Source organism: Polyangium sorediatum (genome assembly GCF_029946465.1).
GTDB classification, from domain to species: Bacteria; Myxococcota_A; Polyangia; order Polyangiales; family Polyangiaceae; genus Polyangium; species Polyangium fumosum.
In genome coordinates this window covers 1-104371 of record NZ_JARZHI010000037.1, presented here as the reverse complement: position 1 = coordinate 104371, position 104371 = coordinate 1, and the positions used below count along the sequence as shown (strand labels likewise).

The window sequence follows — 104371 nt, the reverse complement described above, 5'->3', positions numbered from 1 at the left end:
GGCTTCTTCGTCGGCCTGTTTGAAAAACTGCGCGGAGCGCAGTTTTTCAACCCTGGGTCCAGCGCCTCGCTGGTCCGGGGTCGAGGGGGCGGACAGCCCCCCGCGGGGTCCGGGGCAGCGCCCCGGCGCGGGGTGGCGTCAGGGGGCGAGCGTGCAGCCGGTGAGGATGCCTGCGAGCATCTCGCCGCGGGGCTGGCCTTCCCAGCCGCTTTCCCAGTGGAAGGTGGGGGCCTTGAGCTTGCCTTCCACGGTGTACTTGCACTTCACGCTGAAGCGCGTGGTGGGCAGGTTGCCTGCGAGGGCGGGCTCGCTCCAGAGGCCGGCGGCGACGAACTGCACGTTGTCCGTCGAGGTGTAGGGCCGCAGCGTCTTCTTGTCGTCGGTGGCGTCGCCCTTGCTCCAGGCCTTCGACGGCGACTCGAAGCCGCAGTGCCTGCCTGCGACCTCGTCTGTCGCGGCGCAGTTGAGCTCGCGTTTGTCGCCGGCCACCAGCGTGATCTCGACGTCCACGGTCTGGCCTGGCTTCCATGCGGGGCCGCGCGGGCCGCCGCCGCCGCGCTCTTGACCGAGCAGCGCGAAGCCTGCGGCCAGCGTGCCTACGACGACCACGAAGAGCACCATGCTCTTGCCGAGGGATGCCGAGCTCGGCGGCGGTGCGCGCCTCGGCGCGGCTTTGCCGGCCTTGGGCTGCTTCTTCGCGGGCGCCTTTGCGGGCGCGGCTTTTGCGGCGGCAGGAGGGGCCTTTGCTTCGGCTTTTGCCTCGGCCTTCGGAGCCTCTGCTTGGGCTTCGGCTTCGGGCTCGTCGTGGCCCTCGTCCTCGGCTCCGCCTTCGTCCTTGTCCTCGTCCGGTTCTTTCTCGGCCATGGCGCGCGGACTCTACCTTCCTCCGCCCCGCTTCTCAAACCTTCTGTTACCCTCCGCGCCCATGAGAGCGAGCCCCCCGCGCGCCCGGATTCTCGGCACTGGCCGGTACTTGCCTGCTCGTGTCGTCACGAACGACGAGATCGCTGCGCGCGCAGGAACCTCGGATGCTTGGCTCAAGGAGCACGTCGGCGTCGAGCGCCGTCACGTCGCGGCCGAGGGCGAGACGACGAGTGACATGGCCACGGCGGCGGCGCGTGCTGCGCTGGATGCGGCGGGGCTCTCGCCTGCGGATCTCGACCTCATCATCGTCGCGACCGTGAGCGGCGACAGCCCCATGCCGGCCACCGCGGCCACGGTGCAGCAGAAGCTTGGCACCGAGCTCGTCCCTTCCTTCGACCTCGCGGCTTCGCATGCGGGCTTCCTTTACGCGCTCGCCGTGGCGGAGCAGTCGATCTCCGCGGGCGCGACGCGCACGGCGCTCGTCGTCGGCGCGGACATGCTCTCGCGTCGCGTGGATCCCGAGGATCGGACGACGGCGGGCCTCTTCGGCGACGGCGCGGGCGCGGTGATCCTCGGCGCGGCGGGCGAGGATGGCCGCGGGATCCTCTCGATGCGGCTCGGCGCGGATGGCGCGATGGGCTCGTTGCTCTCGGTTCCGGGCGGGGGGACGGGCGAGCCGATGACGCTGGAGCGGCTCGCGGCGAAGCGGAACAAGGTGCGCATGGAGGGGGCCGACCTGTTCCAGGTCAGCGTGAAGAAGCTCCAGGTCACGAGCATGGAGGCGCTGAAGGCGGCGGGGCTGCTCTCGGACAAGCTCGACTGGGTCATCCCGCAGCAGGCGAACCGCAGGATCGTGGATCGGATCGCCGAGCGGCTCGGGTATTCGCGCAGCAAGTTCATCGAGAACCTCGCCGACGTGGGCAACACGGGCGCGGCTTCGATTCCGATCGCGCTCGACGAGGCCGTGCGGGATGGCCGCGTAAAACCCGGGCAAAACGTGCTGCTTTGCGCGCTCGGGGCCGGCATCACGTGGGCGGCGTCGATGGTTCGGATGTGAAACGTCGGTTCGGAAAGACGCCGCTCGTGCTCGTCTCGGCCCTCGCGCTGAGCGCGCTCGTCTCGCTCGACGTCGGCTGCGGCGCGCCGTCGCGTGGTGTCGACTGGAACGGCAAGCGCCTGCCGGCCATCGACATGCACCTGCACCCGGGCGACTGGGATCACGTTCCCGAGGACACGCGGAAGTTTTTGGCCTCGCGGTTTCCGTTTCCGATCGGGCTCGACGCGGAGGCGGCGGCGAAGGGGTCGCTCTTGCCGGAGAGCATCCTCGGCGAGATCGACGACGCGGGCATCTGGGGCGCGGGCCTCTTTGCCATCTATGCCCCGCGCACCGTGGGCGTCGCGTCGAACGAGCTCGTCGCCGAGGATCTCACGTTTGCCCCGGATCGCTTCTTCGGGCTCGCGTCTTTGCGGGTCGACCGGTGGACGACGGATCGCGACGCGGAGCTCGATCGATTGAAGAGCACGCTCTCGCGGCCGGGGTTCGTCGGGATCAAGCTGGCCCACGCGCACCAGCATTTTCGCATGGATGATCCCGCGTTTTTCCCGATCTACGAGGTCGGGGCCTCCCTGGGCAAGCCGCTCTATCTGCACACGGGGACGAGCCCGTTCCCGGGGACGTCGCAGGAGCCGGCCTATACGGACCCGACGTACCTGGAGACGGCGATCCAGCAGTTTCCGGGGGCCACGTTCATCCTCGGGCACCTCGGCTACGATTTCGAGCAGAAGCGCCACGCGGGCCTCGAAACGTGCATTCGGCTGGCGAAGACGTACCCCAACGTGTTCCTCGAACCTTCGGCGCTCGGCTCTGCGTCGTCGGATCCGACGGGCGCGAACCTGAAGGAAGCCATGCGTCGCATGCGCGAGGCCGGGATCACGGACCGCGTGGTGTATGGCAGCGACGGGCCGCAGAGCCCGGGGTTCGTGAAGGGATACCTCGAACGAACGGTCGCCGCGATGAAGGACGCCGGATACACGGAGCAGGAAGCGGCCGCCGTCCTCGCGGGGAACTTTGCGCGCGTGTTTGGCGTGACGGTGCCCGCGGAGGCGGCCGAATGAACGTGCGCTTTGGCGTGACGTTCGGAGGTTGCGTGATCGCCACCCTCCTGGGCGCCTCCGAGGCCGCCGCTGTGGAGCCGAGGACGCCCTTTCCTGCGCACGCCGCGCTCGACGCCGTGGGCGGGAGCCCGGCGAAAGGGGCGTACGTCCTGTCGGCGCAAGGCGGCTGGCCGTTTTCGTTCCTGCGCGCGCAGGTGGGGTTGTCGGACCGGATCACCCTGCAAAGCGAGCTCGAATCGGCCGTCGGGCGCCGGTATCGCCCGATGCTGGGGATCGGCGTGCGCCTCGCCGAGGCGACACACGTGCGCCTGACGGGGGAGTTCCTCGCCGGCTGGCTCTTCCAGCGCAGCGAGGAGTACCGGCGCGGCCCGAACGGCGAGCTCCGGTTTCGCCTCGCCATTCCGGTGCGCCGGTTCGTCCCGTACCTCGTGCTCGGCACGCGCCACGCTTTTTTGCCGGATCTGCTGACGATCGAGCGCTCCTCGGGCACGGAGACAAGCTGGTCTGCGCGGCACGAGTGGACGCCCTGGGCCACGCTGGGGCTCGGGTTCGCGATATCGCGGGGGATCGGGCTCGACCTCGGCATCAACTACGGCTGGGTCGGCGCGCCGGATACGATCGCGCTGCCCGGCGTGCACCTCGGTTTGCATTTCGGAGGGGATCGATGAGCCGGGCCCGCTTCGTTTTCGCCGGTGCCCTCGTGGTCGTGCTCGCGGGGTGCATCAACGAGGAGACGCGCCTCTACGAAATCGAGCTCGACGGGCAGGTCGCCGTGCCGGACGGCGCGCCGAGCGCGGGCGCCGTGCACCTCGAATTCCACGTGGCGAAGACGTTCGGCGAGGGCGACCTCGAACATCCGCTCGGCGTCTTCGAAACGCGCACGGTGGCCGGCGTGGGGCCGGTGCGCGAGGTCGTGCTGTATCCGCTCGACGAGGGGGAGGGGCTCGTCGTGTACGGCTGGCTCGACAGCGATGGAGACGGCGTCCATTGCGCGCCCGGGCAAACCGAGGAGCCAGCGGGGCTCGTGAAGGTCGCGGGGTTCCCGGCGCACGCGCTTTCGTTTTCGCTCACGCTCCGCGCGCCGTGTGTGGGGCCGGAATCGCTGTATCCTTGAGCGGATGTCCGACGGACCCAAGCCGAAGCGTGACGTGCTCGATCCCGCGCTGGCCTCGCGTTTCGCCTGGCGCATGGCGCCGCCGCCCGAGGCGCCGCCCCCGCAGGCCGAGGCACAGCCGGCGCCGAAGCCCGACCCGGCAGCCTCGGAGGGCTTCGCCGAGCGCGCGGCGCAGGTCTGCGAGGAGCTCGCGAAGGAGGTGCGGAAAGCGTGGGCGCTCGGTTCTCCCGCGGCGCAGGCCGCCGCCACCGAGCGCTTGAAGCGCTTCGCGCGGCGGATCGGCTTTCAGATTCTCGGCATGACCCGGCATCCGCTGGAGGCCGTCCGCTTGCTTCGGCTGGTCGCCCGTCACATCGAGGCCACGCCGTTCCGCAAGGCCGACATGTTCCAGCTCGCGTGGCTGCCCATCCCGGATCGCCACCCCGAGGTGGTCGAGCTGATCGTCGAGGCCGCGCGCACCGGCGACAAGAACTTCGCGTTCGTCCTCGATCGCACCGTGGCCGAGAAGGAGTTCGAAGGTCGTTACCCCGAGCTCGGCGTGCGGCTCGCGGAGCTCGCCGATACCTCGCGCATTTGGGACGTCCGCGCGCTCGCGATCCGATGGCTCTCGCTCGACGATTATCCGACGGCGATCCCTTCGTTACGCCGCGCCCTCCGGATGCCGCACGCGCGCCTGCGGTATTATGCGCTTTTCATCCTCGTGCAGATGAAGGGATGGACGCAGCGCGAGGAAGACGTGCTCTGGCTGCTCGAGGACGCCGTGCGCCACCCGCTCGACCGCGGCGCCGGGATGAGCGCCTATGATCGCGTCGGCGATTACGAGGAGGCGCTGATCGACGCGCTCCGGGTGGCGCCCCCGGCGGAAGGGTGGAAGCCGCTCGAGGTCATCGTCGAGGGCGGCGGTGCGCACATCTCCCAGGATCGACCCGGGCTCGACGCCGATTGGGCGCTCAAGGCGCTCGCCGCCGGGTATCCGGCGCGGGCCGTCGCCCGGGTCGATCGTGTGCTCGCCGATCCGAGCGGCATTCGTCGCTTCGCCGCGATCGGCGCGCTCGCGCTCTTGCCGGAGGATCTCGCGCGCCCGCGGCTGATCGAGGCGGCCGGGTGCTGCGAGCACAACCTCGTCGAGCGCGTGAAGGGGATCTGGTTCGAGCGGTTCGGGGGCGCGCTGCCGGTGTCGCCCCTCGCCGGGGTGCCCGTGTTCTTGCTCGACGGTCCGCCGAGCGAGCGGTTTTTCGCGTGCCTGACCGTGCTCCGAGGCGCCTCGCAGGAGGCGCGCTTCACGATGGTGGACGCGCTGCTCGTCGAGGCGCCCGAGACGAGCGCTCCGCCCGCGCAGCTCTCTTCGTCGCAGCGTGAAGCGCTCGCCTTGCTTCTTCTCACGTTGCGCACGTCCGGCACGCTCTACAAGCACCCGACGCTGAGCAACCTGGGGGAGGGCGACTGGGCCAAGCTGCTGCTCCGGCGCTTCGGCGCGCCCGCGTTCGAGGGGCTCGCGAACCTCGCGGAGGCGCCGGCCCTCGCGGGGGTGAGCCGCGGCTGGCTCGACGCGCTGACCAGCGTGGCGCGGGAAGGGATGCTCGGCGCAGAGCAGCGCGAGCGGCTGCGTAGCATCGCGCGCGCGGCGCTCGCGTCGCCCGCGTGGGACAACACGTCTTCGCCGCTCATCACGCTCTCGGTCGTGGGGGCGCCGCAGGCGTGCGTGGAGCAGCTCTGGTCGATCCTGATCACGCCGGACGACCCCACGGACGCGCGAAGCGAGGGGGTGCGGTCGAACGCGGATGCGTCGCGATGGGCGTCGATCGTGCTGCGCGACGTGACCGACGCTCCGTGGCTCGACGCGCGGATCGCAGCGATGGCGCGGGAGGCGCTCCAGCAGAGGCGCTTCGATCTCTTCGAGCGGCTGATGTACCTCGGATCGGAGCGAAAGGCACAGGAGGTGCTGGACGTCGCGCCGGCCGTCCTGTCCGCCTACGACGGTGATCCCGAGGCGTTCGACGCGGTCTTCCAAGCCGCCTCGGCGCTCGTGCAGGCCAAGCGCCTCGACGACGCGTGGATCCTGTCCGCGCTCGCGGAGCCCGAGGGGCCGCTGTTCGCCGTCGCCGCGAGCCTCGTCCGCAAGTCCTCGCCTGCGCCGGTGTTCGAAGCGCTCACGCGCGCGCTCGGCTCGACCGCGCGGGGCGGCGCGTCGGCGGCCGAAGCGGCGCACGTGCTGGTCTTGCAGGAGATCCTCGCGGGGGACGACGCGCGGCTCTCGGGCATCCTGGATCGAGCCCCGGCCCGCGCGCGTGCTGCGCTCTGCGGCGCGCTCCTCGACAACGAGGTCCCGCTCGCGAGCTACCGGGAGCACGTCGCCGCGTGCCTGATCTCGCCCGATCCACAGGTCGCCCAGGAGCTCCACGATCCCTTGTGGCTCCGCAAGCCGGACGGGATGGAGGAGCTGTTCGAAGAGGTCCTGCCGCGGGTGCAAGTGGAGGACACGCGCGACTTCCTGTTCTATCTCCTCGGCGCGCCGAACGAGGCCGCGAAGTTCTGGGTCGACGGGGGCGACGACGAGGACGAGGACGAGGACGCCTGGGACGACGAGGACGAGGACGAAGACGAGGACGACTGGGAGGACGAGGACGCGTCCTCCTGAAGCGCGTTACGCCCCCGCCTTCATGCACGACGCGAGCTCCGCGAGGAGTTTGTCCGTCGCTTCGAGCCCGCTCGCGAAGACCTCCGTGTCCCGCGTCCTCCTCGACAAACGCATGTCCGGCGAGAGCTTGTACGGCGAGCCCTTGGGCTGCACGAGCTTCATCACCTTCGCGGGATCGAGCGGCGTGTCGTCGCGCAGGTGCAGCGTCACGCCCTTCGCCGTCGCCTCGCACGCGAGCGCGCGGAGCTTGCGGAGCTCGGTCTTGAGGCTCATCAGGTGCACGAGCCTTCGCGCCTCGATCGGCGGCGAGCCGAAGCGATCCTCCATCTCGTTCGCGAGATCCTGGACCTCGTCCGGGCTCGACGCGCTCGCGAGGCGTTTGTAGAAGGACAAACGCACGCCGACGTCGGACACGTAGTCCTCGGGCAAGAGCGCGTCCGCGTCGAAGGCGAGCTCGGGGTCGACCTCGTGCACGACGGGCTCGCCCTGGAGCTCGTGCACGGCCTCGTCGAGCATCTGGCAGAAGAGCTCGAAGCCGACCTGCGCCACGTTGCCGCTCTGCTCGGCGCCGAGGATGTCGCCCGAGCCGCGCAGCTCCAGATCGAGCGAGGCGATCTGGAAGCCCGAGCCGAGTTCGGTGTGGCGCTCCAGCGCCTCGATGCGCGAGCGGGACTCGTCGGTCATCGCGTTCGCGGGCGGGACGACGAGGTAACAATACGCGCGCTCCTTCGAGCGGCCCACGCGGCCGCGGAGCTGGTAGAGCTGCGAGAGGCCGAACATGTCGGCGCGATCGACGATCATCGTGTTCGCGCGCGGGATGTCGAGGCCGCTCTCGATGATCGCCGTCGAGCAGAGGATGTCGTAACGGCCCTCGACGAAGTCGAGCATCGCCTGCTCCAGCGTGGTCTCGCTCATCTGCCCGTGGGCGATCGTGATGCGCGCCGAGGGGACGAGCTCCTGGAGCCGCGCGGCCCGCTCGTAGAGGCCCTCGACGCGGTTGTACACGTAAAACACCTGCCCGCCGCGGCCGAGCTCGCGCTCGACGGCTTCGCGCAGGACGTTCTCGTCGTGCCGCGTGACGAGGGTCCGGATCGCGCGGCGCTCCGCGGGCGGCGTGGTGATGATGGACATGTCGCGCAGCCCCGTGACGGCCATCTGGAGCGTGCGCGGGATCGGCGTCGCCGTGAGCGTGAGGACGTCGACGTTCGTCTTCAGCGCCTTGATGCGCTCTTTGTGCGTCACGCCGAACCGCTGCTCCTCGTCCACGACGAGCAGGCCGAGCTTCTTGAAGTGGACATCCTTGGAGAGCAAACGATGCGTGCCGATGACGACGTCGACCTTGCCGTCGCGTAGGCCGCGCGTGGTCTCGTCCTGCTCCTTGTTCGACTGGAAGCGCGACATGGCCCGGACCTCGAGCGCGTACGGGCTCATGCGGGCCTTGAAGTTCAGGTAGTGCTGCTGCGCGAGCACGGTCGTCGGGCAGAGGACGGCGACCTGGCGGCCCGAGGCGGCCACGCGGAAGGCGGCGCGGATCGCGACCTCGGTCTTGCCGAAGCCGACGTCGCCGCAGACGAGGCGATCCATCGGGCGCGCGGCTTCGAGATCGGAGGAGACCTCGCCGATCGCGCGGGCCTGATCGGGCGTCTCGTCGAAGGGGAAGGTCGCCTCGAACGCGGCGTAGTCGTCGTCGGGCGGCGCCGTAGGCTCGCCGATCGCGCTCCTTCGCTCGGCGTAGAGGCGGAGCAGCTCGTCCGCCATCTTGCGGAGGCTCTTCTCGACCCGGGCCTTCGTCTTGGCAAACGTTTGTCCGCCGAGCCGGTCGAGCTTGGGCGCGCCTTCGCCGCCCTGAAACTTCTGGATCTGGTTCAGGCGGTAGACGGGCAGGTAGAGTTTGTCGCCGCCCGCGTACTCGACCGTGATGAGGTCGACGACCATGCCGCCGACCTGTTTGTGCACGAGCCCGTGGTAGCGGCCGATGCCGTGATCGGCGTGCACGACGTAGTCGCCGACGGAGAGGTTGCGCAGGTCTTCGAGGAAGGGCCGCGCCGAGGCCTTCGTGTCCTTGCCGCCCCGCGCGGCACGTCGATGCGCGCGGGCGCCGAAGATCTCTTCCTCGGTGACGAGCGCGAGGAGCTCGGCCGGCGCGACGACACCCCGCGCGAGCGCACCTCGCACGACGAGCGCGGTGCGCGCGGCCTCGGGAGCTTGCTCGTCGAGGATCGCAGGGTCGAACGCGCCGAGGCGGGCGCGGACGCGGACGCCCTGGTGGCGCAGGAGCGTGACGAGGCGCTCGACCTGCGTCTCCGCGCGCGCCGCGATGACGACACGCATGCCGTGCTCCTGCCAAGCGAGGATGCGGCGTACGAGCGGATCGAGCGCGCCGGTTTTGCCCCGGGAAGCTCGAGCGGCCTTGATGGCGCGTTCGAGGTCGCCCTGATCGAAGGTGGCGAGCGAGGGTGCCTCCTCCGGCGCGACCTCGAAGCGCTCGAGGGAAGCAGGATCCGGCGCGTCTCCGGCGATCCCGGTCCGATGGAGCGCGATGTGCGTGCGGCCCTCGATCCACGCGGCGATGCCGCCCTCGGTCTCGTAGAACGCGTCGAGCGGGAAGTGCGCGTCGCGCGACTTGTGGGCGAGATCGGCCAGGGCGCGGCCGAGCTCGTCGCGCAAGGATCGCGTGATCGCAGCGGGATCTTCGAGCACGACGATGGCGTCGTCGGGCAGGTACGAGGCGAGCGGAGCGAGGTCGAGGTACGCCGGGAGGAACCCTTCGGCCCCGAAGAACGTGCGACCACTCGTGACGTCGTCGACGAGGGCGCGGGCCTTCACCGAGGGAAGATCGACCGCGTCACACGCGGCCCGCGCGCGCTCGCGGGCGCGGGACTCGTTCTCGGGCGTGAGCACGGCCTCGCGCGCCTGCGGGAGCCAGACCTCCTTGATGTCGGCGATCGTCTTTTGTCCTTCGGGGTCAAACGATTTGATCCCCATGACGAGGTCGCCGTAGAACTCGATGCGCGCGGGAAAACTCGCGTTCGGGGGCCAGACGTCGAGCAAGGCGCCACGCACGGCGAAGGTGCCGGGGTCCTCGACGAGGGGGCTCCGGACGTAACCGGCCTGCGCGAGCCTGCGGATCAAGGCGTCCCGCTCGATCTCCTGCTCGGTCACGACGAGCTCGGCGTGTTCGAGGACCTCCGGCTGCGGGACGACCTTGCGGGCGAGGGCGGAGACGGGACAGACGAGCGCGCGCCAAGGCAGATCCACGGCGAGGTGGAAGAGCGCGGCGAGGCGGGCCTCGGCGCCGCGGCGATCGGGGTTCACGTCGGCGTAGGGGCTCGACTCGTTCGGCGGGAAGAGCAGGACCTCGCCGAGCGTGGTCTTGCCCGCGTCCGGCTCCTCGGCATCCGCGCCGGCGAGCAGAAACGATGCGTCGGCGTGGAGGGCGCGCGCGGCTTCGAGGTCCGCCGTGACGGCGATGATCTTTCGGCGCGTGGTTTTCGCGAGGGCGCGGAGGACGAGCGCGGTGGCGCCGCCCGCGACGGAGACGACGTGGATCGTGGGGCCCTTCGCGCCGAGGATGCGCGCGGCGAGATCCCGCGTGGTGGTGATCGGGCGATCGAGCGGGAGCTCGTACGAGGGGAGGGGCTCGAGCGGCGCTGCTTCGGGGGAATCGAGCTCGACGTCGAGGGACTCGACGCCGGCGATCTCGCCGAGGGAAGCGCGGAGCTCTGCGCCTCTGGTTGCCTTTTCGGTCGCGGGCATCGTTCGCCGCGGGTGTAGCACGAAGCGTGTAGGGACTACGGAGCCGAGATGTACTGCTCGGCCACCCAATACTGCTCGCCGTTGCTCATCGTCACGAAGTACTGACCTTGTGAGATTTGCGCGACCGTCCCCGGATACTTGTTTCCGTCCGACCACGCGACGAGCACGGCCGATCCGACGCCTGGTTTGGACAGGCTCTTGCCGAACGAATCGAGCGCGTGGCCGAGCTTGTCGAACCCGCTCTTGAGCGCGCCGCCGACGGCCTTGGCCGCATCGGTGGCCTCTTGCTCCAGGCTCTTCGGTTGTTGCGCGGGAGCGGCAGCGGCAGCGGGCTCGGGTATTGGAACGGCAGCGGGAGCGGGAACGGCCGCGGGCTCGGGTGTGGGAACGGTCGCGGGCTCGGGTGTGGGAACGGCAGCGGGAGCGGGAACGGCCGCGAGCGCAGGCGCGGGAATGGAGGCGAGCGCGGGCGCGGGCGCAGGAACGGCAGCGAGCGCGGGCGCAGGAACGGCAGCGAGCGCAGGCGCAGGAGCAGCGGCGGGCGTGGGTTCGTCCGCGAGGGCAGCGGGGGCCTCCGAGGGGGGCGCGTAGGCCGTGGCTTGCGTGCCGATCAGCGTGGCGAGCGTGGAAATGGGGCGACGCTCACCGCCGCGGTGCAGGCGCAAGAGCTCCTGCTCGACGGCGCAGACGTACGCGACGAACTGCTGCATGTCGCGGGACATCGCGGCGTTCCAGTGGAACGCGATCTGCGTGTAGCGGAAGAGATCCAGGTCCTGGCGCGCGAGTGTGGACGAGAGGCCCGCGTGCATGATCTGCGCGGAGAGCTCGACGTACTCCGCGAACGAGAGCGCGGGAGCGGCGCCCTTGGCGCGGCCGAGCGCGGCCTGGTACGCCGGGACGAAGCGCACGGCGATGGCGCCGCCGAGCGCGGGATCCTCGAGCCGCGCAAGCCAGCCCGCATGCGCGGCGAGCCAGTCCTCGCGGGAGACGTTCTTCGATTGCACGACACGCGCGCAGGCGTCGGCGTCGTCAGGGTGATCCGCGCAGAGGGCGCGAAGCTCGGCGTATTGCTCCAGCGTGAGGCCGGCGATGGGCGCGAGGGGATCCATGCGCGCCGAGGGAAGCCGGGGTGCGGCGAGGGGTCAAGGGGAAGCAAAACCCCGTCGAGGCGGCAGACCGGCCCTCGCAATGGCCACGGGGGCCCGCAATCGCGAGGGGCTCAATTCAACGTCTCGCCCCCGCCGTCCCCACGTCCCGCCCCGAAAATCGCCTCCCAGTTTGCCCGGTACGCGTCCGTCGCGACCTGCGCCGGGCCCGATCGGGGCGCCTCCGGGGGCCGCGGGCTCTTCACGAGGACCTCGACGTCGTAGAGACGCTCGTGCTCTTTGCGTTGCGACAGCTTCACGACGTCGCCGTGCACCGGCGCGCCTTCGCGCATGTTCCGGATCGCGCCGAGCTCCACGTTGCCCTCGCGCAGCCGCAGCACGTGGTAGCCCTGTCCGTCGGACATCGGGCTGTGGATCATCACCACGTCCTCGGCCTTCGTCTCCGTCGCCTCGCTCAGGGCGGACGGCTGCTCGGGCGCTTCGGGCTCGTCACTCACACGGGGAGCTTGTCACGTTTCGGGCAGATCGCAGCCGCGATGCACCCCGGCCTCGCTCGGAGAGGCCGAGCACATTCGCAGCGTTACGCACCGAGCAAGGCCGCTTCGTAGCCCGTGCCCATCGAGCCGTCCGCGTGGAAGAGGCCTTTCGCCGTCGCCTCGTCGATGGCCTCGAGCAATCGCGCGAAGCGGGCGATGCCGCTCTTGCGCAGGAGGAGCGTGCCGCGGCCGCGTTGACGCGCGAGCTTGCGCGCGAGCAGGACGGCGCCGTGGCTGTTCGTCTCCGTCACGATCACGATGAGCTGGCAGCGCTCCACGAGCCCCTCGAGCGACTGCGCCCCCCGGCCCCGCACGTCGCCCCGGTGATATTCGAGCTCGTGCCCGGCCGCCTTCGCGAGCCGCTCCAGTTGCACCTCGTAACGCTCGACTCCCCCGATCCAACCAATGCGCATGGGGCCTCCTCGACGGCCACCGCCGAGAAGCACCTCGGTGCTCCCGGTGGCCGACTGTCCGCTATAGCGGATGATCTAAGGTTCCGTAGCGGGACTGTCCAGGCCTTTCCGTCGTCATCACGGAAAAAAGTCCGCGATGGCGGAGCCCAGCCCAGGGCCCTGCGCCCTGCCTCGGGCGCCGGTCTCGTCCGCGCTTCGGGACAACCTGCGCCGGGGCGGTTTCTTCCCGTCCGTCAACGACCAGGGGCTCCGTTCGGACAAGCCGAGCGGAGCCCCCGGACCCCCGCAAATTTGGCCCTCGTCCTCGGGGTGACTTAGTCGGGGCGAAAGCGAGTGAGCCGCGTGGGGCGCGGCGGGGACGGGGTCTGTCACGTCTCCACCCCTGGAGGATTGTCATGAGCATGCGAGGCGCAGAGGACTCCGCGGAAGGCACGAACGGCCGGGCAAACACGACGGCCACGCCCGGGACGCCCGGGACGCCGGACCGGCGCGCGGGCCACCACCGGGTCCACTTCGAGGCGCTGGTGGCCGTGGGCGAGGCCAAGGGCAGCGGCGGCTTCGAGGCCGAGTCGATCGACGTCTCGCCCGAAGGCATGCGCCTGCGCACGGCCTACCTGCCGCAGCTCGGCGATCGGCTCGTGTGCCGGTTCGAAGGCGACGCGGGCGAGGTGGTCGCCGACGGCGAGGTGACCTGGCGCCGCGAAGCGCCCCGCGGCGGCGAGTTCGGCCTGCGCTTCGTGGGCTTCGACAACCCCGACGCCGAGGCGACGCTGCGCAGCCTGTGCCAGGAGCTCGGCGGGACGACCGAAGGGAGCAGCGGGATCGGCGCAATGGGGATCCCCGGGACGCGCGTGCGGCTGCACATCGACGGGCTCGGCTCGCCGATGAAGGCGCGGGTGCGGGAAGCCGCGGGCGGCGAGGTGCTCGTGGGCTCGAACCTGGAGTTCCTCAAGGTGGGCCGGTCGCTGGAGCTCGAAGACATGGACCACGGCGACAAACGCGCCGCGATGGTCGACGCCGTGAAGGTGGAGGTCGACCCGGCGACGAAGGTGCCGCAGCTCGTGGTGTCGTTGCGCTTCGGCGAGGCGAAGGAGTCGAAGAAGGCCGTCGCCGCGGCGAAGGAGCCGGAGAAGGCGGTCGCGTCGAAGGCGCCGGAGAAGGAGTCGAGCAAGGAAGCTCCGTCCCTCGGGCTCGGCGCGCTGATCAAGCGCACGACGCCAGGCGTGGGTCCGGCCACGAAGACGGAAGTGAGCGCGGGGAGCGGCGAGGCCAAGGAGGCCAAGGAGAAGGAGGCTCGCGCCGAGCTTCTCTCGTCGCCGGTCGTGCCCTCGCGCGCGCGGACGCAGGAGATGCGGTCGACGCCGCCGGCCACGCGGCCGAGCGCGTCGACCGAGTCCGCAGCGCTGCGCACGAAGAACGAGGACGAGAACGACGAGGTGGCCGAGGCGAACGATCCGTCGCTGGATTCGCCAGCGATCGGCGCGAAGAAGGATTTTTCCGCGGCGCTGCGCGGGGCGACCGAGAAGGCGAAGGGCGCGACGAAGGCGGCGTTCGGCGCGATCGGTCCGGCGGTAGGCGGGATGGGGACGCGCGCGAAGGACGCGATGTCGGGCTTGTTCACGGCGATCCGAAAGCGGCGCGGCGAGGAGGCGGCCGAGGCGACGGACGGTCAGGCGATGCGGCGGACGACCGCAGCGCCGCCGACGGGCGCGCTGCGCGCAGCCGGCAAGAAGCTCGTGCGCGACAAGGAAGAGGCGGAGACGACCGAGGCGGCGCCGAAGGCCCGATCGAGCCGGAAAGCCGCGCTCATGGGCAGCGCGCTCGGGCTTGCCGCGGTGCTCGTCGTGGTGGGCGGGATCCGGCTGCTCGGCGCGTCGCGCGCAGCGGCGCCGGCCGATCCGCAAGGCATGGAGGCGAACGCAGCGGGATCGGCCGCAGCGCTGCCCGCGCCGACGGCAGCGAACGTGGCGGCCGGGGATCCGAACGCCGTGCCGAACGTGAACGTGCCGCTCTTCGGGGCGACGCCGCTCTCGACGACGGAGCCGGTGCCGGCGATGCCGACGCAGCCCGACGGGACGGTCGCGCAAGCGCCGCCGGCCGGGTCCGAGGGCGACGGCGCGCAGGCCGCCGCGGCGGACGACGGCGAAGGCGAAGGCGACGCGGACGAGGCGGAGACGCAAGGCGACGGCAAGCAGTACGGCAAGGGCAACGTGCGGAGCCCGATCGTGCTGAAGCTGAAGATGGACGGGCCGATCGAGACGGTGAACGGCGCAGCCGGCGCGATGGGCTTCACGGTCTCGCTGCCCGGTCGGCGCGCGCTCTCGTCGGCGACGGAGCTCGCGCGCAAGGACAAGCGGATCGCCTCGATCAACGTGGTGAACAACCCCGCGGGCGCGGAGATCAGCCTGCAGTTCAAGGACGGCGTGCCGGCCTACCTCGCGAAGGCGAAGGGCGACCGGCTCGACATCGCGCTCGGCACCGACGCGAAGAAGAAGGTCGCGAAGGCGGGCGACAAGACGAAGAAGAAGAAGGCCGCGGACAAGAAGAAGGCCGCCGCTGCCAAGAAGCCGACGAAGAAGCCCTGAACGAAGCCCCTCCCCAGATCAGCGCGGCGCCGGACGGGTTTCGGCGCCGCTTTTTCTTTCGAAGATGCACCAGGCCCCGCCGTTGCGGAGCTTGATCGGCTCGGCCACGACGAACTGCGTGCGCAGCTCGCTACTCGCGTGGAGCGTGCGAGACGAGGGGACCGTGGGGCTCTTGCAGTCGACGGTCGAGGAGATGATCACCACGTAGCGCGGGTCGCGCGCGAAGATCGCGTCGGCGTATCCCGCGCCCGTCTTGTTCGTGTAGCCGCCCGGGAGGCGCGCGATTTCGGGCGCGAGCAGGCCGAGCATGTCGACGACGGGAAAGCCCGTCGCGTAGCCGACGTAGCCGATGTCGGCGATGGCCACGGGCCCGGGTTTTCCATGCGCGGAGAGCCACGCCGCGGTCCGGCCGCCGGCGTCGTCCCAGAAGGCTTTGTCCTTCTCGAAGATGTCGCGCTGCGCTTGCCGCAGCGAACCCACGCGCGTGAAGCCCACCAGGATCATGAACAGGGCGACCGCGAGCGCCGCGGCCCGCTCCCTGCGCTCGGCGACGGCGCGCGCGGCAGCATCGACGAGCAGGAACGCAAAGGGCTCAGCGGGCGCGAGGAAGCGGTAGTACGGCATCCAGTCGCCACCGACGAGGAGCACGTAGAGGCCGAAGGTGACGGCGATGGCAGCGACGGCGAGCCCGTCGCGCCGCTTGCGGACGACGAAGACCACGATCGCGGCGATCCCGGCCCAGAGCGCGGGCCCGGCGTGCATCGCGTAGCGGCGCAGGTAGTCGAGGCCGCCGTGGAGCTGCTGGTTCATGTCGCCCGTCTTCGCGGTGAGCGTGTTGGGGAAGAAGCCGCCGTAGTAGAGGCGGCGGAACGCGAGGTGCGCGAGGACGGGGACGGCGAAGGTGGCGAGGCGCGTGAGGCTCCGGCGGGAGAAGGGTTGGTCCGGGTGCCAGACGTAGAGCAGGAGGAGGAAGAGCGGCGCCTCGGGGCGGGTGAGGGCCGCGAGCGCGAAGAGCGGGCCCGACCAGGGGAAGACGTCGGCGTCGTCGTGCGCCTCGATGAGGAAGCGATCCGCGCCGAGGAGGACGAGCAAGACGAAGAGCGGCGACTCGAGGCCGAAGACGGCGTACCCCGTCTGGAGAAAGCTCGAAGCGCAGAGCCACGTGGCGAGGCACGGCGACCACCCGAGCGGCGCGAGCCTGCGCGCGATGCGGTAGACGGGGACGAGCGAGGCGCACGCGCAGACGACGCCGAGCACCTTCGCGGTGATCTCGGGGCGCGCGCCGAGCGTCGCGAAAACGCCGAGCAGCACGGTCCAGAGGAAGTTCGTGTACCCCTCGACGCGCTCGCCGAGGTTGTAGACGAGCCCGTGCCCCTCCGCGAAGTTCCGCGCGTAGCGGTAGGAGATGTACGCGTCGTCGATCGTGAAGCCCGCGACGCGGTAGGCGTTCGCGACGACGAGCATCATCGGCAGGACGAGACCGAGCGCGAGGTGCGTGGGTTGGGAGAGCGGCGCGCCGCCGAGCCAGGCGCGGAGGGAGACAAGCGCGCTCGGCGGGGGGGCCTCGGGCGAGGCGGCGACGGGGCCGTTTTCGCGGGTCGACATCGAGGAGCGGCCCATACCTGGCCTTCGTCGCGGCGGAAAGCACGGCGACGCTTGCCAAGACCGGGCCCGACGGTGGTATGGCCGTGGCGTGAAGAGGCAGCCCGAGGGCGACGAGCGAGCGAGCGACGCGGCGGCGGAGGCGGAAGCGAAAGCCGACGTGGAAGCGAAAGCCGACGCGGAAGCGGAAGCAAACGCGGAAGCAGACGCGGACGCGGACGATCCGGAATCCGACGACGATCGCGACGATCCCGATCCCGACGCGGCCGATCCCCCCTGGAAACGTCCGCCGGCGGTGACGCTCCGCGACTGGGCTGCGGGGGCGCCCTTGCCGCGGTTCGTGCACCTCGTCGTCGGCCTCGTCCTTCCGGCGATCGTGATGCTCGTGAACGCAGGCCGCGTCCTGTCGTTCACCATCGACGACGCGTACATCTCCTACCGCTACGCGCGGAACCTCGCGCAGGGCCTCGGCCTCGTCTACAACGCGGGCGAGCGCATCGAGGGGTACACGAACTTCCTCTGGACCGTGATCCTCGCCGGCGCGATCAAGATCGGCCTCGATCCCGACGTCACGGCGAAGGTCCTCGGCGTCGCCTCCGCACTCGGCGCGCTCGTCATGATGTACCGCCTCTCCGATCGGCTCCGGCCGCTCGCGGCGGCGCCCTGCCTCGCGACGTGGCTCGCCGCGACCACCGTCGTCTTCTCGGGGTACGCGGTCTTCGGCCTCGAGACCGCGTTCTTCGTCTTCCTCTTGCTCGCGGGCACATGGCTCTTCCTCGGCGAGATCGATCCCGACGAGGAAGGTTCGTCCAAGGCGAGCTTCCGTTTCCCCTGGTCGGGCCTCGTCTTCGGCCTCGCCGGGATCACACGGCCCGAGGCGCCTGCGTTCGTCGGGCTGCTCATGCTCGTGCTGACCTTCGGGCGAGATGCGTTCGGCACGAAAAACGCCGCAGCCCGCGTCTTCACCGCGCCGGGCGGCTTCTTCGGCAAGCAGAATCTCCTGCGCGGCGTGGCGTTCGTCCTGCCTGTCGGGACGCACCTCGCGTTTCGGCGCGCGTACTACGGCTCGTTCGTGCCGAACACGTTCTCGGCGAAGACGGGCAACTGGTCGGCGCAGATCGACGGCGGCGCCGACTACGTCCGGAACTACGTCAACCACGCCGGACCCGTGCTCTACCTCGGGATCTTCGCGGTCGCGATGGGCCTCGTGTGGAAGCGGCGGGATCTGCTCGCGGTCTCCGCGATCGCGATCTTCGTGCTGCTCTACGTCGTGCTCGTCGGCGGCGACTGGATGCCGTTCTACCGCTTCATGGCGCCCTTCGAGCCTTTCGCGTTCCTGCTCATCTGCGTCTCGACGCGCGCGATCGTCGATCGAAGGAGCCGCGCCGCGAACCTCGCGCTCGCCGCGTTCCTCACCATCGCTTTCTCCTTGCGGGTCGGGAACATGCAGAGCGCGCAGCGGCAGATCCTCGAGAAGGAGGATCGCTTCTGGAAGATGGCCGCGGGCGGCACGGCGAAGTGGTTCCTCGAGAACGGCAAGCCCGGCGAGATCGCGATCGGCGACATCGGGTACGTCGGGTACGCGACGGACTACCCCATCCTCGATCTGCTCGGCCTCGTCGATCCGGTCATCAGCAAGCTCGAGGGCGGCTACACGCGCAAGCTCGGACCCGGCTTCCTCGATCGCTTCTTCGACAAGCGCCCGCCCTACTTCCTGCTGATCTCCTCGAACATCGACTGCAAGCACCCCTCCGTCCCGGGATCGCAGGTCATCTACCGCGATCGACGCTTCCTGCCGGCCTACGAGATCGCGGGCAAAGTGCCGCTCGACGCGGGCTTCGCCTGGTGCATCTACCGTCGCAAAGAGACGCCCGACACGCGGACGCCCTGAGGCATTCCGTACGAGCGTCCAGGCCGTACCTGACACGCACCTCGGGGGATCGCGATACCCAAACGAGGGGGATCCTGAATTGATCCCGGCGGGTGGCGTGAGCGAACCTCTTCGCTAGAGTTCCTTCACCGAAAGCGTGGAGGCGCCGCGTAGATCGCGCGGAGAACCTCCGGGGAGGAAAAGCTTGGGAGCGAGCGCTTCAGTGCATGCGAGGGGACCGATGCTCCGCGCGCACCGGGCGGCCGGGCACCATACGGGGCGTGTCTTGCTGGTCGAGGACGAGCCTGATCAAGCTGCGATCCTGGAGGCCGTGCTCCGGCATGAGGGGCTCGACGTCCTCGTCGCTTCGAGCGGCGAGCAGGCCCTCGAGATCCAGCACCGGACGCCCGCCGATGTGCTCGTGACCGATCTGAACCTCCCCGGGATGACCGGCATGGATCTCATGCGTCGCCTCACGCCTCCGACGGAGGATGAGGCCATGAAGACGACCACGCCCGCGCCTGCGGTCGTGGTCGTGACGGGGTCGGGCTCGGTGTCGAGCGCGGTCGACGCGCTCAAGCTCGGCGCGGCCGACTACCTGCAAAAGCCGCTCGATCCGGCGCGGCTCGTCTCGCTCGTGCGCGAGCTGCTGTCGTCGGACAACGTCCGCGAGGCCGAAGGCGAGGACGACGACGCCACGTCGGGGCCGCTCGTGTTCGAGGGCATGGTGGGCGGTTCCCGCGGCATGCGCGAGGTCTTCGCCCGGATCGACCGGGTCGCATCGACGATGGCGCCCGTGCTCATCGTGGGCGAGAGCGGCACGGGCAAGGAGCTCGTGGCGCGCGCGATCCACAACCGCAGCCCGCGCAAGAACGGCCCCTTCATCCCCGTGCACACGGGCGCGATCCCGCGCGAGCTCATCGGCAGCGAGCTCTTCGGTCACGAGAAGGGCTCGTTCACCGGCGCCTTCTCCTCGGCCGAAGGCAAGTTCGAGGCGGCGACGGGCGGCACCGTGTTCCTCGACGAGGTCGGCACGATGGACAGCGCCGTGCAGGTGAGCCTGCTGCGCGTGCTCGAGACCTACCGCTTCACGCGCGTCGGCGGCCGCAAGGAGATCGAGGCCGACGTCCGGATCGTCGCCGCGACGAACAAGGACCTGCTCGATCTCGTGGACGAGAACGTCTTCCGCGAGGACCTCTACTACCGCCTCAACGTCTTCACGATCACGCTGCCTCCGCTTCGCGAGCGCGTGGAGGACATCCTGCCGATCGCCGAGCGGTTCCTCGTGAAGTTCGCGAAGCGCTACGGCACGCCCGCGCGTCGCTTCTCCGAGGGCGCGATCCAGAGGCTCTACGGGCACGACTGGCCGGGCAACGTGCGCGAGCTCCGCAACGTCGTCGAGCAGACAGCGCTCTTCGCCGCGGGCGAGATTGTCGCGCCGGAGGAGGTCCAGATCGGCCAGGGCCGCATCGAGCGGCGCACGGGCCGTCGCTCGCACCACGACCTGCAGGTCCACGCGAGCCCTCCGCACCCGGAGCCGGAGCACCAGGTGCCGCCTGCGCCGATCACGACGACGCCGCCGCCGGCGATCGCGGAGCTCGAGGGGCGCGAGCCTCCGCCTTCGCTGACTGAGCCGCCGCCGTCGGCGTCCGCGGCGTTTGCCCAGGCGCCGATCCGCGCGACGACGCCGTCGTCCCACGACCTCGAAGCCCGCGAGGGCGGCGAGCGCGGCGAGCACCCGCTCGTGCTGCGTTTGCCCGTGGGCACGCGCCTCGCCGATGCCGAGCGCAAGCTTATCCTGCTGACGCTCGAGGCCGTGCGCGGCAACAAGCAGCGCGCGGCGCGCGTGCTCGGCATCAGCCGGCGCGGGCTCTACTCGAAGCTCCAGGCGTACGGCGAGCACGTCGGCAGCCACGAGGCGCCCGAGGCGCAGGAGGCCGAGAGTCCGCAAGACAGCGCCGAGGAAGCGCCGCCGCCGGCCTCGGAAGAAGCGCCGAGCGTTCCCAGCGCCGCGGGCGACCTCGACGCGGGCCGCTGTCTTTCCTGATCCCTCCCTCGATCCAGCGTGCGCCGATCCGGCGGCGAGGGGCCTCGCCGGTCGGGTTCGTCCGTCGTCTTGCGGTCCTGCTTCCCGAAGCGGGCCGCCTTCGACACGCTTGCAAGCGCTTTTTTGGGTCGGGCTCCAAGAAATTGCACGTGGAGACGAATTTTTGGCAGATTCGAGTCTTCCTCGTGGCTGATACGTCAGGAAAGGTCCGAAACGACAGGGCGCCCTGGTAGAGTCTTCGATCGAAGACCGACCCGAGGTAAACAGTCGACCCTCCGAACCAGACGCGACATGAAGATCACCTGCCAATCTTGCCAGTCGAAGTACACGGTTTCGGACGAGAAGGTCCAAGGCAAGACCGTCAAGATCAAGTGCCGTAAGTGCGGCGCGACGATCCTCGTCAACAGCAGCGGGGCGACCACGACGAACGCTGACGCCGCCTCGGCCGCGGGCGCCGAAGAGGCGGCGGCGGACGGCGGGGCGTACCAGATCAACGTGGCCGAGGGCGATCAGCGAACGATGTCGCTGCAAGAGATCGTCCAGGCCTACAACAGCTCGGTCATCACCGCAGACACATACGTCTGGGCCGATGGCATGGGCGACTGGCAGCCCCTCGGCCAGGTGCAGGCGATCGTGGACGCGCTCAACGCGGCCGCGCAAGGCGCGAGCGCGCCGCAGCCTGCGCCCGAGCCCGCGCGCGCTGCCGTCAAGAAGGACGGTGCCCGCGGAGGAGCGCGCGATCTCTTCGGCTCCGACGGCGCATCCGACGTGTCGACGAGCGCCTCGGGCATCGGCGGCTCCTCGCCCCGCGCAGCAGCCGCGCCCGTGCGCATCGGCGCCGGCAAGGAAGAGCAGTCCGCGCTCTTCTCGCTCAGCGCGCTGACGAACCGCGCAGGCCAGTCGTCCTCCTCGGCCGCGAGCAGCCTCGGCAGCCTCGGCGCACTCGCGTCGACGCCGTCGAAGTCGATGAACTCCGATGACTCCGGCCTCATCGATCTGAAGGCGCTCGCCGCCGGCGCGTCCGCTGCGCCGTCCACGACGTCCGCTGCGGCGAGCTTGCTCGGTGACTCCGGCGGCTTGTTCGAGCTCGCGGCGCCGCCCGTCACGGCACCCGCGGCGGCTCCGATCCCGATTCCCGAGGAGACGAAGCCGCAGAAGAACCGCACGCCGCTCTTCATCGGCGTCGGCGCGCTCGTCGCTGTCGGCGCGATCGTCGGCGCGTTCATGGTGATGAACGGCGGGCCTCCGCCGGAGCAGCCGACGGCGCAGTCGGCCGCGCCTGCGAACACGCCGCCTCCGCTCGAGACCGCGCCGCCCGCGCCGACGCCTTCCGTCGCCGAGACCGAAGCGCCCGCGGCCAGCGCGTCTGCGGTCGCCGCGAACCCGAAGGGCGGCACGTCGAAGGCGGGCGGCACGACGTCGAAGGCTGGCGCCACGACGTCGAAGGCCGGAACGGGGACCACGAGCGGCGGCGGCACGGCGCCCGCGTCCACGGCGAAGCCCGCGACGAAGGCGAGCTCCTGCGGCTGCGCGCCCGGCGATCTCATGTGCGCGATGCGCTGCTCCGCCAAGGGCAAGTGACCCTTCCGGGAGGGGGCTCCCGATCCACGGATCCGCAGAGCCCCGCCCGCTTCCGCCTCGTTCGTTTCTCCAAACCCGCGATCGATCCACGCGCGTTCGTCCTCGCCGCGAGCGCATGCCTCGTCGCGTGCGCCGCGCGTGCGCCCGAGCCCGCGCCCGTCGTGGCGATCGCCGGCGGCGCGCCTGTCGTCGTTGCCGTCGGAGATCCCGAACCGAGAGGCGCGGCGTCCTCGCCGCCGCTTCGTCCGTGGGTGTGGGAGATGGACGAACCTCGGGCCCGCGCCCGCGCCGCGCAGGAAGGGGTGCCGCTCGTCGTGCACCTCTCGGCGGCGTGGTCTGCGGCGTCGATTGCCATGGCGCGGGAGGTCTGGTCCGATCCGCGCATCCAGCTCCAGCGCACGCCGCTCGTGGCGCTGCGCATCGATCTCACGGACGAGACGCCGGACGCCGAGCTCTGGGCCGCGCGGTACGGCGTGAGCACCGTGCCGACGACGCTCGTGCTCGATGCTGACGGGCGTGAGGTCGCGCGTCTCTTGGGCGCCTGCACCGTCGAGGAGGTCCTCGCGGCGATCCGGAAAGCCGCCGCCGATCCCTGATAGGAGAGCTTGTCCCTGTTTCGCGGGCCCGGCTATGATGGCGGACCTGCCCGGTAAGATGCACAAGCCCTCATCCATCCTTCTTCTCGCCGCGATTGCGGCGCTCCCGATGGCGATCGCTGGATGCGCCACCGAGGAGATTCCGCCCTACGGCGATCCGGCGAAGGTCGTGGGAGGCGCGGGGGCTACCTCGTCCTCGGGCGGCGGCACGTGCATGAGTGATCCCATGTGCGCCGTGAGCTTCGCGAGCGACGTGCTCCCGATCCTCGAAACGAAGGGCAAGTGCGCGGACGCCCAGTGTCACGGCATGGGCGCGGGCACGCTCACGCTCACCGCGGGTGACGCGAAGAAGCTCCGCGGGGAGCTGCTCGACATCAGCGTGGCCGGCGGTCCGTACATCGCGTGTGAAACACCGGGAGACTCGAAGATGCTCTGCAACCTGCGTGTCGAGATGGGGGTCGTGAAGCCCCCGAACTGCGGCGCGCTCATGCCGCAGGTCGATCCCGACGACACCGTCGACGATGCCCGGATCAATCAGATGGAGTTCACCACCATCGAGGAGTGGATCAAGTGCGGCGCGCCCGACAACTGATCCGCGCGTTCCTGCTGCCGGCGGCCGTCTTCGCGCTCGTCGGACTCACGGACGCCGGGCCCTCGTACGCGGGGGACAAGGATGCTGATGGGCTCGTCGCGGTCGCCGAGGCGATGAACGAGTTCGTCGAGGGCAAGTACGACAAGGCCCTCTCGCGGCTCGATACCGCGCTCAAGGCGTGCAAGGGCAAGGCCTGCGAGCCGAGCGTGCGCGCCGAGATCCAGATGGCGATCGGCGTCGTGCAGGGTGCGGGCAAGAAGAAGCTCGACGCGGCGAAGAAGGCGTTCGAGTCGGCCCTCAAGGAAGACGCGAACGTCAAGCTCGACAAGCAGTGGGCGACGAAGGAGCTCGAGAAGACCTTCACCGAGGCCCGGCAAGTCCTCGGGCCGGCGCGCCCGCCGCCCACGAAGCAGCAGATGGCGTCGGTCACCACGGCGCAGGCGGCGCTCGCCCAGAAGGACTGGAGCGGGTGCATGCAGACGCTCATCGCTGAGATGGCGACGTCGAGCGAGTTCGCCGCGGGCAAACTGATGCTCGCGAAGTGTCAGGACGCGGGCGGCCTCTTGCTCGAAGCCGCCGCCGACGCGCAGATCGCGGCGAAGTTCGCCGAGGAAGAGAACAACGCGGCCGTCGGGGAAGAGGCGAAGGCGCTCCTCGAAAAACTCCAGATCGACACGCCCACGATCACGCTGCAGATCCCGAGCTCGTGGAGCGAGGTCGAGGTCAAGATCGACGGCGTCGTCGTCCCAGCCGACAAGGTCAAGCAGCCGATCCCGCACAATCCGGGCAAGGCCACGATCGAGGCCAAGGGCAAACGCGGCAAGTTCCCCACGCAGTACAAGTCGACCGAGGCCTTCGATCGCGGCGAGCAGATCACCGTGAACGTCGATCAGGGCAACGCGGGCGGCAACAACAGCGCCGTCTTCCAGTGTATGCAGGCCGCGCGCACGCCGGCCGACATGCAGCGCTGCATCGACACGGGCGGCAAGGGCCGCGGCTTCACGCTGAAGGCCGGCGTCGAGACGATGTTCTACACCGACACGTTGAGCACGACGGTCGTGTCGCCCGCCGCCTACATCTCCGGCGAGAACCCGACCGCGGGCTGGCAGGTCGGCGGCAGCTTCATCGTCGACGTCGTCAGCACGGCGTCGCCCGACATCGTGGCCACGGCGTCGCGGCGGTGGAACGAGCGGCGTTTCGCGGGATCGCTCTCGGGTGACTTCAAGGTTGGCCCCGCGAAGATCGGCTTGAACGGCGCGGTTTCGGTCGAGCCGGACTACCTCGCGCGCAGCGTCGGCGTCGCGGTGAGCACGGACCTCAAGAGCAAGATGGTCACGCCGACGCTCGCGTACAACGTCGGCTTCGACGTGCTCAGCCGCGCGGGCACGCCCTTCGAGGTGTTTCGCGAGGACATCCTGCGGCACACGATCGACGCGGGCGTCTCGCTCGTGATCGATCCGAGCATGATCGTCGTCGTCGGTGGCACGGCCGAGCTCGTCTTTGGCGACACCTCGAAGCCGTACCGCCACATCCCGATGTTCACGCAGGCGACGGCCGATCGCGTCCCGCTCGGCGCGACCCGCCAGGTCGTCAGCCAGAACCGCTTGCCGTTCGCGCCGCTCGAGCAGCTCCCCACGGAGCGCAGCCGCTTCGCGCTCGTCGGGCGCGCGGCCAAGCGCTTCGAGAAGACCACGATCCGCGGCGACGAGCGGGTCTACGTCGATACGTGGGGGCAGATGGCGAGCACCACGGACGCGCGCTTCTTCTTCGACGTCAACGACGACCTGCGCCTCGGCAGCCACCTGCGCTTCAACATCCAGTCGTCGGTCGACTTCTGGAAACGCGCCTACGTCGCCACGCAGAGCGCGACGGGATGGAACGTCCCCGAGTTCCGCTCGAGTGATCGCGAGCTCGGGGCGCTCATGGGCTTCACGCTCGGCGCGAACGCGCGGTACGCGCTCGCCCGGGTGCTCTCGGCGCAGCTCCAGGTCGAGGGCCTCTACAACCAGTACTTCGACCACATCTACGTCTTCAACCGGTTCGGCTTGTTCACCGCCGTGACCCTGGAGCTGGAGGTCGATTGATGGTCCCCGTGTCGCACGGGCGAAGGTTCGCCGTGCTCTCGTTCGCCGTCGTCCTCGGCGTGGGCGCGTTTGGTTGCAACGGCAACGATCCCATCCCGCAGGAGGTCCTCGACGATTTGCCCGCGGAGCAGGGGTCGCCGAGCGCGCTGCACCGGCCCGGTCAGCCGTGTTTGTCCTGCCACTCCACGTACGGCGCCGCCGCGCCCGCGTTCGCGATCGCCGGCACCGTGTACAAGGAGAACGCGATGGGCGCGCTCGCGGCCGCGCCCAACGTGAAGGTCGAGATCTTCGACTCGGCGGGGCCCTCGCGCTTCGCGTGCACGAACGCGGCCGGCAACTTCTACATCGAGAAGGACAAATGGGCCGACCTCACCTTCCCGCTCAAGGTGAGGGCCGGGCAGCGCAGCATGAACTCGATCATCGGCCGCGAGGGCTCGTGCGCCGCGTGCCACAAGTTGCCCTCGGACGACAGGCCGGGGAACGGCGCCGGGCATGACTCGGCCGGCGTGGTGATCGTCGATGACGGAGACACGGATCCGATTTGTGGTGGAGGTGCGCCGTGAGGCGGAACGTGCGTGAACGGCTCCGGAAGGCGCTCGGCCGGCGCTCCCTCGCGGCGCTCGGCGTCCTCGCGGCGGGGCTCTTCGGCCTCGGCTTCGGGGCTTCGAGCTGCGTGGGCGAGGCGGGACTCGAAGCGTACGGGTGTCCGAACCCGGCCGTCTTCACGGCGAGCGTGTCGCCGTATCTCGAGCGTCGCTGCGGCACCCTCGACTGCCACGGCCAGGCGACGCGCCCCATGCGGATCTACGGCCAGCTCGGCCTGCGCCACCCGGCGGAGAACAACGTCTCCGGCGGCGTTTCGACGACGCAGCTCGAGCTCGAATCGAACTACGCGGCCGTCTGCAACCTCGATCCCGCGGCGATGCAGCAGGTCGTCGACGATCTCGGCTCCACGGCCGACAAGCTCCTGCTCGTCAACAAGGCGCGGGGGCTCGAGCGGCACAAGGGCGGCAAGATCGTGAACGAGCAGGATCCCGGGGATCTGTGCATCCTCGGTTGGCTCGGCTTCAAGGACGCTGCCACCGTGGCGGCCTCTTGCACGGCGGCGATCGAGCCCCTCAAGTAGGGGACCCTGCGAAGCGATCGCGGGAAGTACCCACCGAGACCCGAGACGTGCCAGAATGGCCCCGCGGCTTTGCTCGACGCCGCCACGATCCGAAACATGCGACCTGACGAAATTCGCCCGGGCGGCCTCGTGGCCGGGAAGTACCGCATCCGGACCATTCTCGGCCGGGGGCACGGGGTCCTCGTCGAGGCCTTCAACACCGAGTTCGATCAGCGGGTCGCGATCCGCCTCCTGCTCGCGGGCCAGACCGACGACAAAGAGCTCGAGCGCTTCCGGCGCGAGGCCCGTACGCTCGCCAAGCTCGAATCCGAGCACGTCGCGCGCATCATCGACGTCGGCACCCAGCAGGACGGCACGTTTTACCTCGTCCGCCAGTTCCTCGAAGGCACCGACCTCGCCACGCACGTCAAGACCCGCGGCCCCGTGCCCTTGCAGGAGGCCTGTTTGCTCGTTTTGCAGGCGGCGGAGGCCGTCGCCGAGACGCACGGGCACGGCATCATCTTCCGCGAGCTCCAGCCGCAGCACCTCTTCGTGACGACGCGCGTCGGCGGCTCGCCTTTCCTCAAGGTCATCGACTTCGGCACCGCGAAGCTCATGCGCGACGTCGCCGCGCCGATGGCGGGCGAGATGACGGCCACCACGATGCTCGGCCTCTCGCCTTACTCATCGCCCGAGATCGTGCGCAAGGCGAAGAGCATCGACGTGCGGGCCGACGTGTGGTCGCTCGGCGCGATCCTCTACTACCTGCTCACGGCGCGCCCGCCCTTCGAGGGCGAGATGGCGATGTTGATGCTGCAGATCACGAAGGAGGAGCCGCGCCCCGTGACGCAGGTCCGCCGCGATTTGCCGCCCGAGATCGACCAGATCCTCGGCTGGGCCATGGCCAAGGACGTTGATGGTCGCTTCGCCAACGTGCACGGCTTCGCGCATGCGCTCCGGCCGTACGTGACGGCCGAGGGGCAGGTGATCATCGATCGCATCGGCGCGATCACGCACGCGGCCAAGCAACGCAAGAAGACCGGCTCCGTGCCGCCGCCGCCCTTGCCCACGCCCATGCCGCCCCCGCGCGGCTCTGCGGGCGGCCAGGCGGCAGACATCGAGGACGAGGAGTCCGTCACGCGGATCCAGAGCTCCGCGGCCGCGCTCGGTGAGATGGAACGGACGATGTTCCTGGCCGGCGATTTCGTCCCGCAGCCGCCCGGACCGCCCAAGGACGCGAAAGCGGGTACGGTTCCGTTCCCGGGGGGCGGCGGGGGTCCCGTGTTCGGGGGCGCGGCGAGCGGGATGGGGGCTCCCGAGGGGGGACCGCTTCAGGCGCAAAGCGCGTGGGCCCCGGGGCGCCCGGATCCGACGACGCCCTCGGGGGCCGTGATCTCGCCGCCGGGCACGGGCCCGGGCGGCGGGATTGTCGAGCCAAACCCATTCGCGCCGAAGAGGGATCGGCGAATCCTCTTCGGAGGGCTCGCGGCGGCGGCCGTGCTCGTGCCCGTGATCCTCGTGCTCCTGCTCGTCGGCGGCGACAAGAAGGGCGGCGAGGGCACGACGGCGGACAGCGCGGGGCCTGTGGCCGTCGCGCCGCCGCCGTCGACGACGGCCGAGCCGGCGGCCACGGCGCCGCCTCCGGCCACGACCGAGACCACGCCTCCAGCGGCGGAAGATCCGGTCGCGGTGCTCACGCCTCCGGCCGGTGATCCGAACGTCGGCAAACCTGCGGCCGGCGGCAATACGGGGGGCGGCAGCGCGCCCGCGGGCACGGCGCCGAGCGGCGGCGCGACCCCGAAAGCCACGGCGACGGCGACGGCCACGAGCACGGCGAAGCCGCCTGCGACGGCGACGCCGACGGCTGCGCCTGCGGCGGGCGGCGGCAACGGCACGCTCGTCGCGGTTGCGGTCGGCGGAACGTGTGCGTTTTCGGTGAACGGCGCCTCCAAGGGCACCACGTCGACGCTCAAGCTCTCGCTCTCGCCGGGCACCTATTCGGTGAGCTGCAAGCCTGCGAGCGGCGCTACGAAATCGCGGAGCGTGGCCATCAAGGGCGGCGAGACCGCGATGGCGATGTTCAAGCTCCAGTAAAGGCGGGAAGGGCCGGCGCGATTGGCGTGCTTGCCCGCCCATTGCACCAAACGCGCGAACACGAGCCCCGGCGCGTCGGCTGCCTCACGACGCATTGCGGTACATGCATACTCGTGCCACGCACCGCGTGTCGCGTGTTCACGCATCTGTTTGACTGCGAATGAATTTACGCGATCCCCTTCGGCGAGGCCTATGGGACGGGCTTTTCGCGACATTTATGTGTTGACCCACCGACGCGCCCTTGTTTAAATAACAAACTGGTCCATCGCGTACGGCGTCGTGGGGAAAGCATCGGGAGTGGAGCATGCGTAATAGCTTTATCAAATCGATTCTCGTTCCGTTGACTGCGCTCGGCTTGGCGGCGTTTTTTGCGCAGGCATGCAGCGGAGGAGACAACACGAACTCGGGCTCGGGCGGCCCCGCCGGCTGTATTCCCGGATCGACCGCCGCGTGCATCTGCGGCGGCGGGCTCGAGGGCGTGCAGGTCTGCAACGCGGCCGGCAATGGGTACGAGGCCTGCGATTGCGGCAGCGGCAGCGGCGGCAGCGGTGGCAGCGGCGGCGGCGGCCCCGTCACGTGCGTGGAAGGTGGCTCCACGGCGGTCGTCTGCGGCAATGGCACGCTCGATCCAGGCGAGGAGTGCGACGACGGCAACTGCGTCCCCGACGACGAGTGCTCGGACAAGTGCAAGAAGCCGTACTGCGGCGACAAGATCGTCCAGGCGGGCGAGGACTGCGACGACGGCCAGAACGAGGTCGGCGACATGTGCCCCGACGACTGCCAGATCCCGGACGACGGCGGCCCCGACGCCCCGGTCGATCCCTGCGCTGGCAAGCTCATCTTCAGCGGCTTCACGGCGGCGCCGCAGGCCTCGCAGTGGAGCTACATGGGCAGCCTCGGCTACGAGGCCGGCACGAAGATGTGCCAGGCGATCGGCGCGGCGGGTGTGTGCGACTACGAGCAGCTCGCCGAGATTTTCAACAACCAGGCCGCACACCCGGTCGACGTCGCGAAGATCACCACGGGCGTCCCGGCCGGTGGCATGATCACGGCGTGGGTCAATCGCACCACGATGGCGACCATCGGCGGCACGAGTTATGCGGTGGGCGCGGGCGGCCGCTGCAACAACTGGACGTACATGACGAACCACATCGACGACGGCGAGTTCGTGACCATCACGAACTCGGCCGGCGCGATCGCGGGCGCGTTCACGCTCGACTCGAACGCGTGCTTCACCGGCAATCCGGCCGATGGCTGCGCGGGCCCGGGCCTCGAGTGCGGCAGCGTGCAGCGCTACATCCCGTGCTGCTTCCCCGTCTGCCAGAGCCCCTGACGCGAGGTGTTGGGTGATGAGCGCCTTCCGCCGCTTCGGATTCGCGCTCATCCTCCCCCTGGCGGCCGGCCTTCTGGTCGCCGCCGGGGGCGAGGAGCCCATTCCCTGGCCCCACGGGGATGCCCCTTCCTCCCTCGAGCTCGACGAGGCCATCGGCGCCGCGATCGAGCTCGCCGCCCGCGAGCGCGTCGAGGAGTTCCTCGAAGCCGCCGAGAAGGGCGAGGATCGCGAGCACATCTTCGCGCTGCAGACGAACATCGATCTCGGCGCCTACGATCTCGAACGGCTCTTCGCCTTCGGCGACGCGCTCTTCGCGCACGAGTTCCGCGGTGAGGACGGTTTTGGGGATCGACCTTTGCCTGGGCTCTCGCGTGTGCATTCGGGCGTGCGCGGCGGGCTCGACACGTATTCCTGCGCGGGGTGCCACTCCGTCGGCGGGCCCGACGGCGCAGGCGCGCCGACGCAGAACGCATTCCTCCTCGGCGACGGCGATCGCGCCTCGTCGGCGAACCAGCGAAACGCGCCGCACGTGCTCGGCCTCGGGTTCGTCCAGGCGCTCGGCGCCGAGATGACCTCCGACCTCGGACAAACGCGGGGCGCCGCGCTCGCCAAGGCCGCGGAGACCGGGACCGACGTGACCGTCTCGCTCGAATCGAAAGGCGTCTCGTTTGGCAGCCTCACGGCGCACCCGGATGGCTCGCTCGATACGTCGGCGGTCGTCGGCGTGGATCGGGATCTCGTGGTCAAACCCTTCGGCTGGAAGGGCGACATCGCGCGGCTGCGCCGCTTCACCGAGGACGCGGCGCGGATTCATTTCGGGGTTCAGTCGCACGTGCTCGCGCTCCAGTGGCAAGTGGAGCCCGACGTGCCGCGGCTCGGCGCGGGGCCGAACTGGTGGGATCCTGATAACGACGGCGTGCAACGCGAGATCGAGGAGGGGATCCTGACGGCGACCGCGGTGTACATGGCGATGCTGGAGACGCCGGTGATCCTGCCGCCGCACGATCCGGCGCTGCGCACGCGCTGGTCGAACGGCATGGCCGTGTTCGAGGAGGCCGGCTGCGCGAGCTGCCACAGCCCGGAGCTGCCGCTCATGAACGTGCGGTGGGACGAGTGGCCCGATACGACCGGCGGCCCTCCGGTCGAGCTGAACCTCATGCGTGACGGTGATCAGCCGCGGGGCACGAGCCTCGTGAGGCTCTACAGCGATCTCAAGCGGCACGACATGGGCGAAGGGCTCGCCGATCCCCACGACGGAGCCGGGGACGTCCCGCGCAGCGTGTTCCTCACGCGCCCGTTATGGGGCCTCGCCGAGACCGCGCCGTACCTGCACGACGGCCGCGCCGCGACGATCCCCGAGGCCATCGACGCGCACGGCGGCGAGGCCACGGCCGCGCGTGACGCGTTCCGCGCGCTCGATCCGGAGGATCGGAAGGACCTCCACGTCTTTTTGCTCTCGCTCACGCGGGAGCCGAAGGTCCACGTGCTGCAATGAGGCGCGCGCTCGTCCTCTCGCTCGTGGCCACCACGCTCGCGGCGTGCGCGCTCGATCCGGCGCCCGTGCCCACGGCTCAGAAAGGCTCGGCGCGCGCGCTCGGGGTGTACACGACAGACCTCGAATCGGACCTCGAACGTCAAGCGTACGACGCGCTCGCGCGTGATGCGCGCAGGCGCGAGCATCGTTTCCTCGACGCGGCCGATCCCGGCCACCTCGCTCGCGCGATCCGCGTCGAGCAGGCCGATCTCGAGGCGGGCGTGCATTCGCCCGAGGAGATTTTCCAGCTCGGCGCGCAGATCTTCCACGCGACCTTCACGCCTGCGATGGGGTACGGCGGCAAGGATCGGCCGCACCTCGCGCGCTTTCACGAGGGTCGCCGCGGCGGGCCGGACGCCATGCGGTGCGACTCGTGTCACTGGCGCGGCGGCCCCGGCGGCGCGGGCGACGCGGCGGACAACGCGTATCTCGCCGGCGACGGGGATCGGCAATCGAGCGCGCTCGCCCGGAACCCGCCCTCGCTCGTGGGCGCGGGCTTCGTCGAGCTCGTCGCTCGCGAGATGAGCCGCGACCTCGCCCGCGCGCGTGACGCGCTCGTCGGGAAGGCGAAGGCCGAGGGAAAACCTGCGCGTGGCCCGCTCGTCGCCAAGGGCGTCGCGTTCGGCGAGCTCGAAGCTCGGCCCGACGGCGCCCTCGACGGCACGAGCCTGCTCGGCGTCGACACCGATCTCGTGGTCAAACCTTTCGGCTGGAAGGGGCATTTCGCCTCGCTGCGCGACGTCGTCGAGGACGAGCTCAACATCCACCACGGCATGCAATCGACGTGGCTCGTCACGCACGGCGATCCCGCGCGCATCGGCTCGTTTGGCGGGACAGACCCCGACGGTGACGGCGTCGCGGACGAGATCCGCGAGGGCCAGGTGACCGCGCTCGCGCTCTTCCTCGCCATGCAGGAGGTGCCCGTCGTGGATCCGCCGGAGGATCAGGATCACATCGTGCACCTCGGCGCGGGCGAGGCGCGTTTTCACGCGCTCGGCTGCGCGAGCTGCCACATCCCCGCGCTCCCGCTGGACAGCGCCGTGTATTCGCTCCCGAGCCGCGAGGGCGGCGCCGAGGTCCGCGTCGATCTCGCCGCGGACGCCGCGGCCCCGCGGATCACGCCGCCGTTCGACGGAGGCCCGCTGCGGGTCTACCTCTACAGCGATCTCAAGCGGCACGACATGGGGCCCGGGCTCGCGGAGAAGCAGGCGGATCGCGGGGTTCGTCCGGGCACGTTTCTCACGCGCTCGTTATGGGGCGTCGCGCGGAGCCGCCCGTACCTGCACGACGCCCGCGCGCCGACCCTCGAGGATGCGATCCTGCTCCACGGCGGCGAGGCGCAGGCCGCGCGCGACGCGTTCGCCGCGCTCTCGGAGTTCGAGCGCGCCGATCTTCGCGTCTTCCTCACCTCGCTCACCCGGGCTCGCCGGCTCTCCGTTCCATGAAACGTTTCAGCGCATGTTTGCTCCTCCTCGGCCTCGGCGCGCTCGGATGCGGCGAGGTCGAGGTCGCTTGTGACGACCCCGCCGCCTGCACCTGCGGCCCCACGCGCGCCTTGCCCGAGGGCAGCTGCTGCCCTGCGTGGACCGTGGCAGACGGGGAGGTTTGTCGTGCCCGCACCTGGACCTACCCCGCGCCTTCGCAAGCGATCAGCGGCCCTGGGGCGCGCCGCGTGTACACGTCGATCGACGGCCGCGGCCGCGCGCTCTTCGTGTGGGACGAGGCGACCGCGCCCGGCGCCGACCTGCTCGTCGTGGCCGAGGAGACGGACGCGGGTTTGTCCCTGCGCAAGCCAAGCGCCGCGCTGCCCGGGTTTGCCGGCATGGGCGTCGTCCTCGGCGGCGAGGCGGGCGACGCGGTCGTGTCGTGGCGCCAGTCGATCACGGGCGGCGAGGGCGATGTCCACCGGAGCGAACGTGCGCCCGATGGGACGTGGACCGATCCGATGTCGCCTGCGGATCGCGTCTCGTTCGGCATACGAGCGTACGAGCCGCGGCTCGCGACGCGGCCTTCGGGCGAGATGCTGCACGTGTGGAACCAGTGGTTTGGCGGTTCCCATTTCGGCGTCGCGATCGCGCGCAGGAGAGGCCCGGGCGAGGCGTGGGAGGGGCCTTCGGCCGAGGACGACGTGCTCTCGCCGGTCTCGTTTTTCTCGAACGCGCCGCAGATCACGGTGAACAGCCGTGGGGATGCGCTCGTGTCCTGGTACCAGTCGGCCGGCGCCCAGCTCATGGCGTTCATGAGCGAGCGCCTCGGCGCGGAGGGCGCGTTTTCACGCCCCGGCGTGGATGCGTATCTCTCGGCTCCGGGCGCGCCCATCGACAACGATCCCATTTGCAACCCGAAGCCTGCCCTCGCCGAGGACGGCCGCGGCGTCGTGGTGTGGACGCAGGAGACGGGGCAGGGGGGCGTTGCGGTGTACCTCGCCTCGCGGGATGCGAGCGGCACCTGGACGCGGCCCGCGGACCTCGCCGACACGTTTTCGCGGCCCGAGGGCAAGTGCCGAGACGCGCGGGCTGCGTTCGATGGGCTGGGCCATTTGTACGTCACCTGGTCCGAGGACACGGGGGCGGGGACGGTCGTGCACCTCGCGCAGCGCGCGCCGGACGGCGTCTGGATTCATCCGGGGGATCGACCGCTCGTGCTTTCGACCGAAGGCGCGACGCAGGCGATCACGCCGGTGCTTACGGTCGGCCGCGAGGGCGGCGTGATCGTGGTGTGGAGCGAGGAGGTGGGCGACCACTTCCGCGTTGCGGCGCGGCGTGGCAGCGCGGCGGGCTTTGGGCTCCTCGAGGTCCTCTCGCCCGCGGGCGATCACGCGCTCACGCCTCATGTGGCCGTGGGCGGCCCGGGCGATCGCGCCGTGGTCGCATGGATCCACGGCGAACCCACCGTCGGCCGTGTCCTCTTCGCGACGCTCGCCCTCTGAGCCGTCAGGGTTTGTCAGAGGGGGCTGGCACAGCGTAGCGCCGGGGTTTCACCCCGGACCCGACGAGGGGCTGTCCGCCCCTCGACCCGGACCAGGGCACGGCCCTGGACCGCACATGCATCGACCGCGATGCGGTCGATGCAAAGGCGCATCGGTTTTGCTGTGGCAATGTCGATTCAGGGCTGCGCCTCTGCGCCGGTGCCGAGTGCGCCTGCGGCGTCGCGACCGCCCCACACGAGGATGCGCGAGCCTGTCCATACGGCGGTTGCGTCGCGGCGTGTACTCAACGCGGGCACCTCGGGGATGAACTCCCAGGTCCCTCCATTCATGCCGGGTGTGTATCGCCCGCCGTCGCCGAGGCTCCCGGTGCAGACGAGATCGCCGCAGCCTCCCCAGACGATCATCGATGACCCGGTCCACACGGCGACGTGCGAGCGGCGCGGGCTTGGCGCGCCTGTGGTGGTCATGGGCATCCATGTGCCTTGCGCGCCGGTTTGGGGCGCGAAGATCGCGCCCGTGTCGAGGTACGGGCCGCCGTTCCAGCCGCCCCAGATGTAGATCTCCGAGCCGGTCCATACGGCGGTGTGGGATTCGCGGAACGACGCGGCGTTCGTCATGGAGGTCTTTGCTGTCCATGCGTTGTCGAGCGGCGAGTACATCGCGCCGTCGCCGAGCCAATCGAAGAAGTCCATGCCGCCCCATACGACCATGCGATCGCCGACCCAGGTCGCGGAGTGCTGCGTGCGCGGGCTTGGCGCGCCCATCGTCGTCGTCGGGGACCAGGTCTTCGTGGGGATGTGGTAGCGGCCGCCGGAGAGCAGCGGCTGGTTGTTCCCCGAGGTGCCTCCCCAGACGATCATGTACGCGCCTGCTGCGACGGCGGAGTGCCGGATGCGCGCTGTGGGCTCGTTCATCGTCGGGATCGTCGTCCAGGTATCCGTGTCCGGGTTGTAGATTGCGCCGGAGCCGACCATCCCGTTCGTTGAATAGCCGCCCCACACCATCATGACCTGGCCCGTCCAGACGGCGGTGTGCCCGAAGCGCGGGGAGGGCGCGTTGACGCTGCTCATCGGCGTCCATGTCTTCGCCGTCGGGTCGTAGCGGGCGCCGTCGCCGAGCAGCGGATCGGGGCCGCTGCGCTCGCCGCCCCAGATGATCATGTGCTTGCCGGTCCAGATCGCGGTGTGGTTGAAGCGCGGCGACGGCGCGTTCTGCTGGGACAACGGGACCCACGCGAGGCAAGCGCCGCCGACGGCCGTGTGCGAGATCGCGCCTGTCTGCGGGTCGCAGGCGTCGGTCGTGCAGGGATCGCCGTCGTCCGTCGTGACGGGCTTCGGCGCGCATGCGCCTGCGGCGTCGCAGGTGAGGCTCTCGACGCAGGGCGCGGGCGTGCCGCAGGTCGTGCCTATCGCGAGGGGCGTCGTGACGCACGCGCCGTTGGTGCAGGCGTCGGCTGTGCAGGGGTTTTGGTCGTCGCAGGCTGCGTCCGAGGTGCAGCCTGCGTCGCTGCCGCTGTCGGGCGCGCCGCCGCCGGAGCCTGCGTCCGGGGCATCCGTGTCTTCGGGGATGAGATCGTAATCAATCTCGGCGATGAGCACGCAGCTCGTGACCGACGACACGGCGAGCGCGGCGAGGAGCGTGCTCGCGAGGGCGAGCGACGCGCGGCGTTGAGGCATCCTGTTTCGGTACCAAGGATGCCTTCGAGCATCAAGAACTCCTTCCCATGGCGGGAATAGGGGCGCATACTCCGGATCTGATCTCGCTCGTCCTCGATCCTCGAGACGAGACGAATCGAGGCGAGGGTGCGCGGATCGATGCCGGAACAGGCGCGCGCCCTCGGGTTCCCGGGCCTCCCCGGGTGGGTATGCATCGATCCACCCGGATCACCCTCGATCCTTGTTATGGCAGTGAAAACTTCTCGTGAAATCGGATCCGCGGGCCGTCCCATTCTGGGGCTGCTCCTGTCGCTCGGCGTTGTGGTCACGATCGCGGGGATGAGCGCGTGTTCGAGCAATAACTCGGAAGGCTCGTCGGAGGGGACCGGCGCGACGGGCGGGGGCGGGGGCGGAGGCGGGGGCGGGCCTACGGGGCCGACGCCGTACGAGCTTTTCCTGAAAATCGAGCCGGACCTCGTCACGAATTGCAACATTTGCCACAAGAAGGGCGGCTCGGCGCCGGCGCCGTTCCTCGCGGGGACGACGCCCGAGGAGCGGTACCAGACGATTACGTTCTGGCCGGGGATCGTGGTGAAGGCGCCCGAGCAGAGCATTCTGCTCACGCACCCCGAGTCGGCGAACCACGGCGGCGGCGAGGCGCCGAGGATCCCGGACAACGTCAAGCCTGGCGTGCTCACGTGGCTCACGGCGGAGGCCGATGGGCTGCCGGAGGGCAATGGGGACATCGGGCCGAGCGTGCGTCCGTTCCGGCCTTTGCCGGGCGGCGCGTTGAACACGGTCTACCTCGACGCGCTCGGCGCTGATTTCGAGTACATGTCGATCGCGTTCTTCGCGGAGGCGCTCGGCGGCACGAGCGACGCGCCCACGATGCTTCGCCTGACGAACATCACGGTGCACCCCGTCATCAACAAGCCGCTGCACATCGTGCACCCGGTCTTCACGGTCTACATGCCGGGACAACCGGGCGATCCGGATCCGGTCGACAGCTTCTCGAACCTCGACCAGACGTTCACGCTCGGCGGGAACAACACGCTCGGGACCGGGGAGGTCGTCCTGACGAACTGGCAGAAGGGGGCGTACGTCGGGATCGCGTTCGAGCTCATCGAGGTGTACGGGGGCAACGCGGGCCCGGGGACGGGCTGCAACGATCTCGTGACGTTCCAGCAGAACGTCGTGCCGGCCATGCAGACGTGCATGATGAAATGTCATGGCGGGGCAAACCCGCAGGCCAAGGGCACGATGGATCTGTCGGAGCTCAACGTGATGATGCCCTCAGCGGCTTGCCAGGAGGTACGGGCGCGCATCAAGCCGGGCGATTCCGCCGCGAGCCAGATCCTGCAGGTGACGGATCCGGTGCAGCCGATCGTGCACATGTACAAGTTCGACGGTGATCTGAACGCATACAACGCTTTCAAGACCAAGGTGGAGCCTTGGATCATGGCGGAGCAGCAATGACAATGAAATGGGGCAAGAGAGCGTGGACCGGGACCGCGCTGATGGGACTTTCTTTGGTCCTTTCGGCGTGCAATCCCGATGATCCCAACCAGCTCCTCGGCGGGCCGCCCGCCAATGGAGGCAAGCCCTGTCCGCCCTCCGCGGGCGGAGAGGGCGGATCCACGGCGTCGGCCACCGTCGGGAATGGCGGCTCGGGCGGCGACCCGACGACGAGCGGCGGGCAGACGACCGGCTCGGGCGGCGGCGTGAAGACCGTGCTCGACGAGCGCGTCGTCTCGTACAGCGAGGCGCTGCGCACGGCGAGCCTCAAGCTCGTGGGCAAGCTGCCGAAGAACGATGAAATCGAGGGCATCCGGAGCGCTTCGGATCCGAAGCAGGTCTACGAGACGTTCGTCGACCAGTACATGGCGTCGCCGCGCTTTGCGGCGATGATGCTCGATTACTGGAAGAACACGTTCCGCTCGGGCGCCATGGCCCCGAACGAGACGCCGAACCGCAACAACGCGCCGCTCTTCGCGGCGAAGATCACCGTCGAGGGCGGCGATTACCGGCAGATCTTCACGGCGACGAGCGGCACCTGTCCCACGTTCGACCCGGCGGCCGGTACGTTCACGGCCGCCGATTGCGCGAACGGCCCCGCGGCCGCGCCCGCGGCCGGCGTGCTCTCGGACGCGGGCCTCATGGCGCAGTACGCGAGCGCGCTCGCGTTCCGGCGCGTGCGGTTCATCCAGGAGACGTTCTCCTGTCGCAAGATGCCGGCCGAATACCGAGGCACGCCCGAGCCGAGGGGCGGCGGCTTCTATACGTCGCCCTGGCCCTTCGAATCGATTGCCGGCGCGGCGAACGGCGGTCGTGTCGACTTCCTCGATGACTCGTCGACGATCTGCGCGAACTGCCACGGCTCGATGAACCACCGGGCCCCGCTCTTCGCGGCCTACGACGACAGCGGCAAGTACGTCGAGCCCGCCGCCGGCATGGACGGCATTCTCGAGTTCTCGGCCACGGTGCCCATCGACGGCAATCCGAAGGTCAAGCAGAGCGATTACCTGCCCCCCGGCGAGACGACGGCGTTCAAGTTCGGCCAGCCCGCGGCGAACCTCCTCGAGTACGGCCAGCGCATGGCCGCCGATGACGAGGTCGCGCGCTGCGCGGTCGTCCGCGTCTGGAACTACGCGATGTCGAAGGGCGACGCGGTCTACGATCTGGCCGACGTGCCCGACAGCGTCATCGACCCGTTCGTCAAGCAATTCAAGAGCAACTACAACCTGCGCGAGATCATCCGCGCCGCGTTCGTCCACGACGACTTCGTGAGGTATTGATCATGGCGCGGAGCTTCCTCGGCTGGGCGCTGCCCGGCCTGTTCTTCACGATCGGCTTCGGATTCGCGGCGTGCCTCGGCAGCGCGGATCCGATGGGCGAGGACTGCGAGCCGACCACGTCGGGTCCCGGCGCGGGCGGCAATGGTGGCACGGGCGGCGCGGGCGGCAATGGCGGCGGCTCGGCCGGCGCGGGCGCGCAATCGACCGGCGATCCCGAGACGAGCGAGAATGGCAGCAACAACTTCCATCACCCGATGGACCCGACGCAAGCGGGCCAGGACGATCCGTTCGAGATCCTGAAGAAGCGCGCGGCGGAAGGTCCGCCGGAGATCCGCACGCGGCTGCACTCCTGCAGCAAGATGACGTATGCGGCGCTCGGCGATCTGCTCACGACGCGCGGCGTGGATCTGAACAAGATGCCCGCGGCGGGTCAGCCCCCGACGGCGGGCCAGCTCTACAAATCGGCGGCGACGAAGGATTCGCTCGGCGTGGCGAACTTCGACGCGCGCATGGGCGAGTCGTATTTCTATACGATCTCGGCGGCCGCGAAGGTGCTCGACATCTTCATCCAGGCCGCGCCCGAGATCATCCAGAACATCGAGAACGCCGAAGAGTGCAAGATCAACGGCGTGGGCAATCCCATGTTCGATGCTGCCACCGGTCGGTGCGTCTACAACTCGCTGAGCTGCATCATGGGCCGCCCGGCGACCGAAGACGACATGGACCTCTGCAACCTGATGATCGAGCAGGCGAACAAGGCGGATCCCAAGGATCTCGCGAACAAGCGCGCGCTCACCGTCGCTGCGTTCCTGAGCGCGGCGCATACCTGCGAGTAGGAGAACGGGCCATGGCAAACTACAAACTCAAGGATTTGCGCGGCCCCCAGCGCCGGAACTTCCTCCGGCTGATGGCCGCGGCGGGCGCGGGCTTCGCGCTCGAGCGCTCGCGGCTGCTCAATTTCATCGCCGACGAGGGCGGCACCGCGCTCGCCGCCGAGGCGTGCGGCGAGACGAACCGCCACGTCGGTATCGTCTCCGGCGGCGGCAATTTCTGCCTCTGGCAGCTCATCTGGCCGCTGCCCGACGTCGCCGCGTCCATGAACCCCGCCTTCGCGTACGACGCGGTCGGCCAGGGTTTCATGACGAACTACGTCGACGAGAACTCGTATTTCAAGAACGGCGCCGCCGACCGGCCGATGTATTACGGCCCGGACGCGCCGTTCGTCGATCAGGCGTCGCAGACCGTGCACCGGCCGATGAGCGCGTTCCTCGTCGCGGACACGGCCGTGCATCACCGAAAGCCGCTCCGCCAGATCACGATCGACGGCGCGCTCCCCGGCAACACGAACAACAGCGGCGACGGCGTCGTCGGCAGCAGCGTCACGCTCTTCGCCGCGATCGGCGCATTGCAACGCACGACGACCTCGATCCTCCCGTCGATCGGCGTCGCGCCTGCCTCGATTGGCTCCGCGCCGGGCGCGCCCACGCTCTCGATCGTGCCGAGCGCGGACTCGATGGTCGACCTGTTCAACAGCGCCGCGTCGAAGGCGATCCTGCTCGCGCAGGAGGACAAGTCGATGTTCGAGACCTATTACAAGGCGATCCTCGGCCTGCGCGAGGCCGCCGGGCGCCCGACCTGGGCGCGCGAGCTCGACATCGCCAAGAAGGCGTCGAACCTGATCGGCAGAAACCTCGCCGATCAGCTCAGGCCGGAGACCGAGGACCTCGACTTTTACGGCGCCACCGCGGTCCAGGGCATGGCGGCGAGCGAGTTCTTCGGCGGTCAGAACGGCAAGGACCGGCTCCTCAACCTGGCGAAGTCCCTCATCATCACGAAGAAGGCCTTCGCGCTCGGATTGACGAACCAGGTGATCATTGGCGTCGTCGCCGAGACGGGCGGCGGCATCTTCACCGATCCGCACGAGACCTTCGCGCAGCTCCCCGGCGCGCGGAACGTGATCAAGTATTACGGCATGTTCCTCGATCGGTTCTACCAGGACCTCGCGAAGTCGGCGGATCCGGCCTGCACCGCGAAGAACCTCGACAAGACCGTCATCACCACGGTCCACGGCGATCACCCGCACGACCCGCTCACGCGGAACGCGTGGCCCGATTCGACGCCCGGCGGCGCGAACTGGATCTACGTGATGGGCAATGGGTACCTCCCGGCCGGCTGGCACGGTCATCCGAAGACCAACAACACGGCCATGGGTATCGACCCGACGACGGGCCTGAGCACCCCGTACAACGGGATGAAGTCCGTGCACGCCGCGAGCGCTGCGGTCCTCTACGCGATCGCGAACGGCGACATGAAGAAGGTGACGGAGTTCTACAAGGGCAACGCCATCACCGCGCTCGTCAACAAGGTGTGAGCGAGCCGGGCGTCCGGTGACTTCGGCCGCGGAGCGATCCGCGGCCGAAGTCTTTTGTGGGGTACGCACGTCGAAGCACGCGCTGACGAAGAAGTGTAGGGTCGTGGCCGGCCCGAGCGTTGTGGGGAGGCGAGGAGGAGCGAATGAAGCGGAGCATGGTGATGGTGGCGGCGTTCTGCGCCGCGGGGGTTGGGCTCGCGGTCGGGTGCGCGAGCGGGCCCGTGGTCGTGCAGAGCAGTGATCAGGCCGCCGAGCCGCTCCCCTCGCAGGGGACGCAGGAGAAGCAGGCGAAGACCGAGCCCACGGGCATCACGACCGGCACGGCGCCCGAGGTGGCGACAGGGCCGACCGAATGGGGGATCGTGGGGCCGGCGCCTGCGAAGGCCGTGGATTACCCGAGCGTGGTCGCGCGGGTCGAGTCGATGGTCGGCGATCGCAACGTCATGGCGGGGGCGCAGCGCCGCAGTTTGTCGGTCATGAACGTGATGTGGGAGGACACGGGCCGGGCCCAGGGGTCTTCGCTCGGACCGAACATCTCGGATTTGACGCTGCAGGTGCGGTTCCGCGACGAGGGCAGCAGCGATTTCCGAACGGCGTTGATGCCGGTGATCCGCTTTCCGAATTTCTCGGACCGCACGGGTGACATCCCGGCGGATCGGTTTTTCGTGCGCGTCGGCAACCAGAAGGCGGGCGGCGGGTCGATCGAGTCGGTGCCGCTCAAGGACGTGCTCAAGGACATTCGCGCGTTCTCCAGCTTGCCGAGCTCGATCCTCGGCAACGGCAACCTGCTCGCGCCGCGGGACACGCATTTCCTGGTGAGCGCGCAGGCCGTGTTCTTGCCGATTCCGAAATCGGGCAAGGCCGAGTTCAACCCGGTCATCTTCAATTACCAGTCGGCCCCGAAATCACCCGCCGTGCTCACGCTCCTGGTGACGCGCGAGGGCACGAGCATCAGCGTCATCGAGAACCGCCGGGAGGACATGGGCATCCGCGGGATGGGGCAGGAGCTTTATTTCAACAACAAGGGCCAGCGCGCCTCGTTCACGGCCGAGCGGCGCAGCGACGTGAAGGCGCGCATCGAGGCGCAAGGCGGGCCGAAGACGGAGGCGGATCAGAGCGCGCTCGCGAAGGGAGCGGACGTGCTTTTCCTCGTGCAGGTGCCGCTCGTGCACGCGCAGCGCGGGGTGCTCGGCGGCGCGGTGCCGACGATGCCGAAGCCAAGCAGCGCCGGGGCGCCGATGCCCATGGCCACGACCAAGCCGTCGAAGAAGGTCGCCGACAGCGCGGCCGCCGAGGAGAGCGACGTGGAGCAGGCGGTGCTCGGCCACGGCCCGAACCTCGGGCCCTACAACGAGGGGCACAACCTCCGGCTCGTGCGGGATCCCAAGTTCCCGATCCGGGTCACGGTGCAGTTCTACAAGGCCACGAGCAACGGCGTCGTGGACGAGGCGGATCTCGACGGGATCGCCCGGTCGATCGGGAGCGTGTACGAGCACGCGGAGTTCGTCGGCTCGCTCGTGATGCCGGAGGGAGATCCGCGCAGGCCGACAGCGTGGCAGACGATCCCGGGGGAGTGGTTTCCCTGGTGATGTCAGGCCGGGAGCCGGAGCGCTTCCTCCACCCACGCGCGCGCCTTCGCCGCGAGCGCTGACAGCCGCTCGGCGTCCCACGTCGCGCGCGGCAGGGGCATCTCGCGGCGGGTGACGGTGCTGCGCGCGTCGAATTGCTCGCAGAAGGACAGCAGCGCGAAGGCCTTGCGGAACCGATCCACGGGCGCGTTCGGCTCCTCCGCCCGTAGATACGCGTCCGAGAGCCGCGCCATGCTCTGCACCTCGTTGGCGACCCACACGAGCGGGCCGTCGAGGAGCCGCCGCGCCGCATCCGCGTCCCCGCGCGCGAGCGCTTTGTCCGCCGCGGTGACGATGCGCAAGTAGTCGCGCGTCACGGCCTGCCCGGGCGTCCACGACCTCTGGTCGTCCGTGAGCGGCGCGCAGAGCGGGAGGAGCTCGTCGGGCTCGCACCGGCCCTCCTTGTACGCCGCCGACTGCGTGAGCGCCGCGAGCGCCGCCTCGGGCTCGTCCAGCATCATGAGCGTGATCCCCCGCATGTGGTGGAAGTGCTTCACGTCCGTCTCCTGGGCGAAGAAGGACGGGTCGATTCCCGCGAGCTGATCCCATGCGTCGCCGAAGCGCTCCACGGCGGCGAGCGCGCGGGCGTGCGAGAGGCGGACGCGTGGGTGATCGGGGAACCGCTCACGCGCGATCTTCTTCACCTGCCTCGCCGTCGATGCCTCGCTGATGCGGTAGAGCGCGCCCTCGAGCGCCAGGAGCTCGTCGGCATCGGCCTTTTGCTGAGCCCACGCGAGGCGGCGGGGGAGGTCGAAGTTCTCCCGCAGCGCGCGCTCCTCCGCGATCACATCTTCGAGGTGTTTCCCTGCGGGCTCGTGGCACCGGAAGCGCTTCGCGAACAGAGATCTGTGCGGCAGGCTCGGGAAGCTGAAGGCCCCCGCTGCGGCGCTCTCGCCTGCTTCGGGGGGCTCGGGGCCGAGCGGCAGAATCTTCGGGCGGCCTTGCCGCACCGTGAGGAGCATCGAGCGGCTGCCGTCGGGGGTCGTGACGAGGAGCGAGGACCGCGGCACGCGGACGCGGTAGGCGACGACGGGCTCTTCCGGTTCGAGGCGCAAGCCGAAGAGGGACGTCCCATCCCGCTCCGTGTCGACCAGCACGAACGCCATGCGCGCCTGCGTGTTTGCGACCGCTGTGGCCTGGAGAAGGCCCGTCACGCCGTCGAGGGCTTGGAAGGGCCCCATGCCTCGCGCGTCGACCTTGACGAACCCCCACTGCGCGGAGTGATGCTCGTGGGGGCCATTCGGGTCCCCGACGATGCTGAACAAGCTCTCCCCGTCCGGGCAGGCGAGGATCGTCAGAGGCAAGAGCGCCTTCGGGACGGGCTTTCCGGACGGCGTCCCGCGGGGCGTGTAGAAGACCGTGCGCCCCACGTTCTTTCTGTTGTCCGCCTCCGTGACGACCACGCGCGGCGCCGAGAGGCCGTGGACGCTCTGCACGTGGACGTTCGGGGCGCGATGCTCTCGAATCTCGCGCGCGAGCCTCAGCTCCTTGAGCTCGACCACGCGCACGAGCACGCTCGTGCGTTCGCGTTTTTCGTGGACGCTCAGCCAGAGGTGTCGCCCGTCCGGGCTGAGGGTCGCTTCGTCGACGAGCACCTCGGGGTCCTCGATCGTGGGCAGCGAGCGGCTGTCGTCGCCGAGGATGTTCGGGATCCACGCGACCACGGTCCAGTCGTCTGTATCGACTTCGAGCACGCCCCCGCTGCGCCCGACGAGGAGCAGGCGACGGCCTCGGAGCATGGCGTTCAAGAGCTTCAGCGGCCTCGGCGTGCGGAGGAGGACGCGCTCGCGCAGGGCGCTCGTCTCCGCGTCGAGCACGCGGACGAAGAGCCACGTGTCCCTCGACTGCGGGACGACGAGGACCGTCTCCTCGTGCCCCCCGCGCGTTCGCGCAAGCAGCATCTCCCACCTCCACCGAGGAGCGACGCGCGCGTCGTAGAAGGTCGCAGCGGGCCCTTCCGCCACGCCGTCTCCCTCGAACGTCTCCACCTGCACCGAGAACTTGCGCCGCACCTCCGCGCGGATCTCCCCGCGCAGGGCCGCGATCCGCGCCACGTCCTCGCCCTCCACACGCGCCGCGAGCTCCTCGCACACGGCGAGCGCGCGCAGGGCCTCCCCCTCGCGCCGGAGCTGATCGAGCGAGGCGGCGAGGGTTTGCCGCTCGAGCTTCCGCTGCACCTCCACGCGAAACCGATCGAAGGCCGAGGCCTCGTCTTCCGGCAAATCCTTGCGTGGCACCTCGCCGAGGAGCTTGTTCGCGTGGGCGACGTCGCCTTCCTCCAGCATCCGCCGCGCCGCCTCGATCCGCCCCATCGCGACCCGCCGGCGTTCGTCCACGAGCACGGCTTGCGCGCGCTTTCGCACGTCCTCCGCGGGTACGAAGCCCTGCAGGACTTTCCCATGCGCGTCGAGCAGCTCGATCGTCATCTCCGGCGAGCGCTCGGCGAGCTCTGCGGCACGGTGGAGCGCGACGATCGCGGCCACCGCCGGCTTCCCCTTTGCGCCCTCACCGGGCGGCGCGACGACATCCATCCACGCGAAGAGCTTTGATCCTGCGAGCTCCTTCACCCGGCCGCGCCCCGGGGCGGGCAACGCGGCGTACGCGGCGAGCCCCTCGGCGATCGCCCCTGCGCCGATCGTCCGGGCGATCGCGGCGGCGTGCGCTTCTTCTTCCTGCGCGCGTGCTGCTGCGAGCTTCACGGCGATCCGTTGCTCGATGGACGTGGCCTCGTGCTCCGGGAGCCCGAGGCCCTTCGCCGCTTCGAGCAGCGCGACGGCTTGCTGGGGTTCTCCGCGATCGAGCGCGTCGCATGCGTCGTCGAGCTTTCGCCGCGCCTCGTCCCGCTTCCTTTGCTCCTCGACGGCACGAACGATCCTCCGGGCGATCTCGCTCTCCGGGTGATGCGCGAGGATCTCGCGGGCGTGTTCTTCTGCGCCGTGGAGATCCCCCTCCGCGAAGAGCCGCGTCGCTTCCGCTTCCGCGGGGCCTCGTGTCGTGGCGCGCGCCTTCGCGAGCGCGTCGACGAGGCCAACGAGGTCCGGATGGGCCACGTCGAGGGCTCGCACCCGCGCGATGTCGTCTGCGGCAGAGGCGAGGTCGCCCGTCGTGAGCGCGCCTCTCGCGAGCGCCACGAAGACCTCGGCGACGCGCGTCGGGGGGGCCTTTGCATTCGTGGGGTTCGGGGCGGAGGGCGCCGAACGGCGACCCGGAGCCCCGAGCGACGAACTGACCGGGAGCAGGCGAAGGGCGCGGGCGCGCTCTCCGAGCCTCGCGGCGGCGAGCGCGAGGAGGAGACGCACGTGGACATCCGCGAGCGTCTCCGCGGGGAGCTTTTCTTCGAGGGCGAGCGCTTCGTCGTCGACGCCGAGCGTGGCCACGAGGAGCGAGAGGAGCGCGGTCGCGGCTTCCGTGTCGCCGCCGCTCTGGGCGAGCGCCGCTTCGAGGTGCGTCCGCGCGAGCTCGTAGTCGTACGCTGCGAGTGCCTCCTCGGCCGCGTGGAGGAGGTCCGGGACGGCGCCGCCCGCGCGTGCGGCTTCGTTCGGCCGTGGCGTGGTCTTCCGCGGGGCTTCGGGGGGCGGGATCGTGGGGAAGGATGCCGTGTCGACGACGCGCTGGACGAAGGATCGCGCGTCGTCGTCGAGCTCCGCGATGACGGCGTGGCAGGCGTTGAGGCCCGAGGGGCGATGGTGGAGGAGGACGACGCCGGGTTCGCCGGGCTCGGGGCGGATCTCGATCGTTTCGCGGAAGCGCGTGACGAGCACGCTCTGGAGGCGGCTCTTCAGGGCGTAACGCCGCGCCGTCTCGCGCCGATCGAGCCCGCGGTCGGTGGGGTTCACTTCGCGGATCAGGGCGATGAGCTCTTGCACCTCGGGGGCCGCCCGGCCGGCGATGACGTCTTCGGGGTCGAGCGAGGCGCCTCGCTTCTTCTTGTCCTTGGCCATGGGCGGGGGGGACCTGGCGACGTGTGGGTGGGCGATCGGAGGGCTGGAGGGGCCCTCGCGTCAAGGCAACTTTGCCGGAAGGTCGTCGCGGTCCGCAGGAAGAAAGCGCGCTCGTGCGCGGAGGTTTTCCTCGCGCAACAAGAGCGAACGTCCCTTCCGTGGGAGCGAACGGCATCTCCGTAGGAGCGAACGGCATCTCCGTAGGAGCGAACCGCACTTCCGTAGGAGGGAAGGCGTGTGTTGTAGCTTTCTTTACCTCAGGGTGCGGGAAGGGATGCTGCGCGTGTCGGAACGAACGGCCCTTCCGTGGGAACGACCTGCCTCGGCGGCTGCTCCCCGACGCGATGCGCCTTTGCATCGACCGCATCGCGGTCGATGCACCCGTGGTCCAGGGCTGGCCCTGGTCCGGGTCCAGGGGTGGACAACCCCTGGTCGGGTCCGGGGTGAAACCCCGGCGCTACGCTGCGGCGGGGGACCGGCTCAGCCTCTCAGCCCACGAGCCGCTCCGCAATCTGCACCGCGTTCAGCGCCGCGCCCTTCCGCAGGTTGTCCGCGACGATCCACAGGTTCAGCGCCCCCGGGACCGCGAGGTCGTCGCGCACGCGGCCGACGAACACGTCGTCCGTGCCGGTCGCCGCGCGCGGCTGCGGGTGTTTGCCCGGCGCGTAGGGCTCGTCGAAGAGGCGGACGCCGGGGGCGTTGCGGAGCAGTTCGCGCGCCTCGGCTGCCGTCATCGGGCGGTGGAACTGCGCGTGCACGGCTTCGCTGTGGCTCGTGACGACCGGCACGCGCACCGTCGTCGGCGTCACGCCGATCTCCGCGTCGCCCAGGATCTTGCGCGTCTCGTGCACCATCTTGAGCTCCTCCTCGGACCAGTCGGGCAGGCTCCCGGGCTTCCAGTCCATGAGGAGGTTGCCTGCGAGCGAGCCGGGGAAGACGCTCGCCGTGGGCTCGGCGCCGGCCGCGAGCTCGCGCGTTTGCGTGATGAGCTCGTCCATCGCCGCGTGGCCTTTGCCGCTCGCGGCCTGGTACGTGGAGACGACGACGTGCTTGAGCCTCGCCGCGGCGTGCAGCGGCCCGAGCGCGACGACCATCTGGATCGTGCTGCAGTTCGGGTTCGCGATGATGCCCTTCGGGCGGCTCTTCGCGGCGTCCATGTTCACCTCGGGCACGACGAGGGGGCAGTCGGGATCGCTGCGCCACGCGCTCGAGTTGTCGATGACCACCACGCCGCGCGCGGCCGCGATCGGGGCGAGCTCGCGCGAGGCGGCGGCGCCGGCGCTGAAGAGCGCGATGTCGACGCCGTCGAAGGCCTCCGCGCACGCGAGCTTCACGTCGAGCTCGCCGCCGCGGAAGGGGATGCGGCTGCCCGCGGAGCGCGCCGAGGCGAGGGCGCGCACTTCGGTCGCCGGAAAGCGCCGAAGCTCCAGGGTCCGCAACATCTCCCGCCCGACCACGCCCGTGGCGCCCACGACAGCAACGACACACGACATGGGCCCGCTATAGCGCTCGGCGCGCGGTCCGCGCAAGAACGCTGCGCCTCGGCGGGCTGCGCGCTAGCATGCGTCCTTGATGCGAGGCCCCTCCCGCGCTTCGAGTTGCATCCTCGCGCTCCTCGCGCTCGCGCCGCTCACGTCGCTCTCCGTGACAGGCTGCAAATCGGGCGCCTCGGGCAACGCGGCGCAGGGGGCGACGGCGCCCGCGGCGAATCCTGCGGCCGTCCCGGAGAAACTCGTCTCGATGGTCTCGCCCTCGCGGCTCTTGCCCGACGTGCGCGGCGATCGCGGGTTCGTCGCGTACGAGGCCGGCGCGCGGCGTGTGCTCGTCGATCGCATGCGGCTCATCGTGTACGAGGACGGCACGACGGAGCGGGCGAACGAGCTCTTGCCGCTCGGCCACGTGAACGCCGTCGCGCTGCCGAGCCGGCTCGGCGGCGGGTTCGTCTTCCACGCGACGTCGGGCGGCGGCACGCAGCTCTGGCGGGCCTCGTCCTGGCTCGGAAAGCTCCGGCCGCTCGTGCAGTTCTCCTCGACGACGAGCGACGTCGTGCCGGGGTTCGACAGGCTCTACCTGCGGCTCTCTTCGAACGGAAAGCTCGTCGCCGTCGACGCCGAGTCGGGCGAGGTGCGATCGCTCGCGCCGCTACCGCCCGCCGCGGCGTACGGCGGGCTCGCGTTCGCCGACGGGTTCACAGGCGTCGTCGATGCGGATCTGCGCGGCGTGCTCGCGACCTTCGACGCGGGCGCGACGTGGCGGCCGCTCCAGCTCCCCGAGCGCCCCGCGGCGATCTCGGTCGTGGGCGGCGAGCCGACGATGTTCGTCGCGGGCGGCAAGTACGTGCTCGATGCGCGTGGCAACCTGACGTTCCGCGCGAACCAGGTCGCGACCGACGACGAGGGAGACCCGACCACGCCGGGCGCGCCCAAAGGCCCGTTCGGGAAGAAGGTGCTGCGCGCGGCCGTGGAGGATGGTTTTCCCGACACGCCGCGCACGGCCGTCGTCGCGCGGGCGGGCGCGCTCGCGCGCGTCTCGCTCGACACGGCTGCGATCGTCGATCTGAACCTCGCCGCGTTCCCCGAGCGCGAAGCGAATTGCCACGCGGTGCGCCTCGGCGCCTCGTACGGGTTCGTCTGCGGCGAGCGCGAGGGGCCGACGAACATCTACGCGTTCGCCCCGCCGCTCGCGATGCAAAAGGTCCTTTCGTTCAAGGGCCCGCGCTTCGTCTCGGCGAACGGCGCGGGCGCGCTCGTGGTGCGCGGGACGTGCGAGGACGGCGAAGGCGAGGCACGAGGGCCGGGCGCGAAGGCGCGTGCGCCCAGCACGAGCGCGGCGAGCGACGCAGGCACGCGCGTGTACTGCGTGCGCGCGGCGAGCGGCGCGACGCGCGAGGTGCGGGTGAAGGGGGATCTCGGCGTCGAGCGGGTCGTGGCGCTCTCGGACGAGCGGGTCGCGATCCTCGTGCCGCCGCGCGCGGGCAGCACGGGGCAGCTCACGATCCTGAGGGGCGCGGAGATGACGAACGTGCCGCTCGTGCTGCCGCAAAAGCCCCGCAGCGTGGCGCGCGAGCTCCAGCGCGGGATGTGGCTCGAAGGGTTCGAGGAGCGCGAGCCCGGCGTGCTCGGCGGCTGGGTCGAAGCAGGCGGTCCCGTGATCGGCGTGCGCGTAAAACTCGACGGCACGGTGACCGCGGGCGAGGCGCGCGACAACGAGAACGGCGTCGTGATCTCGGGCCGGTTCGCGCTTTCGCCGGGCGAGGGGGGGCGCGCGGCGGAGTCGATCGACGGGGGCATGACGTGGAAGGTCTTCGACCTGCCCGAGCACGACGCGGAGCCGGGGGACGCGGCGACGCGCGCTTGCGGGCCCGTCGGGTGCGTGCTCGCGGGTTGGGTCCGCGTGGGCTGGGGCAAACCCGCGATCTCGGGGGATCTCGGCGCGGCCGAGGCGCCGCCTTCGCTCTACGTGCCGATGAAGACGACGCCGACAGTGCGGCTCTCGTGCGCGCCCGTGGGCAAACCCGTCACCGAGCCGCTCCCAGACAAACCCGCGAAGAAGGAGGCCGCGCCCGCGCCTGTGCCGCCTGCGTTCGGGGGGTTTGGTGGGGGTGGCTTCGGCGGCTTCGGCCGGCCGCAGCCGCAGCCGCAGAAGACGCCCTGGAGCACGTTCCGCAACCTGCCCGCGCCGGCGCTGGAGAAGGACGAGGTCGGGATCGACAACGGCGCGCCCTACGACCTCGTGAGCCTGCGCGCGTACGCCTGGGGCAAGAAGGGCTCGGACTGGTCGCGCACGGGGCATTTCCTCATGCGGTTCGACGATCGCTTTGATCCCGCAGGCGGCGTTCGCTCCACGGCGACGAGCGCGCCGCCCTGGCCCGACGAGAGCTCGACCGCCGAAGGCATGGGCGTCGGCTCGTACCCGCTCGCGTCGTGGGGATCGTTCCTCGATCCGGCCGGACGTCACGCGCTGGCGCACGTGTGTCGAGGCACGAGCTGCTCGTTGCTCGCGGCGAGCGAGGGGCAGCCGGTGCTGCTCTTGCGAGACGCGGCGGGGCGCACGGCGGGGTTTGCGAGGCCGCTGCCGCAAGGCGCGGTGCGCCTCGGCGAGAGCTGGTTTTTGCTCGTGCAAGGCGCGGCGTACGACACGGTGGCGCTCTACCGCGTGGATCTCGGCGTCCTGCGTCTCGTCACGTCGTTCTACCGGCCGAGCCCCTCGCGGTACGCCATGCCGGAACCGCCGCGGCTCGTGCGTCGCGCGCTCGGGACGGGCCTCGGGCTGCTCGTGACGAGCATCCCGGAGCCGGGCGATCGCTTCGGCGGGATGTACGTGCACCCGGTCGATCCGGAGACGGGCGCCGTGGGCGAGCCGATCGCGCTCGGCAAGCGGGATCTCGGCGGCGTGTTGCCCCCGCGTTGCGCAGAGGGGCAGGACGGCTGGATCATGGATACGTCGCTCGACGCTTCGCCCGCCGTGGAGATCCCGGGCGGTCGGGCCGCGCTCGACTCGATCGAGATGCGGCTGCGCATCGATCCGGGAGCTGTGTGCGTGGAGGGGATCGCGGCGCGCCTCGACGGGACGTTCTTGCCGGACAAGGAGACGAAGCCGACCGCGGACAAACCGCCGGCGACAGCGACGGTGCCTCTCGCGGCGACGGAGCGATCGACCGGGCGACGGTGGAGCTTCGCCTGCAGCCGGCGCTGATCAGGGCTTTTTCGCGACCACGATGTACTGATCGGGCAAGGTCTCCTGGACGACCTCGCCCTTCAACCCCGCCGCTCCGAGCTCGGCGATCATCGCCTCCGGCGTGATGCGGTGCTCCTTCGGCGGGCCCTTCGGGGCCTCCATCGTGAAGTCGACGATGATGAGGAGTCCGCCGGGCTTGAGGCCGTCCTTGACCTTCGCGGCGTAGTCCTTGCGCCCATCGATGTGGTGCCACGTGTCGACGATGAGCACGCGATCGACGGTGCCTTGTCCGAGCCCCGGATCCGAAAGCCCGACCTGACGCGCCTCCACGTTGTCGAGCTTCTCCTTCTGCGCGCGCTCGCGCAGGTAGCGCACCATGTCGGCCTCGACGTCGAGCGCGTGCACCTTGCCGCTCGGCCCGACGGCGCGCGCGAGGTGCGGCTCGAAGTACCCCGTGCCCGCGCCGATGTCGGCGACGATCATGCCTGGCGAGATACGCATCGCCGCGACGACCTCGGCCGGCTTCTGCCACGCGTCGCGCGCCGGATCGTCGAACTCCTTGGCCCAGTCCTCGGCCTTCTCGAAGCGATGCACGAGCGGACCGCCGTGCCCGTGATGACCCTCGCCATGTGCGTGATGGCCGTCGCCGTGCCCGTGATGCGGTTTCGTGGGGGTCATCTTCGCCACGAGCTCGTCATGCGGCATTGTCTCCGTCGTGCTGTACACGGGCTTCGGAGGAGGTTCGCTCGCACAGGCGATGACGGGGAGCAGGAGGAGACAAAGGGAGGGCCGCATCGGACGATCGTTAGCACCCTGGTGGTTCCCCGCCCGGAGGAAAGCGGGCGAGGAACGCGCGATGCACGGCGACCGCCAGATCGTCGGAGAGCGCGAGATCCCGCTCGCGGTAGCCCGTCCCGATCGACAGGACCGTCACGTCGCGGCGCTCGACCCGGAAGCCGATGCGGAAGTCCTTGTGCGCGAGGCGCAAGGTTCCATCGGGCAACGCGCGGATGCGGCGGTACGGGTGCGGCTGCGGGCCGAGGCGGAGCGTGCGCGTGACGGGCGTGACGAGGTCGATGCCGTGTTCGTCCTGCAGATACGCGGCCTGCGCCGCTGCCTGCGGGCTCCACGTGACGGAAAAACCCGGCTCGGGATCCGCCGGGACTTCGCCCGCGCCCTCGGCCTCCCCGGCGAGTGATTCGAGCCAGCCCGTGCGCGCGCCGGGGCGCGCCTCCGCGTAGGGGATGTAGGGCTTGATGTCGAGCACGGGGCTCTCGTCGATCATGTCGACGTCGCGCACGTGGATCACGAGGCCCTCGACCGAGACGAGCCGCACGAGCGAGAGGCCGATGGGGTTCGGCCGGTGCGGCGAGCGCGTGGCGAGCACGCCGCGGCGTTTGCCGGCGCTGCGCGGAGGCAACACCTTGGGTCTCCAACCTTTGTTCAAGTGGAAGCAGAAGAGGACCCAGAGGTACTCCCAGCCTTCGAGGTCACTCACCGCGTGTTCGAGGCCGAGCCCGGCGGCGAGCTCGATGCGCCCCTCCGCGCCCTCCGAGGCGTGTGGTTGGCGGGGCGTGCTCACGCGATCGGGGAAGGGCGTGCGCAGGATCCCGATCGGCGTGAGCGAAAACGGCTGGAGACGGGGATCGTCGGGGGACAAGCGCTCCGCATTTGGGATGCGGAGCGCCGGATGTCAATTCACTCGGTCCACATGGACTCGGACTCGCCCATCGTGCGGTAGTTCGCGTCGACGTGGTTCATGAGCTCGAGCCACCACGACTCGAGCTTGGCGCCGCTCTGGAGCGGGCTCTCGCCGAAGAACGTGCCGCGGATGCACTCGGCCTTGCCGTCCGGCCCGACGCGGCAGCGGCCGTCGACGAACACGAGGATCATCTTGGGCAAGCGGCTCTCGACGCTGTCCGTCGGCGCGTTCATGAACGTCTTGATCAAGGTCGCCGCCGCGACGAGATCCTTCGGCTCCTGGCCGTAGCCGTGCAGCGCGTAGACGACCGGGTACCGCCGCTCCTTCTGGTCCTTGTGCGCATACCCGGGCGGCAAGGCCACGCTGACCGGGCCGACGCGGCCGAGCGTGGATTTGAAGTCGAACGAGCAAGCGCCCTGGACCTCGCACGGCTCGGCCTCCGGATCCGCGTCGTCGTTGCTCTCCAGCACGAGCGTGCGCAGCTCCGGATCGGTCCAGCGCGAGCTGATGAAGTAGAGCGCGCCCTGCAAACGGGCGACGAGCTCGTTCGCCGTGCCCACGTGCTGGCCGCTGCCGCTCTCGATGTCGTCGGCCGTCGGATCGAGCTTGCCGTACCGCTGGAGCACGATGCCGGGCAGATCCTCGTAGGGCACGCGCGAGGGCGCGTAGCCGTTCAAGTTGCCCGGCACGAGCTCCGGCTGCTGCGTGAAGTCCGAGAAGTACGTGACGTTCCGCTTGCGCGCGCCGAACGTGCCGGTGAGGTGCTGCGCGCTCACCGCGAAGTTGAAGAGGTCGCGCGTGCCGCCGTCGGTCCACACGTCGATGCGACGCAGCGCCGCGTCGTCGAGCTCGCCGCCGGGCGGCGCTTCGCGCGTGATGCGATGCACGATCGAGTGCGCGTCGCGCTCCCAGAACCGGTCGAGCCCGCTCGCGACCGTGAACTTCCCGTCGCCCTCGCCCACGTCGTAGCCGTCGCCCGCCTGTTGCCATCCGCCGGGCGGCTGTTGCTTCGTGCCGGCCACGCCGTCGAGGCCCACGTCTTGGAAGGGCTCGCCGTCGTCGAAGCGCATGTTGCGCTCGGTGCCGCCGGGGTTGTACTGCGCGTCGTAGTCGTCGCCGGCCGGATCCTCGTTCACGCCGAGCATGTAGCCGGGCTCCATCGTGCTCGGGATCCCGTCCTTGCCGACGTCGTCCCAGGGCTCGTGGCCGGCGCGGATGATCGGCTCGAGCTCGTCACGCGTGCCGTTGCCGTTGTAGTCGACCGCGAGCGCGAGCTCGAGCGGGTAGGTGTTGCCGTCGGGGGTCCACCAGTTCGCGTAAGGGCTGCGCTCCTGCTTCTGCGGCGAGCCGTCGCAGACCGTGATCACCGGGAAGGTGCCGTCGGGGTTGAACTCGTCGTCGAAGTAGTTCGTGAGCGTGAGCGTGTTCGCGCAGCGCTCCTTCGGGCAGTTCTGCGCGAGCTCTTCCTGCTTGTCCTTGTCCGGCCCGTCGAGCGGATCGACCCACATCGCACACTCGTCCGTCGGCCGACCACCGGTCTGGCTCGCGTCGTCCGGACGAACACCCGCGGGCAGGTTCTCCGCGCCGGGCGTGAGGTTCTCGCCGTTCGGGTTGCCGAACATCGCGGCGAGGTCGCGGAAGATCTGCACGTAGGACTCGCGGCTGAAGCTGCCGCCCGTGCCGTTCCGCGGGTACTCGAACCACCACTGGTTGAAGACCTGCGTGTGCTCGTACGGGTCGCGCGGCGGCAGCATCCACGCGCACTTGCCGGGGGATCCGTCGATCACGCCGATGCACGTCTCGTCCGCTGCGCACTCGGCCTTCGTCTGGCAGAGCGTGGGCTCGAGGTTGATGTCGGCGAGGACCGTGCCCTTCTGGATCGGCCGGAATCCGCCGACGTAGTGGCGCTTGACCGCGTCGAGCATCCACGTCCAGTCGACCGGCCCGCCGAGCGGCGCGAGGGCGTCGAAGAGGTGGTGGTGGCGCATGCCGAACATGGCCGTGCCGCCGCCGCCCATGGAGACGCCGAGGATCGCGCGGTGCGTGAGCCTGCGCGGGAAGGCGCTCGTGCCCGCGTCCTTCTCCACGACGGCCTGGTAGGTGCCGAGCCGCGGCGCCTTGAACGAGAGCGCCCAGCCGTCGCCCATCTTCACGATGCGCGCATCCGCGACCGGGACGACGCGCGGCTCCTTGAACGCCGGACCCGAATACGAGACCGCGAGGTGCCGCAGGCGCGCCTTGTCGGGCAACCGCGCAGGGTTGATCGGGATGGTCATCGGCACGTCGCGCTGGAACTTCGAGGCGGCGGGGCCGAACGTGACCGCGGGGCCGAGCGGGTCGTAGCCCGACGGGGGCTTCGCGTCGCCGCAGCCGATCGTCGCGTCGAACTTGGGGACGCTCCAGAGGAAGCTGCCCTCGTTCGGCTCACTCGCGCGCTCGGGCAGGCCGAGGCTCGCCGCGGCGAGGCTGTCCTTCGCGGTGATCGTCTTGCCGCCCTCGACGGAGCCGGTCGCGCCGTCGCCCGCGGCGCACGTGAGATCCGCGGTGCCAGCCGTGTCGAGCACCTCGACTTCGAGCGTGGCCTCCGCGTCGGTGCCGTCGCCGCGGGGCAGGAAGGCCTTTACCGAGGCGCTGCCAGAGGTCTTGCCCGCGACGACCGCGACGTCGAAGCCGGCCTTGTACAGGTCGAGCGTGTCGGCCTTCGGCGTGGGCGTGATGTCCGCGCTCGACGTCTCGAAGCGGATGGGGGTCTTCGTGCAGAAGTCGGGCTCGGCGACGAGGCGGACCGATCGCGTCGCGCACGCCGCGCTCCCGTCCGCGCATTTCGCGAGGAACACCCGGCTCGGTTCGAAGCGCAGCTTGACGACGTCGGGCGACGGCGCCGAGCAGTAATCACCCGGCCGGAGCGTCGGCTCCGCGCCGCCGGAGCTGGTCCCCGGCGTGGTTTCGGTGGTGCAGCTCGGCGCGGCGACGGCGCCGATCGCGCCGAGCAGCGCGAGGACAAAAGCCGCGCGTGTGCGTGTGGAAGAAAAGCCCCGTTGGCGAGCGGATGTCATGGGGTCGGGAGAATACCGAAGCCGCGCGCCGCTCGCGACGCCCGTCATTCACCCGTTCAGGGCGAGGGCGGCTCGGGCGCGGGCGGCGCCTCGGGCGGCGCCTCGGGCGGCGGGTCCGCGGGCACCGTCTCGCCGAGCCCGGGGAGCACGCCCGTGATCGGCGCTTTTTCGACCGGCGCGACGATCACGCCGTCGGTCACGCTGCCGAGCCACGAGCCCTGGAGCGAGACGGGCACCGCGACGTCGTCCACCGTCGCGCCGGCCGCCGCGAAGATCTGGAGCAGGCCGATTTTTCCCTCGATGGCAGAACCATCCTGGGCGGCGTCCCAGCGCGTGGCGAGCGCCTCCTGGCAGAGACCGGCGAGGCACGTGGCGTCGCAGGTGCCGAAGCCGACGAGGGCCTCGCCGAGCGCCTTGCAGCCCGCGATCGTCGCGAGCGCATCATCCATCGTCGTGCCTTCGGGCGCGCCTTCGAGCGCGACGCTCTTGCACGCGCCGCCCACGTAACGCGAGGGCAGCCAGAAGATCTCGCCGCTCGTGGAGACATTGTCCCCCGGCTCGGACGCGATCTTCACGAGGTGCGTGCCCGGCATGCCAGCCTCGTCGGCCGGGACGACGCCAAAGCGGCTCGGCGAGAACATGCCGAACCCGGGGACGGCCGTGAGCGCGGTCAAACGCCCGGCGAGCTGGGCCGGCGGCGCGGCCGTGCCCTTCTGCAGGAAGCCCTCGATCGCGCTCCGCAGCGAGATCGGCTGCGCGGCGAGGTGATCCTTCGTGATCGTGTCCCAGCCGCTCGCCACGCGGGCGTCCGCGAAGAGCGCTGCATCGAGCGCGGGCACGCGCGCGGCCATCTCGTCGAGCAGCGCCGTGGCCATTTCGACGTTCGCCGGCGCGAACCTTTCGAGCAAGCTCTTGCCCGCGGCGTTCATCATCGAGAGGAACGGCGCCTGCGCGGGCACGAAGTCGAGCGTGACGTCGAGGTCGGTCTTGCCGACGACGACGGGTTTGTCGATGATGTTGACCTTGATCGTCTGCGTCGTCCCGGCGATGAGCCCACTCGCCGTGGCGCAGCCCCAGGCGTAATGGCCGGCGCGCACCGAGACGGCGAGCGTCGGGCCGACGGGCGCCTTCTCCACGAGCAGCGGCGCGTCGACCGGCTCGCTCTTGACGATGTCGGCCGGGGCGTCCTCCGGCAGGAGCGGCGCGACCGCCTCACACGTCGAGCGCGGCAGGACGCTGACCGTCCACGTCGTGACCGCGCGTTTGCCCTTGTACTGGGGCAACACTTGGAGCGTCGCGAAGCCGTCGCCGCTCACCGTCACCGGCAGCTCGGCCGCGGGGCCGTCCTTGATCCACGCGCGGAGGCGATACGCCGTCGCCTTGTTCGGCGCGCGCATCGTCACGGTCGCCGTGCCCTCCGCGTCCATCGGCGCGGCCACGCGATCGAGTGTCGCGTCGAGCGAATCGCCGAGCAGGACGAACCACACCTCGTCCGACGAGGGCGGGTCCGTGCGCACCGTGATCGTGGCCTGCTCCCGCATGCCGAGCGAAAGCGGCCCCTCGTTCGTGAAGATGAGCTGCGTCTTCGGGACCGTCTCCACGGGCGGCGACCAGGGCGTCTCCACGCTCATCTCGTCGTTCGAGGCGCAGCCGAGGAGCGGCGGCCCCGCCGTGGCGAGGAGGACAAACCAAGCACGTCGATAAGAAAAGCGCATCGAGGGCGAGTTTACCCTGGAACCAGGCCGGCGGCGACCTCTCTCGCGCACGCGGCGGGAGGTTTTTCAGGGGGGAAGGGGCACCCGGTCTGTCCGGACGTGCGCAAGAGCGCCCGCAGCGGGCAAACCCGGAGGCGCGGCGGCCTTGCCAGGTAGCCCGGGCGAAACCAGGAGGCGCGCCGCGTTTCCGCAGAGGATCAGCGCCTCGCCGAGGGCGAGCCCCGCCGCGCAAAGCGGGCTCAAAAAGCCCGCCGCGCAGAGCGGAATGACGGCCGCATTGTAGGCGACGGAGACGAGGAGGCTTTGCCGGACCGTGGCCCGCAAGGCGCGGGCGAGGTCGACGAGCCAAGCGATGGTCTCCAGGCGGTCGTCGCAAAGCACGAGGGGCGCCGGCACGGCCACGGGCAAGGCGCCGGGCGCGATGGCGAGCGAGACGTCCGCCGGGCACGGGTTCGCGCGGTCCTCCTGGCCGTCGCTGATGTGGAGGACACGCGCGCCGGCTTGCTGGAGATCACGGACGTGCAGGGCCTTCTCCGCCGGGCCGAGGCCGCCGCGCGCAGGCACACCGAGCCGATGCGCGAGCGCGAGCGTCGCGTCCGGGCCGTCGCCGCTCACGAGCCGGCAGCCGAGCCCCCGCTGGAAGAGCGCGCGGAAGGCCTTCTCCGACCCCAGCCGCGGCGGATCCCAGAGTTCGAACCAGGCCTCGACGATGCCGTTGCGACGGACGCAGACGAGGCTCGCGCCCTCGCGCGCGTCCGGCGGCAGAGGATCCCCCGGGCGCGCGGCCGAGACCTCCACGAGCGCGTCGCGCGCCCGGCCCACCACGCCGTCGGGGCGCACGTCGGCCGCCTCGTCGAGCGCGCCCGGACGCACGCCGGCGACGGCGAGGTGATGCGCGATGGCGCGGCCCGCGCGGTGCATCACGCCCGCCTCGAGCGCGGCCACGTCCTCGAGGATCGAGATGTCCGGGAACTCGCGCCACGAGAGGCGCGTGACCCGCGGCGCGCCGAGGGTCACGGTGCCCGTCTTGTCGAAGCAGGCGACAGAGGTCGTGGCGAGCGCTTCGAGGGCCGCCGGATCCTTGACGACCACGCCCGCCGCGCGCGCCCGCACGACGGCGATGGTCCGCGCGGCCGGGAGCGCGAGCACGAAGGCCGCGGGCGAGGCGCCGATGAGCACGGCGATCGCGGTGAGATACCCGTCCGGATGGAACGGGCCACGGCCGAGCAGCGCGTGCACGACGAACGCGAAGCCGGCGAACGAGACGGACGCGACCGAGAGCGCGAGCGACGCGACGTGCGCGAACGATTTTCCCGTGCGCTGCCGCGCGTCCCGCTCGATCCGCAGGGCGGCGCGATGCACCTCGGCGTCGGCCGCGGCGGCGAGCTCGGAGCAGGGCGCCCGCGCCACGCGCCCCGTGACCTCGCCGGAGAGCAGCCGCGCGCCGGTCTCGACGATCTGCCCGCCGGCCCGATCCACGGCGCGGCCGTCCGGCAGGGCCACGCGCGCGGCGCTCTCGAGGACGATCTCCACGGGCGTGATGTCGCCTTCGCCGAGGCGCACGCGGTCGCCGGGCGCGAGCGAGGCGCAGGCGACGCGCTCGTCCACGCCGCTGCCGCCCTCGCGGCGCACGCGGGCCTCGCGGGCCATCGCGGCGCGCGTGAGGCCCCGGAAGGCGCGCGTGAGCAAGGCCGTGTGCGCGTAGAGCGCGAGGATCGAAAAGCCGAGGATCGCGCCGGACGCCTCGAACGCCGCGAGCGCGAGGCCGTCGAGCTGCAGCCCGAAGCGCGCGAGCTTCTCCAGGATGGATGCGGGGCGGCTCGGATCGAAGAGCATCGCGACGACGCCCAGGGCGAGCGCGAGCGTGGCGCAGGCGAGCGTCACGACCTCGGTGCCGAGGACGCCGCGGCGCGCGAGGGCGCGGGCGCGGTGGAGGAGGGGCGGGCCGGCCACGGCGAAGAGCAGCAGCGTGAAGCCGAGCTCGACCCAGGCGATTTCCCGCTCGGGGGCGCGCGCGGGCCGCCACGAGGCGAGGGCGACGAGGTTGCCGAGCAGCGCGACGACGAGGCCGAACCGTCCCGCGTCGAGCCGCGCTCGTTCGCTCGGCGGTGCGCCCACGGCGGTCGTGAACGTGAAGCCGCGCTGGGCCATGGCGGCGGTGATCTCGCGCTCGCTCGTGACCCGCACGTCGTAGATGGCCTGGGCGATCTCGCCGAAGAACCCGACGGACCCCGCGCGGACGCCGGGCAGCGCGCGCAAGGCTTGCTCCGCGCGGCGAGCGCAGCTCCGGCACGAGAGGCCTTCGACATGAAAGGTCGCCTCGTGCTCGAACGCGGGTCGCCCGCGCCCGCCCTCGCGCCCGGGGCGGGTGTCGCCATCGACCAGCACAGTGGGGAAAGATTGATGCATCGTCGCCGCGGACCGAAGTCGCCAGGTGCGCTAGCGAACTTCGGGCCGCGAGCGATCACGACCGGCTCGGGCAAGTCGTGCACGCGGACGAGGCGATACTCCCTCGTATTTGCGGAAAGTGCGGGGGAAAGGGAGAACGTGGAGGGTCGCCGGGACGGTCGCCGGCGGGGGTGGGGGGATCCGAGCTTGGCGGATCGTTACTTCTTGTAGATCTGGGCGGCGGCGAGGCCGGCGCCGCGGGTGGCCTTCACGATGACCTTGCCGGGGCCGCCGATGGGCAGCGGGTTCTTGAAGCAACCGTTCGCCTTGCCGCCGAGGATGGCCGTGGCGCCCTGGCCGTTGCTCTGGGCGAGGACCTGGGGCGGCAGGGGGGCGGCGTGCAGGACGAGCTGCACGTCGAGCTGCTGGACGCCGACGCCGGAGGCGATGACCGAGTAGCACTTGCCGGCCTCGATGTTGATCGCCTGCTCGAGGACCTGGCCCTCCTGGAACTGGGCGGCGAAGGGCTGGCCGTCGGGCTGCATGCCGGGCGCCTCGGAGGCGGCGAGGCCCTGGAGCGCGAGCGTGGCGACCTGGGCGGCGGCGGGGGCGATCGGCGTGGCCGGGCTCCCGCCCGAGGCGCCCGTCGGGGCGGGCGTCACCGTGGTGGGGGCCGGGGTGGGCGTCACCGCGGTCGGGGCGGGCTGCTGGTACTGGTTCGGGTTGTACGCGCCCGGCTGCTGCCCGTTCGCGTACTGGTTCTGCTGCGACGGGTCGTTCGGGTCCGGGGTGTCGCTGCCGCCGCAGCCGACGGCGAAGAGGCCCAGCAGGGCCACGGGGACGATCATCGAGAGGCGCATGGGTTGGCTCCTTGGAAATCTATGCTGCCGTGGTTCGGGAGCGCGGCGGCGTCGCCGCACCTCGGAAGACGCTCGGGGCCGACGCTACGGCTCACCGATGCTTGGGCTGTAAGACGGGCCCAGGCGTCCGCTACTTACACCGGATTCGTGCTGTGAGGGGAGGGGGTTTGGGGCCCGTGTTCGTCGCAGAACCGTGCTTGGGGGCCAGGCCCCGGGGTTTGGAGGCGCAGCGCGGCTTGTCCGAGCGTAGCCCCCGAGCGTCGAGCGTGTTTCACTTGGGCTGCTCGATGCAGCAGCCCGTGATGCAGTAGAAGCCGGCGCCGCAGGGGTCCTGGCCTTGCAGGCCGCAGGGCTGGAGACCGTCGGGGCACTGCTCGGGCGGCGGGGTGCCGGCGTCCGTGCCGCCCATGCCGCCGCCGCCGTCGACGCCCGCGTCCGGGGGCGGCGGGAAGCACTCGGGCGGCAGCGTGTCCTTGCCGATGCAGAGCTCGCACGTGCCGCATTCGTTGAAGCAGGCGCCCTTCACCTGCGTGCACGGGGCGCAGCTCTTCGGATCGTCGATGTGATCGAGGTCGCAGGCGAAGCTGCCCTGGCCGTTCTCGGTGCCGAGCCAAACCGGCCCGTACTTTTGTCCCTCCTTGTAGATGACGCAGCAGCCGAAGCAATCGCAGCCGTTCGGGGTGAGCTCTGGACAGATCTGCTTGCAGGTCTCGGGCTGGTTGTTGAGCAGCTCGTCACAGCTCAGGTTCGTGCCAGGCGTGTTCGCGTTCGCGTTGTACGCGCACTTGTTGCCGTTCCACCACTCCGGGTTGTAGTCGGGCGCCTTGGAGAGCGGGTCGCACTGGTGGTTCCAGTAGCACTCGTCATTGCCGGATCCGGAGTTCGAGTCCCAGAAGCAATCCGTGATGCACGCCGCGCCGGCGCCGCCGGGGATGCTGACGCCGAGGCCGGTCTCGCTGTTGTCGCAGGGGCCGAGGCATTCCGGATCCTGCCAGTCGACGAGGCCGTCGCCGTCGTTGTCGAGCGTGTCGCCACACTGGTAGACCTGGTTCACGCACGCGGCCATGACGAACCCGCCGTCCGGGCCCACCCAGCCGTCCGGGCCCGCGTCCGGGATGTTGCCCGTGCCACCCGCGCCGCCCGTGCTCCCGCCGATGCCGCCCGCGCCGCCCGTGCTTCCGCCGCTGCCGCCCATGCCGCCGCTCGCGCCGGAGCCACTCGCGCCGGAGCCGCTGGTTTGAACCTGGGGTTCGTCGCTACAGCCCACGGCAATCACGGATGCGACGAGGGGGCTCGCGAGGAGCAAGACCATTGCGCTCTTGGAAAAGGACGGCATGTAAAGTCTCCTTGACGGAAAATCGAGCTCCGGGGATCGATCCCCCCGGGCCGTGTCCACGGACGAACGTCGTGCACGCGCAGTGCACGAGGCGCGCCAGCCCCTCGGGACGAGGAAGACCGCGGAAACACCGCACTTCGTCGGCGGCAGCAGACCAGGGTGGTTGCACGCGTGACCAGGCGTTGTCGTCAGTCGGGATTCCGCCCGATGACGGATCACGCAGGCTTCAAACGAGGTGCGAGAGGACGGCCCAGGTGACGTGGACCGTGGCATGCGCGAGCATCGCGGATTCCAGGCTTCGGCGGAAATAAAGCCAGCCGAAGATGACGCCCGCGAATGCATTCAAAACGAGGGTGCGGGCGATCACGGGACCCGAAAGCGGGAGGCCCAGCGCCATCACGGCAGGCAGGTGGCCCGCCGCGAACACGAGGGCCGAGAGGAGGATGGCGGTCCACATCACGCCCGTGGTGGGGCTCCCCGGGGCCCTCCGGATCTTTCCGATGCCCCAGGCAAAAAACGTCGCGAGGCCCCAGCGCATGAGGAGCTCTTCGTTCATGCCGCCATAAAGGACGGCCGCGATCGTGGACCACACGGGTTGTTTCTGGAGAATACGGAGGTTCTTCCCCGCTTCGCCCAAGCTGGGAAGAAGGAAATGGTCGAGGGCCACGATCCCGAGCGCGGCGAGGATCCCGAGGCCAACCGCGATCCGCACTTGGCTCCGGAACCGCGGCTCAGGCTGTGGTTCCCCCCCGGCCCAAGCGGCAATATGGGAGCGTAGGTTCAATGGGGGCGCGAGGCGAATGCCCGTCGCGACAGCCAAGCCCACGAGGAGCAGGGGCTGAATCAGCGACGCGACCACGAGCACGGGCAGCGACGGCCCCGCCGTGCCTGCATGCTCCGTGATCTGTCGCAATTGCGGAACCAGGATGGGCAACAATCCGAGGTTGCCAAGGACGCCCATCCCGAAGAGCACGCCGAACGTCCGCCACGAACGCGGTTGCGCTGCCATATCGCCCTCTTGGGGCGAGCGGGCGTTCAGCGCAAGACTTCGACCCCACGCGCCGCGAGGCGATCGAGGACCGCAGGGTCGTCGACCGAGCCAAGCCCAACGTCGAGATGCGCGAGTTTCGGGAGCGTTTCCAGGCTCGCCGCGTGCGTCCAATCGCCAGCCAAGGTGAGATGCGTGAGCTTGGCCATTCCTTCGAGGGGGCGGAGATCACGGAGCTCGTCGAAAAAGCCATGCCCGTCGAGATCGAGCGTCTCGAGGCCCTCGAGCGCGCCAATCCCCGCGAGCGAGCGGAGCGAATAGGTCTCCTCCTCGCCGCCGGTATAAACGCCGGCGCCGCTTTCCATCATCATGTAAATCTCGTTCCCGCCGTCGAAATCGAGCCGATCGAGCCGCGCAACCTTCTTGCGATCGAGCTTGATCGAATGCAACCGAGCCATGGCCGCCCGAAGCCGAACGATATCATCGTCCCCCTCGATCCCCTCGAGCTTGGCCTCAACCCGCTCCGAACTCACAGCCTCGGCCTCCATCAACGCGCCAAGCACGGCGATGTGCAGCCCAGGATCCGGGAAAACGATGCGGGTCTCCTCCGTCGCAGCTTTTTTCGTGGTGGTCTTTTTCGTGCTCATTCCAGTGTTCTTTCTCGCTTGGGGCCGTCGCGCCGGGGCGCTGCCCCGGACCCCGCGGGGGCTGTCCGCCCAAAGGCCCGGACCAGGCACGGCCTGGACCGAAGTGGAAGAACTGCGCGATGCGCAGTTCTTCCCACGGGCCGGTGGCAAGACCATGGAGGGGGTTCCAACCGGGCGGCGGGCGCGTTGCCGTTGGAACCGTCAGCGCTACCGTTTTGATTGGCAGGGTCCTCGCTGGTCTTGACCCTGGCTGTTCGATGAACTGCGCATCGCGCAGTTCATCGAACAGCCAGGGTCCAGCGCCTCGCTGGTCCGGGTCCCGGGGCGGACAGCCCCGGGTGGGGTCTGGGGCAAAGCCCCAGCTCCGCGGCTTCACCGGCCAGCGCGATGCGCGCGCCAGGCTGAAAGGGGTGTTGGGAACCAGCGCAGGTGCTGGAAGGCTTCTGGGATGTCGGGCTCGGCGTTTGGGTCCGGCGGCCCTTCCACGGCGGGGCTGGCGAGGAGGGCGCGTGCTTCGTCGAGGTAGGCGGCGAGCGCGCTTTCTGGCTCGCTTGTGCGCATCGATCGATATTCGAGCTCGCCTCCGCGGTAGGCCAGGTCCTTCAAACGCAGCGCGGGCCGGGGGCGCCCGGCCAGGTGCGTCCAGCGCCCGGTGGCGGCGTCACATCGGTACATCGGGAGCAGCTTCCAGCCGTCGTGGGCGATCATGTGGATCGCGGCGACGATGTAGAGGAAGACGGTCTCCGTCATGAAGGCATTGAAATGGACGCGGAACCAGCCGAGCTGGAGCACGCCGCAGCCGGCGTCCACGGCTTCGGCGAAGGCTGCGGACGGCTCGGGGTCGATGCCGAGGATGAGGTGGCCGTAAGGGCCCGCCGAGGGGCCTCCGCCGTGCGCCTGGATGCCGAAGAGATCGTTCAGCAGGGTGACCACGAAGTTCCAGTGGAGGAATTGATCGGGGCCGTGGCGAATCACGATCGACACGATTGACAATCGTTCGTCCTCCGCAGGGCCGAGCACCCAGATCTTTTCGTTCGTTCGGAAGGACGCGAGGGCGCGCTTGACGAAATCGTCCTCGCGGGCGCGGAGCGTGTCCGTGCCGATCGCTGCTTTGAGCTGGACGACGAGGCCTGCGCGGATGGAGTCGACGAGGGCTGGCGCGCCTGCTTCTTTGTGGCGGGCGACGAGCGCGCGCTTGGCGATGAGGACGCCGGGGGTGCCCAGGCCGCCGATGCATTCGTGTGGCGAGAGGAAAAGGGCGTCCTTGGATGCGAGCGGGCCCTCGGGGTTCATTCGAATGTCGAGGGAGCTCCCGGCGCTCGTGGAATCCCAAAAGGAGAGCGCCCCGTGCCGGTGCAGCAGCGCCGTGAGCGCGACGTCGTCCGCGACGATGCCCGTCACCTGCGATGCCAGGGAAAAACTCCCGATCTTGAGCGGGCGATCCGCATATCGAACGAGCGCCGATTCGAGCGCGTGCAGATCGATGCGGCCTTCGGCGTCCACGTCGATCGTCACGACGTCGGCGAGGGATGCGCGCCACGGCAGCTCATTCGAGGGGGGCTCGTGGGGCCCGAGGAACACGACGGGGCGCTCGTTCTCCGGGATCCGCTCGCGCAGGTGATATCGCTCGTCGAGCCCCGGCGAGACCTCGAGCCCGAGCGCCCGGATCATCTCCTCGACCGCGGCTTTGGCGTCCGATCCGCAAAAGAGGACCACGTCGTCGCTCCCGCCGCCCACGCTCTCGTGGAGCAGGTCGCGCGCGTCCTCGCAGAACCGCGACGTCTGCGCGCCGGTGCCCGAGGAGAGGGGCATCACCTCGCTCCGTAGAAAGTCTTCGAGGAAGCTCAAGGAGCGGCCCGTGGCCGTGTCGTCCGCTGCGACCAGGCGCCGCGGGCCGAAGGGCCCGTGAAGGACCACGTCGTCGCCGAGGATCGAGGCGCGCACCTTTCCGAGCAGCACCTCCTTGTCGGAACACGCGTCGTTGGGCGACGCTTGCATGCGGGTCGTGTTCGCCGCGTCGTGCAGGGCGTGGGGGATGTCGAGCAACGTCCCGAGGCCGTCGACGAACCCGCGCAGCGTCTGCTCGACGAGCTCCTCCCCGCCGGCCCGCGTCGTGCTGGCCAGGGTCATGCGCATCAGCGTCTTCGTGCCCATGGCGCGCTCGTCATGCGTGCCGACGACGAGCGCCTGCGCCGCGCGCCGGACGATGCCCGCGTCGGTCTGCCGGAGGGCGTCGATGAGGTCGCGGTTGATGGCCTCGACGAGCTCGAAGGCCATCGCTGGGCTCGACGCGAAGAGGCGCGCGAGCGGCTCGGGCGCGAGCTCGAGGAGCACCACGTTCTCCCGCGCGGTGCACGTGACCCGCTGCGGACCGTGGTCGAGCAGCGCCTCCATGCCCATGGTCTTGCCGGGCCCGAGGACGGCGAGGTGCATGTGTCGGTGGCCCGCGCGCGCTGTGATTTCGACGGCGCCCCGCGCGAGGACGAAGGCCGAGCCCCGGCGCGCGCCTTCCGCGAGGATCAAACGCCCGCGCGGCACCTCGTGCTCGACGAGGACGGCCGCGACCTCCGCCCATCGTTCGGCGCTGAACGATTCGAAAAAAGGCAGGCTCCGGAGGGAGGACGTGAGGGCCGGCGTGAGGGGGTGGCCCTCGCCGAGGTCCGAGGCCGATGGGCTCGCGGCGGGAGGCGCGGGCCCCATCAATTCGCGGGTCACGCTCCGCAGCTCGTTGCAAAGGAGACGCGAGAGGCGGCGCAGGACCTTCAGCGCGGCGGGGTTGTGCACGCGCCGGAGGTGCTCGAAATCGGCGATCTCCAGCGTATGGCCCGACACGCGCCGGACCGTGGTGACGGTGGCCGCGCGGAGCATGGGCTGGTTCAAGGCGTGCTCGCCGAGCACGCCCCCCGGGCCGCTCTCGCCGACGAAGATTCGATCGTCCCCGGGCGTCCGGATCGAGACCGCGAGCAGCCCGTCTTCGACGAGGTAAAGCTGGTCGGCCGGCGCGCCCTGCGTGCAGAGGACCTCGCCGGGCTCGGCGTGGAAGGGCCGCATCCGCGCGGCGAGGTCGCGCCGCTCGTCGGCGTCGAGATCCGAAAAGAGCGCCGTGGCGCCGAGCAACGCGGCGAGCGCGTCGGGGTCCCTCGACGTCCGCGGGGCGATGCCGGAGTCCACTTTGGCCTCCACCTCCGTGAGCGAGGCGCGCTGGATCCCGCGGCGTACGGCGCCCGCGAGCTGCTCCCATGCCTGGCCCCACGCCTCGGCGAGCTCGTCGTCCATGCGGCCGCCCTCGGTGAGATCGAGCTCCGCGCGGAGCGCCTCGCCAAAGGAATCGACGTGTGTCTCGCGGACGCCGTAAAGCACGTGCCGCGCCCCGAGTTCTTCGAGCATCGCATAAAGCCCGTGGGGATCGCGCAGGCAGGCGACGCTCGCGGTCAGGGCGGTGACGAGCTTGCGCCCCTGGCCCGTGAGATCCTCGGGGAACAAATGCCGCATCTCCGGGTGCCGCGCGAAGAGGCGCTCGTAGAATCGCTGCGGGAAGCTCGATCGCGAGACCGCCCGTTTGAACATCATCCGCACGAGCTCGGCCTGCCGCTCCGAGGGGGAGGCCGCGGTCTCGGGGAGCAAGCCGAGCGCGCGCATCGTCGCGATCACACCTTCGAGCGCAGCGACGAGGGCGTCCGCCGAGGCGAAGCGTTTGGCCGGCTCCTTCTGCACCGCACGATCCACGGTCGCGGAGAGCTCGAAGGGGATGTCGGGCCGGAGCGAGGCGATGCTCGGCAGGGGCTCTTTGAGGATCGCGTCGACGAGCTGCATCAAGGGCCGTTTGGGCCCATACGGCGGATGGCCGGCGAGCAGCTCCCACAGGACGAGGCCGAGCGCATAGATGTCGCTCGCGACGGTCGCAGGCGCGCCTTTCCACAGCTCGGGCGCGAGGTAGCGGGGCGTGCCGAGGATGTCCCCTTTCCGGGTCACATCGGCGGGCAGGCCCCCATTCGCCACGAAGCGCGCGATGCTCTCGGGGCCCGCCTCTTCGAGGAACGCGGGGCGCGCGGGCACCTTGGCGACGCCGAAATCGATGAGCTTGCCGGCGCCCGTGCGGGTGCGCATGACATTCGCCGGCTTGAGGTCGCGGTGCAGGACGGAGGCGCGATGGGCCGCCGCGAGCCCGCGCGCGACGTCGACGCCGAGCGCGAGGATCTCTTGCCACTCGAGGGTGCCGACGAGGGTATCGACGCTCTGCCCGGCGACGAGCTCGTACACGATGTAAGGCTGCCCGAGCGTTTCTCCGCTGCGGTAGACGGCGACGACGTTCGGATGCTCGATCCGCCCGAGCGCGAGGGCTTCGAGGCGGAAGCGCTCACGGTCGCGCTCCTGCGGATAGGCGCCGCGGATCATTTTGATCGCGACGTGGCGATCGATCGTGAGATCGAGGGCGCGCCAAACCTCGCCCATCGCGCCTTCGCCGAGCCGCTCGAGGAGGCGATAGCCGTCGAACTCCGTGAGGGACCGGAGGGCGGTGGAAGCCGGCGGCGGGGGGGAACGGCCCGATTCGAACACGCCGCGATGGTAGGCGAGCACGTGGGGGCGGCAAGGCGAATCAGCGGCGAACGACGTCGAAATCAGGCCTTGGCGGGCGCCTCACCCGGCGCAGGCGGCTCCGGCTCGATTTCACCTGTTTCCGGGTTCACGTCCTCGATGGGCTTGCGCTCGCGGAGGTAACGCCGGATGGCTTCGTTTTGTACGAGAATGGGCGAAAGGAGCGCGCCGCGCGCCGTCCGATCGGCCTCGCTGTCGGAGGGGTACTTGCCCAGGATCATCGCCACGGCTTGCAGCAGGAGGGACTGCCCTTTGGCGCGTGCGTCCTTCACCTTGGCGAACGTCAACGGGCCGCCTGACCCCTCGATGGCCGCGCGATATTGCCCTTCGAGGTTTTTCAACCGCGCCACCTGCCGCGTGAGGCCGAGCTCCGTCACGAGCGATTTGTAATCGGGCTCGTCGACGCGCGACAAGATTCGCTGGACCTCTGCCAGCTCCTCCACGAACGGGAGGGAGGTGATGGCGCCCGCGCCCTTCGGGAGCAGGACCGCGATCATCTTTTGCGCCGTGTCCGCGAGCGGATCGCCCGGCGCGGAGGCCCGGATCTGCGCGTCGGCGCCGTCGCGGAATGCCGTGATCGCGGCGTCCACGTAAATGTCGATCTGCCTGGCCTCCGGCGAATAGGTCGTGAGCTTGCGTCCCGCCCACTTCGCCTCCAGCGCGCGCGTCTCGGTGTCGTGCGCGATGGCGTGGGCCGCGTGCGCGGCGAGATCCGCGTGCGACGCGGCCACGGCCGCCTTTCGCACCTGGTAGAGGGCGAAGAGGCGGCGGCCGGTCGAGAACGTGTAGAAGTTGAGCAGGGACGCGAGGAGGGGATCCATGCGGGGGGGGTCCTTTCGGGGGTCGAACCTCGGCCTGGGTGGTGGTGAGGCGAGTCGCATGCTGCCGGAGGCACAACGAGGAAGGCAAGCAGGTTCCGTACGTGGGACCCCAACACGAGCGTGGGAGGGGGTGGGGCTCGTGGGCCGCGAGGTGGATCCCGGTGAAGGAGGGCGTGGGGGTCTTCGTTTGGAACACGCGCGCGGACCCACGTGGGCGCGGAGGTCTTCGCGTCGCGCCTTCGTGCGAGCGGAAGAGGGGCACGACCTCCCCGATCGAGCTTCGCATCGCGATGTTCGAGGGCCGTGGGGGGCCGTCGTCGGGTTCGGGTCGGCGTTTTCGAGGGGGGAGAGCTTCGAGTCTCGCGCGCGGGAACGGGGCGGCGAGGGGCGGGCCCGGTTTTGTCCGCGAGCGAGAAAGAAGGGACGAGGCCGAGGGGGTCCTGTGGCGGCGTTCGGGTGACGTGCGACGAGGGGCGGAGGCGTTTCGGCTGGGGGCCCCGCGAGGTCCGGGGGAGGGGCGAGGCTCGGCGGCGGGGGTTCGACCCGGGAGGGGGGAGGGGCGCGGCCATGCGGCGCGGGGCTCGACCCCGGACAGCGCCACGCGCTCGAGGATGGGCTGGCGGAGCCAAGGGGCGTTCGCGAAGAAGGGCGTTACCGGATGCAGGATATCCCCGAGGACGCTGCTCAAGGCGAGCCAGTCATGAGCCATGGTGGGCGTCACGTGGGCCTCGCGTCCTGCGCCGAACCCAAGGGGGCGCAGAGGAACGACGAGGCCGGGGCGCCCTTCCGGCCCGTAGTAGGCGCACTTTGAGGCTCGACCCGACTGACGACGGATCGGCATGGTTGGCGCGTGGTGCCACTTCGGACTCCGTGGTTGACCTGCGTCGCTCTTGCGCCCTCCAGCAGTCCCGCATGGGGAGCCCGAGTAGCGGGCAGCCCGCTTCCTGGAACAAACCTCTTGTGCTATGCCAGCGGCGGTCCCTGTACGTTCGCCGACGCCCGTCCAGACGTGGATGCGCGAAAATTCACTGGCTCGGCCCCACGTGGAACACCACGATCTCCTGCACGATTTTCTTGTCCTTGTCGGCATAGATGATGTCACCGACGATCGACCTGTTGTCTTTGGGCACGAGATTGAGCGGGATCTTGAACGTGTCCGAATCGGTATTCACCTCCGTGATCGTCAGGTCTTGCCAGCGTTCTTTGATCAGCTTGTAGACGTCTTCGTCGTTCTTCGCCACGGCGTCGGCGTCAGCGTAATGTTTGTACGCGCCCGTGGGCTCACCCTTCGCGTCAGACTTTTGGCCGCGGAGTTTCACCTTGCTCGACCCGAGTTTCTTTTCTACGACGAGCTTTCTCCTGGCCTCATTCTCCGTCCGCATCTCGCCGCCCACGTCCGTCGCCGGGGGACGCTTGCCGGCCGTGATCACCTCGGCCACGGTCCGGTATTTGGTTGTAACGATTTTGTAGGTAATCTCCGTGCCCTCGGCGAGCGAGAAACTAGTGCCCGTAGGAAACAGCACCGGGAGACCATCCCCTACGTAGAAGTTGTTCCTGTCTAAATTATAAGACACTTTGCCGGTGAGTGGCGCCGCCTCCACCCGTTGCAGCACACCAGGAGGCGATATCCGTTTCAACTGCGCGACGGTCGCCGGGTGGAGCGATCGCGTGCGGGGGTCCGGTCGCGCGAGCTTTGGCTGCACGACGGTCGCCGGATGAGGCGGCCGCGCGTGAGGGGCTGGGGGCGCGGGCTCTGGCTGCACGACGGTCGCCGGATGAGGCGGCCGCGCGTGAGGGGCTGGGGGCGCGGGCTTCGGCTGCACGACCGTCGCCGGATGAGGCGACCGCGGGTGTGGGTCTGGCTGCGCCGGCTTCGGCTGCGCGACCGTCGCGGGGTGGGGCGACCGCGCGCTTTTCGGGAAGCCCGGGTGCTTCGGCATGGGATGAGAATGCTCGGAACGGGCCGCGCAGGGCCAAGTTCGCCGTCGTGCTAACGAAGCGGCGTCTCTAACCTCACCGAGGCAGATGGGAAGCCGCGGGATTAGCCCCTGCGGCCAGGACCCCTCTCGGCCAGGCGGTGCGCCCAACTAGGCTAAAGGTGGACGTGGTGCCACCACTCACACGGCCCCGGTCCGAGCCGTTTCCCACTCACGCCAACTCGAACGCCGGACTCCGCGCTCGCGCCATCGGCGGCGCCTCGGTGGGCAGCCCGAGGTGCGCGAGAATGGCCACGACCACGTTGCGGTCCGAGATGTCGGCGACGATCGCCCGGCGACCACCGCAAGGGCAGGCAAAAACGTCCACCAAATAGACTCGACGAAGAAGCTCGGCCCCCTCGATCCTCGCGCCTGCTGGCTTCACCACGCCGTCGCCGAGGCTCGTGCGCGGGCCCTTCGGCGCGGCGTTTTCACCGTCGCGACCACGAGCGCGAGGAGGTCAAAGAATGGCTTTTCGTTGCGGGATCGGCTAGCTTGGCCTCGTTCCGCTCGCGCGTGCCACCATTTTGCACCCGGAATACGCCGACGAACCCGGGCGTCTTTCCCCGACCATGAAGATCGCCTTCGTGATTCTGCCTCTGCTCGGATCCGTCGCGGCGTGCAGGCCTCCTCCCGCCCCCGAACCGTCGAAGGTGGCGAGCCCGGTCGCGTTCGCGGCCCCCTCCGCTGTGAACGCCATCGAGGCACCGCCGGCAGGCGTGGCGTCGTCCACGGGCGTGTCCCCCGCCGAGGGCACCGTCGCGACGAACGAGGCGGCTGCCATCGCCAAGGTGTCCGCGCTGCCGGAGGTCCAGGCGCTCGCCTCGGCGAAATCGAAGCTCGTCGTATCGGTCGTCGATCCTGCGAAGGAGCCATGCGACACCCATTCTGACAAGCCCTGCCCCTCGGCGGGCGAAATCGAGATCATCGCGGGTTTCGAGTACGCGGGCGAGACGACGCAAGCTCTCCGCTTCTTCGTGTCGCCTGCGAGCGGCGATATCGACGTCGACGCGGGCTTTGGCCTCGCTTCCTCCCCGGAGCCCCGGCGCCTGCGCTACGCTGTCTGGGCTCGCCTCAACGCGCGGCGCCTGCGCGCCATCGGTATCATCGCGGATCTTCCGGAGGTCGTCGCGTGGAGGCAGGTCCTCGAGCGCCACGACAGGCCGGACGATCCGGAGAGCCTCGGCCTGTGGACAGAGGTCTTCGCGAAGCCCGACTGCACGGGCGCCGGCGCCGAGTGCGCGTTCACCGTGTACGTCGGTGCGCGGCACTCGGCATCGATCGAGCGCTGGAATTATTTCACCGTCAACCCCGAGGCGCGCAAGATCGCCGTCCTCGTCGACTCCCAGGAGCAAGCCTACGACACCTGGAAGGCGTCGAAGCCCGTCGCGCGCTTCTTCGAGGAGCGACATCCCACCATCGAGTTCCGGCGCCTCGACGGCCCCTTCCCGGTGCTCGCGAGCGGGCGAGGAGACCTCGGATACGGCGCGCCCGACAAGGTCGTCGGCGATACCGCGACATGGGCACACCCGATCAAGCAAGCGCTCGCCGAGCGTGGCTTCGTCCTCACGCGCGTGGAGCTCTATCTCGGAGCCACGTATCCAGCCTTCTTCGTGCGCCCCATCGCCGGCAGGCCGGCGCTCTTCGAGCGCGCCTCGAAGGACCCGTGGGAGGTCCGGCTCGCGGCCCACGCGCTCCTCGCGGCGAACGGCGGGCTTGCCTTCGAGCTCGTCGAGGACGCGTCCGGCGAACGGAGCCGATATCGCTACCGCGGCCGCGATCGCACGTTCGAGCGGCTCGTCGCGGGTCTCTGGAAGATGCTCTGAAGCGCCGAAGCGACACCGTTGTTCGCCGAGCTGTCAGGCGATCCTCCCCCGCTTCCGTGGACAAACCCAAAGGCACGGAGATGCGCTAGGAGAGTCCCATGGCGAGGCGGAAGCGGAGGTCCGGGGATAAACGAGCCGGTCCAGCATGGCGACGAGGGGAGAACGGAAACGGGAGCGGGGGCGGCAAGAGGGATCTGATTGTGTACCGTTGCTTGCGGCTAGGATGAGGACGAATAGCTCGAACTTATACGAGATTTGCATGCTCCTCTCCGAGCGTGTACGAGGCGTCAAGGCGCTCCGCGGGGCCCTCGCGCCGCTCGGTGCGGTCGTGCTTGACGGTGCAGCGCACATGACGCCGCACCATGGGCTCGAGCAGCTTGGCGCACGCATGTGCTTCCGCTAGGTACACAGGAAGAACCAATGCGAGAAAATTGCCCTCGAGCACGAGGAATCCTCTATGCTCCACACGCGCGAGGGCGTGCCAAGTTGCGATGCGCGGGCGGAGGCCTCCGGGCCATGATAGGATATTCGGTCGGAGGGGCGATGAGACACGCACGACTTTCATGCGTAGTAGCGGCGGCGCTGTCCGGGTGCGCGTCGGAGAACGTCGTCGAGGAGATGCAATGCGTGTTCGAGCCTGCCGCGGAGGCGGAGGCGCCGCCCGCCGACTGGAAGCCGCTCGGGTCGCACTTCGTGCTGTGTCCATACACGTTCTCGGAGGTGGTCTGCGCGCCGCGCACGCCGGAGGCGCTGTTCACCTCGGACGAGCTCCGCTACATGAACACGATGGCGTGGACGGGCGACGGACTGGCGATCGGCGTCGTACTCCAGCAGGATGCCGGCGTCGACCGGCAGTGGGGCGTCGCCGCGACGAAGGGCGCGACGGCGGAGGTGACGACGCTGTGGGAGCTGCCGGTCGAGAACTTCCCGAGCGCGCTGCTGCCGACGCACGAGGGGCTGTTCGTGGTCGCCAAATCGTATTCGTCGGCGGTCACCGGCGGGCTGCTGCGGCTGCTCCCCGACGGCTCGCACGAGCAGCTGTTCGTCACGCCGTACTCGGGCCTCAATTACGACCCCGAGCACCCGTTCGTGTTCGCGGACGGCCGGATCCACGGGCTGATGCGCGACACCCCACTCGGCTGGGAGACCCGACCGACCCGGATCGCGGCGGCCGGCGGCGAGCTCGAGGTGTTCGACTTCGCCACGCGGCACTACGCGCTCGTCGACGGCGAGTTCATCGGGCTCTCGGGCAACCTCGGATCGCCGCCGTGCGACCACGGGGCGGACTGCTTCTCGCCGCTGCTCTCGCTGGCGCTGCGCCGCCACGACCCGGCGAGCGGGACCACGAGCACGATCCAGCCCGCGATCTGCATCACGGCCAACCCGGGCTACACACCGGAGCGGTACTGGACGCGGCCGTTCCGCGGGCTCGGCGTGCACGCGAGCGGGTTCGTCGTCGACGACGGCGCGCTCGTCGACATCGGCTTCGACGGCAGCCACCGCGTGATCGCGGCGCTCGCCGACGGCTTCGCGCAGGCGACGCTGCACGGCGAATGGATCTACTTCGTGTCGTCTCAAAAGACGCCGGAGGGCCGGTCCCAGGCGCTGCGCCGCGTGGCGCTGCAGGGCGGTCCGATCGAGGAACTCGCCCGCTTCCCCGGAGCGAGCCTCACGATCGGCACCTTCGACGGCGAACACGTGTACCTCGACCACTACACGGAAGAGGGCAGCACGCTGATGCGGGTCCCCCTGTGATCTCGCGCGGGCGTGCCGCGCAGTACGGGCTCGTCGGCGCGACTGGCGAATCCGCGCGGGCAGCCACGGGCCTCGCGGTGATACGATGACCCGGTGCTCCGTGCATTCCTGGCGCTGACCGTCGCGGCCGTCGTCTGGCAGAATAGAGATTGTCGCGGTCATGCACCTGCGGCGTCATCCGGACACGTGGAGGAGCCGTTGAGCCGCCTGCTCTTCATGCGGTAGCAGAGCAAGCGTGGGCGGGAGCGGGTTTGGGAGCGGGAGCGGGAGCGTCAGACGGGAGCGCAGAGCGCCAGGCGAATGCGGGCGAGGTGCAGGCGGGCGTAGGCGGTCTTCAGGCGGATCCGGAGCGCGCGGGCAATCTGCGGCATCGAGCGGCCTTCGATTTCGTAGGCCCAGAGCACGGCCGCGAGCTTTGTGCTGAGCTTCTGAAGGGCTCGCCAGAGCAGGCGGGCCGCGTCCATGGCCTGCGTCGTTCGCGGGTGGACCAGGGGCTCGGGGAGCTCGCCCGTGAGTGCTTCCCAGCGATTGCGCGCGAGCTTGCGATGGTTCGACGCGCGATAGAGCGCGACCGTGAAGAGCCAGGACCGCGCTTGCTCGCCCCCCACGAAGCCGTCCAGCCGTTGCCAGGCGACAAGAAAGACCTCCTGCACAAGGTCGTCCACCTCGCGCGGCTCAACGCGGCCATGCTTGAGGAGGACGGAACGAACGAAGGGGCGGTGTTCGCGGTAAAACCGCGCGAAGAGCGCCTCCGGGGAGGGAAAGGGGACAGGTTTCTTGGCGGATTCAGGGCAGACGTCTAGATGGGTCACAGCTTGTGGACTCCGGTTGCAGACGGGGTTTGCAGGTCAGACGCCGGTCGGTGGTGAGAACGCCGGCTGGCGTCGCTTGTGTTTGTCTCATGAATCGCGGGACAAGGCAATCCTGAAATGGCGAGATTGGTTCGTCGCCAGAGAACCCGCGATCCCAAGGGAATGGGGCGAGGGCCCTTGGAATGGGAGCCGTGATCCTGGCGGAATGGGCGGGCCGTCCTGGTGGGGACGGCCCGCCCTCGTTTCACGATGCGTGGCGGTAGACGAGGCGTCCCAGCGTGGCGATGACGTGGTCCATGCGGTCGAGCACTTGCGCATCGACCGGGCCGATAGAGCGCATGGCCTGGGCGACCTGGACGCAGGCCAGCACCTCCCGTGCCGATCCGAGGGCCGTGGAGTAGCGCTGCCGTTTATGCCCGGAGAGGCTGCCCATTCCTTCTGCCACATTGAGAGCCACGCTTTGCATGGCCCGCCGCATTTGCCGTGCCAGGTCTCTATCTTTTCGCTCAATGCGATCCGCGATCCTTGCCGCGTCCCCTGCCATCACCAAAACGACATCATAAATCTTGAGCATAACGAACCCTCCGCCCGACGACCCAATCGCCGGGACCCCCGTCCCACACCGTCGCGCGGAGGCCTCTTCAAGGCTGCGCAGCACCGCCCGGAGCCGCCCGGAGCAGCACGAAGTGCTGCGAGGACGGCGAGGACGGCATGGCCTTGAAGAGGCCGAGCACGACGGTACGATCGCCGTCCCCGAGCGGGATCCCCTGCATACCGTTCCCGCTTGCGCTTGCGCTTGCGCTTGCGCTTGCGCTTGCGCTTGCGCTCCCGCTTGCGCTCCCGCTCCCGCTTGCGCTTGCGCTTGCGCTTGCGCTTGCGCTTGCGCTCCCGCTTGCGCTCCCGCTTGCGCTCCCGCTCCCGCTCCCGCTCCCGCTCCCGCTCCCGCTCCCGCTACACCGACGGCTCACTTCCGATTCTGGCGCATTTCACGGACGAGCGTCGGCAATGCCGCCAGCAACGACCACGTCCCCATGTCGAGCACCCAGGGAACCGCCAAACTCCAGAGCGGCGCGGAGGCGAGGAAGAGCCCCACACAAGCGAGGAGGGGTCCCACGAGGGGGACCATCGAAACGAATCGGTCGATCCCGCGGCGGCGATTGCGCCCATTGACGACGACGGAGGCGGCATTCATGAGGAGGACGTACCCGCCGAGGGCGCAGAGGAGCAGGCCGGGGTAGAGCAGGAGCGGGTGCATCGTCGTCGAGGCCAACCTGGCAGGTTCGAGCCGGGGCGGCACGTCGGGCGCCTGCCTGCGCGAGCGCCAAGCGCCCGCCCCTCGCCCCGCTCCTTCCCTTACGCTACGTTGTCGCCGCCATGAGCGACGTGCGTCAACGGATCCAGGAGATCATCGATCAAAACCGCGTGGTCCTCTTCATGAAGGGGACGAAGAGCTTCCCGCAGTGCGGGTTCTCGCAGCGCGCCGTGCAGATCCTCAAGTCGGCCGGGGCCGAGTTCGTGGATGTGAACGTCCTGAAGGACCCCGACATCCGCCAGGGGATCAAGGAGTTCTCGAGCTGGCCGACGATCCCGCAGGTGTACATCGACGGGAAGTTCGTCGGCGGCAGCGACATCCTCTCCGAGATGCAGCAGTCCGGCGAGCTGTCGCAGCTCCTCACGCCGAAGAACTGACCTACCGGCGCGCTCGTTCCAGCGCAGCCCCCAACACCTCGTCGAACATCGCCGCCGTGAGCCGGCCCGTCTGCGTGTTCTGCTGGCTCACGTGGTAGCTCCCGAACAGCCACGCCCGACCCCCGCCGCCCCGCGGATCCGGGATCTCTCCGCGCGCGCCATGCGCAAACGCGGGCGTCCCCGAGATATCCCCGTGCTTCTTCGCGAGCGTGAGGACCGCGTCGTAGCCGGTCTTCCCGAGCGCGAGGTACGTGTGCGCCCGGTCGAGCAGCGCGAGCTCCGCTTCGAGCCACGGGCGGCAGGCCGCGAGCTCCGCCGGCGTGGGCTTGTTCTCGGGCGGCGCGCAGCGGCAGGGGGCCACGATGAAGGCGCCCGTGAGCGTGAGGCCGTCGCCGCGGCGTACGCTCGTTGGTTGGGATGCGACGCCTGCTCGGTGCAGCGCGGCGTAGAGGAAGTCGCCCGAGCGATCGCCTGTGAACATGCGGCCCGTGCGGTTGCCGCCGTGCGCGGCGGGCGCGAGGCCCATGAGGATCAGCGTGGCGTCGGGGTCGCCGAAGCCGGGGATCGGGCGGCCCCAGTAGGTCTCGTCCCGGTAGGCGCGGCGTTTGACGCGGGCGACCTCTTCCCGCCACGCGACGAGGCGATCACAACGGCGGCACTCGACGAGCGCTTCTTGCAAGAGCTCGAGCGAGCGCCGCTGGCTCGTCACGACACCCCGCGCGCGCTCGGCGGCGCGCTCTTCGGCGAGCGCTCGGACGCGGGGCTACGCGCGTCGCGCAGCTCTTCGCCCACGATCATGCCGGACACGATTCGATCCATCACGACGTCGAATCGCACGCGCTGGAACCGCGCGCCACTCGCGAGCCAGTCGGTGTGGCCGCCCGCGCCGGGGAAGTGGCCGACGATGTCGAGGTGGTCCGCTTTGCCCACCCACACGAGGTCGCCCCAGATCTGCGAGGTCAGGGGCACGACGCCGTCGTTCGCCGTCGGCGGCAGGGCCTCGCCGAGCATCGCCTTGAGCTTCGCTTGGGCCGCGCCGTCGGCCGCCGCGCACGGGTATCGCTCGTCGAGGCGGCTCGTCAGGTTGTAGAGCGCCGTGAAGATCGTCGCGCTCATCGCGCTCCACGGCGAGCGCAAAGCCGCGATCCAGTCGCGCACCGCGTTCGAGGGCGCATACGTCGCGACACACTGGTAACGCACGCCGGGGCGATCCTCGACGCCGGCCTGGAAGAGGTCCATCGCCTCGGGCATGAGCTGCACGATCGCGCCTTGATCGCCGCGCAGGAGATCGAGCCAGGTGCGCAGCTCGCGGCTCGACGCTTCGTCGAGGACCTTGGCCACGGCGTCGACGGCGCGGTTGATGATCTCGAGCTCGAAGTTGCCGATCGAGAGACGGCCGAACGCAGCGACGAGCGCGGACGTCGCGGCGAGCGGAGGCGCGCCGAGCTTGAGCGCGGTCACGGTGAGCGCGGAGATCGCGTAGAGCATGCGCTGGCCGCTGACGGTCGCGAAGAAGGCCGCGAGGGGCGTGCCGTAGTGCGGCGTGTTCATCGTCGTGATCGACGCGAGGCGTGGCAGCCACGAAAGCTCCTTGCGGTTGACGCCGGGCAGCCGCGCGGTCGGCGAGGCGACGAGGCGCGCGTCGAGGCCGCCCGTCGAGTGGCCGACCACGTGGATGGGGCCGTCGTCGTCGCCGGCCGTGGCGGCGACCATGTGCGCGAGCTTGGCCGCGCGGCGGCAGACGCTGGCCGTGGGGTGGACGTCGCAGACCAGGACCTTGGCGACACGGCCGCGCTGGCGGAAGCGATCTTCGAGGGCGACGACGAGGTGCTCGAAGTACTCGAACGACGCGAGCCGCGCGAAGCCGAACATGCCGGGAGAGAGGTAGATTCGAACGGGAGGCGACACCCCGAGAAGGTAGCCTAGCTGCGCGCAGGTCGCCGCCTCGCCAGCACGAGCGCGAGGCCCACGGCGATGAGGCCCGCCGCCCGCCCCTCGCCGCGGCCCTGGCCGGCGGCCCGGCAATCGCAGCCTCCGGCCGCTTCGAGGGGCCGGGGGAGGCGATCTGCCTCGCAGACGTCGGCCGTGAGCGGGGCCTTCGCCTTGAGGGGCACGCCCTGATCGAGCTGGGTTTCGAGGCTGCCCGTGTTGCGGTTGTCGTGGTGGTAGCTCTCCCACGCGATGACGCCGTCGGTCCGGCCGCGCGTGTGCCAGACGTGCAAAAAGCCGCTGCGCGTGCCGACGGCGACCTCGAGGGTGCCGTCGCCGTCGAGGTCGCCGACGGCGGCCGTGGAGGCGATCCACTGGCCCGTGAACTTGGGAAAACCCGCGGGCTCGCGGCCGCAGCCGTCGTAGGCGTGGAGGAAATACCCGCCCGAGCCGGTGAGGATCTCGGGGTAGTCGTCGCCGTCGAGGTCGGCGATGGCGTGGTTGTTGAAGAAGGTGAAGTCTTCGAGCAGGAAGGGCGAGCCGGGGAGCATGGCGCCGGTCTTGCCGCTCCAGACCGCGAGCAGGTGTTCGCCCGCGCCCGTGCCGCCGCCCTGGAGCGCCTGCGTGAGCGAGAGGGAGCCGCCCGAGGCGACGACGTCGGGCACGCCGTCCTGATCGAGGTCGCCGACGGAGGGGCTCGAGAAGAGCGGGAGCATCGTGTTCGGCTGCGTCGCGCGTGAGAGCGGGCCGAAGATGCTGGAGGGTTCGAGGCCGCGGAGCTCCTTCGTGGGATCCATGGGATCGGGGCGAACGGGCAGGGCGTTCGCGGGCGGCGCGCCGAGCGAGCTCTGGCCGCCAGGCTCGGTGGGGACGATGAACGGCAGGCTCACGTTGCCGTGCGCGACGGCGGCGAGCTTTCCTTCGAAGCGCGCGACGGCCGGGGCGTTCGGGATGCCCTCGGCGACGAGCGGGAAGAGCTCGAAGGAGCTGAGCGAGACGGGCCAGCCGGCGAGGATCGGGCCCCCGGGGGCCTTGGTGCCGCGGCCATCGACGACGGTGATCGCGCCAAACTGTCCACTCGTGCCGAGCCGCTCGTTCGAGCCGAGGACGAGGTCCATCACGCCGTCGGCGTTGAAGTCGGCGACCGCGGGCGTCGTGAGGATGCGGCTCTTCGCCTTGGGGTTGTTCTCGGGGTCGATGCGGATCTCGACGGGGAAGCCGGGGAGAGGAGCGCCGCCCGCGTTGAAGACGTGGACCTTGCCGTCGAACGCGGCCTGCACGATGTCGAGGTGGCCATCGCGATCGAGATCAACGAGCACGGGCGAGGCGAAGGCGCCCCGCGTGATGCGCTGGTCCTCATCCATGCAAGGGCCCGTGGGCGGAGGCAGGTCGGGGCCACGCGGGCAGGAGGGGATGCGCGGGAGGCGACGGGGGAAACCCGGGCGAACGGAGCCGTCGGGTTCGAGGACGTAGATCGTGCCGGCATAGGTGGTGGCGACGATCTCGACGGTGCCATCGCCGTCGAGGTCGGCGATGGCGGGCGCGTTCATGAAGCCTTCGCGCGCGAGGTTCGGATCGACCTTGCCCGACGCGTAGCCCGGCGCGGTGATGTGGCTCGGCGTCTCGCTCTCGGACGGGGAGGTGAAGCCGTCGATGGGGGTCGTCGCGAAGGGGAAGCCGGGGAAGGGGACGGGGCCGGCCTTCGTGAGCGTGAGGACGTGGATCGCGCCGCCGCCCGTGGGGACGATGAGCTCGCGCACGCCGTCGCCGTCGAGATCGGCCATCTTGGGGCTCGCTTCGAGGCTGTCGCCGAGCCACACGGGAAACCCGCGCGCGAGGTCGGGATCGCTGTGCACGTAGTAGGTGCGGCGCATCTCGCCGGTCACGTCGCCGATGGCGCCGCCGTAGTGCGCGACGGCGCGGACGCGCACGGTGATGGTGTGGTCGTTTTCGCCGAAGGGGCTGTCGACGTCGGGCGGGTGGCTCACCGTGACGTTGCGCACGTCGAGGAGTGCGAGGGGCTCGGCCGTGCCGGCGATGAAGGTGGGATCGAGGTTCAGGCGCCGATCGAGGACGTGCTTCTGAAAGTCCTCTTCGAGCGGCTGCACGCCGCTCGCCCACTCGACGACGTAGTCGTAGGCGTTCGCCCGTGGCGCGGAGATGGTGCCGCGGATCTGGATCGGGCCGTCGACGCGATCCTTGTAGAGGACCTCGAACCAGCGCGGCGAGACGATGTCGACCGAGGGCGGGATGCGGCCCTCACGGATGGCCTCGAGCGCGCGGCTCGCGTGGACGCGGCCGTAACCGAAGCGCTGATCGAAGCCGGGCTGCGAGAAGCGGTAGATCGATCCGGCCTCGCGGGACGCGGGCACGTCGATGTCGTCGGCCGTGAAGAAGAAGATCGACTGCGCCTCACCCGGCGAGAGCTGCGGCACGGTGTTGTACTTGAGCGCCGCGGAATAGAGCAGGCCCGCGATGCCGCTGAGCTGACCCGTGGCCTCGCTGGAGCACGAGGTGCCCGAGGCCGAGAGCAAGTTCTGGCCGCCGTAGTTCGAGCAGGGGTGGAAGTCGAGGAAGCTCCGCGAGGCACGGGCGCTCGCGCCGTCGTACTGGATCGCGTGCACGGGCAGCGTGTGGTTGCTCGCGGCCGGCATGTTGTGGTGGCGCGAGTTCTCGTCGGCCATCGAGGTCACGACGAGGACTTTGTTCTCGTACGCGTAGTCGAGCGCGGCCTGCGCGAAGCGCGTCATGTTCAGCGTGCCGAGCGCGCACTGCACGACCTTCGCGCCGCTGTCGGTCGCGTACACGACGGACTCGCCGAAGGCCTGCACGTCGCCGATGAAGCTGTCGCCGACGCGGAGCGGGAGGAACATGCAGCGCGGGCAGGCGCCCGCGAGGCCGATGCCGTTGTCGGCCTGGGACGACGAATCTTCGGCCTCGCCCGTGCCGTGCCCGTAGCGCGTGTCGTCGTACGGGTCGTTGTCGTTTTTCATGAAGTCCCAGCCCGAGATGTCGTCGATGTAGCCGTTGCCGTCGTCATCGATGCCATCGGAGAAGGCGAGGATCAGATCGCCGGCGTCGAGCACGCCGTTGGCGTTGCGATCGGACGCAGGCAGCGGCATCGAGGTCGCGTAGTCCGAGACCGAGAAGACGCCGTCGTCGTTGCAGTCGAAGCCGGCGAGATCCCCGGCGCCGCCGCAGGGGGCGCCGCCCGCCTGGAAGGGCTTGTGCGTGTGGAGCTCGCGGCGGTTCAGGTACGCCTTGTCGAGGAGATCGGGCTTCTCCCAGAAGATGCCGCTGTCGGTCACGGCGATGACGACGCGCGGATCGCCGATGGAGATGCGCCACGCGAGGTCGATGCTCATGCCGGAGGCGACCTCGTCCGCGCGGCGGACGACGCCGGGCGCGGCGGGCGGCAGGAACGAGTAGTAGTTCCACTGCCCGTCGCGATCCTCGGCGTACGCGTAGCCCGGATCGTTCGGCCAGTTCGCGGGATCGGCCATGTTCGCGTCGGGCGACGGAGGCCACGCGGCGGACGCGGCGTGGGGCGCGAGGGCGCTCGCGAGGGCCAGCGCGGCGAGCAAGCCGCCGCGCCACGAGGGGCGGTACGTTCGCATCGTCTCCTCATCGGCCCCGCGCGGCGCAGTTCGGCGAGGCCGCGTAAGTGTGTGTGCGCAAAAAGTACGGGAGAAGGAGTGGAGAGCGGGTAGATGTAGCAGCCGATGGGCGAGGAGGAAACGCGAGGGACAGGGGGCGCGGATCTGCGGGGCATCCCACGGGTGGACCGTGTCCTCGCGAATCCGTCCCTCACACAGGCGAAGCAGAGGCTCGGCGTCGCCGTGTTGACGCGCCTCGTGCGGCGAGCCCTCGACGAAGCACGCGACGCCGTGCGCGGCGGCGCGCCGTGTCCCTCCGTGGAGGAGGTGGCGCTGCGCGTCTCCGCGCACGCCGAGCGAACGCTCGGGACGCGCGCGCGGCGGGTGATCAACGCGACGGGCGTCGTGCTGCACACGAACCTCGGTCGTGCCCCGCTCGGCGCGCGTGTGGCCGAGGCGCTCGCGCGCTCGGCAGCGGGGTACACGTCGATCGAGATCGATCTCGCGACGGGCCGGCGCGGGCGTCGCGGCGCGTTCGCCGAGGATGCGCTGTGCGAGCTCTCGGGCGCGGAGGCATCGCTCGTCGTGAACAACAACGCCGCGGCCGTGCTCTTGATGCTCGGCGCGCTCGCCGCAGGCCGGCCCGTGGTGGTGTCGCGGGGCGAGCTCGTGGAGATCGGCGGAGGGTTCCGGGTGCCCGAGGTGATGGCGCGATCGGGCGCACGGCTCGTCGAGGTGGGCACGACGAACAAGACGCGGATCGCGGACTACGCGCGCGCGCTCGATGCGGCGCCCGACGCTGCGGCGATTCTGCGCGTGCACCAAGGAAATTTCCGGCAGGTGGGCTTTGTCGAGCGGCCGGAGCATCGCGCGCTCGCGGCCCTCGCGCGCGAGCGGAAGGTGCTCTTGCTGGAGGATCTTGGCGGCGGCGCGATCGTGGATCTGGAGTCGCTCGGGCTTTCGGGCGAGCCGAGCGTGCGGAGCTCGGTCGAGGCGGGGTCCGATGTGGTTTGTTTCAGCACCGACAAAGTGCTCGGCGGGCCGCAGGGCGGGGCGATCGTGGGGCGCGCCGATCTCGTGGCGGCATGCCGGAAAGATCCGCTGGCGCGAGCCCTGCGCCTCGGTCGCCTCCCGCTCGTCGCGCTCGAAGCGACGCTCGCCGCGTACCTCGAAGGCGACCTCGACGTGATCCCCACGATGGCCGCGCTGCGCGCGCCGCTCTCCGCCGTGCGCGCGCGGGCCGAGCGGATCCAGGGAGAGCTCGCGCGTGAGGGCGTGACGTCGTCCGTCGTGGAGCTCGGCGGCGCCGTGGGGGGAGGTGCGTGCGCCGAGGAGCCGCTGCCCTCGTTTGGTGTGGCGCTCGATGCGGCGGGCGGAGAGATCGCGACGATCGCGGAGCGTCTCCGCGCGGGGGATCCGCCGGTCCTGCCGCGCGTGCAGGAGGGCCGCATCCTCTTCGACGTGCGCACGTTGCTCGACGGCGAGGATGCGCCGCTCACCGCGGCGATCGTTTCGGCCGTGAAAGGCTGAACGTCAGGCGATCTCGAGCTTGTCGTTCGGCGCCGGGATCACGATCGAGCCGTGCCCCCGCTCGCGCATCTTGTCCGCGAGCACGCGTTGCGGCTGGGGCTCGCCGTGCACGAGGGCGATCGTCCCGGCCGGGCCCCGCGCGCGGCAAGCATCCGCGTAGGCCACGAGATCCCGCTGATCGGCGTGCGCGCTGAAGCCGTTCAGGACCACGACGTCGGCGCGGCGCTCGCGCTCGACGCCGAAGATGCGGACGCGCGCGCGTCGCTCCACGAGCCTGCGGCCGAGCGTGTGTTGCGCCTGGTAGCCCACGATGAGCACGGTGTTCCGCGGATCCTCCACGCCGTTCTTCAGGTGATGGAGGATCCGGCCGGCCTCGCACATGCCGCTCGCCGAGATGATGATCGCGCTGCCTTCGCCGCCGAGCTGCTTGCTGCGCTCCTTGTCCTCGATGTACTCGAGGTCCTCGAAGTCGAAGGGCGTGTCCGTGCCGCGGAGCAAGGCGCGCGCTTCGGCGTCGTAACACTCGGGGTGGAGCTTGAAGACGTCCGTGATGCGGACCGTGAGCGGCGAGTCGACGTAGACCGGGACACGCGGGATCTGCCCGGCCTTGCGGAGCTTCTTCAGCGCGAAGATCACCTCCTGCGCGCGCTCGAGCGCGAACGAGGGGATGAGGACCTTGCCGCCGCGCGCCACGGTGCGCGTGACGACACGCGCGAGATCGTCCTCCATCTTGTCGACGCCGTCGTGCAGGCGATCGCCGTAGGTGCTCTCCGTGATGAGGACGTCGGCGCCCTCGGGGACCTCGGGATCACGCAGGATGGGCCGCCCGGCGCGGCCGAGATCCCCGGTGAAGACGAGGCGCCGCTTCTTCCCGCGCTCTTCGAGGTCGAGCACCGTGATCGCGCTGCCGAGCACGTGCCCAGCGTCGAAGAAGGTCAGGCGCACGCCGTCGGCGATGGGGATCGAGCGGTGGTAGGGGACCGAGACGAACCGCGAGATCGCGTCGAGCACGTCTTCCTCGCCGTAGATCGGTTCGACGAGCTCGTCCTCGCGGCCCTCGCGCACGGATTGCTTGTTCAGGTACCGCGCGTCCGCCTGCTGGATCGCCGCCGCGTCGCGGAGCATGAGCGCCGCGAGATCCCGCGTGGCCGGCGTCGCGTACACGAGGCCGTCGAAGCCGTTTTTCGCGAGCATGGGCAGCGCGCCCGAGTGATCGATGTGCGCGTGGGAGAGGACCACGGCCGAGACCTCGCGCGCGGGCACGCGCAGGCGGCGGTTGTACTCGAACGACTCGCGCCGCCGCCCCTGGAACAGGCCGCAGTCGAGCAGCACGGTGGCGTGCTCCGTGCGGACGACGTGCATCGATCCGGTGACGGTCTGCGCCGCGCCGACGAACTGGATGTCCACGCAAAACCTCTACAGCGTGTGCTGGAAGAAGCCCATGACCCGGCGCCCGACGCGGTTGCCGAAGGGGTGCATCTGCGGCGCTTCGTCGGTGAGGCCCGAGAGCGCGTTGTAGACGACGAGCGAGACCTCGCCGGTCGTGCTGGCGATCGGGAAACGCCACCCGATGCGCCCGTTCAGGAGCGCGTAGCCGGGGATGTCGAAGGTCTGGACCTGGATGCCCGAGAGCGTGGCGACCTGCTCGGCCCAGGTCTGCGCCGACTGGTAGTGGAAGGTGATCTCGCCGTCGATGCCAGGCTTCGTGCGGAGCTGGACGCCGGCGTTGATCTTGTGCCGGCTCGTGCGCTGATCCGTCGGCGCCGAGCAGCCGTCCGGCAGCTCCTGCGACGAGACGTTCAGCGCGTAGTTCGCGAAGAGGTCGAGGCCCTCGATCGGGTAGACGCGCGTGCCGACCTCGCCGCCGAAGACGTTCTGGATGTCGCAGCGGTTGAGCCACCCGCCGAAGCCGACCGTGTACCGCCCCGTCTCCGGGTTGAGCCCGCCGAGCCCGTCGGCGCGGTTCGCCAGCGTGAGCGGCCGCTCGCCGGCGAGCGCGATCAGGTCCGTGACGCGGTTGTAGTAGGCGGTCGCTTCGAACTCGAAGCGATCGCTCATCTGGTTCAGGTAGCTCGCCTCGGCCGTGATGATGCTCTCGGGCCGGAGGCGGAAGGCCGTGTCTTCGTAGCGCTGCGACGCCGAGATGAGCTCGGCGCCCGGGAGCTGGAGCTGGATCGGCAGGTCGAGGTACGACTCGAGGAAGGTCGTGTTGCGGAAGGCGGTCGAGCCGCTCACGCGGATCGACTGGAGGTCGGTCGGCTTGATGATGACCGAGCCGCGCGGCGAGACCTTCACGGTCTGGAGGTAGGGGACGTAGTCGGCGCGGCCAGAGACGACGAGCTGCACGGACTTGCCGAAGCGCAGCGTGTCCTGGAGGAAGAGCGAGCCCCAGTTCTCGATCGGCGTCTCGTCCTGGAGGTACGTCCAGGTGATCGACTTCATGCGGTACGCAGCGCCGCCGCGGAGGCTGTGCTCGACGGACTTCGGCCACGTGACGTCCTTGAAGAAGTTGAGCTCGGCGTCGACGACGTTCTGGTTCGCCTGGCTCGGGAAGAGCGTGTGGCCGTAGTAGTCGTGGTTCGACGACGTCTGCGCGGCGACCCGCGCGTAAAAGACACGCGCGGAAAAGTTCTCGGTCTTGAAGAGCGCCGTGATGTCGGCGTTGTCGAAGCGGGCGCGGTAGTCGTTGAACGGGCCGATGCCGTAGACGTCGAGGTCGCTGCGCGCGAAGCCGCCGCCGACCTGCAGCTCGCGGTTGTTCTTGAAGCGCTGCGCGAGGCGGATGTCGACGCGCAGGTTCTCCGCGCCGAGGTTCTGGTTCGGATCGAAGACCTGGATGTCCTCGCGGCCGTTCTGCACCTCGCGTGTCCACCGCGGGTAGCGCGTGTAGCCGACCGACGCGCGGTAGCCGAGGTCGCCGTCGCGCCCCGTGGCCCACGCCGAGCCGTAGCCCTGGCCGGTATCGCCGTAGCCGACGCGGAAGCCCGTGCGGCCCTCGCCCGGCGCGATCGTGATGATGTTGACGACGCCTGCGAACGCGTTGGCGCCATAGAGCGCGGAGCCCGGGCCCCGCACGACCTCGATGCGCTCGATCTGGTCGACGTCGATCGAGAGCGTCTCCCAGAACGTCGAGCCGAGGATGTCGAGGTACGCGGGCCGCTGCCCGTTGATGAGCACGAGCAGCTTGTTCGCGAGGCGGCTGTTGAAGCCGCGCATCGAGACGTTCGTGTCGCCGCCCGTGATTTGCATGACGTCCATGCCGGGCACACGACGCAAGAGCTCGGGGATGCGCGTGATGCCCGAGAGGCGGATGTCCTGCCGCGTGATGATGGTCGTGGAGTTCGGCGAGTCGAGCGGGCTCTGGGCGCCGCGCGAGGCCGTGATGACGGTCTCGCGGTAGACGTCCTCGTCGCGCGCCTTGCCGACGAGCTTGTTCACGTCGGCCTGCGCCTGCGCGTCGCCGGGCTTGGTGTCGCCGGGCTTCGTATCGCCAGGGGTATCGCCGGGTTTGGTGTCGCCGGGCTTCGTATCGCCGGGTTTCGTATCGCCGGGTTTCGTATCGCCGGGGGTGTCGCCGGGTTTGGCGTCGCCGGGTTTGGTGTCGCCCTCGTTGGTCTTCGCCGGCTCGGTGGTCTTGGTCTGCTCGGCGCGCTGCAGGGCGAGCTTCTCTTCGAGCTGCTTCAGGACCTGCGCGGACTCGGCGCGGTCGGGCGGATCGGACGCGACGTACTGCTTGTACGCGTTGATGGCTTGTTCGAGGTTGCCGGCCTCGGCGTGCGCGCGCGCGATGTTGAAGAGGACGTTCGGGTGCGGGAGGATTTCCTGCGCGCGCTCGAGCTCCTTGATGCCCTCGGGGTAGTTGCCCTTGCTGATGAGCTCCATGCCCGCGCGGAAGTGCCGCCGCGCCTCGGTGCGCGCGTCGGCCATCGCAGGGCCCGCGGCGAGGGCCGTGGCGCAGGCGAGGGCGAGCGCGACGAGCGCGCGCGTGCGGCGCGAGCGTCGTGGTTCCTTGGAGGCAGAGGGCGCGTCACGGTGGGCGGATGAGGGCTCGGACGACATGGCGGTTCCTCGGGGGCAAACCGCACTCTACACGAGCATTCACCCGCCCTGATCGCCATTTCGGCGGAGCACGCGCGTCAGTAAGGATTGCCTTTGTAAGGGTCCGGCTTGTAGTTCGGATCCTTGTTCCCGCCGGTCTTCGTCGTGGCGGGCGCGGTGCGCACGGTGCCCGCGGCGGCGTCGAGCGTGACCTTCACCTTCTCCTCGACGACCGTGACCTTGATGGTCTTCGACTGGTAGCCCTTCTTCGACAGCGTGAGGCTGTGCACGACGTCGGCGGCGGCGCCGGCGCCGCGGAACGTCACGTCGCAGGGCGTGCCCCCGCAGAGCGTCTCGTTGCCCTCCATGACGCTCGCGCCGGAAGGATCACTCTCGATGTGCACCACGCGATCGCCAGGACGCGCGGGCGTCTGCGGCGCGGCCTGCGTGGGCGTGGGCGGCGGCGTCGTCGCGGGCGAGGCGCTCCCCACCGTCGTCTCGCCGGAGCCGCGCGTCTGCGTGAGCGTGATGATGATGCCCACGAAGCCGAGTACGAGCACGCCCGTGATCAACATGAAGCGCCGCTTGCCGCTCTGGCCGGCGAGCGTGTCGGGGTCGGGCAGGGACATCGGCTGCGAGGCCGCGAGCGGATCGGGGAGCGTGCTCGGGCTGCTGAAGCCGAGCGCCGCAGGGCGCGCGCCGGAGAGCGAGAGCGACGAGAGCGACGTCGAAGGGCCGCTGTCCCCAGGCGGACCCGAGGGGCGGCGCATCGGGCCCGAGAGGCCGGTCGTGTCGCCGGGCGGGAGGCTGTCGAGGTTCCGCGCGCGGAACGCGCCGGTATGCGCGTAGGGCTGGTACGGCCCCGTCATCATCTCCTCGGCGCCGCCGCCACAGCGCTTCAGCGCAGAGAGCAGCTCGTCCATGCTCGCGAAGCGGCGCTGTGGATCTTTCTCGAGACAGCGGAGGACGATCGCCTCCATCTCCTCGGAGATCACGAGGTTCGGGTTGTAGTGGATCATCGGCGGCGGCAGGTCGTTCACGTGCGCCATCAGCGTGCCGACGCCGGGGCCCTTGTCGAAGGGCACCTTGCTGGAGAGCATCTCGTAGAGCATCACGCCGAGCGAGTAGATGTCGGTGCGCGCCGAGACCTCCGCGCCCACGATCTGCTCGGGCGCCATGTACTTCGGCGAGCCCATGAACAGGCCTTGCTGCGTGAGGTCCTCCGCCTCGCCGGTCACGTCCTTGACGAGGCCGAAGTCGAGGACCTTGACGTTGTCCCGTTCATCGCCGTGTTGCGCCAAGAGCACGTTGCCCGGCTTGAGATCCCGGTGCACGACGCCGATCTGGTGCGCCTCGCGCAGCGAGCGGCAGATCTGCCGAGCGATGTGGCAGGTGCGGCCCTCGGCGAACGGGCCTTCCTCGCGCAGCACGCGGTGGAGCGTCTTGCCGTCGACGAACTCCATCGCGATGTAATAGATGTCGTCGCTCTGCCCGTAATCGAACACGGTGACGGTGTTCGGGTGCGTGAGCTTCGCGGCGATCGACGCTTCGAGGAAGAAGCGCTTGTGGAACTCCGGATCGCGGTCGCCCTCGTACTTCGGGGAGAGGACCTTCAAGGCGCAGATGCGTCCGAGCGGCGCTTGCTCGGCCCGGTACACCTTGCCCATGCCGCCGCGGGCGATGACGCCGACGATCTTGAAGCGACCGCCGATGGCCATCCCGATGAGGGGATCCGGCGCGGCCCCCTTCGGGTCATCGACGCCCTCCGCCTGCTGGTCTTGTCGGGACGCGCCCATATGTGGAACCTGGGCCATCGGGTTTGGATCCTCGGCGAGCGGCGGCCCCCAAAGGCACGCTCGGGTGCGCACAAAGTCTGCCGGTCGCGCGCGCTTGTGTCAATTCTGCTGACCACCTGCCCCGGTGAGGAGGGCGAGGGGGGTCAGCCGAGCGAGGTTCGTCCGGGGGGCGTGGGGGTCGAGGGAACGACCTGCCCCGAAGCAGGGCCCGGGCCCGGCGGCGGCGTCGAGGGGTTGATGGGCGCCCGCGGCGCCGAGGGCGGCGCGTCCGCCACGACGGCGTCGGGGAGGGTGATTTCCATCCCAACCCCGCGCGGCATGGGCGCAGCCTTGGGGATCACCGGAACCTGCACGGAAGGCGGAGTCACGGCGAGCATCGCAGGCGTGCTCACCTTGCCCGAGGCCAGCGGGCGCGTGTCCGAGCCCTCCACGAGCACGCCGTCGACCTCCATCATGAGCGTCGCAGACGTGACCACGATGTGCCGGCCGAGGCGCTTGACGAGCAGGACCGCGCGCGCGCCGGCCGACCATCGCGGCAGGACACGCGCCTTGTCGGACTCCTCGTCGACGAGCCACCCGACGAGCTCCGAGCCCACGAGCTGGGACGACGTCGCGGCCACGAGCTTGCCCGCGACCAGGCGATATCGGCTGTTCTTCGTCTCGAAGACACGATCACCGGCCACGTCCGGGCGTAGCCTTCCCTCGAGGAAGGCGTCGATGCTCACGCGGACGACGCGATCGCTGTCGGGCTCGAGGAAGTTCATGACGCCTCCCATGGGGGCACCCCGTCCTGCCTCGATTATCACGCCCTGTCACGGAGATACATCCCCCGGCGTGCGGATGCCGAGAGACCATGCGGCCGGCGTTCGGCCGCATGGTCTCCCGGGCTACCACTTGTGCGGGATCTGCAGGGGATCAGGGAACGCGGGCCACGACTGCGAGGACCGTGGTGTCCATGCCGCGTTGCCCGGCGACCCAGAGCCGATCCTGGTCGTCCGTGAAGAAGGGGAGCGACGCGCCGGGCGTGGCCGCCGAGAGGAAGACGCCGGGCATGCCCTCGGCGACGACGGCCCCGTTCTCCACGCGGTAGCGCTGGGCGACGACATCGAGCGCGTCGAAGGTCGTTCCGTCGACGGGCTGGAACGCGAGCACGCCGGCGTCATCCGCGCCGGGCGCGAGCGCGGCGAGGCTGCCCGCGTACCCTGGCAGCTTGAAGAGCGACGCGCCGGCCGTGGGCCCCGTGCCCCGTGCGACCTTCTCCGCCGCGTACCCGCGCGCATCTTGATCGCCGTTCGCCTCCGACATGATCACGAAGACGTTGCCCGCGTGATCCGCGGCGATGGGGCCGGACGCGACGCCGAACGTGTCGACCGGCAGCGGCGCGCTGCACGTCATGTCGCCGTCGGGCACGAGTCGGGGCATCGACGCTGCCGTGCCGCAGGCGTCGGCCGCGTAGAGCGCGTTCGTCTTCGTCGCGGCGTCGTTCACGGCCGAGAGCCCCGTGTAGAGCAGCCGCCCGAGCGTCCCGTCGCCCACGCCGACGCCCGCGTAGAACCCGTTCACCGGGTAACGCGCCGCGACGAGCGTGCCGTCGAGCAGGACGATCTCGCCCGTGAGATCGGAGGCCGTGTACGAGACGACCGTCCAGTCGAAGAAGGGCAGATCGATCGCTTGAGCTCCAAGGAACGTCATCGCTGGGATCTTCGTGTCGACGTCGTTCGTCGTGAGGGTGAGCTTGCCTGTCGCGCCGGCGGGCGGCGTGAGGCGCTCGATCGTCACGGAGCCGGGCGCGGGCGCGGGGCTCACCGCGACCGGGCCGCCGTGGCGCCCCCACGTCGAGGGCGCGCCGACGACCGCGTCGGATTCGTAGAGCCCGACGACGCAGAACCCTGCGTCCTTCACGGTGAAAAGATCTGCGTACGTCGAAGGGTCGAGGCACGCGCTGCCACCCCCACCACCCGCGCCGCCATTCCCACCCGCGCCGCCGCTCCCACCGCTGCCGCCGTTGCCGCCGCTGCCGTTCCCGTCGTCGCTGCAAGCGACCAACATCAAGCTCGCGCCGAGCGTGAGGGCGAGCGCGAGCCGCGTGCTCAGCCGGCGTTTCGATTCGTCGTTCATGTTCGTCTCCGTATGGGCGACACACCCGCGCCCTCGGGTCTCGTGGGCGGGATCGAACGATCCCGCCGAAGAGCGGCGCCGGCGTGGGCATGGACGGAGAGACACGGACGCGAGGGCCCCCCCGCCGCATGCTCCACCCCGGAGACCGCGATCGGGCCTCGACGCAGCAGGTTTCCTGGCTCCCGGATCGTCCTCGGGCGGACCTTCCCGCGCGTTCGCGCCTCCCTGGCTCGCACCAGCGAGGCGCTCTCCGCGCAGTGGCTCTTCCGCCTTCGTCCCCGGCTACAGTGGCGGGGGCCGCGCCGGCATGGTCACCGGCTTCCCTGTTGTCCGGCGCGCGCGTTCGATGAGCCTTCGCTCGGCGCACGCGCGCGCCCACTGCTCGAGATCGGCGGGCCCCTGAACTTGCATCCCGGGGTCCGCACGGGGCGGCGTAGGCGATGAACGAGCGTGCAGTCAAGAAGAGGTTCATCGACCGGAGCGCTCGCTCACTCGATGGCCTTTCGGGCGTGGGGAGGCGGCCACGGGGGGGCCACAATGGACAGGGGAGGGGGGTACGTACGAGAGGGGCCACAGGCCACCCGGACCACGAGGTGGGCCCGGACCGACCCCGAAACCGCGGAAAACGCTTGTTCGCGCGGGGAAGGTACTCGTTCTTGAAAAGGACTCGTTGCGCTCTCGCCCGAGATGGACGACGCTTGTGGGAAACCAGCACCGTCCCGACCCACTGGGCAACGAGGCGGCTGACCCTCTTCTCGTCGTGACCAACAGAACTCCTCCCCCCCCGATCACTCCCGGAACGGTCATCAACGACCGCTATGAAATCCGACTAAGCCTCGGCAAGGGTGGCATGGGCGAGGTCTTCCTCGCATTCGACCGTTCGACGCAGCAAGAGGTCGCGCTGAAGGTCGTGCGCGAGGAATCGCGCATGCCTGGCGACGACGAGGCGCTGCGGCAAGAGCTCTTGCTCGCGCGATCGGTCGCCCATCCCAACGTGTGCAAGGTCTTCGATCTCGCCCCGAGCCTCTGGGGGCCCATCCTCGTGATGGAGAAGATCGCCGGACAAACCCTCCACACGCACATCCGGAAGAAGAAGGCTCAAGGCGGATACACCGCTGACGAGTTCCGGAAGATCGCGGCGGAGGTGTGCAGCGGCCTCGCGGCGATCCACGCGCAGGGCCTCGTGCACGGCGATCTCAAGCCGGGCAACGTGATGGTGAGCGAAGGCCGCACCGTCATCCTCGACTTCGGCTTCGCGCAGGAGCGCGCCCGCGCCTCGGCGCGCCGCCCCGGGGCGCCTCCGGACGGCGGCACGCCGAACTACATGTCGCCCGAGCGCCTGCGCAACGGCGGCGCCAGCGTCGACGACGACGTCTACGCCATGGTGCTCACGCTCTGGGAGATGTGGACCTGCCGCGTCCCCGAGCCTGGCTACAAGCCGCGCGCGCGGCCCATGCGTCAGCAGATCATGTTCGACGTGCCCGCGGGCCTGGCGACCGACGAGGTCAAGCAGATCTTCCGCGGCATGAACGAAGACCCGACGATGCGCCCCCAAGCGCGTCACCTCCGGTTCTTCAACCCGACGCAGCTCACGACGAGCCCGATCCAGCTCCCGCGCGAGCGGCTCGAACCCGGGCCTCCGCCGGGCCGCGCCCAGACCGCCGCGTTCACGCCCGGCGCCCAATCGCTGCTCATCACGTACGCGACGAACGCGCCGGAGATCGTCGGGCAGATCCTGCCCCTCGACAAACCGATCATGACGCTCGGTCGTCGCGCCGATCAGGACCTCGTGATCCCCGAGGCCACGGTGAGCGGCCAGCACGCGCTGCTCCGTTGCCAGTCGGGCTCGTGGACGATCGAGGACCTCGGCAGCACGAACGGCAGCTACGCGGAGTTCGGCTTCGAGCGCAAGAGCCAGATCACCTTCATGCACAACGGCGAGGTCCAGGTCGGCGAGTGCCGCCTGAAGCTCGTCAGCTTCGGCCCCGAGTCGCCCTCGCACAAGCGCGCGCGCCAGTACCTTGCGAAGCGCGACGGCCTCACGGGCCTGCTCGTGCGCGAGCACCTCATGAAGGCCATCGACGAGGACGGGCTCTTCGCCGAGTGGGCCGAGGTGAACGTGCAGGTCGCGCGGTACGAGCTGCGCGGCCCGAACCGGCAGGTGAGCGAGAGGCCGACGATCCTCGAGATGCTCGCGCTGCGCAAGGCGGCCCAGCGCGTCGTCGACCTGACGGAGATGCTCATGCTGAGCCTCACGCCCGTCGTCGCCGGCCGCACCGGGCCGCTCAAGTTCGTGGTGTCGATGGTCGGCCACTCGCTCGAAGAGGCCCGCCACGTCGTCGAGCAAGTCCTCTCCCAGGTGCAAGGCACGCTGCCGGACTCACTCGAGCTCACCGCCACCATCGTCAAGGGCGAGCCGGGTCGACCGGCCCGGACCCTCCTCGACTAACCCCGTGATTTCCCGGTGAAGAACTTCGGCCGACGATGATCAGGCCCCCGCTGTCGTCGAGCCCGCCGTCGCAGCCGTCTCCGTACCGTTATCTCGGTCGCGGCGGGGGCGAGCGGCCCGTGCGTATGCAGATCATCTTCGCGCTCGTCGCGGGGATGATCCTGGTCGCCGTTCCTCTGTACCTCTGGCGCGGCCCGCGGCCGGACTCGATCCCCTCGGCCGACGCGGCCGTCGCGGACGCAGGCACGACGGACGCGAGTGCGCCGGTCTTCGTGGTCGATGCGGGCCCGCCGCCGGTCACCCTCTCCTCGTTCACCACGATTCGTTGCGAGAACCCGGGGCCCGGGAAGACCCCACCGGAGCGGTGCGATCACGTTACCTTCTTCGAGGACGGCCTCGCCCGCGCCATCCGCGAGAACACAGCGTGCGCGCCCACCGGAAAGTCGCAAACCACCGTGAGCTTCGTGCTGGAGATGGACTTCCGCACGAAGAAGACGAACCTCTTCGTCGGCAAGTCGTCGAGCATCAAGCGCGACAAAGCGAAGGAGCTCCTCCGCTGCGTCAAGCGTGCGATGCCGAAGCCCGACTGGCCCACGATCCCGCACCAGTACGTCCGCTACAAGGTGAACGTCGTCGCGACGTATCCGGCCGCAGACAACAAACTCTCGCTCTAGTCCTCGCGGCCCTCTTCGTTTCGTCGTTCTCCTCGTCCCTCGCGGAGGCGGCCGAGGAGAGCGACGAAGCGCCGCCGCCGCCCGCGTACTCGCCGTACGAGCGTGAGACGATCAAGGCGGTCCTCGCGGCGCAAGGCAAGACGATCGACGAGTCGCCCGAAGGCAAGACCATCGAGGCCATCGACGTCGTCACGCTCGACGTCATCGAGCAGCGCGATCCGGTCCCGAACTTCGTCAACATCTTCCACGCCACGACGCGCAAGTACATCGTCCGCCGCGAGGTCCTCCTCGAGCCGGGGCAACCGTACAAGCAGGATCTCGCCGACGAGACGGGCCGGAACCTCCGCAACATCCCGCAGTTCTCGCTCGTGCTCGTGTTCGCGGCGCGCGGCAGCAAGCCCGATCGCGTGCGGCTCCTCGTCGTCACGAAGGACGTCTGGAGCCTGCGCGTCGGCCTGGGCTACCGCTTCGCCTCCGGCCGCCTCGAGTACCTGCTCGTCCAGCCGAGCGAAGAGAACCTCTTCGGCACGCACCACTCCGCGCTCGTGCAGGCGTACTTCCAGCCCGAGACGTACGCTCTCGGCGCGCGTTACTCGATCCCGCGCGTCGGCGGCAGCCGCATCCTCTTCCGGGCCGAGGGCAACGTCGTCTGGAACCGCGAGAGCGGCAACCCCGAGGGATCCTTCGGCGCGTTCACCTACGGCCAGCCCCTCTACTCCACCCGCGCCGAGTGGTCGCACCTCGCGCAGATCACGTGGCGCTACGAGATCGATCGTCGTTACGTCGGCGGCCGGCTCGCTGCCTTCGACGCGAAGTCCACGGAGCAGGACGACGCGATCCCCTTCCGCTACCGCGCCGACGTGCTCGCGGGCACGTACACGCTCACGCGATCCTTCGGCCTGCGCAACAAACACGACTACAGCGTCGGCCTCGAGGTGAGCCGCCGCGTCTATCGCCAGGACGATCTCTCTCGTTACGCGCCCGAGGCCGCGCGCGAGTTCGTCGACTTCGCCGTGCCGCGCAGCGACACGCGCATCGGACCCTTCGCGCAGGTGCGCGCTTACTCGACGCGCTTCATGCGGGTGCTCGACTTCAACACGCTCGGCTTGCAGGAAGACATCCGGCTCGGCCACGACCTCATCCTGCGCGTCTACCCTGTCTTTGCCGGGATCGGATCGAGCCGCGACTTCTTCGGCGCCATGGCTTCGGCGAGCTACACGGCGCCGATGGGCGACGGCATCGCGCGCGTCTTCGCCGAGGGGATCGTCGAGGCGGAGCCGGATCGCATCGCCGACGCCTCGCTCGAAGCCGGCGTGCGGATCCAGACCCCGCGTACGGGCATCGGCCGCCTCGTCCTCGACGCGCGCCTCCTCCGGCGCTTCCGCAACTACATGAACCGGCGCACCGTGCTCGGCGGCGACACACGGCTGCGCGGCTACACGACGCTCGCGTACATCGGCTCCGACGTGCTCACGTACAACCTCGAGTACCGCGCGCGCCCCTTCCAGCTCTTCTCCTTCCAGCTCGGCCCCGTCGCGTTCTTCGACGCCGGCGACGCGTTCGACGGCTTCGAGGAGATGCGCATGAAGCACTCGGTCGGCGTGGGGCTGCGCGCCGTCTTCCCGCAGCTCGATCGCTCCGTCATGCGTGTCGACTGGGGGTTTCCTTTGACGCGCACGTTCGCCCCCGAGGGCCCGTTCCCGGGTCAGTTCGTCGTCACGTTCCAGCAGGCCTTCCAGATGCCTCAGATCCCGCTGCGCGCGACCGACTTCTAGCGCCGCGTGGCCTGCGCCGATCGGATCCGCGCGACATGCGCGTCGAACGATGCTCGCAGCGAACCCGGGACCGGCTCCTTCTGCAGCGCCTCCAGCGTGGCCGCGCGCTCGCGGCCTGCGTGGATCGCGTGCCATGCCTGCTCGAGCGCGCGCCGGACGCGCGTCACGTCGTCCATCGGCGCGTCCTTGTCCTTCGGCGTTCGGAGCGGCGCGTCAGCGCGGCGCGTGTGAAACGCGAGCGCGGCCTCCGAGCGCGCGCGGTATCGACCGGCCTTGAACGTCGCGACCAACAGGAACGCGGGCTGGATCGGATCGTCGGCCGGTAAGGCCACGCGTCCGATGAGATCGAGGTGTCCGTCCTCGTCGACGTCGGCGACCTCCGTCGGCACGAGCGTCATCTCGACGTCGTACTGCGCCGATCCCGTCGGGAGGATCTGATGCACCTCGAGCGCGCCGCTGCCTCCTCGCAGCACCACGTCGAGCGTTCCATCCCCGTTGAGATCCGTGAGCGCGCGAAGCGCGCCGTCCTCGTAGCTGCCGCTCGTGCCGGGGACGAGCGCGGGGACGAGCTCCGTCGCGTGCTGTCCTGCGTCGCGTGGTCCCACGGCCAGCACGACGCCGTGCACCGTGGCTGCTCGCACCGCGAAGGTCTTTCTTCCGAGGATGTCGACGCCTTCGTAGCCGCGGACGACCACGGGGCCGCCTCCACGCGGCATCTTGGCGCGGATCTCGGACGTCTTTTGCAGGCCGAGGGGCGCCGTCTCCGCGTCGATCGTGGAGAGCTGCGCCTCGATGTCGGGCGAAGCGGCGAACGCCGCGATGGGGGGCATTTCTCCGCCTCCCCAGGGCGAGACCCGATGATCCGAGGTGCACCCCGAGAAACCGATCGACGCCACGAGGACGAACAACCGCGCTGCCTTTTCTGCTACCGTTCGCCCTCGCATGCGCCTCTTGATCGCCGACAAGATGGACACCCAGGCGCTCGAGGAGCTCCGCATCCTGGGTGTCGAGATCATTTCCCGCCCGGAGCTTACCAAGGACACGTTGCCCGCGGCCCTCGACGGCATCGGCATCCTCGTCGTCCGTTCAACCGAGGTGACGGCACGCGCCATCGAGGCGGGCCGCCAGCTCAACCTCATCGTGCGCGCGGGCGCCGGTGTGAACACGATCGACGTCACCGCCGCGAGCGCGCGTGGTGTGTACGTCGCGAACTGCCCCGGCAAGAACGCGATCGCCGTCGCCGAGTTGACGATGGGCCTCGTAGTCGCGCTCGATCGCCGCATCGTCGATGCGACCACCGATCTGCGTGCGGGAAAGTGGGAGAAGACCCGGTATGCGCAGGCGGAGGGGCTCTACGGCCTTCGCATCGGCGTCGCGGGCCTCGGCGCCGTCGGCCGCGAGGTCTTGAACCGCGCGCGTGGCTTCGGCCTCGAGCCGCATGCCTGGTCGCGCTCGCTCTCGCAGAACAAGGCGCAGCGGCTCGACGTCGGCTTCGCCCGCAGCCTCGAAGAGCTCGCGTCGCGCTCGCACGTGCTCACGATTCACCTCCCGCTCGACAGCCGGACGCGCGGCATCGTGGGTCGTAAGGTGCTCGAAGCGCTGCCGGACGGAGCCATCGTGGTGAACACGGCGCGCAGCGAGGTGATGGACTACGAGGCGCTCGAGGACGTGATCGCGAAGAAGGGCTTGCGTGTCGGCCTCGACGTGTTCCCGAACGAGCCGGATCGCGGCACGGGCACGATCGAGCCGCGCATCTTTGGCCGGGGCATCGTGTACGGGACGCCGCACATCGGCGCGTCGACCGAGCAAGCGCAGCGGGCGATCGCGATGGAGACCGCGCGTATCATCCGCGCCTTCATGACCGAGGAGACCGTGCCGAACGTGGTGAACATCTGCGCCACCTCGCCCGCTCGGTACGTCGTCGTGATTCGCATGCTCGACAAGGTGGGCGTCCTGGCGAACACGCTGAGCGTGCTCAAGCGTCACGGCATCAACATCGAGGAGATTTCGAACACCGTCTTCGACGGCGCGCTCGCGACGTGTACGAAGATGCGTGTCTCTGGACGGCCGAGCGACGCCTGCATGAAAGAAATCGCGGCGTTCGACGAAGTCCTCCACGTGGACGTGGTATCGTTGCCGAACCTCGCCTAGCGAGGCCACGCCTGCCCGCCCCGGAGACCGCTTCACTGCGGATTTTCCTGGGCTTTTCGCTCGTGCGCGGTGGGCGTCCATGCCCCCTTGCGTATCCGCCCAGGTTCGTTTAGAGTCACCCCGACAAAACTAGGCGGATCCGCGGAGCCGGATTCCCAAGTTTGGGAATCGGCTCTTTTTTTTTCGCTTGGGCCCTCGCGCGGCGGGCGCCCTTGGCGAAGACGGTCTTTCGCCGCGCGGGGCCTCGCGCCCGTCCTCTCAGGCATGCAGCAAGCGTCGAACGAGCAAACCAGCAAGAAGACCATCGATTTCGACCGTATCCGCGCGGCCGTGGGGCCCGTGCTGGAGACGCACGGCGTGGTGCTCGTGGATGTCGAGTGGTTCACCGACCAGGGGACGTGGACCTTGCGCTTGACGATCGAGCGCGAGGGCTTGCAGGACTCGTCGGATCCGGCTGGGGGCGTGTCGCTCGACGACTGCGCCGAGGTCTCGCGGGACGCCTCGACGGCGCTTGACACGGACGACGACGTGATCCCGCACCACTACAGCCTCGAGGTGTCCTCCCCCGGGCTCGAGCGGCGCTTGAAGAACCTTTCGGATTTTCGGCGATTCCGCGGCAAATTGGCGCGTGTGAAGCTCGCCCGGCCGGCGCCCGACGGCCAGAGCTTTCTACGCGGCGAGATCGCGGAGGCGTCGGACGACAAGATCGCCGTCGTCGTCGACGGCAAGCGGATCGAAGCGCCTTTCGCGGATGTCGTGGAGGCGCGACTCGTGTTCGAGCTCGTGACGCAGTCGAAGAAGCAGAAGAAGAGCACGCGCGCGGGCAAGGCGAAGCAAAGCGGTAACCGGTAGTTGAGATCAGGAGAGCGAGCAGCCATGGCAACGATGGGAGCGACGCCCACCGTGGATACGAGCCTCGGGGCGATCCTCGAGCAGGTCGCGAAGGAGAAGGGCATCGACCGGAAGATCCTCGTCGAGACGATCGAGGCGGCGATCTTGAAGGCGGCCCAGAGCGTCTTCGGACCGACGCGCGAGCTCGAGGCGCGGTTCAACGAGGACAGCGGCCAGGTCGACCTCTTCCAGTACATGACCGTCGTCGAGGACGTGGCCGAGCCCGAGCGCGAGATTTCGCTCGCCGACGTGGAGAAGCACAAGCTCGACGCGACGCTCGGCGAGGAGCTCGGCTTCCAGGTCTTCTGGCGCCCCGAGGATGCCGAGAAGGCGCGCGAGCAGGACAAGGAGTTCGGCGACATCCTGAAGCTCAAGGCCGGGCGTACGACGTTCGGCCGCATCGCCGCGCAGACGGCGAAGCAGGTGCTCCTGCAGCGTGTCCGCGACGCCGAGCGCGACCTCATCTTCAACGAGTACAAGGACCGGAAGGGCGAGCTCATCCGGGGCATCGTTCGGCGCTTCGAGAAGGGCAACAACATCATCGTCGACATCGGCAAGACCGAAGGGATCCTGCCGTTCCGCGAGCAGACGCCGCGCGAGACGTACCGGCCGGGCGATCGCATCGTCGCCTACGTGAAGGACATCGATCGCGAGGCGCGCGGGCCGCAGGTGATCTTGTCTCGGTCTGATCCGCGCCTCGTGGAAAAACTCTTCGAGGCCGAGGTGCCCGAGATCTACGAGGGCATCGTGCGGATCGTCTCGGTCGCCCGCGAGCCGGGCGCTCGATCGAAGATCGCAGTGACGTCGCGCGACGCGGACGTCGATCCGGTGGGCGCGTGTGTCGGCATGAAGGGCTCGCGCGTGCAGGCGGTCGTGCAGGAGCTCCGCGGCGAGAAGATCGACATCGTGCCCTTCGATCGGGATCCGGCGCGTTACGTCATCGCCGCGATCCAGCCGGCCGAGGTGCACAAGGTCATCGTCGACGAGGCGGACGGGCGCATGGAGCTCGTCGTGCCGGACGAGAAGCTCTCGCTCGCGATCGGCAGGAAGGGCCAGAACGTCCGGCTCGCCGCGCAGCTCACGAACTGGAAGCTCGACATCATCAGCGAGTCCAAGTTCAAGCAGATGGAGGAGGAGGCGATCCACGCGCTCCAGCAGATCGACGGCGTGTCGGAGTCGATCGCGAAGTCGATGTACCGGCTCGGCTTCCGTGCGCTCGAGGAGGTCAGCGAGGCGGCCGTCGAGGAGCTCGCGGCGATCCCCGGTCTCGGTGGCGCCGAGGTGGCCGAGCGGATCAAGACGCAAGCCGACACGACCATGGAGCGGCTGCGTCAGGAGCGCATCCGGGCCGCGAGCATGCGGACCGAGCCGCTCACGGATCGCGAGCGCTTGATGTTCATTCGTGGCGTCGGCGATCGGACCGTGGGCCTCCTCGAAGAGGCAGGCTACAAGACCGTGGAGGACATTCTTCGCGAAGACGAGGACCGGCTGGCGATCCGGACCGGCCTCGGCATCAAGAAGGCCCGGGCGATCCGGCAAGGGGCGCGGGACTTCGTGGAGAGCGAGCAGAAGGTGCTCGAGGCGGGCCGCGCCGACGCGAGGCGCGCCGCAGTGGCGGCTTCGACAAAGCAGGCGTAAGAGGGCGCAGCTCGTCTTTCGCGGACGAGCCAAACTCCGAGAACGAAACGGACGATGGTGGAAGCACGGACAGAGACAGAACGAGCGACGCCGCAGGCGGACCGAGAAGGTTCGTCGCGGGTGCGCACGTGTGTCGGCTGCGGAGAGCGGGTGGAAATCCCGCGCTCCGGGGCGGCGCTGTCCGTGCTCGTCCGTCTCGTGCTGGGCCCCGGCGGCGAGGTCGCGGTGGACGCGGCGGGCGGCGGCTTCGGCCGCGGCGCGCACGTGCACCCGAGGCCGTCCTGCGTCGAGAAGGCGGCGCAGCGGGGGCTCGCGCGGGCAGCCAAGGGCAAGGTGAGCCTGCTCTGGGACGAAGCGTCCGAGCCGTCGGGCGAGGAGACGGCAGCGTCGGGGACGACGTCGTCGGGCAAGCTCGTCCCGCTCGATGCGGCCTCGCTTTCCCGGGCGATCATGCGCGCGCTGGATCGGCGGGTGCAAGGGCTCGTGGTCGCGGCGGCCCGGGCGCGCAAGGTCGCGCTCGGGGCGGACGCGGTGACGGGCGCCGACGGGCGGGGCGAGGCGGAGCTCATCGTGGTCGCGACCGACGCGGCCGCGGGATCGGAGCTCTCGGCCGTGCGTCGCGCGGTCTCCGAGGGGCGCGCGATCGCCTGGGGGACGAAGAAGGTGTTGGCTACGTTGTGCTCTGCCGCTGCGTCGTCGAAGCGCGCGGAAGGGCTCGCCGTCGTGGCGATCATGGATGATCGGATCGCGGCGGCGCTTCGAGAGGCCGTACAAACGGCCTCCGGGCTCGCCGCGCCACCGTTGGAAGGTGCGGCGGCGAGCCGCAAGCGCCATGATGCGAGGCGCCCCGGTGGTACCGGGCAGCAGTCCTCGGAAAGGTCCACGCCGAAGGATGCGGGCGGCGGGATCGATGGAGATGGGGCGCGGTCCGGTCAGGATCGTCGTGCGGACGGGTGAGTCGGGTTTGTCGTTACTGGAGCGAGGTGCATGAGCAAAGTTCGGGTGTACGAGGTCGCTAAACAGCTAAACATGGATCAGAAGACGCTGGTCGCGCTCTTCCAGTCCATGGGTATCGGCGACGTGCGCAACCACATGAGCGCGGTCGAGAGCGATGTGGTGGAGCGCGTGAAGCGCCATCTGGAGCGGCAAAAGGCGCCCGAGGTGGTCGAGGAACGGATCCGTCCGACGGTCGTGAAGCGCCGCGCGCGGGGCGCCGAAGGCGAGACCTCCGGCCCCGAGCCGACGACGACCCCCGCACGTGCCGCCGCTCCTGCCATCCCACCCGCGCGCGCCTCCGCTCCGTCCGCCGCTCCCGCCCCGACGAGCCCGACGTCGACGGCGGCAACGCCCGCCGCGCCGAGGACCGCGCAAGCACCGGCGCCGGTCGTCGAGGCCGCGAAGCCTGCTCCCGCGCCCGCTCCCGAGAAGCCCGCAGCGACGCAGACGGCGCCCGCCCAGCCGGTGGAACGTGAAGCGAAGGAAGCGCGCGAGGTTGCTCCGCCCGCGGCGCCCCCTGCTCCGGCCCCGGTCGCGGCGGCGGAGCCCCCGAAGCCCGTCGCCGTCGAGAAGGCACCGGAGGCGCCCGCGCCGAAGCCCGTGGAGGCGGCACCCCCGCCGCCGGTCGAGGCTCCGAAGCCCGCGCCTGCGGTTGCCGCCGAGGCCCCGAAGCCCGCTCCGGCAGAGCCCGCGCCCGCCCCGAAGGCGGCCGAGCTCGCGCCTGCGCCGAAGGCCGTCGAGGCGCCGAAGGGCGAGGAGCCTGCCAAGCAGGTCGCAGCGCCCGCCGAGGCCCCGAAGGCCCCGCCGGCCGCTCCGGCGACGACGCCTGCCCCGAAGGCGGCCGAGCCTGCGCCGAAGGCGGCTGCCGAGCCGCCGAAGAAGGCCGAGGAGCCGGCAAAGCCTGCGCTTTCCGAGGCGCCGAAGCCGGCCGCGGCCCCGCCGTCGCAGCAGCCGCAGCGGACCGCGGGCGGGTCGCCGCAGGGGCCGTCCAAGCCCACGGCGCCGCCTCCGGCCACGACGCGCTCGCCCGCGCCGGGTCCGGGTCGTACGCCGCCGCCGAGC

The 104371-nt window shown here is 70.0% G+C and carries 72 protein-coding genes and 1 riboswitch; of the genes, 37 read left to right on the top strand and 35 right to left on the bottom strand.

Annotated elements, in window-relative coordinates; all coding sequences use genetic code 11:
- Positions 1-138: 138 nt before the first annotated feature.
- A complete protein-coding gene (locus QHF89_RS31690; protein ID WP_284721167.1) occupies positions 139-864 on the bottom strand; it encodes a hypothetical protein in 726 nt (241 codons plus the stop codon).
- A gap of 61 nt (positions 865-925) precedes the next feature.
- Between QHF89_RS31690 and QHF89_RS31685 the strand changes: the two genes are divergently transcribed.
- From QHF89_RS31685 to QHF89_RS31665, 5 genes are read left to right on the top strand one after another with little or no spacing between them, the layout of a single operon-like run.
- The gene (locus QHF89_RS31685) at positions 926-1921 is read left to right on the top strand and encodes a beta-ketoacyl-ACP synthase III (RefSeq protein WP_136968405.1); all 996 of its coding nucleotides are present in this window, start codon (positions 926-928) and stop codon (positions 1919-1921) included.
- Entirely contained in the window at positions 1918-2979 is a 1062-nt protein-coding gene (locus tag QHF89_RS31680) for an amidohydrolase family protein (RefSeq protein WP_136968406.1), read from the top strand. Before QHF89_RS31685 ends, QHF89_RS31680 begins: the two co-directional genes overlap by 4 nt.
- Positions 2976-3647, top strand: coding sequence for a hypothetical protein (locus tag QHF89_RS31675; protein ID WP_136968407.1), 672 nt, complete (start codon positions 2976-2978; stop codon positions 3645-3647). The genes QHF89_RS31680 and QHF89_RS31675 overlap by 4 nt, the downstream gene beginning before the upstream one ends.
- Entirely contained in the window at positions 3644-4093 is a 450-nt protein-coding gene (locus QHF89_RS31670) for a hypothetical protein (protein ID WP_136968408.1), read from the top strand. The genes QHF89_RS31675 and QHF89_RS31670 overlap by 4 nt, the downstream gene beginning before the upstream one ends.
- Positions 4094-4097: 4 nt before the next feature.
- Positions 4098-6731: a hypothetical protein gene (locus QHF89_RS31665; protein ID WP_284721166.1), complete on the top strand. Its 2634-nt coding sequence runs from the start codon at positions 4098-4100 to the stop codon at positions 6729-6731.
- Positions 6732-6737: 6 nt separating this feature from the next.
- Here the strand turns inward: QHF89_RS31665 and mfd are convergent, their stop codons facing one another.
- The 4 genes from mfd to QHF89_RS31645 form a co-directional block, all read right to left on the bottom strand.
- Complete coding sequence (mfd, locus tag QHF89_RS31660) at positions 6738-10487, bottom strand: transcription-repair coupling factor (protein ID WP_136968411.1); 3750 nt, start codon at positions 10485-10487, stop codon at positions 6738-6740.
- Positions 10488-10522: 35 nt separating this feature from the next.
- The gene (locus QHF89_RS31655; RefSeq protein WP_136968412.1) at positions 10523-11596 is read right to left on the bottom strand and encodes a tudor domain-containing protein; all 1074 of its coding nucleotides are present in this window, start codon (positions 11594-11596) and stop codon (positions 10523-10525) included.
- A gap of 110 nt (positions 11597-11706) precedes the next feature.
- Positions 11707-12090 carry a hypothetical protein gene (locus QHF89_RS31650; RefSeq protein ID WP_136968413.1) on the bottom strand — a complete coding sequence of 128 codons (384 nt, stop codon included), beginning with the start codon at positions 12088-12090 and terminating at the stop codon, positions 11707-11709.
- Between the two features lie 83 nt (positions 12091-12173).
- The gene (locus tag QHF89_RS31645; protein WP_136929352.1) at positions 12174-12542 is read right to left on the bottom strand and encodes a DUF2325 domain-containing protein; all 369 of its coding nucleotides are present in this window, start codon (positions 12540-12542) and stop codon (positions 12174-12176) included.
- Positions 12543-12937: 395 nt separating this feature from the next.
- Here QHF89_RS31645 and QHF89_RS31640 point away from each other — a divergent pair, with 395 nt between their 5' ends.
- Positions 12938-15127 carry a PilZ domain-containing protein gene (locus QHF89_RS31640; RefSeq protein ID WP_136968414.1) on the top strand — a complete coding sequence of 730 codons (2190 nt, stop codon included), beginning with the start codon at positions 12938-12940 and terminating at the stop codon, positions 15125-15127.
- 18 nt (positions 15128-15145) lie between these two features.
- Here the strand turns inward: QHF89_RS31640 and QHF89_RS31635 are convergent, their stop codons facing one another.
- Entirely contained in the window at positions 15146-16732 is a 1587-nt protein-coding gene (locus QHF89_RS31635) for a hypothetical protein (protein ID WP_136968415.1), read from the bottom strand.
- Positions 16733-16820: 88 nt separating this feature from the next.
- Here QHF89_RS31635 and QHF89_RS31630 point away from each other — a divergent pair, with 88 nt between their 5' ends.
- The 13 genes from QHF89_RS31630 (at position 16821) to QHF89_RS31570 (ending at position 34494) form a co-directional block, all read left to right on the top strand.
- Positions 16821-18620 (top strand): hypothetical protein, encoded by a 1800-nt coding sequence (locus QHF89_RS31630; RefSeq protein ID WP_136968416.1) that lies wholly within the window; start codon positions 16821-16823, stop codon positions 18618-18620.
- A gap of 220 nt (positions 18621-18840) precedes the next feature.
- Positions 18841-20646 (top strand): sigma-54-dependent transcriptional regulator, encoded by a 1806-nt coding sequence (locus tag QHF89_RS31625; RefSeq protein WP_136968417.1) that lies wholly within the window; start codon positions 18841-18843, stop codon positions 20644-20646.
- A gap of 291 nt (positions 20647-20937) precedes the next feature.
- A complete protein-coding gene (locus tag QHF89_RS31620; protein WP_136968418.1) occupies positions 20938-22227 on the top strand; it encodes a zinc-ribbon domain-containing protein in 1290 nt (429 codons plus the stop codon).
- A complete protein-coding gene (locus QHF89_RS31615) occupies positions 22224-22823 on the top strand; it encodes a thioredoxin family protein (protein ID WP_136968419.1) in 600 nt (199 codons plus the stop codon). The genes QHF89_RS31620 and QHF89_RS31615 overlap by 4 nt, the downstream gene beginning before the upstream one ends.
- A 58-nt stretch (positions 22824-22881) precedes the next feature.
- Positions 22882-23415, top strand: a complete 534-nt coding sequence (locus tag QHF89_RS31610; RefSeq protein ID WP_136968420.1) for a hypothetical protein — start codon at positions 22882-22884, stop codon at positions 23413-23415.
- Entirely contained in the window at positions 23394-25499 is a 2106-nt protein-coding gene (locus QHF89_RS31605) for a DUF3570 domain-containing protein (RefSeq protein ID WP_136968421.1), read from the top strand. The genes QHF89_RS31610 and QHF89_RS31605 overlap by 22 nt, the downstream gene beginning before the upstream one ends.
- Positions 25499-26062, top strand: a complete 564-nt coding sequence (locus QHF89_RS31600) for a hypothetical protein (RefSeq protein WP_136968422.1) — start codon at positions 25499-25501, stop codon at positions 26060-26062. The genes QHF89_RS31605 and QHF89_RS31600 overlap by 1 nt, the downstream gene beginning before the upstream one ends.
- A complete protein-coding gene (locus tag QHF89_RS31595; protein ID WP_136929361.1) occupies positions 26059-26625 on the top strand; it encodes a hypothetical protein in 567 nt (188 codons plus the stop codon). Before QHF89_RS31600 ends, QHF89_RS31595 begins: the two co-directional genes overlap by 4 nt.
- 96 nt (positions 26626-26721) lie before the next feature.
- Positions 26722-28698 (top strand): serine/threonine protein kinase, encoded by a 1977-nt coding sequence (locus tag QHF89_RS31590; protein WP_136968423.1) that lies wholly within the window; start codon positions 26722-26724, stop codon positions 28696-28698.
- A gap of 304 nt (positions 28699-29002) precedes the next feature.
- Positions 29003-30031, top strand: coding sequence for a hypothetical protein (locus QHF89_RS31585; RefSeq protein ID WP_136968424.1), 1029 nt, complete (start codon positions 29003-29005; stop codon positions 30029-30031).
- 16 nt (positions 30032-30047) lie between these two features.
- Positions 30048-31526, top strand: coding sequence for a di-heme oxidoredictase family protein (locus tag QHF89_RS31580; protein WP_136968425.1), 1479 nt, complete (start codon positions 30048-30050; stop codon positions 31524-31526).
- Entirely contained in the window at positions 31523-33010 is a 1488-nt protein-coding gene (locus QHF89_RS31575) for a di-heme oxidoredictase family protein (protein ID WP_136968426.1), read from the top strand. The genes QHF89_RS31580 and QHF89_RS31575 overlap by 4 nt, the downstream gene beginning before the upstream one ends.
- The gene (locus QHF89_RS31570) at positions 33007-34494 is read left to right on the top strand and encodes a hypothetical protein (RefSeq protein ID WP_136968427.1); all 1488 of its coding nucleotides are present in this window, start codon (positions 33007-33009) and stop codon (positions 34492-34494) included. Before QHF89_RS31575 ends, QHF89_RS31570 begins: the two co-directional genes overlap by 4 nt.
- Positions 34495-34670: 176 nt before the next feature.
- On the opposite strand, the gene QHF89_RS31565 is transcribed toward QHF89_RS31570, so the two are convergent.
- Entirely contained in the window at positions 34671-36170 is a 1500-nt protein-coding gene (locus tag QHF89_RS31565) for a Kelch repeat-containing protein (protein ID WP_136968428.1), read from the bottom strand.
- A gap of 231 nt (positions 36171-36401) precedes the next feature.
- Between QHF89_RS31565 and QHF89_RS31560 the strand changes: the two genes are divergently transcribed.
- The 5 genes from QHF89_RS31560 (at position 36402) to QHF89_RS31540 (ending at position 42904) form a co-directional block, all read left to right on the top strand.
- Entirely contained in the window at positions 36402-37625 is a 1224-nt protein-coding gene (locus QHF89_RS31560) for a hypothetical protein (protein WP_136968429.1), read from the top strand.
- A 41-nt stretch (positions 37626-37666) separates the two neighbouring features.
- Positions 37667-38944 carry a hypothetical protein gene (locus QHF89_RS31555; RefSeq protein ID WP_136968430.1) on the top strand — a complete coding sequence of 426 codons (1278 nt, stop codon included), beginning with the start codon at positions 37667-37669 and terminating at the stop codon, positions 38942-38944.
- Between the two features lie 2 nt (positions 38945-38946).
- Positions 38947-39780, top strand: coding sequence for a hypothetical protein (locus QHF89_RS31550; RefSeq protein WP_136968431.1), 834 nt, complete (start codon positions 38947-38949; stop codon positions 39778-39780).
- Between the two features lie 11 nt (positions 39781-39791).
- The gene (locus QHF89_RS31545; protein WP_136968432.1) at positions 39792-41315 is read left to right on the top strand and encodes a hypothetical protein; all 1524 of its coding nucleotides are present in this window, start codon (positions 39792-39794) and stop codon (positions 41313-41315) included.
- 143 nt (positions 41316-41458) lie between these two features.
- The gene (locus tag QHF89_RS31540; RefSeq protein ID WP_136968433.1) at positions 41459-42904 is read left to right on the top strand and encodes a hypothetical protein; all 1446 of its coding nucleotides are present in this window, start codon (positions 41459-41461) and stop codon (positions 42902-42904) included.
- A gap of 2 nt (positions 42905-42906) precedes the next feature.
- Here the strand turns inward: QHF89_RS31540 and QHF89_RS31535 are convergent, their stop codons facing one another.
- Together QHF89_RS31535 and QHF89_RS31530 are read right to left on the bottom strand one after the other, a co-directional pair.
- Positions 42907-46884, bottom strand: a complete 3978-nt coding sequence (locus QHF89_RS31535; RefSeq protein WP_136968434.1) for a tetratricopeptide repeat protein — start codon at positions 46882-46884, stop codon at positions 42907-42909.
- Between the two features lie 488 nt (positions 46885-47372).
- Positions 47373-48377 carry an aspartate-semialdehyde dehydrogenase gene (locus QHF89_RS31530; RefSeq protein WP_136968435.1) on the bottom strand — a complete coding sequence of 335 codons (1005 nt, stop codon included), beginning with the start codon at positions 48375-48377 and terminating at the stop codon, positions 47373-47375.
- 79 nt (positions 48378-48456) lie between these two features.
- Between QHF89_RS31530 and QHF89_RS31525 the strand changes: the two genes are divergently transcribed.
- Entirely contained in the window at positions 48457-51579 is a 3123-nt protein-coding gene (locus tag QHF89_RS31525) for a hypothetical protein (RefSeq protein WP_136968436.1), read from the top strand.
- On the opposite strand, the gene QHF89_RS31520 is transcribed toward QHF89_RS31525, so the two are convergent.
- From QHF89_RS31520 to QHF89_RS31460, 13 genes are all read right to left on the bottom strand, one after another.
- On the bottom strand, positions 51580-52356 hold the full coding sequence (locus tag QHF89_RS31520) for a class I SAM-dependent methyltransferase (protein WP_136968437.1): 777 nt from the start codon (positions 52354-52356) through the stop codon (positions 51580-51582).
- A gap of 10 nt (positions 52357-52366) precedes the next feature.
- Positions 52367-53221 (bottom strand): tRNA (N6-threonylcarbamoyladenosine(37)-N6)-methyltransferase TrmO, encoded by an 855-nt coding sequence (gene tsaA, locus QHF89_RS31515; RefSeq protein WP_136968438.1) that lies wholly within the window; start codon positions 53219-53221, stop codon positions 52367-52369.
- A 38-nt stretch (positions 53222-53259) separates the two neighbouring features.
- Positions 53260-56319: an alpha/beta hydrolase gene (locus QHF89_RS31510; protein WP_136968439.1), complete on the bottom strand. Its 3060-nt coding sequence runs from the start codon at positions 56317-56319 to the stop codon at positions 53260-53262.
- Positions 56320-56375: 56 nt separating this feature from the next.
- Positions 56376-58034 (bottom strand): hypothetical protein, encoded by a 1659-nt coding sequence (locus tag QHF89_RS31505; RefSeq protein WP_136968440.1) that lies wholly within the window; start codon positions 58032-58034, stop codon positions 56376-56378.
- 66 nt (positions 58035-58100) lie between these two features.
- A complete protein-coding gene (locus QHF89_RS31500) occupies positions 58101-60443 on the bottom strand; it encodes an HAD family hydrolase (protein ID WP_136968441.1) in 2343 nt (780 codons plus the stop codon).
- Positions 60444-60640: 197 nt separating this feature from the next.
- Positions 60641-61282 (bottom strand): hypothetical protein, encoded by a 642-nt coding sequence (locus tag QHF89_RS31495; RefSeq protein WP_136968442.1) that lies wholly within the window; start codon positions 61280-61282, stop codon positions 60641-60643.
- A 271-nt stretch (positions 61283-61553) separates the two neighbouring features.
- A complete protein-coding gene (locus QHF89_RS31490) occupies positions 61554-62618 on the bottom strand; it encodes a hypothetical protein (protein ID WP_284721165.1) in 1065 nt (354 codons plus the stop codon).
- A gap of 226 nt (positions 62619-62844) precedes the next feature.
- Entirely contained in the window at positions 62845-63627 is a 783-nt protein-coding gene (locus tag QHF89_RS31485; protein WP_136968444.1) for a CPBP family glutamic-type intramembrane protease, read from the bottom strand.
- 26 nt (positions 63628-63653) lie between these two features.
- Positions 63654-64253, bottom strand: a complete 600-nt coding sequence (locus QHF89_RS31480; RefSeq protein ID WP_136968445.1) for a DUF6892 domain-containing protein — start codon at positions 64251-64253, stop codon at positions 63654-63656.
- Between the two features lie 372 nt (positions 64254-64625).
- Positions 64626-68810: an aminotransferase class V-fold PLP-dependent enzyme gene (locus tag QHF89_RS31475; protein ID WP_136968446.1), complete on the bottom strand. Its 4185-nt coding sequence runs from the start codon at positions 68808-68810 to the stop codon at positions 64626-64628.
- Positions 68811-68872: 62 nt separating this feature from the next.
- Entirely contained in the window at positions 68873-69670 is a 798-nt protein-coding gene (locus tag QHF89_RS31470; protein WP_136968447.1) for a hypothetical protein, read from the bottom strand.
- A gap of 1025 nt (positions 69671-70695) precedes the next feature.
- Positions 70696-71193, bottom strand: coding sequence for a hypothetical protein (locus QHF89_RS31465; protein WP_136968448.1), 498 nt, complete (start codon positions 71191-71193; stop codon positions 70696-70698).
- Positions 71194-71818: 625 nt separating this feature from the next.
- A complete protein-coding gene (locus tag QHF89_RS31460) occupies positions 71819-71974 on the bottom strand; it encodes a hypothetical protein (RefSeq protein ID WP_284721164.1) in 156 nt (51 codons plus the stop codon).
- A gap of 244 nt (positions 71975-72218) precedes the next feature.
- Here QHF89_RS31460 and QHF89_RS31455 point away from each other — a divergent pair, with 244 nt between their 5' ends.
- Positions 72219-73472, top strand: a complete 1254-nt coding sequence (locus QHF89_RS31455) for a hypothetical protein (RefSeq protein ID WP_136968449.1) — start codon at positions 72219-72221, stop codon at positions 73470-73472.
- A 543-nt stretch (positions 73473-74015) separates the two neighbouring features.
- Complete coding sequence (locus QHF89_RS31450; protein ID WP_136968450.1) at positions 74016-75227, top strand: hypothetical protein; 1212 nt, start codon at positions 74016-74018, stop codon at positions 75225-75227.
- A gap of 272 nt (positions 75228-75499) precedes the next feature.
- On the opposite strand, the gene QHF89_RS31445 is transcribed toward QHF89_RS31450, so the two are convergent.
- The 4 genes from QHF89_RS31445 to QHF89_RS31430 all read right to left on the bottom strand — a co-directional run bounded on the left by QHF89_RS31445 (position 75500) and on the right by QHF89_RS31430 (position 77294).
- Entirely contained in the window at positions 75500-76039 is a 540-nt protein-coding gene (locus QHF89_RS31445; protein WP_136968451.1) for an RNA polymerase sigma factor, read from the bottom strand.
- 244 nt (positions 76040-76283) lie between these two features.
- On the bottom strand, positions 76284-76613 hold the full coding sequence (locus QHF89_RS31440) for a four helix bundle protein (protein WP_136968452.1): 330 nt from the start codon (positions 76611-76613) through the stop codon (positions 76284-76286).
- A 67-nt stretch (positions 76614-76680) separates the two neighbouring features.
- The gene (locus tag QHF89_RS31435) at positions 76681-76812 is read right to left on the bottom strand and encodes a hypothetical protein (protein ID WP_284721163.1); all 132 of its coding nucleotides are present in this window, start codon (positions 76810-76812) and stop codon (positions 76681-76683) included.
- Positions 76813-77003: 191 nt separating this feature from the next.
- Complete coding sequence (locus tag QHF89_RS31430) at positions 77004-77294, bottom strand: hypothetical protein (protein WP_284721162.1); 291 nt, start codon at positions 77292-77294, stop codon at positions 77004-77006.
- A gap of 119 nt (positions 77295-77413) precedes the next feature.
- On the opposite strand from QHF89_RS31430, the gene grxD reads away from it, so the two are divergent.
- Complete coding sequence (gene grxD, locus QHF89_RS31425; protein WP_136968454.1) at positions 77414-77728, top strand: Grx4 family monothiol glutaredoxin; 315 nt, start codon at positions 77414-77416, stop codon at positions 77726-77728.
- A gap of 1 nt (position 77729) precedes the next feature.
- Here the strand turns inward: grxD and QHF89_RS31420 are convergent, their stop codons facing one another.
- The 3 genes from QHF89_RS31420 to QHF89_RS31410 are packed head-to-tail and all read right to left on the bottom strand — an operon-like array spanning position 77730 to position 83274.
- On the bottom strand, positions 77730-78437 hold the full coding sequence (locus QHF89_RS31420; protein WP_136968455.1) for a uracil-DNA glycosylase: 708 nt from the start codon (positions 78435-78437) through the stop codon (positions 77730-77732).
- Positions 78434-79636, bottom strand: a complete 1203-nt coding sequence (locus tag QHF89_RS31415) for an esterase/lipase family protein (RefSeq protein WP_284721161.1) — start codon at positions 79634-79636, stop codon at positions 78434-78436. The genes QHF89_RS31420 and QHF89_RS31415 overlap by 4 nt, the downstream gene beginning before the upstream one ends.
- Positions 79637-79650: 14 nt before the next feature.
- The gene (locus QHF89_RS31410; protein ID WP_136968456.1) at positions 79651-83274 is read right to left on the bottom strand and encodes an FG-GAP-like repeat-containing protein; all 3624 of its coding nucleotides are present in this window, start codon (positions 83272-83274) and stop codon (positions 79651-79653) included.
- Positions 83275-83379: 105 nt separating this feature from the next.
- On the opposite strand from QHF89_RS31410, the gene selA reads away from it, so the two are divergent.
- The gene (selA, locus tag QHF89_RS31405) at positions 83380-84783 is read left to right on the top strand and encodes an L-seryl-tRNA(Sec) selenium transferase (protein WP_136968457.1); all 1404 of its coding nucleotides are present in this window, start codon (positions 83380-83382) and stop codon (positions 84781-84783) included.
- 3 nt (positions 84784-84786) lie between these two features.
- Here selA and QHF89_RS31400 read toward each other — a convergent pair whose 3' ends face one another.
- The 5 genes from QHF89_RS31400 to QHF89_RS31380 form a co-directional block, all read right to left on the bottom strand.
- A complete protein-coding gene (locus tag QHF89_RS31400; RefSeq protein WP_136968458.1) occupies positions 84787-86190 on the bottom strand; it encodes an MBL fold metallo-hydrolase in 1404 nt (467 codons plus the stop codon).
- A gap of 9 nt (positions 86191-86199) precedes the next feature.
- Entirely contained in the window at positions 86200-88842 is a 2643-nt protein-coding gene (locus tag QHF89_RS31395; RefSeq protein WP_136968459.1) for a TonB-dependent receptor domain-containing protein, read from the bottom strand.
- Between the two features lie 77 nt (positions 88843-88919).
- Positions 88920-90635, bottom strand: a complete 1716-nt coding sequence (locus QHF89_RS31390; protein ID WP_284721160.1) for a serine/threonine protein kinase — start codon at positions 90633-90635, stop codon at positions 88920-88922.
- Between the two features lie 125 nt (positions 90636-90760).
- A complete protein-coding gene (locus tag QHF89_RS31385) occupies positions 90761-91381 on the bottom strand; it encodes a hypothetical protein (RefSeq protein ID WP_136932522.1) in 621 nt (206 codons plus the stop codon).
- Between the two features lie 151 nt (positions 91382-91532).
- Positions 91533-92735 (bottom strand): hypothetical protein, encoded by a 1203-nt coding sequence (locus QHF89_RS31380; RefSeq protein WP_136968460.1) that lies wholly within the window; start codon positions 92733-92735, stop codon positions 91533-91535.
- A gap of 168 nt (positions 92736-92903) precedes the next feature.
- A riboswitch (cobalamin riboswitch) is annotated at positions 92904-93060 on the bottom strand.
- Between the two features lie 375 nt (positions 93061-93435).
- Here QHF89_RS31380 and QHF89_RS31375 point away from each other — a divergent pair.
- The 3 genes from QHF89_RS31375 to QHF89_RS50240 are packed head-to-tail and all read left to right on the top strand — an operon-like array spanning position 93436 to position 97633.
- Positions 93436-95184, top strand: coding sequence for a protein kinase domain-containing protein (locus QHF89_RS31375; protein ID WP_284721159.1), 1749 nt, complete (start codon positions 93436-93438; stop codon positions 95182-95184).
- A 35-nt stretch (positions 95185-95219) separates the two neighbouring features.
- Positions 95220-95858, top strand: a complete 639-nt coding sequence (locus QHF89_RS31370) for a hypothetical protein (RefSeq protein ID WP_136932525.1) — start codon at positions 95220-95222, stop codon at positions 95856-95858.
- Positions 95741-97633 carry a BamA/TamA family outer membrane protein gene (locus QHF89_RS50240; protein ID WP_425440849.1) on the top strand — a complete coding sequence of 631 codons (1893 nt, stop codon included), beginning with the start codon at positions 95741-95743 and terminating at the stop codon, positions 97631-97633. The genes QHF89_RS31370 and QHF89_RS50240 overlap by 118 nt, the downstream gene beginning before the upstream one ends.
- On the opposite strand, the gene QHF89_RS31365 is transcribed toward QHF89_RS50240, so the two are convergent.
- Positions 97630-98463 (bottom strand): FG-GAP repeat domain-containing protein, encoded by an 834-nt coding sequence (locus QHF89_RS31365; RefSeq protein ID WP_136968461.1) that lies wholly within the window; start codon positions 98461-98463, stop codon positions 97630-97632. The two genes, QHF89_RS50240 and QHF89_RS31365, sit on opposite strands and share 4 nt — an antisense overlap.
- 112 nt (positions 98464-98575) lie before the next feature.
- On the opposite strand from QHF89_RS31365, the gene QHF89_RS31360 reads away from it, so the two are divergent.
- The 5 genes from QHF89_RS31360 to QHF89_RS31340 all read left to right on the top strand — a co-directional run.
- Positions 98576-99784 (top strand): phosphoglycerate dehydrogenase, encoded by a 1209-nt coding sequence (locus QHF89_RS31360; RefSeq protein ID WP_284721158.1) that lies wholly within the window; start codon positions 98576-98578, stop codon positions 99782-99784.
- A gap of 264 nt (positions 99785-100048) precedes the next feature.
- Positions 100049-100636: a ribosome maturation factor RimP gene (locus QHF89_RS31355; RefSeq protein ID WP_136968462.1), complete on the top strand. Its 588-nt coding sequence runs from the start codon at positions 100049-100051 to the stop codon at positions 100634-100636.
- Between the two features lie 24 nt (positions 100637-100660).
- Positions 100661-102313, top strand: a complete 1653-nt coding sequence (gene nusA / locus QHF89_RS31350; protein WP_136932528.1) for a transcription termination factor NusA — start codon at positions 100661-100663, stop codon at positions 102311-102313.
- Positions 102314-102433: 120 nt separating this feature from the next.
- Positions 102434-103270, top strand: coding sequence for a YlxR family protein (locus QHF89_RS31345; RefSeq protein WP_284721157.1), 837 nt, complete (start codon positions 102434-102436; stop codon positions 103268-103270).
- A gap of 30 nt (positions 103271-103300) precedes the next feature.
- Positions 103301-104371 (top strand): translation initiation factor IF-2 N-terminal domain-containing protein (locus QHF89_RS31340; protein WP_284721156.1); only part of this gene is annotated, 1071 nt, incomplete at its 3' end.

Excerpts from the sequence above, each read along its gene's own strand:
- QHF89_RS31380 (WP_136968460.1), bottom strand. The coding sequence starts at position 92,735 with ATGAACGACGAATCGAAACGCCGGCTGAGCACGCGGCTCGCGCTCGCC.
- QHF89_RS31410 (WP_136968456.1), bottom strand. The coding sequence starts at position 83,274 with ATGCGAACGTACCGCCCCTCGTGGCGCGGCGGCTTGCTCGCCGCGCTG.
- QHF89_RS31620 (WP_136968418.1), top strand. The coding sequence starts at position 20,938 with ATGAAGATCACCTGCCAATCTTGCCAGTCGAAGTACACGGTTTCGGAC.
- QHF89_RS31555 (WP_136968430.1), top strand. The coding sequence starts at position 37,667 with ATGGGACTTTCTTTGGTCCTTTCGGCGTGCAATCCCGATGATCCCAAC.
- QHF89_RS31535 (WP_136968434.1), bottom strand. The coding sequence starts at position 46,884 with ATGGCCAAGGACAAGAAGAAGCGAGGCGCCTCGCTCGACCCCGAAGAC.
- QHF89_RS31575 (WP_136968426.1), top strand. The coding sequence starts at position 31,523 with ATGAGGCGCGCGCTCGTCCTCTCGCTCGTGGCCACCACGCTCGCGGCG.
- QHF89_RS31360 (WP_284721158.1), top strand. The coding sequence starts at position 98,576 with ATGCGCCTCTTGATCGCCGACAAGATGGACACCCAGGCGCTCGAGGAG.
- QHF89_RS31395 (WP_136968459.1), bottom strand. The coding sequence starts at position 88,842 with ATGTCGTCCGAGCCCTCATCCGCCCACCGTGACGCGCCCTCTGCCTCC.
- QHF89_RS31485 (WP_136968444.1), bottom strand. The coding sequence starts at position 63,627 with ATGGCAGCGCAACCGCGTTCGTGGCGGACGTTCGGCGTGCTCTTCGGG.
- QHF89_RS31590 (WP_136968423.1), top strand. The coding sequence starts at position 26,722 with ATGCGACCTGACGAAATTCGCCCGGGCGGCCTCGTGGCCGGGAAGTAC.
- QHF89_RS31565 (WP_136968428.1), bottom strand. The coding sequence starts at position 36,170 with ATGCCTCAACGCCGCGCGTCGCTCGCCCTCGCGAGCACGCTCCTCGCC.
- QHF89_RS31510 (WP_136968439.1), bottom strand. The coding sequence starts at position 56,319 with ATGACATCCGCTCGCCAACGGGGCTTTTCTTCCACACGCACACGCGCG.
- QHF89_RS31495 (WP_136968442.1), bottom strand. The coding sequence starts at position 61,282 with ATGCGCCTCTCGATGATCGTCCCCGTGGCCCTGCTGGGCCTCTTCGCC.
- QHF89_RS31520 (WP_136968437.1), bottom strand. The coding sequence starts at position 52,356 with ATGCGGCCCTCCCTTTGTCTCCTCCTGCTCCCCGTCATCGCCTGTGCG.
- QHF89_RS31610 (WP_136968420.1), top strand. The coding sequence starts at position 22,882 with ATGCACAAGCCCTCATCCATCCTTCTTCTCGCCGCGATTGCGGCGCTC.
- QHF89_RS31480 (WP_136968445.1), bottom strand. The coding sequence starts at position 64,253 with ATGAGCACGAAAAAGACCACCACGAAAAAAGCTGCGACGGAGGAGACC.
- QHF89_RS31355 (WP_136968462.1), top strand. The coding sequence starts at position 100,049 with ATGCAGCAAGCGTCGAACGAGCAAACCAGCAAGAAGACCATCGATTTC.
- QHF89_RS31490 (WP_284721165.1), bottom strand. The coding sequence starts at position 62,618 with ATGCCGTCCTTTTCCAAGAGCGCAATGGTCTTGCTCCTCGCGAGCCCC.
- grxD (WP_136968454.1), top strand. The coding sequence starts at position 77,414 with ATGAGCGACGTGCGTCAACGGATCCAGGAGATCATCGATCAAAACCGC.
- QHF89_RS31625 (WP_136968417.1), top strand. The coding sequence starts at position 18,841 with ATGCTCCGCGCGCACCGGGCGGCCGGGCACCATACGGGGCGTGTCTTG.
- QHF89_RS31640 (WP_136968414.1), top strand. The coding sequence starts at position 12,938 with ATGAGCATGCGAGGCGCAGAGGACTCCGCGGAAGGCACGAACGGCCGG.
- QHF89_RS31525 (WP_136968436.1), top strand. The coding sequence starts at position 48,457 with ATGCGAGGCCCCTCCCGCGCTTCGAGTTGCATCCTCGCGCTCCTCGCG.
- QHF89_RS31370 (WP_136932525.1), top strand. The coding sequence starts at position 95,220 with ATGATCAGGCCCCCGCTGTCGTCGAGCCCGCCGTCGCAGCCGTCTCCG.
- QHF89_RS31655 (WP_136968412.1), bottom strand. The coding sequence starts at position 11,596 with ATGGATCCCCTCGCGCCCATCGCCGGCCTCACGCTGGAGCAATACGCC.
- QHF89_RS31675 (WP_136968407.1), top strand. The coding sequence starts at position 2,976 with ATGAACGTGCGCTTTGGCGTGACGTTCGGAGGTTGCGTGATCGCCACC.
- QHF89_RS31600 (WP_136968422.1), top strand. The coding sequence starts at position 25,499 with ATGGTCCCCGTGTCGCACGGGCGAAGGTTCGCCGTGCTCTCGTTCGCC.
- QHF89_RS31365 (WP_136968461.1), bottom strand. The coding sequence starts at position 98,463 with ATGCCCCCCATCGCGGCGTTCGCCGCTTCGCCCGACATCGAGGCGCAG.
- QHF89_RS31685 (WP_136968405.1), top strand. The coding sequence starts at position 926 with ATGAGAGCGAGCCCCCCGCGCGCCCGGATTCTCGGCACTGGCCGGTAC.
- QHF89_RS31665 (WP_284721166.1), top strand. The coding sequence starts at position 4,098 with ATGTCCGACGGACCCAAGCCGAAGCGTGACGTGCTCGATCCCGCGCTG.
- QHF89_RS31690 (WP_284721167.1), bottom strand. The coding sequence starts at position 864 with ATGGCCGAGAAAGAACCGGACGAGGACAAGGACGAAGGCGGAGCCGAG.
- QHF89_RS31670 (WP_136968408.1), top strand. The coding sequence starts at position 3,644 with ATGAGCCGGGCCCGCTTCGTTTTCGCCGGTGCCCTCGTGGTCGTGCTC.
- QHF89_RS31500 (WP_136968441.1), bottom strand. The coding sequence starts at position 60,443 with ATGCATCAATCTTTCCCCACTGTGCTGGTCGATGGCGACACCCGCCCC.
- mfd (WP_136968411.1), bottom strand. The coding sequence starts at position 10,487 with ATGCCCGCGACCGAAAAGGCAACCAGAGGCGCAGAGCTCCGCGCTTCC.
- nusA (WP_136932528.1), top strand. The coding sequence starts at position 100,661 with ATGGCAACGATGGGAGCGACGCCCACCGTGGATACGAGCCTCGGGGCG.
- QHF89_RS31635 (WP_136968415.1), bottom strand. The coding sequence starts at position 16,732 with ATGTCGACCCGCGAAAACGGCCCCGTCGCCGCCTCGCCCGAGGCCCCC.
- QHF89_RS31435 (WP_284721163.1), bottom strand. The coding sequence starts at position 76,812 with ATGCAGGGGATCCCGCTCGGGGACGGCGATCGTACCGTCGTGCTCGGC.
- QHF89_RS31645 (WP_136929352.1), bottom strand. The coding sequence starts at position 12,542 with ATGCGCATTGGTTGGATCGGGGGAGTCGAGCGTTACGAGGTGCAACTG.
- QHF89_RS31430 (WP_284721162.1), bottom strand. The coding sequence starts at position 77,294 with ATGCACCCGCTCCTGCTCTACCCCGGCCTGCTCCTCTGCGCCCTCGGC.
- QHF89_RS31505 (WP_136968440.1), bottom strand. The coding sequence starts at position 58,034 with ATGCGCTTTTCTTATCGACGTGCTTGGTTTGTCCTCCTCGCCACGGCG.
- QHF89_RS31455 (WP_136968449.1), top strand. The coding sequence starts at position 72,219 with ATGAAGATCGCCTTCGTGATTCTGCCTCTGCTCGGATCCGTCGCGGCG.
- QHF89_RS31390 (WP_284721160.1), bottom strand. The coding sequence starts at position 90,635 with ATGGCCCAGGTTCCACATATGGGCGCGTCCCGACAAGACCAGCAGGCG.
- QHF89_RS31385 (WP_136932522.1), bottom strand. The coding sequence starts at position 91,381 with ATGAACTTCCTCGAGCCCGACAGCGATCGCGTCGTCCGCGTGAGCATC.
- QHF89_RS31585 (WP_136968424.1), top strand. The coding sequence starts at position 29,003 with ATGCGTAATAGCTTTATCAAATCGATTCTCGTTCCGTTGACTGCGCTC.
- QHF89_RS31470 (WP_136968447.1), bottom strand. The coding sequence starts at position 69,670 with ATGGATCCCCTCCTCGCGTCCCTGCTCAACTTCTACACGTTCTCGACC.
- QHF89_RS31450 (WP_136968450.1), top strand. The coding sequence starts at position 74,016 with ATGAGACACGCACGACTTTCATGCGTAGTAGCGGCGGCGCTGTCCGGG.
- QHF89_RS31550 (WP_136968431.1), top strand. The coding sequence starts at position 38,947 with ATGGCGCGGAGCTTCCTCGGCTGGGCGCTGCCCGGCCTGTTCTTCACG.
- selA (WP_136968457.1), top strand. The coding sequence starts at position 83,380 with ATGGGCGAGGAGGAAACGCGAGGGACAGGGGGCGCGGATCTGCGGGGC.
- QHF89_RS31540 (WP_136968433.1), top strand. The coding sequence starts at position 41,459 with ATGAAGCGGAGCATGGTGATGGTGGCGGCGTTCTGCGCCGCGGGGGTT.
- QHF89_RS31580 (WP_136968425.1), top strand. The coding sequence starts at position 30,048 with ATGAGCGCCTTCCGCCGCTTCGGATTCGCGCTCATCCTCCCCCTGGCG.
- QHF89_RS31545 (WP_136968432.1), top strand. The coding sequence starts at position 39,792 with ATGGCAAACTACAAACTCAAGGATTTGCGCGGCCCCCAGCGCCGGAAC.
- QHF89_RS31440 (WP_136968452.1), bottom strand. The coding sequence starts at position 76,613 with ATGCTCAAGATTTATGATGTCGTTTTGGTGATGGCAGGGGACGCGGCA.
- QHF89_RS31530 (WP_136968435.1), bottom strand. The coding sequence starts at position 48,377 with ATGTCGTGTGTCGTTGCTGTCGTGGGCGCCACGGGCGTGGTCGGGCGG.
- QHF89_RS31570 (WP_136968427.1), top strand. The coding sequence starts at position 33,007 with ATGAAACGTTTCAGCGCATGTTTGCTCCTCCTCGGCCTCGGCGCGCTC.